Raw genomic sequence first — 113455 nt, 5'->3', positions numbered from 1 at the left:
GCGGCGCCGGCCTTCTACCTGGCGCAACTCGCGCTGGAGTGGGCCCTGCCGGAAGTGGTCGAGTCGGTGACGCTCAGTGACAGCAAACTGATGGTGATGACCCATTTCGGCGAGATCGACGGCCGCATCGTCCCCGCCGCCGAAGCCGGATACCAGATGGGCTTCCCCGTGGATACCCGCCTGCTGTCGTTTTCGATCCCCTTCTTCGCCGCCCTGTTGTTCGCCTCGCGGGTCAGCCAGGCGCTGGAACGCTTCTGCCGCGGGCTGGTGGTATTGTGGTTGTTGATGGCCCTGGGCCTGGTCAGCATCAGCCTGAAAAACCTGATGCTGGGACTGGGAGCCACCCTGTTCGAGGCGAGCGCCGTACCGCTGCCCCCGCCGGCCGCCATCGCCCTTCTTTACCAGCTCAATACCCTGATCGTGCCCACGCTCACCCCGGTGCTACTGTGGCTGTGGCTGGCGCGCGACTCCGCCATGCTGCAGCGTATCTGGGCTCGCTACGGCACGCCCGCCGGCGCCGCCAGCTAGGCCGCGTCGCCCAGGCTCCCCTCGTCCGTCGACCGCCTCGCCAGGGCCGCGGCGAAGTCGGCTTCACACCCCTCCAGCGCCGCCATCAAGGCCCGCTCGACCAACCAGCGCGCCTGGGCGGTAAACGCGTACACCCGGGCGTGGACCGCGGCGTCGCGCCAGTTCCGCGCGGAGCGCCGCGCGCTGAGCGTCTCGAAACTCGCCAGCGACGCCGCCAGCCGCGCCAGGTCGCGCGGGCATTCGCAACCCGGGGCATGACTCAGGCCGCCCGCCGCCGCCAGGGCCTCGGTGCTGAACTCCCTGGGCCGGGCCTGTACCAGCTCCCCCACGTCGGAACAGCCCCGACGCGCGACATTGGCCGCCGCGCAGTGGCCCAGTTCGAAGTTCAGGCGCCCGGGCTCGGGCGGAAATGGCATGGTGCCCAAACCCGCGGCCCGGGCGTGCGCCTCGGCGCGCTCGCCGGCGCTTTCGCACGCGAGGATGGCGCGGCCGGCGCCCAGGGTCGCGCGCAGCGCGAGTGCGTTCTCCACCGCCGCCCCGCAGAGCCGCGGGGCGAACAACACCAGGACATCGCAGCCCTTCAATTGCTCGCATACGCTGCCCGGCACCGCGTCGGCCGGCGCTCGCACCAACAGCGCGTCCACCCCGGCCAAATAGCCCTGGTGCCGGTGCAACCAGTCGCAAAGAGGGATGCCGACGAAGGCGCCGCGAATCTTGGGTTCCGGCGACGCCTCGCCGTTGCGCGCGACCTGCCTTAGCAGGCTGTCCAGGGTCTTGCGCCCGGCGCCGGCGATTTCGCCGATACGCGCGCCCCTGGCCACCAGCGCCGCGACCAGCTGCAGGTGCTCCAGATCGCCCTGGGTGTACTGTCGGCGGCCGCTGGCGGATTTCTGGCTGGCGCCGAGCCCGTAGCGGCGCTCCCACACCCGCAGTGTGTCCGGCTTGAGGCCGGTCAGGCGGGCAACGGTACCAATGGCGTAGAGGGGGCGATGCTCCAATACCGACTCAGTCATGCCTGGCTCCCGGGTTGACGTGTGGTATTGCTACGCCGCCGCCAGCCGCGCGGATGACCGGATTATCATCGCGCTACCGGTAAAAATCCGTCATTGCGCTGCTCCGAAACGCCCCCGTCCGCGTATCACACAATGCGCCCTTGCGCCCGGCAGCCACCGGCGCTAACGTCGAAACACCCACACAGGAATCCAGTACCATGCACCAGCACGCAACCCAGCCGCCGCGCCCGGTGATCGGCATAGGCGCCTGCCTGGCGGGCCAGGAAGTACGCTACAACGCCCAGAGCAAAAGCCCCAACAGCCACGTGCGCGCGCTGACGGAGGCCTTCGATGTCAGGCCCTTCTGCCCGGAAGTGGGCATCGGCATGGGCATCCCCCGCCCCCCCATCCATCTGGTGGGCAGCGACGGCGGCGCGGTGCGGGCGCTGGATGTCGAATCCCACAGCCGGGACTACACCGAACCGCTGGCGAACTACGCCCACACGGTGCTGGCGCGGGCGCCGCGGCTGTGCGGCTATATCCTGGTCAAGGGCAGTCCCAGCTGCGGCTACGACCGGGTAAAACGCTTCGCGGACAACGGCTACAGCGTGGCCTCGGATACCCGGGGCATCTTTGCCTCGGCCCTGGCCGCCGCCGACCCGCTGCTACCGCTGGAAGACGACGGCCGCCTCAACGACCCCGGGCTGCGGGAGAGTTTCGTCTCCCGGGTGTACACCTACCACGACTGGCGCGCGCTGTGCGACGCGGGCCTTGGCGCCCGCGCCCTGGTCGATTTCTACAGCCGCTACAAGTACCTGGTAATGGCCCATCACGTCCCCAGCTACAAAGCCCTGGGGCGAATGCTGGCGGACGCCGGCAAGCGCGATATCGACCTACTGGCGCAAGAGTTTATTCACACCCTGATGGCGGCGCTGACGGAGCGCGCCACACAGCGCTCCCACAGCAATGTGCTGTTCCACCTCTCGGGCTACCTGAAACGGCAACTCAGCAACGACGAGCGCCAGCGCCTCAAGGATCTCATCGACCAGTACCGCGTGGGCGAGCTGCCGCTCATCGTGCCGGTAACGCTGCTCAAGCACCACTTCGCCAACAACCCCAACCCCTACATCGACCAACAGGTTTTCATGGCGCCCTACCCCGACCACCTGCGCCTGCGCAACCACTTGTAGGACCTGAAGGGAACGGGCGCCATGGCGTGACGGCTCCCGGGCACATGATGCCCATGACCTGCGCAACCGCAGCCCGGTTTATGGGCCGGCACCCACTCCATACCAGGCGAGCGTGCGCGCCAGTTTGGCGTCGTTGCCAAGGCGGCGGTGCTTATTGAGCCGTTTCAAGGCAAAGGCCTGGGACCCCTTGATCGGGACAAAGCGGACACGCCACGGCAAGTAGCGGGGCACGACGCGGCAGGGCGTATCCCGCAATAGACTCATGGCTTTCAACCATACGTCGTCCGCCTGCGGACTCAAGGTCGAGAACAGCCTGTCATTGAACGCGTCGGGGTGAAGACTCCCCGGAAAATACATCACCCCACCCACGCCCGTGGGAAAGATATCCAGGGAAGCCTGCGTACTGGGGGTATTCCACTCCCATTGCTTGTACGGGCGCAGTCGGCCGCGTCGCCGCCTGATCCCGTGACCGCGGTGACAGTGAATCGCCTCCGGCTGCCGCCGATAGGCCGCGTACAGCCGGTCCAGCATATCGGCCGGGTATATCATATCGTCGTCGACCGTCACTACCAGGCTGTCCGGCCAGTCCTGCATGGTATAGAAATACTTGGTGAAGGGCCCATAGTCCTTGGCGCAGTAGCGGATGCTCAAGCCCCGTTCCTGTTGCCGCAACAGCAGCGGGTTGGCTTCGGCTTGAGCCCGGTATGACACAGGCACACAGAGCACAACCCGGTCGGCTCTCAGGCGCTGGCGCAACAGTGATTCAACAGCCAGATGGGCCAGTGCCAGACGTTCGCCAAAGGATGTCAGGCTGATGACGATATCATCGGACATCGCATTGCCAACACCCGGCCCGCCGCCGGATTCCGCCATTTCCTCGAATCGCCGGTGTCGGAAATCGTAATAGCGATGAAGGTGGTCCCGGAGACGCCGGTCTATCCGCCGGTGACGCCGACGCGACCCGTAAACAGGAGCTAGGAGCATATACGCACTTTTGCGGTTCCGAACAGACCGCGAAAAGACTAGCGCCGTTAACTTAAGGAAGCCTTACCTGCCGGCCCGCTCCCGCCCCGGCGTCAGTGACTTGGATAGATGGCGTCCAGGGCCTGGTCGAGCTCGGGGTAGCAAAACTCGAAGCCGGCCTCGCGCAGGGCCGACGGCACCACCCGCTGCCCGGACAGCAGCAGCTCCTCGGCCATCTCGCCCAATGCGAGTTTAAGCACCGGGCCCGGCACGGACATCGGCGGCAGGGTGCGAAACCGCCGGCGCATGGCCTCGCAGAATTCGCGGCCGGTGACCGGCACCGGCGCGGTGAGATTGAAGGCGCCGTGGAGACAGGGCTGGTCCAGCAGGAAGAGAATGGCGGCGACCACGTCGTCGCGATGTATCCAGCTGAGCCACTGGTCGCCCCGCCCCATCCAGTTGGCGATACCCAGGCGGAAGGGGCGCGCCATATCCACCAGCGCGCCGCCGCCGGCGTCCAGTACCACCCCCAGGCGCAGGTAGCAGGTACGCACGCCGAGATCCTCCGCCTGTGCCGCCACTTGCTCCCAGCCGCGGCAGAGATCGCTGGCAAAACCCGGCACCGGCGCGGCCTCCTCCGCCAGGAAGTGATCCCCCTGATGCCCGTAGTAACCGACCGCGCTGGCCGAGAGCAAGGTATGCGGTGGCTGTTCACGCTCGCGCATGAAGGCGATCAATGCGCCGGTGGTATCGAGCCGGCTGGACACCAGTTCGCGTTTGTAGCGCCGGCTCCAGCGCGCGCCGGCCATCGATGCCCCGGCGAGGTTGACAACGGCCTCCACCGGCTGCTCGCGCAGCTGGGCCAGGGACTGCACGAAACGCAGCCCGTCGCGGCCGCCCCGTGACTGCCGTGTGAGCACGGTCACCCTGTGCCCGGCATCGCACAGGGCCGGGATGAGGGCAGTGCCAATAAACCCGGTGCCGCCGCTGACCAGAATCTCCATAAGCCACCCCCGGATTCCGCTTCACTGGCACTCTACGCCCCCCTGTTTGCCGGGGCAAATCCACGAGTGCATCCTCTCTCGGCGACCCTGCGTATAATCGCCGCATGCATACCGATGACGCACACAGCGCGCGCCTGCTGGATTTCATCGCGCGATACCCCCGCCTGGTGGTTCTCACCGGCGCCGGTGTCAGCGCCGGCTCCGGGATACCCACCTACCGCGACCGCGAAGGCAACTGGCAACACAGCGCGCCCATTACCCACCAGGCCTTTGTCGGCAGCGACTCCGCGCGGCGCCGCTACTGGACCCGCTCACTGGCCGGCTGGCCGGCGGTGCGCGACGCCCGCCCCAATGGCGCCCACCTCGCGCTGGCGGCAATGGAGCGCGCCGGCGTGGTAGAGCTGGTAATCACCCAGAATGTGGACCGGCTGCACCAGCGCGCCGGCAGCCGCAAGGTTATCGACCTCCACGGCCGCCTGGACCGGGTCCGCTGCCTGGACTGCGAGGGCCTGCAATCCCGCGAGGATATCCAGCGCCACTTCGCCCACGGCGGCGTGCACCCGCAGCCCGCGCCAGCGGCGCCCCGGCCCGACGGGGACGCCGACATCACCGAGCCCGCCGCCGACCTGCAGCCACCGCGCTGCCCGGCCTGCCGCGGGATGGTGATGCCGGACGTGGTGTTCTTCGGCGGCGCGGTACCGCGCGACACCGTGGCGTGCTGCAAGGCGGCCATTGACACCGCCGACGCCCTGTTGGTGGTTGGCAGCTCGCTGCAGGTCTACTCCGGTTTCCGTTTCTGCCGCTACGCACGGGACACCGGCAAACCCCTGGCACTGCTCAATCCCGGCGCCAGCCGGGCCGACCCCATGGCCGCGTTAAAACTGGCGGCGAACTGCGCGCCGGTGTTAGCCGCGGTGGCAAATCACCTTACCACCACGCCGGCGGCGCCCCCGCCCCGCTGAGTCCAAAAAAAGCCCGCGCCATAGGAGGGGGGGCGGCGCGGGCAAGCGGGACGACAGGGAGGTGTCAGTCAACCAGTAGTGTGAGCTGAATCAAGGGGCTACCGGTCACCTCGGCCGACGATGGGTCGCGGGCGATGGCGGTATAGTGATTGCCGGCCTCGAGTGCCAGCGGCGCCCCGGAATCAAAGGCCACCACCGCTTTGTCACCGGCGGCGGTGACCGTTACCCAGTAGTTACCCGGTGCGATTGCGAGTTGATCCGTGGCGTCCGGATAGGCCAGGTTGGCGATGGCCGGTTCGGCGTCGGCGATCACGCCGTCGGCGGTCAGGTACACATCGACGGGAATTTCCGCGGCCACCAGGTAGGACCCGTGCACCACGCGAACGGTGGCCTCGGTGGCGACACTGCGCCGCTCGTCCCCGGTCAACACCGCCTCGATGGTGTCCTCGGCAAAGGACCCCACCGCGAGTACGGTGTAGCTCCGCGGCGCTTCCAGTTCGAGGTCGGCATCAATGGGCGCAATACTGTTGTCCGCGTCGGCGGCAACCACCACGTTATAGGTGCCACTGGGCGCCTGGATGTCGTCGTAGGCGCTGGCCGCGGGAAACGGCACCGCGTCCAGGGCCACGGCACCGTCGACCAACACGTCCACCGCCGGGGTATCGGCGGAGTTGTGTACCACCCGCACTGCCGAGACGCTGTTTACATCGACCACCTCACTGGCCTCCGCGGCCCCCACGGCCAACAGGCTGGCGGGGCTGGCGCCGGTCTTGAAGGTGTTGTCGACGGCCACCGCCAACAGCTCGGTGCCGGCGGGAAAGGACAGCGCCCCGCTGTCGAACACCACATCCGTGGATCCGGCCGGGGCGATGCGGACCTGGTACTGGGTGTCTGGCTCCAGGGCGACGGGCCCGGCGGCGTCGCCGAAGGCCAGGTTAATGGGTGACGCGCCTGCCAGCGCCTCGCCCGGCGCGGTGACAAAGACATCGACCGTGCCCACGCCCGCGGCGGCGTGCAGCACCGACACCTGCACATCGCCAACGTCCCCGATAGCCACCGGGTCCAGCACCCTGGCCTTGATATTGACCTCGCCCGCCGCGTCGAACAGGCGGTCGTAGGCAACCACGTCGGTGCGCTGTCCCTCCTCCAGCGTCAGCGCAACGGGGCCGATCACCGACACCTCCGAACCGTCCGGCAACAGGCCCCGAACCTCGACCTCGTAAGTACCCGGATCAAATTCGATCAAGCCCGAGGTGGCTTTGAAGGGCACGTTCTCCAGGGCGCGCTCACCGTCCACGTAGACGTTGACGTCGGGCGCGTCGGGGGAGGCGTGGGTCACACGCAGCTCGGCGGAGCGCACCTCCGGTACCGGCGGCATGGGATCGGGCATGTCCTGGGAATCGTTGTCGGAACCGTCGCTACAGGCCGCCACCAGCGGCAGCAGCAGCGCGAATGAAAAATATTTGATCAACTGCATGACAAGCTTCTCCGTTGAGCCTTGGGTACAATTTTCTACGCGCCGCGGAAACGGCGCGGATTTACGACCAGTCCCGGGCAAGCACCGAATGGCTGGACAATACCTGGACACTTTGTCCGTCGGACACTGATCCAGCGGATACGGCAACTACGTAAGCAAGGCATGAGTTCACCGATCATATTCTGGTTCCGACAGGACCTGCGGCTGAGAGATCACCCCGGCCTGAGCGCGGCGGCCGCTACCGGTCGCCCGCTGCTACCGGTCTACATTCTCGACGAGGACACACCCGGCCACTGGCGCCCCGGCGGCGCCAGCCGCTGGTGGCTGCACTACAGCCTGGAGGCCCTGGATACCGCGCTTCGACAGTGCGGCGCCAGGTTGCTGCTGCGCCGGGGTCCCGCCCTGGAGGTGTTGCGCGAGCTCTGCGCCGAGAGCGGCGCCGAAGCGCTCTACTGCACCCGGCAATACGAACCCTGGGCCGCGCAGCTGGAGCGGGCGCTGTACGATGACCTCGGGGCGCGCGGTGTGGAGGTCAAACGCTTTCCCGGCAACCTGTTGTTCGAGCCGGGCAGTGTGCTCAACCAGTCCGGCGAACCCTTCAAGGTGTTCACCCCCTTCTGGCGTCATTGCCTGCGACAGCCCGAGCCGCCCCTGCCGCGCCCCGCCCCGGAGGCGCTGGCGGGCCACAGGCACTCGCTCGCCACGGAGAAACTGGGCGACTGGCGCCTGGTTCCCCACAAGCCCGACTGGGCCAGTAACTGGCACCAGCACTGGCGGCCGGGCCCCGAGGGCGCCGGCGACCGTTTGCAGGCCTTCCTCGCCAACGGAGTGAGCGACTACGACACCGGTCGCAACCACCCGGCGCGGGAGTGCACCAGCCGCCTGTCGCCCCACCTGCACTACGGCGAGATATCCCCGCGCATGGTCTGGCACGCGGCGCAGCGCGCCGGCAGGGAACACCCGGCGCTGGCCGACGAGGTGGCGAAGTTCCTCAGCGAGTTGGGCTGGCGCGAATTCGCCCACCACCTGCTCCACTTCTTCCCCAACCTGCCCGAGAGCCCTTTCAAGGCCCAGTTCGACGCCTTTCCCTGGCGCTGGGATGAGGGGGCACTACACGCCTGGCAGCGCGGACGCACCGGCTACCCGGTGGTGGACGCGGGGATGCGCGAGCTTTGGCAAACCGGCTACATGCACAACCGCGTGCGCATGGTCACCGCCTCCTTTCTCACCAAGCACCTGCTGCTGCACTGGCGACACGGCGAGGATTGGTTCTGGGACACCCTGGTGGACGCCGACCTGGCCAATAACGCCTCGGGCTGGCAGTGGGTAGCCGGCAGCGGCGCCGACGCGGCGCCCTACTTCCGCATTTTCAACCCGGTAACCCAGGGCGAAAAATTCGACGCCGGCGGAGACTACGTGCGGCGCTGGGTCCCCGAACTGGCCGCCCTGCCCGACAAATACCTGCACCAGCCCTTCGCGGCGCCGGCCCCGGTGCTGGCCGGGGCCGGCGTGGTACTGGGCGAGACCTATCCCCAGCCCATCGTCGACCACCGGGAGGCGCGCCAGGCCGCCCTGGCGGCCTACGAGGTCGCCCGCAACTAGCCGGTGGTAAAAACGGCGTTTTCGGTTGATACTGGGGAGTACCGCGAAAGCATCGCACCCCTACCTGAAAGGACACAGGAGCCAACCATGCGTAAATCCCTAGCAAGCCTCACCGCCACCATCGCGCTTGCCGGTATCCACCACTCCGCCAGTTATGCCGACATCGCCGAGGTGGAAACCGAGGACGGCGAGGTAATAACCTTCGAGTACGAGGGCGACCTGTTGCGCATCAATCCCACCGGCAACGAGCAGGGCTACATGCTGATGCGCGACGGCAAAATGTACGTGGTGACCCAGAACGATGGCCAGCCGATGGTGCTGGACATGAGTTCGGCCTTCAAAATGTTCGGCGCCATGGCCGGGAGCACTGCTCCCAGCACGGTGGAAAGCCAGGTATTGTCACTGCAAGCCACCGGCAAGAGCGAAACCCTCGGCGGTATCCAGGGCGAGGTCTATGCGCTGCGCTACATCGACCACAACGGCAAGGAGCAGAGCGCCGACATGGTGCTGTCCAAGGACCCGCTGGCGCGCGGGTTCCGCGACGCGATCCAGAGCATGGCCGTCAACATGGCGAAGTCGCTGGACAAAGACTCATTCAAGGACGAACTGGAAGCCGGTGAACAAATGCAGGCCAAACTGCAGGACCTGAACATGGGCGTGCTGCGCTACGGCAGCGACATGCGGATTCGCTCGATAGAGGACACCAACGTGGCCGCCGAGCGCTTTGCCCTGCCGGCCGAGCCCACCGACCTCGGCTCCATGCTCAGCGAGGCCTTTGGCGGCGGACAGGGCGGCGAAAGCGGCGACGACAACAGCACCGGCGGCATCCTGGGCAGCATCTTCGGTGGCGGCCAGAACCAGGATCAAGGGCAGGACCAGGGCGACGACGGTGAACAGGGGCAGAAATCCGCCGCCGAGGCCGTGGGCGAGGCCTTCGGCAAGCTGTTCGGTAACTGAGCCCGCACCCCCCGTGTGACATTGCGCCCCGGCGTTTGCGCCGGGGCAGCCCCTCCCCACCCCCTCACGCATGAGTTCAACGACAGGCTTTGAGCTGGCGTGTATTTGCATCGCCCGGCCGCTCAAGAACCCGGGGCGATTCACAGTTTTGCAAAAAAAGGGGAATCAGATCGCCCCTCGGCGCGTCTGAGAGCGCGTTTTCTACCTTATAATCACCCCAAAACAAAACAAAAATTTACCGGGACTCTTTTGTCAATACCCTTTCGCACCAGCTTGTTGTGCCTGCTACTGCTTGCCGGCTTTGTCGGCGGGTGCGCCAAAAGCGGCCCGCAATCTCCGCTTGCCAGTCGCGGCGAGCTCGACTTGCGCCACTGGAAACTGACCGAGACAACGCCCGTACCACTGGCCGGCGAATGGGAGTTCTACTGGCAACAGCTGCTCGAACCCGGGCAATTCCAGGATCCATCCGGCGATCGGCTCTACCGGGCGGTGCCCGAGTACTGGACACGATACGAGCCCGCCTACCCGGACCGGGGCTTCGCCACCTACCGCCTAAAAATCCATATGCCAGCGCAAAGTGGCTCGCTGGGCTTGCTAATTCCCCCGCAGGGAACGCAGTATCGCCTGTGGTTGAACGGGCGCGTCTTGAGTGAAAACGGCCAGGTGGGACGCAACCCGGACCAAACCGTGCCCGCCAGAGCGGAAACGCTTGAATTCTTTGAGGCCGACGGCGGAACTCTGGAACTGGTAATTCAAATCTCGAATTTCCACCACCGCAAGGCGGGATTCCGCAACGCCATCACCCTGGGTCCGGCCAGTACCATGGTGTCGCGGCAGCAGGTCAATTCACTATTCGATGCCGTGCTCGGCGGCATGGGTATCATTATCGGCATCTACCACCTGCTGCTGTTCGCCTATCGCCCCGCCGAAGCCTCCAACTTTTTTTTCGGCCTGCTGAGCCTTTTCGTGGCCGCACGCCTGTGGTTCACCAACCACGGAATCTTGACCTGGCTCCTGCCCGGTTTGTCCTGGGAATGGGCCCTGAGGGCCGAGTATCTCACCTTCTATTTCTCGTTAGTGCTCTATGCCACTTTCATGCGCTCACTGTACCCCCGCGAGTACCCGCGCTGGTTTATGCAATTGATGTGGAGCGCGGCCACCGTGTTTAGCGTGGTAACACTGTGTACCGACACGTACTTCGCCAGCTTGCTGATTCCACCCTACCAGGTGCTCTACCTGTTCTATTTGGGCGCGCTGGCGGTCATGCTGTGCAAGGTGGTACTGCGGCGGCGGGATTACTGGTTTTATGTCGCCACCGCGTCGGTGATCGTGGCCACCGGCAATGTCGTGGAAATCCTCTATCAGCGAGGTTTGTTGTCGGCGGGCGACGCCTCCGCGCCCGCCTTCGTCGGCTTCCTTCTGGTGCAGGCGGCGATGCTCTCGGCGCGTTTTTCCCGTTCGTTCGGGCAGGTCGAGCAACTGTCCCGAACGCTGGAACAACGCAATGCCCGCCTGCAGGAAAGCGAGCTTAAGTACCGCACTATTTTTGAAGACTCGCAGGATGTGATTTTCCTGGTCGGCGCCAAGGGCCAGCTGGACGCGGTCAATCCCGCCGTTCAATCATTGCTGGGTTATTCGCCACAACAACTCATGCTTCCGACAGCGCACGGCGAGCTAGCGAGAGGGCTGCAACGCTTTGTCGAACTCATTCGCTCACAACAAGAGATTCAGGGCTTTACCACGAGCCTGAAACACCGGGATGGCCATCTGGTACCGGTGATGATCTACGCCGATGTGCGCCGGGACGAGTACGGCGATTTCAGTGGTTACCAGGGCTACATTCGCAATATCACCGACAAGTTGCAGGCCGAGCGGCAGCGGTTGCGCGCGGACCAACTCGAACAGGCGGCCGCGCTCGACCCGCTGACCCGCGTCTACAACCGGGGCTATTTCCAGTCGGCGGCGCAGCGCGAGATCGGTCGCGTCAAGCGCTCCGGTGAACCACTGGCACTGGTATTGCTGGACATCGACCACTTCAAATCCGTCAACGACAATCACGGCCACCTGGCGGGCGACGAAGTGTTGGTGGAAATTGGCGCGTTGCTCGAGAACCAGACGCGGGAATCGGACGTGGTCGCGCGCTACGGCGGCGAGGAATTTGTGCTGCTGCTGACCAATACCAGCGTTGAGCAGGCCATCACCCGATCAGAGGAACTGCGGCAACTGGTGGCGGACAGGACGTTCCGCGCGGATTTCGAAACCGACATCCGCATCACCATCAGCCTGGGCGTCGCCGGCTGGCGAAACGGCGAAAGCCTGGCGCAGACACTGGAGCGGGCGGACAGCGCCCTGTATGAATCCAAGCACGGGGGGAGGAATCAGGTGAGTTTGGCGGCTTGAGTGATTGGGCTGGGTATTCAAAGAATTGGAGGCTCGGGTCGGAATCGAACATCCACCAACTGAATCGGGTAATCAGTTGCTGGCAGTCCATCCACGTACAGATCCATTAGTTAAAGCCAGGAAGCGCTTCTGAATAGATTTCAATTCCCCACGCACTCCATCAAATTTCTCCGACATCTTGTACTTCGCTAAAAACTTAAGGTTACTGGCTAGCCTGCCAAAGGAAATACAAATCACTTTCTCGAGCGACAAGGGGCTTCTTCAACGTTCTATTAAAATCCATAGCCGCGCCAACTAACGCAGATGCACCTCCCAGAGCGGCGATTATTTCACCGATATTGTGCGGTAGAACCCCCGAGTAAAGACCGACGGCAACTGTTCCGGAGCCGAAGATGACCTTCTCCTTCAATGCATCCCGGGTCTTATACTTCCAATCTGCTATGCGCTTGTTTATCTGATTGATCTCAGGTAAAACCTGGTCTCTGAAAGCTTCAGAAATCTCTGCTACTTCCCAATTCCTTGAGTCATTGAGCATTGAATACAGGCTGCTTCTGTAAACAGAAAATGCTTCATTTTCTCGCTCACGTAGGCGAAGAAGATAATCCAAGTCTTTTGAAAAAACTGAGGGAATCGCATGATGAAAGGCAGTGTTAAATGCCTGTGAATTTGCTGTCTTTGCAGATGCATTCATTTTAGACGCAATTTGCATCTGCATCGGATTATCGCAAAGGTATGATGTTTTAAAAAATGTAGAATGCCACTCTTGGCGACCTAGATCTTCGAGAATCGGAGAGATAATAAATGACAACAATCCCTCTGAAACCACCTCTCTCTTAGAAAATTCGTAAGGTAATTTCTTATTTAATAAATTCTCAAGAAACTCTGGCAGCATTCCCTTGAGGTGGAAGTAGACGCTTCCGTGATCAACTACATCGGTAGGGCCCATTACGTGCAAGTACGGACCAGCTCCTTCGCCCACATCGAAATAGACCCTGCATCGCTCCAGATAGAAATCCTCCAACAACTTAAAGAGCAGCTCTTGTTTCCTATCAATTTCATCAAGCAAAGGCTGGGCTAGTGTTTGACTATGGTGCTCGCAAAGCCGCACTTCGTTCTGAGCATATCTAATTATTCCCTTCTCAAACAACGGCCGGAGGAACTGATATTTTAAGATGCCGGTCAGTATCTCGCCTCGCGCATAATCCCCTATCTTGGAGGCTCCGGCTAAATAGACTTCCTCAAAAGGGTTCTGAATGTAGACTTCATCCGCATAAAGTACAGCAAACGACAAAAGACCTTCGAGTTTCGTGATCCTGCAGTCAGGATAACTGCATGGGTGTGGTCCACCGCTTAGCGATGAATTCGCTACAAATGAGAAATTTCTATTTGCACCAACTGAAGGGACAAAGTGATATCTAGCAATAAGTGCCATTGTTTGAGCGAACTCATAAAGTTCTTCCGCCGAACGCTCTGAAACAGCCTGTACAACGTCTCCGTCGCAAAACAATGAGATGGCAAGATCACATTCCTCAATAAACTCGTTGTAGTCCGTCACAAAAGAGGCGCTCCTGGATGGGATCACGGCACCTTTTACTTTATCCGATCAGCGAACAAAAATTACAGAAAAACGAGGGCTTTCAGGCCCCTATATCACGGATTTGCAGCGGAGTGTTCCCGCTTTGTTCCCGTCATGTTCCCGAAACAATGAGCTGAAATCTAACTATTTGATTTTAAAAGGAAAAATGGAGGCTCGGGTCGGAATCGAACCGGCGTACACGGAGTTGCAGTCCGCTGCATAACCACTCTGCCACCGAGCCTTTGGGGGGTTGGAACCGCTGTTGCCTGGTTCCGGTTCAAGCACACTGATTGTGCTTGAGGATACTGACTTTGAAATTGGAGCGGGAAACCGGGTTCGAACCGGCGACCTCAACCTTGGCAAGGTTGCGCTCTACCAACTGAGCTATTCCCGCCTCACATATGAGGGTGCCCATTGTATGAATTCTTGCGCGGCAGTCAAGAACTATGTCAGAAATTTTGTTTAACTGGCTGATATCTATACAGAATATCTGCCCCCTTCACTCCCCCCGCAGGACCTCGGCGGCGGCGCGCAGGTAGATAATCATCGACCACAGGGTCAGCACCGCCGCGGCGTAGAGCATGAGGTAGGACAGGGCCAGCAGCCAGCTCTCGTCGGTGGCGGGGTCGATGGCCAGCAGGCCGATGATGGCGAGCATCTGGAAGGCGGTCTTGACCTTGCCCACGTAGGACACCGCCACCGAGGTGCGCTTGCCCAGCTCCGCCATCCACTCCCGCAGGGCGGAGACCACAATTTCCCGGCCGATGATCACGCAGGCCGCCAGGGTGAACAGGATGGTGTCGTGGCGCTCCACCAGCAATACCAGGGCCACCGCCACCATGAGCTTGTCCGCCACCGGGTCGAGGAAGGCCCCGAACTTGGTCATCTGGCCCAGGCGGCGGGCCAGGTAGCCGTCGAACCAGTCGGTTACCGCGGCCACCGCGAATATGACGGCGGCCACCAGCAGGTGGTGCTCGAAGGGCAGGTAGAAGACCGCGACCAGTACCGGGATCAGCAGGATGCGCATGATGGTCAGCGCGTTGGGGATATTGATTTGCAAGTGGTGGCTCCTGGTCCTAATCCCCGCCGGCGTGCAGGTGATCGTAGATGTGTTGTGCCAGGGTCACGCTGATCCCGGCGATTTTTTTCAGTTCGTCGACACTGGCGTTCTTCACGCCCTGGGCGCTGCCGAAGTGCCGCAGCAACTCCCGCCGCCGCTTGGCCCCCACCCCGGGGATACCCTCCAGCAGTGACTGTCGCCGCGCCTTGTCCCGCCGCGCGCGGTGGCCGGTGATGGCGAAACGGTGCGCTTCGTCACGAATATACTGTATCAGGTGCAGGGCGGCACTATCGCCCGGCAATTGCTGTTCGCGGCCGCTGCTGCCCATTACCAGGGTTTCGAAGCCCGCCTTGCGGGTGACCCCCTTGGCCACGCCCACCACGGTGATGCCGTCCAGCTCCAGGGCCTCGAGCACCCCGGTGGCCTGGGCCACCTGGCCCTTGCCGCCGTCGATAAACAGGATGTCGGGCATCGCGCCCTCGCCGCTCTTGAGCCGCTTGTAGCGCCGTTCCAGGGCCTGCTGCATGGCACCGTAGTCGTCGCCAGCGGCGACGCCCTCGATATTGAATTTACGGTAGTCGGACTTGCGCGGGCCACTCTGGTCGAACACCACGCAGGAGGCGACCGTGGCCTCCCCCGAACTGTGGCTGATGTCGAAGCACTCCATGCGCTCCGGTGTCTGCGCCAGGCCCAGTATATCCTGTAGCGCCTGGGCCCGCTCCAGCGTGGTCTGCCGCCCCGCCACGTGCGCGGCGAGGTTGGTCTCGGCGGTCTGGCGCGCCAGCTGCAGCCAGCGGGCGCGGGTGTCGCGCACCCGGTGGCGAATGCGCACCTTGCGGCCCGCCTCCACGGAAAAGGCCTCCGCCAGGGTGTCCACATCCTCCGGCGGCGTATTGACAATAATGTCGGCGGGTATCGGCTGGCTGCCGTTCAGGTAGTACTGGGGCAGGAAAGCCGCCAGCACCTCGCCCTCGCTCTCCTCCAGCTTGAGGGGCGGGTAGTAGGTCTTGCTGCCCAGCACCCGGGCGCTGCGTACGAACAGCACCTGCACACAGGCGCGGCCGCGGTCCACCGCGGCGGCGACAATATCGAGGTCGCCGCTGCTGCCCTCAATGCCCTGGGTGGCCTGCACGTGCTGCAGCTGGCTGAGCTGGTCGCGCAGCACCGCGGCCTTTTCGTACTCCAGTTCCAGGGCGGCCTGCTCCATATCGTCCGCCAGCCGCACCATCAGTTCCTGTGACTTGCCCTTCAGGAACAATCGCGTGTTCTCCACCTGCTGCGCGTACTCGGCCTCGCTCACCACCTCCACGCAGGGACCGGTGCAGCGGTCGATCTGGTATTGCAGGCAGGGGCGCGAGCGATTGCGGAAATAGCTGTCCTCGCACTGACGCACCTTGAACACCTTCTGCAGAAAGTGCAGCGATTCGCGCACCGCGGCGGCGCTGGGATAGGGGCCGAAATACTGCCCCTTCTTGCGCTTGGGACCGCGGTGCAGGGCCAGGCGCGGGTATTTATCCTCGCTGGATAAATAGATGTAGGGATAGGATTTATCGTCCCGCAGCAGGATATTGTAGGGCGGCCGGTGCGACTTGATCAGGTTGTGTTCCAGTAGTAACGCATCCACCTCGGTGGATGTGACGGTTACCTGGATATTGGCGATGCGGCTCACCAGGGCCATGGTCTTCTCGCTCAGGCCGCTGGCGCGAAAATAGCTGCCCACGCGGTTGCGCAGGTTCTTGGCCTTGCCCACGTACAGCAGCCCGCCCTCGGCGTCGTACATCTGGTAGATGCCCGGCCGTGTGGTGAGCCGCTTGAGAAAGGATTGGTGGTCGAACTCGGTCATCGATCGCCGCCGTAGATCCTCGGCTCGATCTCCAGGTCGACACCAAAGCGCTCCGCCACCGACTCGCGGATGGCTTCGGCCAGCGCCAGTAACACGGCGCCATCGTTGCCGCCATAGTTCACCAGCACCAGGGCGTGCCCCGGGTGGACCCCGACGCCGTGCTCCCGGTGCCCCTTCCAGCCGCAGCGCTCGATCAGCCAGGCGGCCGCCAGCTTGCAGCTATCGCCAGCGGCCGGAAACACCGGCAGTTCGGGATGGTCGGCCCGCAGCGCTTCGGCGTGCGCCCGCGAAACCACCGGGTTCTTGAAAAAGCTGCCCGCGTTGGGCTCCCGCGCCGGGTCCGGCAGGCGCGCGCTGCGAATTGCCACCACCGCCTCAAACACCTCCACCGGTGTCGGCGTGCCGATGCCCTGCTGTTCCAGGTATTGACCCAGGGCGGGATACCGCAGCTGCGGATCCGGCGACAGCGGCAGCGCCAGCTCCACCGCGTGAATGGCCACCTTGTCGCGCAGGCGGTGCTTGAACACGCTGTCGCGGTAGCCCAGTTGGCACTGCGCGGCGTCGAGCACCATCGGGGCGCCCGACTCCAGGTCCACCGCGTGAACACGCCGCAGAAAACGGGACAGCTCCACGCCATAGGCGCCGATATTCTGGATTGGCGCCGCGCCCACGGTACCCGGGATCAGTGCCAGGTTTTCCAGCCCGTAGTAGCCCTGCTCCAGGGTCCAGGCCACCAGCTGGTGCCAGTTCTCGCCGGCGCCGATGCGCAGCTCCGCGCAACCCTCGCGCTTGCGCAGCAGCTTGCGGCCGCGGATGTCCACCTGTAACAGGGCCGCGTCCACATCGCCGGCGAACACGATATTGCTGCCCTCCCCCAGCGGCAGCAGCGGCATGCCGCTGTCCTGGGACCACAGTACCGCGCGCAACAGGTCCTCGGTCCGGGTGGCCGAAATAAAGGCCGCCGCCCGGGCGCGCAGCGCCAGGGTACTGCGCTGATCGAGGGCGTAGTCAGCGTGAACCTGCACGCAGGATCTCCTCCAGCAGGCCGTCGCTGGCGGCCTCGATCAGGTCGAGCACGCGGGCGAAGCCGTCGTCCTCGCCGTAGTAGGGGTCGGGTACTTCGCGCACCTCCGCCCCCGGGGCGAAGTCGAGGAACAACCCCAGATGGCCGGCGAAATCCACCGGGCGCATCGCCTGTAAGTCCCGCAGGTTGCTGTTGTCCATGGCCAGGATGTAATCGAAGCGGCCGAAATCCGCCGCGGCAACCTGCCGCGCGCGCAGGTGCTCCAGGTCGTAGCCGCGGCGCGCGGCCTCGGCCCGGGCGCGGCGGTCCGGCGGGTGGCCGATGTGCCAGTCGCCGGTGCCGCAGGAATCCACCGCGATCCGCGACTGCAGGCCGCGCCCCGCCACCCGGGCCTCGAACACGCCGTGGGCGGTGGGCGAGCGGCAGATATTGCCCAGGCAGACAAACAGGACCTGTGTGGGCGCCGCGCTCATGATTCACCTCCGGCAAAGCGCGCCCGCAAGCGCTCCAGGTCGGCGGGTGTATCCACACCGCCGGGGACCGCATCGCAGGCCGGGCTCACGTGGATATGCACGCCGTGGTACATGGCCCGCAGCTGTTCCAGTTGCTCCAGGGTCTCCAGCGGCGCCGGCTCCCAGGTGATGTACTGGTGCAAAAAGCGGGTGCGGTAGGCATAGATGCCAATGTGGCGGAACCAGTGCCCGCCCGCGGGCATCTGCCGCGGCGCGCTGGCGAACTGGTCCCGGGGCCAGGGAATCGGCGCCCGGCTGAAGTACAGGGCCCTGCCCTGCCCGTCCGCCACCACCTTGACCGCGTTGGGATCGCGCAGGGTCTCCACATCATCGATGGGTTCGCACAGCGTGGCGATATCCGCGCCCGGATTGGCCGCGAGGTTCGCCGCCACCTGGTCGATCACCGCGGGGGGGATCAAGGGCTCGTCACCCTGCACGTTGACCACGATGTGCCCGTCGTCGAAACCCAGGTCCGCCGCCACCTGCTGCAGGCGGTCGGTGCCCGTGGGGTGGGTGTTGGCGGTCATGCAGGCCTCGGCGCCGAAGTCCCGGGCCGCCGACAGGATGCGCTCGTCGTCGGTGGCAATCACCACCCGCGACGCGCCGCTGGCGCTGGCTTGCCGCCACACCCGCTGCACCATCGGCAGGCCGCCGATATCCGCCAGGGCCTTGCCGGGCAGGCGGGTGGAAGCGTAGCGGGCTGGAATGATGACGGTGAATGACATGCGCTGATGTACTCTCTATTGATCGGGGTGTTGATCGAACTATCGAACTGTTGCCTGGGCCAGCAGCCGTGAGCGTCAGGACGCCCTGGCGGTCAAGGCCAGCACCGCGTCGACCAGGGGCGCGGGCAGCCGCGCGTCGATGCACAGGTACCAGTAGCGGCCCGCGTCCTCCGGCGCCAGCAGGCCCGCGCATTTTACCGCGTCCTTCTCGGTCATGATAACCGGCGTGTTCTCCCCGGCCAGGTCGGCGAGGCTAAAGTGGTGATGATCGGGAAATACGGTTTCGCTCACCTCGAAGCCGGCCGCGCGCAGGCTGGCGAAAAACTGCGCCGGCTGGCCGATGCCGGCGATGGCCCGGACCCGCGGGGACAGGGCCCCGGGGCTGAAGTCCCGCCGCTCGCCGCTCGCCACGTCCACCAGCGCCGTCGGCAGGTAGCGCACGCCGTCGCGCGCGCCGTCGCCGCCGCGCAGCAGCACCCAGTCCACGTTGGCCAGGCGGCCCGCCGGCTCGCGCAGGGGGCCGGCGGGCAGGCACCAACCGTTGCCCGTGCGGCGCTGTGCGTCGAGCACGGCGATCTCGAAGTCGCGCCGCAAACGGTAGTGTTGCAGGCCGTCGTCGCTGATGATCAGGTCCACGTCATAGTCCGCTTCCAGGCGAGCCGCCGCCCTGCCCCGGTCCGGGTCGACCACGCAGGGGGCGCCGGTGCGCCGGGCGATCAGCAGCGGTTCATCACCCACCTGGGCGGCATCGCTGGCGGCGGTGACCGCCAGCGGATAGGCGCCGCCGCTGCCGCCGTAGCCGCGGCTGACCACCCCGGGGCGGTGCCCCGCCGCCCGCAGGGCTTCCACCAGGGCAATGACGATGGGCGTCTTGCCGGTGCCGCCGACGGTGATATTGCCCACCACCACCACCGGCACCCCGGCGCGGTGGGACGGCAGCCATCCGCGGATATAGAGCCCGCGGCGCAGCGCGGACACCGCGCGAAACAGGATTTCCAGCGGGCGCAACAGCCACAGCCAGGGCGCGCCCGCGTACCAGGCCCGCTCGATTCGGGTGGCGCCGGCCATCAGTCGTTGAAGTGCTGGTGATAGAGCTGGGAATACAGCCCGCCCTGGGCCAACAGCTCGGCGTGGCTGCCCTGGGCGACGATGCGGCCGGCGTCCATCACCACGATGCAATCGGCGCGCTCCACCGTCGACAGGCGGTGGGCGATGACGATGGTGGTGCGGTCCGCCATGATGCGCTCGAGGGCGCGCTGGATGCGGTGCTCGGATTCGTTGTCCAGGGCCGAGGTGGCCTCGTCCAGGATCAGCACCGGCGCGTCCTTGAGAATCGCCCGGGCGATGGCAATGCGCTGGCGTTGGCCACCACTGAGGCCGCCGCCATCGTCGCCGAGTACGGTATCGAAGCCCTGTGGCAACTGCTCGATAAAGTCCAGGGCGAAGGCGGACTCGGCCGCCGCCCGCACCGCCTCGTCGGTGGCGTTGGCCAGGCTGCCGTAGGCGATGTTGTTGCGCACGGTGTCGTGGAACAGGGTGACGTTCTGGGACACCATGGCCAGCTGCGCGCGCAGGTTGTCCAGCTGGTAATCGGCGATCGGCACGCCGTCCAGGGTAACCTCGCCCTGCTCGATGTCGTAAAAGCGCGCCAGCAGCTGCACCAGGGTGCTCTTGCCGCTGCCGGAGCGGCCCACCAGCGCCACGGTCTGGCCGGCGGGCACTTGCAGGTCGATATCGCGCAGTACTGGCGACTCGCCGCCGGGGTACTGGAAGGTGAGCTGGCGGATGGCGAGGTCGCCGCGCACCCGTTGCGCGGTGTGCGTGCCGCTGTCGCGCTCCTTGTCGGTGTCGATCTGGGCGAAGATATCCTCCGCCGCCGCCAGCCCGCGCTGCACCGTGGCCTGGATGCCGCTCAACTGGCGGATCGGCTTGCCCAGCATGCCGGCGGCAGTGAGGAAGGCCACCAGGTCGGCGCTGGTGAAGTCGGCGATCATCACCGGGTCGAGGGCGATCCACACCAGTACCGCCAGCGCCATCGCCAGCAGGGTCTGGATCACCGGCGTGGACAGGGCGTCGGCGAAGGCCAGCTTCAGGCTCTGCTCGCGATTGTAGTTGCTGGCCTGCTGGAAGCGCCCCGACTGCTGCTCCTGGCCGCCGAACAGGCGAATCTCCTTGTAGCCGCCGACGCTCTCGTTACTGACCTGGGTGACTTCCCCCATCGAGTTCTGGATGCGCCTGCTGTAGCGGCGGAAGTGCTTGCCCACCACCGACACCACCAGCGCGATCACCGGCGCCACCACGAAAAACACCAGGGTCAGGCGCCAGTTCATGTAGAGCATGTAGCCGATCAGCACCAGGACGGTCAGGCCCTCGCCGATGATGACTTTGAGCGCCTTGGTCGCCGCGCCGGACACCTGTTCCACATTGAAGGTGATCTTGGAAATCAGCGCGCCCTGGCTGTGGCGGTCGTGGAAACTGCAGGGCGCGGCCATGATGCCGTCAAACAGTTCGCAGCGCAGCTTGTGGATCAGGTTGCGCGCCACCGTGGTCATGAAATAGGTGCCGGCGAAATAACCGGTGGCGCGGCCGCAGGCCAACACTACCGCCGCCACCGGCACCGCGATGCGGGCGAATTCCATCTGGGTGGTGGTGGTCTCGTCCCAGAACCGGTAGGCGATGCCGGCGACGATACCGCCCTCGGCGCCGCGGCTGTCGCCGAGTGAATCCAGCAAAAAGCGCATCATGTCGGCCAGCAGGGCATTGCCGGCGGAGTACAGCACGAAGCCCAGTACACTGAGCGCGAACAGGCGCCAGTAGGGCAGCGCGTAGGCCACCAGGCGGCGATACAGCTGCCAGTCGCTCATGCGCCCCTGGCGCGGTACGTAAGACGCGGGTTTAGCCATTGCTGCGGGCGCCGTCCTGTGGCTGTCGCGTGGTGATGCTCAAATGCACAAAGCCCATCTGCCCGGCGGCGTCCATGGCCCGCACCACCGACTGGTGGCTCGCCTGGGCGTCGGCGGTGATCACCATGGGCAGGGTCGTATCGCCGGCGGAAATTTTGTAAATCGCGGCCTGCAGGGTGCGCAGGCGCGCATCGACCAGTTTCTGGCCGTTCACCCGGTAGTGGCCCGCCTCGTCGATCATGATTTCCACCTGGCGCTCGGGCGCCTCGCCGGGTTCACCGCTGGCCTCGGGCAGGTCGATGCTGAGCTGGGTCTCGCGGGTGAAGGTGGTGGACACCATGAAAAAGATCAACAGCAGGAAGACCACGTCGATCAGGGGGGTCAGGTTGACCCCGACCTCCTCGCGGCGCTGGCGGCGGAACTTCACCGGCGGCCCGCCGGCTGCTCTTCACTGTGCAGGGCATCGACCAGTTTGATGGTCTCCTGCTCCAACTCAACCACGATGCCGTCGATACGGCCGCTAAGGTAGCGGTGCATGACCAGGGCGGGAATCGCCACCGCGAGACCGGCGGCGGTGGTAATCAGGGCCTCGGAGATACCGCCCGCGAGGGCGCTGGCGTTGCCGGTACCCTGGGCCATGATCTCGGCGAAGACCTTGATCATGCCCACCACCGTGCCCAGCAGGCCCAGCAGGGGCGCCACCGCGGCGATGGTGCCGAGGGTGTTCAGGTAGCGCTCCAGCTCGTGGATCACATGGCTCGCCGCCTCCTGGATACTCTCCTTCATCACGTCCCGGCCGTGGGAGGCGTTGCTCAAGCCCGCCGCCAGGATACGCCCCAGGGGGGAGGACTGGCGCAGGGACTTGATGCGCGGGGCGTCGAGTTCCCCGGCCTTGATCTGTTTCCACACCGTGGCCAGCAGGTGCGGCGGCGCGATTTTTTTCGGGTTCAGTGTGTACAGCCGTTCAATACTGATCGCCACCGCCACGATAGAGCAAAGCAGGATCAGCACCATCAGCCAACCCCCTGCCGTCACCAGTTCGAGCACGCCCGGATCCTGTTACAACGAAAGTTGGCGCCATTATACGCACACCCCCTCGCACTGAGAAAGCGGCGCCCCCAGGCGGACCGAACAACGCGGCCTACAGCCAATAGCGCCGTTTCAGCTGGCGGTGCGCGATCACCTGGAGCTCGCCATCGGCGTGAAAAACCAGTTCCAGCGCACCCTGGCTCGCGGTGGACCAGGCCCGCGCCCCCGCCGCCTCCAGGCGCGCCACCACCGCCGGGTGGGGATGGCCAAAACGGTTGGCGTAGCCGTGGCTGTAGACCACCTCGGCGGGATTTACCGCCTTGAGCCAGGCGTGCGACGACGAGCTGCCGCTGCCGTGGTGCGCGGCCAGCAACCAGTCACTGGCGAGATCGCCGCGCCAATAGCGCACCAGCGCCCGCTCGCGATCGTCATCGATGTCCCCCGGCAAGAGCAGGCGCCGCCCGCCCACGCTCACCTGCAATACGCAGGAGCCGTTGTTGCGCGACAGCCGCTCCGCCGGGGCCGGCGCCAGCACCCGCAGGTGTACGTCGCCGCGCGGCCAGCGCCAGTGGTGCCCGGCGCGGCAGGGCTCGGCGACGGCGATGTCCCGTGCAACGGCCTGGTCACCGGCCGCGGCGACACGCACCCCGGCCCCGACCAGTAGCCGCGCCACCGGCAGCGCGCCCAGGATATCCGCCAGCCCCGCGCTGTGATCGCTGTCGCCGTGACTGACCACCAGGGTATCCAGGCGCGCGATACCCCGTTGCCGCAACAGCGGCAGGATCACGCTGCGGGCGATGGTGCTGCCCCCGGCCACGCCACCGCCGGTATCGTAGAGCAGCGCGCGGCGGCGGTCGTAGAGCAGCACCGCGGTGCCCTGCCCCACATCGAATACCAAGGCGTGTATCGCCTCCGGGGCCGCCGTGCGCGGCGTCGCGGGGGGCAGCAACAGGGGCAGCAGCAATGCCGGCAGCAGCGCGCGCACCCGCCAGTCCAGGGGCGCCACCAGCAGCGCCACCGCGCACAGCGCCAGCCCGGTTTCCAGCGGCCCGGGGGCGAGGCCGCGAAACAGCCACCCGGGATGATCCGCCGCCAGCGCCCGCCCCAGCGGCAGCAGCAGCTCCAGCGGTTGCGCGGCCCAGGTCCACAGCGTGTCCGCCACGGGCCAGCCGGGCAATGCACAGAGCGCTCCCAGCAGCGCCAGCGGCACCACGAACAGACCCAGCAGCGGTACCAGCAGGGCATTGGCCGGCGCCGATACCTGGCTGAAACCGCCGAACCACCAGCCGCACAGGGGCAGCATGGCCACCGACATGAACAAGTGGGTACCCAGCCGCTGGCGCCAGCGTGCGGCCGCCCCCGCCCACATGGCCAGCCACAACAGGCAGGCCACGGCGCCAAAGGACAGCCAGAAGCCGCTGCCCAGCCCCGCCAGGGGATTGCACGCGAGCAGCACCGCGGCGGCCAGCAGCAGGTTGTGCCAGGAACCCGCCCGGCGCCAGCAGCTGCTGGCCAGCACCACACAGGCCAACATCGCCAGGGCGCGCACCGTGGCCAGGCTGAAACCGGCCAGTGCGGTGTACACCGCGGCCAGCAGCAGCGCCGCCAGGCCGGGCAGGTGACGCGCATCCGCCGCCGACCCCGCCAACGCAAGCGCCATTGCCAGCGCCCTGCCCAGGCCGTAGCCCAGCGCCGCCACCAGGCCGATATGCAGGCCGGAAATCACCAGCAGGTGGTTGAGGCCGTAGAGCTGGAACAGGCGCCACAGCGCGGTATCGAGACCACTGCGGTCGGCGACCGTGACCGCCCCCAGCACCGCGCGGGCGTCGGCGGACAGCGGCAAGGCCGCGATACGCTGGCTGATTTGCGCGCGCAGGCGATCGGGCAGCGAGCCCGGGCCGGCACCGGGCGCCAGGCGCAGCGCGCCCTGGGCACGCGCGCTGCCGGTGGCGTCGATGCCGGTCTGGGCGAACCAGGCCTGCATGTTGAAGGAGCCCGGATTGACCAGCCCCCAGGGCCGGCGCAGGCGCGCCTCGAAGACCCAGTGCTCGCCGGGGGCCACGCTCAGCGCGCCGTAGTACGACAGCAGCGCGCGGCGCGGCCCGCCGCAGTGCGCCGGGCTGATGGCCGCCACCGTGAATTCGAAACGCTGCTGGCGGGTATCCTCGCCGATGTGGGTCACCCGCGGCAGCGAGGCCACCTCCCCCTCCACCGTCAACAGCTCACGCGCACAGTCCCGGGGCAGGCGCCGGTCGTTCAGTGCCGCGCCGTGGGCGATACCCAGAGCCATGCCCAGCAACAGGCCCGCGGCCATGCGCGCCGGCGCGCGCGGTGCCAGCAACAGCAGGGCCCCCGCCACCGCAATGGCAAACACCGCGAGAGCGCCGGGCAGCCACGGCAGGCAGGCCGCCAGCAGCAGGCCCGCGACCGCGCCGGCGATCGCGGCGCTCATCGGTGGGCAAGCCGTGGCAATGTGGGCATAATAACGGGCCGCTGGCAGCTGGCTGGGGTCGCGTGAGTGCTCCCCCAGTCGACCACAGCCGCCGGCGGGATGACATATCCAATCAGACCAGCCGCAATGCCCAAGCATACCCTCAAGCAACTGGTACCCTCCCCCGCGCGCGTGCGGGAGATCAAGGCATTGGGGATTCTCGGCGAGTGGATCTACCAGACCAATCTCTGGCACATCAACCGCTACTCGGCGTCGATGGCGTTTTTTATCGGCCTGTTCGTGGCCTTTATCCCGCTGCCGGGGCAGATGATCATCGCCGCTCTACTGGCCATCCTGGTGCGCTGCAACCTGCCCCTGGCGGTGGGCCTGATCTGGATCACCAACCCGCTGACCATGCCGGCGGTCTACTACCTGGCCTACCGCGTGGGGGCCCTGCTGATCGATGTGCCGGTGCAGTTCGTGCGCTTCCAGTTGAGCTGGGAGTGGGTGGGCAGCAGCCTGGGCGCGATCTGGGAGCCCTTCCTGCTGGGCTGCCTGGTCTGCGGCCTGTTCTTTGGGTCGCTGGGTTACTTCGTGATCAGCATGCTGTGGCGCTGGCGCGTGGCCAGCCACTGGAAGCAGCGCAAGCTCAGGCGACAGGCCCGGGCCGCGGCGGCAGGGGCCGCCGAGGTCAGCTCGCCTCCTGGTGAAGGATAAGCGCCGGCGCCAGTTTCGCGGCCCGCAGCGCGGGATAGATCGCCGCCAGTACGCACATGGCGAAGGCCACCCCACCCACCAGCAACACATCCCCCGGCAACACGTCCACCGGCAGGAAGGACACCGGGTAGACATCGGTACTGAGAAAGCGGTAATCGAGCAGGCTCTCCAGGCCGGCCACCAGCTCCGGCACCGCCAGGCTCAACAGCACCCCGCACAGGCAACCCAGGGCCACGCCCACCAGGCCGATCAGGGCGCCCTGCAGCACGAATACCCAGGCGATATTACCCGCCGACGCGCCCAGTGTGCGCAGAATGGCGATATCGCCCTGTTTGTCGAACACCACCAGCACCAGGGACGACACCACGTTGAAGGCGGCGACGGCGATAATGGAGAACAGCAGGATGGAAACCAGATCCCGCGACAGCTGGATCGCGGCGTACAGGTTGCCGTGGGACTGCATCCAGTTGCGGCTGTAATAGCCCGGCGGCAGGTTTTGCACCAGCTCCCACCCCACCCGGGCCACGTCGAAAATATCGCGGATGCCTACCTGCAGCCCGCTGACACCGCCATCCAGGCCCGCCAGCTCGGCCGCGCGCGCCAGATGCAGTACCGCGGTGGACTGGTCCAGCTCGGTGCCGGTCTCCAGCACCGCGCTCAACACCACGCTTTCAAAGCGCGCGGCGCTGGCCGCGCCGCCGCCGTCCAGGCTGGGCACGATCAGGGTGAGCCGGTCGCCCACCGTCGCGCCCAGGCGCTCGGCCACGCCGGCGCCCAGCACCAGGCCGTCCGCCTGATCGCGAAAGCGCGCCAGCGCCGCCGGGGACAGGGCCGACAGCAGGCCCTCCCGCGCCGCCGCCGGACTCGCATCCAGGCCCAGGCCGCGGGTCGTCTCGATATCGCCGCCGCGCAGGAAAAGTGCGTCAAACGCCACGAAGGGTCGCACCGAACGCACGTCGGGGTGCTCGGCCATCCGTTCGGCCTGTGACCGCCAATCCGGCACGCCGTCGTAACCTTGCACGCTGATATGGGGCACCAGGGACAGGATGCGCTCGCGCATTTCCTTGTCGAAGCCGTTCATCACCGACAACACGGTGATCAACAGGGTGATGGCCAGGATCAGACCGAGGGTCGACAGCGAGGACAGGAACGTCGACAGATGCCCCTTGCCGAAGGCGAAGGTGTAGCGCAGCGCGATGCGCAGGATTTCGTAGGCGCTCACCCGGGCATCCCCCGGTGGCGCCGGGCGGGCGTTGCGATGCGCCAAACCACGGGAATCCTCACCGGGGCATTTCCCGCAACTGGCCCTCGTGCAATTCGAGGGTGCGGTGCATGCGCGCGGCGATATCCGGGTCGTGGGTCACCACCACGAAGGCCGCGCTTTCGCGACCCAGCTCGTCGATCAGGGACAGCAACTGCTCCGCCGATTTCGGGTCCAGGTTGCCGGTGGGCTCGTCCATCAGCACACAATCGGGGGCGGTTACCAGGGCCCTGGCAATCGCCACCCGCTGGCGTTCGCCCCCGGAAAGCTGGCCGGGACGGTGGCTCAGGCGGTGCCCCATGCCCACGCGCTCCAGCATGGCCTCGGCCCGGCGCCAGGCCTCGCCGCGGGCGACACCGGCGATCAGCAGCGGCATGGCCACGTTCTCCCGCGCGTCGAACTCCGGCAGCAGGTGGTGAAACTGGTAGACAAAACCCAGGCGTTCGTTGCGCAGGCGGCAGCGCTCGCGCTCGCCCAGCTCCGCCAGGTCGCGCCCTGCCATCAGCACGCGGCCGGTGCTGGGGTCGTCGAGCCCGCCCAGCAGGTTGAGCAGGGTCGACTTGCCCGAGCCCGAGGCGCCCACGATGGCCACCTGCTCACCGGGCATCAGCCTGAACGCCACCCGATCCAGCACCTGCACCGTGCGGTCGCCGTCGACATAGGCGCGGGAGAGATCCTCGCACACCAGCACCGCGTCACTCATAGCGCAGCACCTCCGCCGGGGCGATCCGCGCCGCGCGCCAGGCCGGGTACAACGTGGCCACCAGGCTGAGCAATAGCGAGGCCAGCACCACCGCCAGCACATCGCCCCACTGCAGGGAGGACGGCAGCTCGCTGATGAAGTACACGCTGGGGTCGAACAGTTTCACCCCGAGCAGGCCCTCGAAAAACGCGGTGACCGGGGCGATGTAGGTCGCCAGCAATACCCCCAATACCGCGCCGGCGCCGATACCCGCGCCGGCCAGTCCCAGGCCGTGGGCGACAAACACCGCCATCACGCCCCTGGCGCTGGCGCCCATGGTGCGCAGCACGGCGATATCCCGGCGTTTCTCCGCCACCGACATCACCAGGGTGGACACGATATTGAAGGCCGCCACCGCGACCACACTGAGCAGCAACAGGCTGACCATGATTTTCTCCATTTTGACCGCGCGGAACAGCGAGCCCTGGGTCTGGCTCCAGTCGCGTACCGCCAGGTCCGGCGGCAGGGCCGTCGCCAGCGCGGCGAGGGTGTCGGGCGCCGTGTAAAGGTCGGCGGTCTTGACCTGCAGGCCGCCGACCCGACCGGGTTCGGCGAACAGTTTCTGGCCGGTGTCCAGCGACACATAGGCCTGGTAGGTATCGGGTTGGGCGCCGACTTCAAACAGGCCCACCACGCGCAGGCGCTTGCTGCGCGGGAAAACCCCCAGCGGCGTGACCGTGAGTCGCGGCACGGTCACTTCCACCCGGTCCCCCGGCGCCACGCCCAGGGCCCGGGCCAGGGTGGCGCCGAGAATCACCGTGAAAGGCTCCGCCTCCAGCGCCGCCAGGGCGGCCGGGTGAGTGGCGGCGGGCATGCGTGAGACCGAGGCCTCGCGGCCGGTGTCGATAGCGGTGAGCACGCCGCCGCGCATCAGGTGACGGCCGCCGAAGATCACCTTGTCGGTAATGTAGGGCGCCACCGCCTCGACCCCGGGCTGCCCCGCCACCCGCGCGGCCAGCGCGGGCCAGTCGGCGATGCCGTCGGCGGATTCGATATAACCGTGGGGGACCAGCGACAGAATGCGGTGGCGCAGCTCGCCGGCAAAGCCGTTCATCACCGACAGCACGGTCACCAGGCTGGCCACGCCCAGCACCATGCCGAGCATGGACACCATGGCGATGAGGCTGGTGAAGCGGTTGCGTTTGCGGCTGAAGCTGTAGCGCAGACCGATAAACAGAGCGTAGTGGTCGAGTATCCCGTTAGCTGGCCGCAAAATCCCTGCGTTCCCGAATGGTGGAGGTTATTTTTTATCGGCGGCGTAGAACAGCTCGCGCTTGCCGGCGACAGCCTGCTCGTTCCCGTCGCGGGTCTCCTCGTCGCAGCGCTTGGGGTCGCCGCCACAGATTTCGCAGGACTGGTCGATACCCAGGGCGCCGATGCCGCCGCAGGAACCCTTGATGGGCTCGCGGCCGGCGATCACACCCACCGCCATGGCGGCGATAACCATCGCAAATACCAGTGCACTGATCAGGAAAATGGCCATGCTTACCTCTCGGGGGCACCCTGCCCCTGTGTCGTGGCGCCGTCCGGCCCTTCCAGATAGGGGGCGAAGCTCGCGCTGTGGCTGGCGACAAAGTCATCCCCCTGCCGCCGGATAAAATATACCGCCAACGCCTGGGCGTTGGCCACTCTCATGGCGTCCTCGGCGCCCAGCACCTCCAGCGCCGTGGCCCAGGCGTCCGCGACCATCGCGGTGTCCGCCACCACGGTCACCGACACCAGGTCGTGGGCCACCGGGTAACCGCTGCGCGGGTCGATGCTGTGGGAGTAGCGCCGTCCGTCCATCTCGAAGAAATTGCGGTAGTCGCCGGAAGTGGCCACCGCCGCGTCCCCTGGCCGCAGCGCCACCGCCGGCGCCCGCGCGCCGGCGGTGGGTTGCTCGACGGCGATACGCCAGGCATCGCCCCGTGGGCTGCTGCCGGACAAACGCATCTCGCCCCCCACTTCGACCAGGAAATCCGCGATTTGTTGCCCGAGCAGGTAGCGCGCCAGCTCATCCACCGCATAGCCCTTGGCGATGGAGGAAAAATCCACGCTGACCGCGCGCGTCTTGCGCACCCGCGAGGCCGCGCGGTCAATTTCCAGGTAGCGCTGGCCGACTTGCGGCCGCAGGGCCGCGATCGCCGCCGCGTCCGGCACGCCGCCGGCGCCCGCCCCCGGGCCGAAGCCCCAGAGGTCGACCAGCGGCGCCACGGTCACGTCGTAGGCGCCCTCGCTGCGCGCCCCGATATCCAGCGCGGCGCCCAGCACCGTCAGGAAAGCCTCGCTGACGGTGAACCACTCCCCCACCGGCGCACCGTTGAAGCGGGTGATTTCCGAGTCATCGCGGTAGGTGGACATGCTGGCGTTAACACCGTCCAGCCGCGCCTGCAGCGCCTCCCGGACCGACTCCGCGGGGGGCGCGCCGCCCGCCGGCGAGTAGGTCACGCTCCAGGTGGTGCCCATGGTGCGGCCGTCGAGCCGCACCGCCTCGCCAGCGCCGGACCCGCAACCCGCCAGGACCAGCGCGAGCGCCAGCCCGACACAAAAAAGCCACCCCGGAGAGTGGCTTTTTCGCCTGGCCATCAGGTGATCAGCCGCCGAAGTCATCGAGCATGATGTTTTCGGGTTCCACGCCCAGCTCGGTGAGCATCTGGATCACCGCCGCGTTCATCATCGGCGGCCCGCACATGTAGAACTCGCAGTCCTCGGGGGCCGGGTGATCCTTGAGGTATTCCTCATAGAGCACGTTGTGGATAAAGCCGGTGTAGCCTTCCCAGTTGTCCTCGGGCTGCGGGTCCGACAGGGCCACGTGCCAGTTGAAGTTGTCGTTCTCGGCGGCCAGCTGGTCGTACTCGTCCTGGTAGAACATCTCGCGCAGCGAGCGGGCGCCGTACCAGAAGGAGATCTTGCGCTTGCTGCCCAGGCGCTTGAGCTGGTCGAAAATGTGCGAGCGCATGGGCGCCATGCCCGCGCCACCGCCGATGAACACCATCTCGGCGTCGGTGTCCTTGGCGAAGAACTCGCCGAAGGGGCCGTACACGGTGACCTTGTCGCCCGGCTTGAGGTTGAACACCCAGGACGACATCTGGCCGCAGGGGATACCCTCGCTGCCGGGGGGCGGAGTGGCGATACGGATGTTGAACTTCACCACGCCCTTCTCTTCCGGGTAGTTGGCCATCGAGTAGGCGCGAATCACCGGCTCCTTGACCTCGGACTGCAGCTTGAAGAAGCCAAAGCGCTCCCAGTCGCCGCGGTACTCCTCGTCGATGTCGAAGTCGGCGTACTTGACCAGGTGCGGGGGGCACTCCAGCTGCACGTAACCACCGGCGCGGAAATCCACGTTCTCGCCTTCCGGCAGGCGCAGGGTGAGCTCCTTGATGAAGGTGGCCACGTTGGGGTTGGACTCCACCGTGCACTCCCACTGCTTGACGCCGAACACTTCCTCCGGCACCTGGATCTTCATGTCCTGCTTGACCGCGGTCTGGCAGGACAGGCGCCAGCCCTCGTTGGCCTCGCGACGGGTGAAGTGGCCTTCCTCGGTGGGCAGCATGGCGCCGCCGCCGTCGTTGACGATGCACTTGCACTGGGCGCAGGTGCCGCCGCCACCACAGGCGGAGGGCAGGAACAGGCCGGTCTCGGAGAGCGTCTGCAGCAGCTTGCCGCCCGCCGGCACGGTGATGGTTTTCTCGCCGTTGATCTCGATGCTGACGTCACCGCTGCTGACCAGCCGCGAGCGGGCGAACAGAATGACGAACACCAGCGCCAGCACGATCGCGGTGAACATGCCGACGCCCAACAAAATAGTCATATCCATAATTAACTCTTACCCCGCTTAGATGTCGATACCGCCGAAGGACATAAAGCCCAGGGACATCAGGCCAACGGTGATGAAGGTGATACCCAGGCCCTGCAGGCCCGCGGGCACGTCGGAGTACTTCATCTTCTCGCGGATGCCCGCCAGCGCCACAATGGCCAGCGCCCAACCGACACCGGCGCCGGCGCCAAAGAACACGCTCTCGCCGAAGGTGTAGTCGCGCTCCACCATGAACAGCGAGGCGCCGAGGATGGCGCAGTTCACGGTGATCAGCGGCAGGAACACGCCGAGGGCGTTGTACAGGGCCGGCACGAACTTATCCAGGAACATCTCCATGATCTGCACGATGGCGGCGATCACGCCGATGTAGGACAGCAGGCCCAGGAAGCTCAGGTCCACGTCGGGCATGCCCGCCCAGGCCAGGGCGCCGTCGGCCAGCAGGTAGTTGTAGATCAGGTTGTTCACCGGCACGGTGATGGTCAGTACCACGATCACCGCGATGCCCAGACCCAGGGCCGCCTGTACCTTCTTGGAAATCGCCAGGAAGGTACACATGCCGAGGAAGAAGGCCAGCGCCATGTTCTCGATGAACACGGCACGGATAAACAGGCTCAGATAGTGTTCCATTTACGCAGCCTCCTCGACTGTGGTGTGCTTGGCCATCTTGAAGTCGGGCTCTTCCACCTGGCTCTTGTCCCAGCTGCGCAGGGCCCAGATGAACAGGCCGATCAGGAAGAAGGCGCTGGGCGCCAGCAGCATCAGGCCGTTGGGGTTGTACCAGCCACCCTCGGTGACCACGGGCAGGATCTGCATGCCGAACAGCTTGCCGGCGCCAAACAGCTCGCGGAAGAACGCCACCACCAGCAGCACCACGCTGTAGCCCAGGCCGTTGCCGATACCGTCGACGAAGCTGGGCAGCGGCGGATTCTTCATGGCGAAGGCCTCGGCGCGGCCCATCACGATGCAGTTGGTGATGATCAGCCCGACGAACACGGACAGCTGCTTGCTGATCTCGAAGGCGTAGGCCTTGAGCACCTGGTCCACCACGATCACCAGCGAGGCGATAATGATCATCTGCACGATGATGCGGATGCTGCCGGGAATCTGCTTGCGGATCAGCGAGATAAACAGGTTGGAGAACGCGGTTACGCTGGTCAGGGCGATACACATCACCACGGTCACCGACATGGAGGTGGTGACCGCCAGCGCGGAACAGATCCCCAGGATCTGCAGCGCGATCGGGTTATTGCGCAGAATCGGCTGAACGAGAGTTTCTTTCATCTCGGACATCTCAGGCCTCCCCGGCTTTCAGGTTTTCGATAAACGGCTGGTAGCCCTGCTCGCCGAGCCAGAACTGCACCAGGTTGGACACCCCGTTGGAGGTCAGGGTGGCGCCGGACAGGCCGTCGACCTGCCACTGGGCGCTGGAGCTCGACGGATCGACCGTGCCCTTGATCAGCTGCAGTTCGACCTCGCCGTCGCGGTACACTTTCTTGCCGGGCCACTTGGCTTTCCAGCTGGGGTTGTCCACCTCGCCGCCGAGCCCGGGGGTTTCGCCGTGCTCGGCGAAGCCCAGGCCGACCACGGTATTGAGGTCGGACTCCAGGGCCATGAAGCCGTAGAGCGTGGACCACAGCCCGTAGCCGTGCACCGGCAGGATGATCTTGTCCAGTTCACCGGCGCTGTCATTCACCAGGTAGACCTCGGCCAGGTCGACGCGGCGCTTGATCTTGGCAATGTCCTCGTCCTGGCTCAGGGTCTTCGACCGGGACGGGTCCTTGGAGGCCTTGCGCTGGTCGTAGGAAGCCGGGTCCACGGCGTCGCTGAACTTGCCGGTACGCAGGTCGACGATACGGGTTTCAACCTGCTTGAACTGCTCCTCGATGGACGCGCCCTCCTCCAGCATGCCGGCGGCGGCGAGAATGTTGCGCTTGCGATCGAGGGTCTTGTTGGCCTCCTGGGTGGGCTTGAGCACCACCGCGGCGGTGGACACCACCACCGAGCACACGATGCACAGGGAGAACGCAACGATCAGTGTTTTCTTGATGCCATCGTTACTGGACACGGGCGAGCCTCCGTTTGATATTGGCCTGGACCGCGAAGTGGTCCATCAGCGGAGCGAAAATATTGCCAAACAGGATGGCGAGCATGATGCCTTCCGGGAAGGCCGGGTTCATCACCCGGATCAACACCGCCATCACGCCAATCAGGATGCCGTAGGCCCACTTGCCGGCGTTGGTCATCGCCGCGGACACCGGATCGGTGGCCATGAACATCATGCCGAAGGCGAAGCCGCCGGTGACCAGGTGCCAGTACCAGGGCATGGCGAAGGCCGGGTTGGAGTCGGAGCCCACCATATTGAACAGCGTGGACAGGGCCACCATGCCCAGGAACACGCCGCCGACGATGCGCCAGGAGGCAATGCGCATGAGCAGCAACGCCGCGCCGCCGATCAGGATGGCCACGGTCGAGGTCTCGCCGATGGAACCCGGAATGGCACCCAGGAAGGCGTCCATCCAGTCCCACTGCGCTTTCAGCTCCGTCATGCCCTGCGAGGCCACCACCGACAGCGGGGTGGCGCCGGTGTAGCCGTCCACGGCGGTCCACACGGCGTCGCCGGACATGGAGGCCGGGTAGGCGAAGTACAGGAAGGCGCGGCCGGTCAGGGCCGGGTTGAGGAAGTTCTTGCCGGTGCCGCCAAACACTTCCTTGCCGATCACCACGCCGAAGCTGATGCCCAGGGCCGCCTGCCACAGGGGCAGGTCCGGGGGACAGGTCAGCGCGAACAGGATGGAGGTGACGAAGAAGCCCTCGTTGATCTCGTGGCCGCGCTTCATCGCGAACAGGATTTCCCAGAAGGCGCCGACGGCGAAGGCCACAAAATAGATGGGCACGAAGTACAGGGCGCCGAACCAGAAGCAGTGCCAGATATTGCCGGCGTCGTAACCGCCCAGGGACTGGATCAGCGCACCGCGCCAGCCGCCGACGTCGCCGCCGGTGACGGCGAGGATCTCGTTGGCCTGGAAACCCAGGTTGTACATGCCGTAGAACATGGCCGGGAAGGCACAGAGCCACACGGTGATCATGATGCGCTTGAGGTCGACACCGTCGCGCACATGGGCGCTGCTCTTGGTGACCGAACCCGGCGAGTAGAGAAAGGTATCCACCGCCTCGTAGAGGGCGTACCACTTCTGGTAGCGACCATCTTCCTGGAAGTGGTGCTCCATATTGTCAAGGATCTTGCGCAGTCCCACGTCTTAACCCTCCTTCTCGATGCGCGTCAGGTTGTCCCGCAGGATGGGACCGTACTCGTACTTGCCGGGGCAGACATAGGTACACAGGGCGAGGTCGTCCTCGTCGAGGTCCAGGCAGCCCAGGGCCTGGGCGGTCTCGGTGTCGCCGACGATCAGCGCGCGCAGCAGTTGCGTGGGCAGTACGTCCAGCGGCACCACGGTCTCGTAGCTACCCACCGGCACCATGGCGCGCTCGCTGCCGTTGGTGTTGGTGGTCATGGCCAGGGGCTTGCTGCCGAACAGGCTGCTCAGGTAAATCCCCAGGTTGGAGTGGCGGCTGGCGCCGGGGGACAGATAGCGCATGAACTCGCGCTGGCGGCCCTCGAGCAGTACCGACACCTGGTCGTGGTAGCGGCCGAGATAGGCAGTCGGCGCGTGGGTATTGCGCCCGCCCAATACCGAGCCGGACACGATGCGGTTCTCACCCTCTTTCAGCTGACCGGCGCACAGCGCCTGCAGGTCGGCGCCGAGACGGGTGCGCAGCAGCCGCGGCCGCTCCACCTGGGGACCGCCCAGGGCCACCACGCGGTCGGTGTAGAGCTTGCCGTCGAGGACCGTGCGGCCGATGGCGATCACGTCCTGATAGCCGATGGTCCACACCGGCTTGTCGACCGTGGCGCCACCGCGCAGGAAGTGAATGTGGGTACCGGCCAGGCCGGCGGGATGGGGGCCGGAAAACTCGGCCACCTCGATATTGGCGGCACTGCCGGCGGGCATGTCGGCGTTGGGGGCCTTGCACAGGTGCAACTTGCCGCCGGTCAGCCTGGCCAGCAGGTCCAGGCCCAGGCCAAAGGCCTCGGTCTGCTCGGCGATCACCACGGCGGGGTCCGCCGCCAGGGGATGGGTATCGATGGCGGTGACGAAGATCGCGGCGGCCTCGCTGTCGGTGGCGGGCACGCGACTGAAGGGCCGGGTGCGCAGTGCGGTCCACAGACCGGTCCGCACCAGCAATTCACGCACCGCGCCGGCGTCGAGCTGCCGCGCGCTGTTCGCGTCCAGGGCATCGAGGCCCTCGTATTGCTCATCGCCCGCCAGCTCGATCACCACCGACTGCAACACGCGGCGCGCGCCGCGGTTGATCGCGGCGACGGTGCCGCCGGCGGGGGCGGTGTAGCGCACGCCCGGCGTTTTCTTGTCGGTAAACAGCAACTGGCCGGCCTTGACGGTATCGCCGACCGCCACCTCCATGGTGGGTTTCATGCCGACGTAGTCGAAGCCGACCAGCGCGACGGCGCGGGCGGCGGGGGCATCTTCTATGGTTTGCTGGGGCGCGCCCTGAATGGGAATATCAAGGCCCCGCTTGATCTTGATCATACGATCTGCCTGCAGATTGAGAACAAAAGTGTAGCGACTGGAGACACGATGTGCGTTCCCGCCGGCATCCCGGGAGGAAAACACGCCCCGGCTAACGATTTTTGCCCGAAAAATGAGCGATTTTCGTTACCCGAATCCGAGCCGCGCGCATTATAGCGGAATGCCCCCCCAAAAGGCCAATGGATTGGGGGAGCAGTCAGTTGATTTTGAACAGGTTTTTCGCGAGACGGATCTCAGCCCTCTCGCGGAAACACGCGGTAGTGGATACCGGCCATCTGCTCGAGGATGCGATACACCTGGCAGCTGTAGCCGAACTCGTTGTCGTACCACAGGTAAACCACCGCCTGGGTGCCATTGACGATGGTGGCCTGGGCGTCGTAGATACAGGCGTGACGCGAACCGACGAAATCGGAGGACACCACTTCCGGCGAGTTGGAGTAGTCGATCTGCTTGCGCAGGGGCGAGTGCAGCGCGATATCGCGCATGAACTCGTTGAGGCCGTCCTTGTCGGTGGCCCGGCCCAGGGTCAGGTTGAGAATGGCCATCGACACGTTGGGCGTGGGCACGCGAATGGCGTTGCCGGTGAGCTTGCCCTGCAGCTGGGGCAGTACCTTGCCCACCGCCTTGGCGGCGCCGGTCTCGGTGAGCACCATGTTCAGCGGCGCGCTGCGGCCGCGGCGCTCGGCCTTGTGGTAGTTGTCGATCAGGTTCTGGTCGTTGGTGTAGGCGTGCACGGTCTCGACGTGGCCGGTGACGATACCGAACTCGTCATCGATGGCCTTGAGCGGCGGCACGATGGCATTGGTAGTGCAGGAGGCCGCGGAGATGATGGTGTCCGAGTCCTCGATAATGTCGTTGTTGATGCCGGCGACCACGTTCTTCATGTCGCCCTTGCCGGGCGCGGTGAGAATGACCTTGCTGACACCGGGGCACTTCAGGTGCTGGGACAGGCCCTCGCTGTCGCGCCACACGCCGGTGTTGTCGACCACGATGGCGTTCTTGATGCCGTACTGGGTGTAGTCGATGCTGTCCGGGGAGTCGGCGTAGATAACCTTCACTTCATTGCCGTTGGCAACGAAGGACTGGCGCTCCTCGTCCACCCGGATGGTGCCCTCGAAGGCCCCGTGCACGGAATCGCGACGCAGCAGGCTGGCGCGCTTGACCAGGTCGTCGGGGGCCTTGCCCTTGCGCACCACCACGGCCTTCAGGCGCATGCTGTCGCCGCCGTCGGTCTTGTCGATCAGGATGCGCGCCATCAGGCGGCCGATGCGGCCAAAGCCGTACAGTACGACGTCGCGGGGCTCTTCCACCGGCTTCTCGGTGGCGCCGATCAGCTCGGCCATCTGCTCGCGCACGAACTCCTGCACGCTTTTGCCGGCGCCGTGACCGCGCTCGTAGTAGTCCACCGCCAGGCGACCGATGTCGATGTGGGCGGGACCCAGATCGAGCTTGGACAGCTCCTCGAGGATGGGGAAGGTTTCGAATTCGGAGAGCTCATTCTCCTCCACCTGGCGCACGTAGCGGTGGATTTTCATGATCTCCAGCACCGAGCGGTTGACCAGCGACTTGCCGTAGATATAGCACTTGACGTTGTGCTCGCGGGACAGCTTGCCGACGATGGGGATACTGCCCTCGGCCAGGGCCTCGCGCTGCTTCCAGTCCTTGAAGTAATCGGCGGGACGCTCTCTCTTTCGTTCGTTCACTGCGGGCTACCTTTTTGTGCTGGGATCGGGGGTTTTACGGGGCGCGTATTATCTTCTTCTACCCCCGCCTTCGCAAGGCGTGGCGGGCATTTTCACATCCCCGGCGGCCGCGGTGCTGGAGACACCGCCGTCGAGCGCCTACAATAGGCGCCCTTCCCGCCCCTCCGGAAAAAGCACGCGTAGTTACTATGTTCAAAGCGCTCATCGCCGATACCCCCTGGCCCGCCAAGGCCGGCAGCCGCACCGCCCTCGGCCCCCTGTCGGGGGCCGCACAGGCCCTTTGCATCGCCGAGCTGGCCAGCCCCGACCGCCTGCTGCTGGTGGTCACCGCCGACACCAGCGCCGCCCTGGCACTGGAGCGCGAACTGCCCTTCTTCCTGCCGCCGGGCGTCGAGCTGCTGGCCTTTCCGGACTGGGAGACCCTGCCCTACGACAATTTCTCGCCCCACCAGGACATCATCTCGGAGCGCCTCGACACCCTTTACCGGCTGCCGTCGATGGCCGCCGGGGTGCTGGTGGTGCCGATGCCGACCCTCATGCACCGGCTGGCGCCCACCGAGTACATCGCCGGCAGCAGCCTGGTGCTGGAGCCGGGCCAGATCGTCGATATCGACGGCTTTCGCCGCAATCTGGAGCGCAACGGCTACCGCAACGTGGAAACGGTGTTCGAGCACGGCGAATTCGCCCTGCGCGGCGCGCTGCTGGATATCTTCCCCATGGGCTCCGACGCGCCCTACCGCATCGACCTGCTGGACGACGAGGTGGACACCCTGCGCACCTTCGACCCGGAGACCCAGCGCACCGTCGAGCGCGTGGCGGCGATCAACCTGCTGCCGGCGCGGGAGTATCCGCTGAACGCCCAGGCGATCGAGCGCTTCCAGATGCATTGGTACGAGGCCTTCGACGTCGACCACGACGCCTGCCCGACCTTCAACGAAGTGAGTGCCGGACGCTCGCCGGGAGGCTGCGAATACTACCTGCCGCTGTTCTTCGAGCACTGCGCCACCCTGCTGGACTACCTGCCCGACAACACCCCGATCATTGCCCTGGGCGACCACCACGGCGCCGCCCAGCGCTTCTGGGAAGAGGCCCGGGAGCGCTTCGAGGAGTACGGCATCGATCCCCGCCGGCCGCTGCTGCCCCCGGAGCGCTGCTTCACCCCGGTGGAGGAGCTCTACCAACGCTTCAAGGAGCACCCGGTGCTGGAGCTGCGCCACAACCCCGACGCCCCGGTGCACGTGGCCAGCCCCAGCCTGCCGCCCCCGGCCCTGGGCGGCGGCGAGGACCGCGAGGCGCCGATGGCGCGCCTGGCCCGCTTCGTCGCCGGGCACGGCGGGCCGGTACTGCTGTGCGCCGAGTCCGCGGGGCGCCGGGAGATGCTGCTGGACAGCCTCAAGCAGCACGACCTGGCGCCGGACAGCGTCGCCGGCTGGGACGCCTTCCTGCAATCCGGGCTCGACTTCGCCATCACCACCGCCCCCCTGGACCGGGGCATGTACTTCGGCCCCGGCCAGCCCACCCTGGTGTGCGAGGCACAGCTGTTCGGCAACCGGGTGGCCCAGCGCCGGCGCCGCCGCAAGGCCGAGGACAGCGCCGCCACCAATGTATTCCGCGACATCAACGAACTGCGCGAGGGTGTGCCGGTGGTGCACCTGGAGCACGGAGTGGGTCGCTACACGGGCCTGCAGACCCTGGAAGTGGACGGCCAGGCCAACGAATTTTTGACCCTGGACTACGCCCAGGGCTCGCGGCTCTACGTGCCGGTGTCCTCGCTGCACCTGATCAGCCGCTACGCCGGCGCCGACCCCGACCTGGCGCCGCTGCACAAGCTGGGTTCCGACCAGTGGGACAAGGCCCGGCGCAAGGCCAGCGAGCGCGCCTCCGACGTCGCCGCCCAGCTGCTGGAGGTCTACGCCCGGCGCGAGGCCCGGGCCGGCCACGCCTTCGATATTCCCCGGGCCGACTACGAGCAGTTCGCCGCCAGCTTCCCCTTCGAGGAGACCGCCGACCAGGCCGCGGCCATCGACGCGGTGCTGGCGGACATGGCCAGCGGCCAGGTCATGGACCGGCTGGTCTGTGGTGACGTGGGCTTCGGCAAGACCGAGGTGGCGATGCGCGCCGCCTTCGTCGCCGCCAGCAACCGCAAGCAGGTGGCGGTGCTGGTGCCCACCACCCTGCTCGCGCAGCAGCACTTCAGCTCCTTCTCCGACCGCTTCGCCGACTGGCCCTTCAACGTCGAGGTGGTGTCGCGCTTCAAATCCGGCAAGGACCTGGCGGCGGTGAGCAAGCGGGTGGCCGAGGGCGAGATCGACATCCTGGTGGGCACCCACAAGCTGCTGCAGACCGACTTCGGCTTCAAGGACCTGGGGCTGCTGATTATCGACGAGGAGCACCGCTTCGGGGTCAAGCAGAAGGAGGCGATCAAGGCGCTGCGCGCCGAGGTGGATATCCTCACCCTCACCGCCACCCCGATCCCCCGCACCCTGAACATGGCCCTGGGCGGGCTGCGGGACCTGTCCATCATCGCCACGCCGCCGGCCCGGCGGCTGTCGATCAAGACCTTCGTGCGCGAGCACAACATCGCCCTGATCAAGGAGGCGGTGCTGCGCGAGACCCTGCGCGGCGGCCAGGTGTACTACCTGCACAACGAGGTAAAAACCATCGAGCAGACCGCGCGCAAACTGCGCGAGCTGCTGCCGGAGCTCTCGGTCGCGGTGGCCCACGGACAGATGCGCGAGCACCAGCTGGAGCAGGTGATGTCGGCCTTCTACCACCAGCAGCACCACATTCTGCTGTGCACCACGATTGTGGAAACCGGCATCGACATCCCCAACGCCAACACCATCATCATCGAGCGCGCCGACCGCTTCGGCCTGGCCCAGCTGCACCAGTTGCGCGGCCGCGTCGGGCGCTCCCACCACCAGGCCTACGCCTACCTGCTGGCCCCGCCCCGCTCCGCCATCACTCCCGACGCTGAGAAGCGCCTGGAGGCGATCGAGGCCGCCGGCGACCTGGGCGCCGGCTACCTGCTGGCCACCCACGACCTGGAGATCCGCGGCGCCGGCGAACTGCTGGGCGACGAGCAGAGCGGGCAGATCCACAGCGTCGGCTTCAGCCTCTATATGCAGATGCTGGAGCAGGCGGTGGCGGCCCTGCGCCGGGGCGAGATTCCCAACGTGGACGCGCCCCTGGACGCCGGCACCGAGGTCAACCTGCACACCGCGGCGCTGATCCCCGAGGACTACCTGCCGGACATCAACACCCGCCTGGTGCTGTACAAGCGCATCGCCGCCGCCACCAGCGAGGAGGCGCTGCGGGAGATCCAGGTGGAGATGATCGACCGCTTCGGCCTGCTGCCGCCGCAAGTGGACAACCTGGTCCAGGTGTCGCGCCTGCGCATCCGCGCCCAGGGCCTGGGCATCCGCGCCATTGAGGTGGGCGCCCAGGGTGGTAATATCGATTTCAACGACAACACCCGGGTCAACCCGCTGTCGCTGGTGAAACTGGTGCAATCCGACCCCAAGGCCTACCAACTGGCCGGGGCCACGCGACTGCGCTTCTACCGCGACATGGAGCAGCCCGCCGACCGCCAGCGCTATGCCGAACAGCTGCTGGATACCTTCGCCGCCGACGCCAGGGAAAACGCCGCCTGATGAAGCCCCTAAATGCAATCGCCGCCCTGACCACCGTCCTCGCGCTGGGCCCCGCCACCGCGACCGCCGATAACTGGTACCGGGTCGAGCTGCTGGTATTCGGTCAGGGCGGTTCCGCGGCGGCGAGCCAGGAGCGCTGGGACCCGGAGCCGACCCTGTCCTACCCGGACCGGCAGCGCTTCCTGGTCTACCCGGAGCGCGTGGCACGGCGCCTGGCGGAACACCCCGGCGCCACCAGCGAGGTGGACGCCCTCGGCCGCCAGGTCATCACCCTGCCCGCCCGGGAATTACCGTCGCCGGACGTATCCACGCCGGGCGACTCCACGCCGGGCGACTCCACGCCGGGCGACTCCACGCCGGACGAATCCACACCGGACGAATTCACTTTCGGGGAGGACATCCCGCGGCGCGGAGAGAGCGCCCGGGAAGCCACCGCCGGGGAACCCCTGGACCCCAACGCCATGGCCGCGATAGAGGAAGCCGCGCCCCCGGCCCTGCCGGAGCCCTTTGTGGCGCGCCCGATCGACGAACTGCAATATCGCGGCAAGGCGGCCTACATGGAGCGCCACGGCCCCTACCGCGTGCTGTTTCACCAGAGCTGGGTGCAGCCGGTGGCGAGCGAGTCCCGGGCCCTGCCCATTGTGCTGGACGACTCCGGCGCCAACGGCGCCTGGCCCGAACTCCAGGGCAGCGTGAAACTGTACGCCGCGCGCTACCTGCATATCGAGACCGACCTGTGGCTCAACACCGACGGCAACTACCTGCCAGACTACTGGCACATGCCCCCGCCGCCCCTGGGGCCGGCGTCGGTGGTGATCGAGGAGCCGCCGCTACCGGAAGGTTTCGCGGCCGTGTCCGGCGATGGTTTCGACACGCCAGTGCCGTTCGCCGACGATGCCGCTGGCGACCCTGAAACCCGCGGTGAAAATACCGAAGACACGCAGGCCGGCCCCGCCTATCCCTACCGCCACGCGGTACGGCTGGCGCAATCCCGCCGCATGCGCAGCGCCGAGGTTCACTACATCGACCATCCCATGCTGGGCGTGGTGGTGAAACTCACGCCGCTGGACGAAGAGGCCCTGCGGGAGCTGGCCGCGGCGGATGCCGAGCGCGCGGAGGCCGAGGCGGAAAGCGCCGACGACGGCGCTCAGGAGTAGCGCCGCAGCACCAGCTCGGTGAGCAGGCCGCGCACCACCGCGGTTTCCCGCCGCAGGATATCGCGCATCATATCGAGCGACAGCGGCACGTCCCCCAGGCCCGCCGCCGGATTGACCACCATGCACAGCGCGGCGTAGGCCAGCCCCAGCTCGCGCGCGAGGGCCGCTTCGGGCATCCCGGTCATGCCCACCAAATCGCAACCATCGGCGGCCATGCGCCGCACTTCCGCCGCGGTTTCCAGGCGCGGCCCCTGGGCCACGCCGTGCACACCGCCGTCGACGAAGTCGATGTCGCGACTGTGGGCGGCCCGCGCCAGCGCCAGGCGCAGGTCGCGGTCGTAGGGCTCGGTGAAATCGATATGCAGCAGGCGGCCGCCGCCGCCATCGTCGAAGGTGTGTTCCCGCCCCCAGGTGTAATCGATCAGCTGGTCGGGAATCACCAGCCGCCCGGGCAGCATGTCGTCGCCGATGCCGCCCACCGCGTTGATACCCACCACCTCGGTCACCCCGAGGGATTGCAGCGCCCACAGGTTGGCGCGGTAATTGACCAGGTGCGGCGGAATGGCGGCGGGACTGCCGTGGCGATGCAGGAAGAACACTTCGGCACTGCCCAGCCGCCCCTCCTGGATGGCCCGCGAGGGCGTGCCAAAGGGCGTGTCCACCGCGTGCTCCCGGTAGACCACCAGGCCGTCGAGCTGCTCGACGCCGGTGCCGCCGATAATGCCCAAGCGGGTCACGGGCGCGCCTCCCCGCCGGCGCCGGCCTCCTCCGGGGCCAACTGTTCCAGGTGCAGGGTGCGGGTGGGAAAGGCCACGTCGGCGCCGTGGGCGTGCACGATGTCCAGCACTTTCAACAGCACGTCCTGCTTGATGCGGTGGTACTCCACCCAGACCGTGGTCTTGGTAAAGGCGTAGATGAAGAAATCCAGCGACGAGGGGCCAAAGCTCACAAAATTGACGATCAGGGTGCGCCCGGTGTCGATTTCCTCGTGGGTCTCCAGCATCCGGCGCACCTCCTCCACCACCGGCGCCATGGCCGCGCTGTCCTGGTAGCGGATGCCGATGGTTTCGTAGATACGGCGGTTCAGCATGCGCGAGGGGTTCTCCACCGCAATCTGGGCGAACACCGCGTTGGGCACGTACAAGGGCCGCTGGTCGAAGGTGCGGATGCGCGTCAGACGCCAGCTGATCTCCTCCACCGTGCCCTCGATTTCGCGGTCGGGGGAACGGATCCAGTCCCCGGGGGCAAAGGGTCGATCGAGGTAAATGCTCATGGCGCCGAAAAAGTTGGCCAGCAGGTCCTTGGCGGCGAAGCCCACCGCGATGCCGCCGATACCGCCGAAGGCCAGCAGGCCGGAAACCGACACCCCGAGACTCTGCAACACCATCAGGCCGGCGATGATCCACAGGGTGATGCGCAACAGCTTGGCGATGGCGTGTACCGTGGCCTTGTCGGTGGAGCCGCGATTGCCGTGGCGCGCGTCCAGCAGCTCCTGCTCGCCCCCGGCGACCAGCCGGTGCAGGAACCAGGCCAGCAGCAGCACCAGGGCGGTGTCGTAGGCCTGGAACAGCGTCTCGCGCCAGCTCTCGCCCAGGGAGTGGACCTTGAGCAGCAGGTAGCCGGCCACCACCCAGATCACCACCCGCAGCGGCGCCTCCAGGGCGCTGACCAGGACATCGTCGAGGCGGTTGCTGCTGTGCCGCGCCACGCGGTGCAGGCGGCGCACGATCACACCCAGCGCCAGGTGTACCGCGAGGCCGGCCACGACAATGGTCGCGCTGCTGACCAGCGGGCCTCCGTCCTGCCACAAACGGGTGATTGCGCCAACGGCTTGATGTAGGACTTCCACGGACTCAGGACTCTCCGGATTGAGAAAAATGGGGGTCTGGATAGACGAATTTTTTATGTACGGAACGGCTCATAGCTCCGAGCAGCTATATAAAAGGCGCGTCGACTTTAAGTCAACTCTGAGAACCCGGCGCAAGCGGCTGATCTTCGGCGACAACTTTTCAAGCGACCTCTATCGCTATTTATTGCGGCGTTTTTAGACCAATTTCCCATAATGGACAGGCCGGGCAAAGATGTTATGTTGGACGCGACACTACTAATAAGCCCGTGAGTGTACTGAAATGAAAATGCTAAGTCCCGAAGTCGGCGGCTGGTACAAGGATCTGGAGACACACGAGTTGTTTGAGGTGGTCGCCTGGGACCCGTCGACGCTGAGCATCGAAGCCCAGTTTCTCGGCGGCGAAGTCACCGAATACGACCTCGACGCCTGGCGCCAGCTGAAACTCAACTACGCCGAGCCGCCGGAGGACTGGCGCAGCCCCTTCGAGCTCGACGACGAAGACGGCGCCGATCCCGACGCCCCCCTCCACCCGGAGGACTGGAACAACCCGCTGAGCATGATCGAGCCCGACACCATGTACGGTGTCGAGGACCTCTGAACGGCGCCCCCCTCCCCCACACCCAACCCGGTCACGCCGCGGCGGCCATCCCCCGCGCCCCGGCGGGCAGCCAACTCCCGCAAGCGTGACCTGGATCACAGTACGCGGCGGCGAATTGCCCGAAAGTACAATGTACCTCCGCGCCGCGCGGGCTTAAAATGCACCTTCCCGGGATCGGAAACCCTTTGACACCCGCACCGTAGCCCGGCAAGCAATAGGAAGGGATTATGGCCAATGCTGCGACTGCCACAGTAGTGGCAAAAGCGGCAAGCGCCTGTGCATGCCTCGCTTTGCTGCTGTTGCTCGGCGCCGGGGTGGCGCAATACGCCCGCGCCCAGGCGGACAGCGCGCTGGTACAGCGGCAGGCCGCGGCGGTGGACCAGGTGGTGGCCGGCATACTCAGCTATGTGCGCTGGCCACAGGAGCCGACGGTGCGCCAGCTGTGCGTGGTGGGACCGACCGAACACGCCGACCGCCTGCTCCAGGCGACTCACCAGACCGACGGCCGGCCGCTCAACGTGCAGCGGCGCGCCATCGGCGACCCGCAGCTATCGCTCAAGTGCAATGCCCTGTACATCGGCATCATCAACCATGAATCCCTCCAGCGGCTGCTCTCGGGCCTGGCCGGACAGCCGGTCCTGACCATCAGCGAGGGCGACCCGGCCTGCAGCGTCGGCAGCGCCTTTTGCCTGCACGTGGGCAAGCCGCGCGTCAGCTTCGAAGTCAACCTGGACGCGGTGGCGCGCAGCGGCGTGCGCGTGCATCCCAGCGTACTCAAACTGGGCAAGCCGAGGCTCGAACCGTGAAGCCCCGTCGCGCCAAGACCTTGCGCCGCGCCAGGGCCGACCGCCGCCACCTGCGCAGCGTCCTGCATCGGGGGCACCTGGGCATGGCCCTGCTCGCCGTCACCACGGCGGGGCTGGCGGTGGCCATCGGCGGGCTACTTACCCTGCGCACCTACGCCGAGAACAACCTCGACCTGATCGCCCGCTCGATGACCTACACGGTGGAGGCCGCCGTGGTGTTCAACGACCCCCAGGCCGCCGACGAAGCGCTGCACCTGATCGCCAATCGCGAGGAAGTGTTGCGGGCCGAGGTGCTGGACCGGCACGACAGAGTCCTGGCGCAGTGGCAACGCCCCAACGAGGGGCCGCTGGCACGCCTTGAAGAGCGCCTGGCGAAGGCCCTGCTGCCGATGCAGACCAGTCAGCCCTTGCTGCACGAGGGCACGCGCATCGGCGAGGTCCGACTCACCGGTAGCGCGGAGCGGCTGGCCGACTTCATCGCCTTCGGCATGGGGGGGATCGCGCTCTGCCTGTTGCTGGCCACCGCCGGTGCCGCCTACCTGTCGCGCCGCCTGGTCGGGCAGATTGCCAGCCCGCTGGTGGAGCTGGCCCGCGTCGCCCACACCGTGCGCCGCGACCGCGACTTCAACCGCCGGGTGAAGCCGGTGGGCATCGTCGAGCTCGACGAACTGGGCCAGGACTTCAACGCCCTGCTGGACGAGCTGGACGCCTGGCAGGCGCACCTGCAACACGAGAACAAGTCCCTGAGCCACAAGGCGAGTCACGACAGCCTGACCGGCCTGCCCAATCGCACCTATTTCGAGAGCCGGCTCAACCGCTCCCTGTGCGACGCCCGGGACAGCGGCGAACCCCTGGTGGTGATGTTTATCGACTGCGATCGCTTCAAGTCGATCAATGACGAGCGCGGCCACGCCGCGGGGGACGCGGTGCTGGTGGAAATCGCCACGCGCCTGCACGCGATCTTGCGCAAGGAAGACCTGGTGGCGCGCCTGGGCGGCGATGAATTCGCGGTGCTGCTCAAGTCAATCGATCGACTCGAACATGCCGAGCGCGTCGCCGACGCCATCCTGGAGAATATGAAAAAACCCATCGAGCTTCCCGACGGCGATACCTTGAACACCACGCTGAGCATCGGCATCGCCCTCTACCCCGACCACGCGGAAACGCCGGAAGCCCTGCTGCACGGCGCGGACCTCGCCATGTACAAGGCCAAGCGCCTGGCCCGGGGCACGCACTTCGTCGCGCCCGCACCACACACCCCCGCGAGAATGTAACCAAAGGAAATCAGACAGTATGTTTTGCATCAAGCCCGGCCAATGGCTCGCCATCGCTTTTACCCTCGCCATCGCCCTTGCCGGCTGCCAGAGCCTGCCGCGCCTGACCGAGGAGCAGGTTGCGGTACTCAAACAGGAAGGCTTCCAACTGACCGACGAGGGCTGGGAGTTTGGCCTATCCAGCAAGGTGCTGTTTGGCAACGACGACGCCACGGTAAACGAGCAAAGTCGCGGTGAGCTACTGCGCCTCGGGCGCACCCTGCGCGGCGTGGGCATCACCCAGTTGCGCCTGGAGGGCCACACCGATTCCTATGGCGAGGATGGCTATAACCAGGCCCTCTCGGAGAGACGCGCCTGGGCCGTGGCCCGGGTGCTGGTGGCGGCCGGCATGCGGGAGGAAGACCTGACCGTGCGCGGCCTGGGCGAGGAAATACCGGTGGCCGACAACAACACCGACGCCGGCCGGCAGGAAAATCGCCGGGTCGCGATCATCGTCCCGGCGCTCTAAGCCCCGGTCAAACCCTCAACAAACCCTCAATCCGCCAGTTCCGGCTGCCGCGCAATGATGGCCTCGCGATAGCCCGGCGGCATGCCGCCGGCCCGCCGGGTTTGCTTGTCCACAAACACCTGGGTGAGGCTGCCGCTGGCCAGGGCCTCGCCGGTGGCCTCGCTGGCGAGGTAAAAGGCCATCTCCGCGCTGGCGTTGCCCAGCCGCGTATAGCCCACGCTCACCCGCACCCGGTCACCGGCCACGCATTCACCGACAAAGTCACAATTGATGTTCACGGTGAAAATAAAACAGGGGGCCTGTTGGGGGTTCATGGCCGACAGGCCCAGCGCCTCCATGTAATGCCCCCCGACCTCGTCGGCGTAGACCATGTAGTTGGCGAAGTAGAGATGGCCCTGGGCGTCGGTGTCGCTGTAGCGCACCGCGACGGTCTCGCTGTAGGCCGTGGGCGCCGCCCGCTCCGCGGCGGCGCCGGACTCTCTAGCCACGGTGGTAGCGCTGCGGCACGAAGGGCATCTTGCACACCCGCATGGGCAGGCGCTTGCCGCGGACCTCGGCGAAAACCTCGGTATCAGGGGCCGCGAACTCCGCGCTGACATAGGCCATGGCGATGGACGCCTCGGCGCTGGGACCAAAAGTGCCCGAGGTCACGCCACCGATGGCGCGGCCCTCGGCGTCGAACAGCTCGGCGCCCTCGCGCACCGGGGCGCGCCCCTGCCCCAGCAGGCCCACGCGCTTGCGGGACACCTGCTTGCTGGCCACTTGCTCGAGCACGATATCGGCCCCGGGGAAGCCGCCGGGGCGCACGCCGTCGGCGCGACGCTCCTTGCTGATCGCCCAGATCAGACTGGCCTCGACCGGGGTCGTGGAGGCGTCCAGGTCGTGACCATAGAGACACAATCCCGCCTCCAGGCGCAGGGAATCACGGGCGCCGAGACCGATGGGCTCCACTTCCTCGCAGGCCAGCAGCTGGCGCGCCAGATCCTCTGCCCGGTCCGCGGGAATCGAAATCTCGAAACCGTCCTCGCCGGTATAGCCAGAGCGGCTGACAAAGCAGTCGGCGCCGTCGATGGTCACGCGACGGGCGTCCATGAACACCATGCCCGCGGTCTCCGGGGCCAGGCGCGCCATCACCTCGCCGGCGGCGGGGCCCTGCAGCGCCACCAGGGCGCGGTCGTCGAGGCGCTCAAGGGCGATCCCCCCGGGCAGGTTCGCCTCCAGGTGGGCGATATCCTGCGCCTTGCAGGCCGCGTTCACCACCAGGTAGAGGCAGTCCCCCTGGTTGGTCACCATCAGGTCGTCGAGGACGCCGCCCTGGTCATTGGTGAACAGCGCGTAGCGCTGCTTGCCCTCGGGCAGGCCGATGATGTCCACCGGCACCAGGGCCTCGAGCGCCGCGGCGGCGTTGTCGCCGCGCAGGATCAACTGGCCCATGTGGGACACATCGAACAGGCCCGCCCTGTCACGGGTGTGCAGGTGCTCCTTCTTGACCCCCGGCGGGAACTGCACGGGCATTTCGTAGCCGGCAAAGGGCACCATCTTGCCACCCAGTTCGAGGTGGAGGTCGTAAAGTGGGGTTTTGTGCAATGCACCGGCCGCTTCTGCCATGCGCTGTCTCCGCTATCGATACACAGTGCGCGCCCTGCATGGCGCGCGGGTTGCAACGGCGGGATCACCGCCGGGAGGATGGCGCGGGTTCAAGGTATCGAACCCCCGCCCTCGAGGGGCAGCACGGTAGCGGACGGGATCGGCGATTGCAACTGCCCCGCGACTTGCGGCCACCACCTCCCTGCCTGGCCTCAAAGGCCCGCTCCGGCAACCTTTACCCGCCCGCCAGGGCTGTATATACTCACAGGCCTGTATAAAAAAACAGGGCGCAACCATGGAGCAACTGACCCGGCGGCAACAACAGGTGCTGGATATCGTCCGCGAACATATCGCGGAGACCGGCTACCCCCCCACCCGGGCCGATATCGCCCGGCAACTGGGTTTCAAGTCCGCCAACGCCGCCGAGGAACACCTCAAGGCCCTCGCCCGCAAGGGCGCCATCGAGATCATCCCGGGCGCCTCCCGCGGCATCCGCCTGCCGGAGCGGCCGGGCCTGCCCATCGTCGGCCGGGTGGCGGCCGGCAGCCCGGTGCTGGCCCAGGAACACATCGAGGACTACTGCGACCTGGCGGGAGAGTTCTTCAAGCCGGCGGCCAATTATTTTCTCACCGTGCACGGCGACAGCATGATTGACGCGGGGATTTACGACGGCGACCTGCTGGCGGTCCACAGCACGCCCGTGGCCAACACCGGGGATATCGTGGTGGCGCGGATCGAGGATGAAGTGACGGTGAAACGCCTGCGCAAGACCAGCAGCAGGCATTTACTGGAGCTGTTGCCCGAAAACCCGGACTACGAACCGATCCGGGTCGACCTGCGCCAACAGGCCTTCGCCATCGAGGGCCTCAGCGTAGGGGTACTGCGCCGCGGGCTCTAGGGCCGCGGCAGTCGGCGGGCGAATCCGCCCCCTGGCCCGCCCGATGCGCTAAGGCCGGGCGGCGGGGCCTGCCCGCTAGTGGAGTACGCGGGGCGCGGCGTCTGGAGCGCCCGGCTCCAGCTCGGCGTCCTCTTCCTCCACCAGGTTGGAGGCGGCCTGGATTCCGGCCTGGATCATGGCCTTGGCCACTTCCAGGCTGTTTTCCGACAGGTACATCCGCGATTCTTCGGAAAAGCGGATGCGCACCAGGGGCTCCGAGTCATCTTCCGCGTGTTGCAGTACGATTTCCCCGTCTCCCAGGTCGACAATTTCCAGCAGGGCTGTAGGCACTAAAAAACCTCGGGTTTGCAGAATTGCGCTTTCATTCTATCAGTGACGCGCGGCTGCATGCTACCCGCCGCGGATGGAGAGGTTGACAGCGACCCGGGGTGAAACCGGGTCAATACTCGTCGAGGGAATCGCCCATGCGCTGGAACAGACTGTCGAGGTCCCGGGCCCAGCCGCGGAACGTATCGGGACCGTCGACCGACGGCGCCGGGCGGGCCAGGTTGCCGGGCTGGCGGGCGCGCGCCGCGCTCCCCTGCCCCGGACGTTGCGGCGCCCAGGCCAGCATCTGCGCCAACCAGCCCTCGCGCTCGAGTCGCTCGAACTCACGGATTTCGCCGGGCACCGCCTTGCCCGCGGGCCGCGGTGGCAGATCCGCCGCCCGCGACGGCGGCTCGAGGGGCAGCGGCTCCGCCCCCGCGACGGCCAGCAGGAACCAGCCGTAGGCCCGCCCCAGGTGGGCGTGGCAGGCCGGGCCGAAGGCTTCCGACAGGGTGGCCGCGGAAACCTGCTGCGCCTCGCACTCACGCCCCCAGGCATCCAGCACCAGCCGCGCCAGGTAGAGGTGGTGATTGGCCAGTCCCCGCGCCGAACTCACGACGACTTGCGCCCCTTCTTCGTCTTCGGCGCGGCTTTCGACGCCGCCTTGCCCTCTTCCACCTGCCACTTGCCGCCGCGGTAGAAGGCCTTCCAACCGGTGGCCTTGCCGGCCTCCTCGGTCATCACGTACTGCTCCTTGGTCTTGCGACTGTAGCGGACCTGGCTGCGATTGCCGTCGGGGTCTGTCGCCGGCGCGCTGAACAGGAAGCTGTACTTGGGATCGATCTCCGACCGGTGCGGCAACAGCTCGTCCACGAAGGGCGCCCGGGTCTCGCGGTTGCGGGGGAACTGGCTGGCCGCCAGGAACAGGCCCGCGGCGCCGTCGCGCAGCACGTAGGTATCCTCCACCTTCTCGCAGGCCAGTTCCGGCATCGGCACCGGGTCCATCTTGGGCGGCGCCGGCTCGCCGCTGCGCAGCAGTTTGCGGGTATTTTTGCAGTCCTCGGCGGTACAGCCGAAGTACTTGCCGAAACGCCCGGTCTTGAGCTGCATCTCGGCGCCGCACTTGTCGCACTCCAGGGTGGGACCGTCGTAGCCCTTGATCTTGAACTTGCCGTGCTCCACCTCGAAGCCGGGGCAGTCGGGGTTGTTGCCGCACACGTGCAGCTTGCGCTGCTCGTCGATCAGGTAGCTGTCCATGGCCGCGTTGCACAGCTTGCAGCGGTGCTTGCTGCGCAGCAGGCGGGATTCGGCCTCGTCGTCGGCATCCTCGCTGATCGCCTCGTCCCCGGGCACCAGGTTGACCGTGTGCTTGCAACGCTCCTTGGGCGGCAGCGCGTAGCCGGAGCAGCCCAGGAACACGCCGGTGCTGGCGGTGCGGATCTGCATCGGCCGCCCGCACTTGGCGCAGGCGATGTCGGTCATGGTGGGCTCGTTGGGCTGCATGCCCGCCTCGGGCTCCTCGGCCTTTTCCAGCAGCTCCCGGAACTCGCCGTAAAAGCGATCCAGCAACTCCCGCCAGTCCATGTCGCCCTGGGCGACCTCGTCCAGGCGCTCCTCCATGGAGGAGGTAAAGCCGTAGTCCAGCAGGTCGGTGAAACTTTTCTGCAGGCGGTCGGTGACGATCTCCCCCATTTTCTCCGCGTAGAAGCGCTTGTTTTCCAGCCGCACGTAGCCGCGGTCCTGGATAGTGGAGATGATCGAGGCGTAGGTGGAGGGACGGCCGATACCGCGCTTTTCCAGTTCCCGCACCAGGCTGGCCTCGCCGAAACGCGGAGTCGGCTTGGTGAAGTGCTGGGCCGGGTCCAGGGCCTTGAGGTCGAGAGTGTCGCCGCGCTTGATGTCCGGCAGCACGCGGTCCTCGCCCTTGCGGCCCGCGCTGGGCTGTACCCGGGTGAAACCGTCGAACACGATGATGCGGCCCTTGGCGTTCAGCTCGTAATCGCCGGCGGCCACGGTCACGGTGCTGGACAGGTATTCGGCGGGGGGCATCTGGCAGGCCACGAACTGGCGCCAGATCAGCTCGTACAGGCGCTCGGCGTCGCGCTCCATGCCCTGCAGGGCGGTCTGCTTGAGGTTGACGTCCGAGGGCCGGATGGCCTCGTGGGCCTCCTGCGCGCCCTCCTTGGAGGAGTAGCGATTGGGCGCGTCCGGCAGGTACTTGGCCGGGAAATTGGCCTCGATGTGGGCGCGACAGGCGGACACCGCCTCGTCGGAGAGGTTGGTGGAGTCGGTACGCATGTAGGTGATGTAGCCCGCCTCGTAGAGGCGCTGGGCCAACATCATGGTCTTCTTGACGCTGAAGCCCAGCCGGGTGCTGGCCGCCTGCTGCAGGGTCGAGGTGATGTAGGGCGCCGGCGGCTTGGAGCGGGTCGGCTTGTCCTCCCGCTGGCTGACCGCGTAGGGCAGCTGTTCCAGTTCGGCGGTGGCGTGCCGGGTGCTTTGTTCGTTGTTGGGGCGGAAGTTCTCGCCGCGGTGCTTGCGCACCTGGAAGCGCACGTCCTCCCCCGCCCCGGTGGCCAGGTCGGCGTGCACCTCCCAGTACTCCTCGGGAACGAAGGCGCGGATTTCCCGCTCGCGCTCGACGATCAGGCGCACCGCGACCGACTGCACCCGCCCCGCGGACAGGCCCCGGGCCACCTTGGCCCACAGCAGCGGCGACACCATATAGCCCACCACGCGGTCCAGGAAGCGGCGCGCCTGCTGGGCATTCACGCGGTTGTAATCGAGGTGCGCGGGCTCCTCGAAGGCCTCGGCGATGGCCTTCTTGGTGATTTCGTTGAACACCACCCGCTGGTAGCGGTCGTCGTCGCCGCCAATGGCCTCGCGCAGGTGCCAGGCGATGGCTTCCCCCTCGCGGTCGAGGTCGGTGGCGAGGTAGATGGCGTCGGATTTCTCCGCCAGCTTTTTCAGCTCGGCGACCACCTTCTCCTTGCCGGGCAGCACCTGGTACTCGGCCTTCCAGCCGTGCTCCGGGTCAATGCCCATGCGCCGGATCAGCTGCTCCCGGGCCTTCTGCTTCTTGTAGGCCGCCTTCTCCTCGGGGTTCATCTTGCGCGTCCTGGCCGCCTGGGCCGCGCGCTCCTTCGGGTCCGCCTTGCCGCCGCTACCGGCGGTGGGCAGGTCGCGGATATGGCCGACGCTGGACTTCACGATGAAGTCCGGCCCGAGGTATTTGTTGATAGTCTTGGCCTTGGCCGGCGACTCCACGATGACTAGTGATTTACCCATAAGCTCCTGTCGCAACCCGATAAGCCGGGCCGCCCGTGCGGTCCCTGACGGAAAAGGGGCCATATATAAGTGCCAGAACCCTCCGGGTCAAGGGGAAACCCTGGCATCGTTACTGCCACAAGCCCGATCAGGATTGTAGCAGTTGCGCCCAATCGGCCAGCGCGCGCTGGATTTGCTCCACGCTGCCCTCGTCTCCGGACTCCTGCCAATAGACCCCGCAGGAAGCCTCGTCAACGCCCGCGGCCAGTATCCCCGGCGGCAGGTGTTGCAGCGCGGCCGGCGCCGGAGCGCGCTCCCCCAGGGCCCGCCACTCGCCGTCCTGCCACAGCCACGCGCCCCGGCGGCGGGTCTTGCCCCGGGAGGGCCTGAGGCGCAGGCCGTAGTAAATCGTGCCCGAGCGCGGCACCCGCTGTGTCGCCCCGGTATTGCCCGGCAACTGGCGAAACTCCACGAACAAACCGCGCACCGCCGCCGCCTCGCGCATCCGCGCCTGGCGGCGCTGCTGCTTGCTGGGCACAAAGTGCGTCAGGGGCGCCAGGGCCAGGGCGACAACAAAGGCGATGATGATATAGGTCAAGGGTCGGGGCTCCGGGCGGTTAACTGGAGCGCATTGTATGTTATATATAGCCCGAAGGTTTCAACTCTCAACCGGAAGATGGAGTGTTCCATGAGTGCATACAGCAAAGTCCTCGTCGCGGTGGACCTCAGCGACGATTCCGCCCAGGTGGCCCAGCGGGCCCACGCTGTCGCGGGAGCCAACGGCGCCGAGCTGCATTTGATTCACGTGATCGAACCCCTGAGTTTCGCCTACGGCGGCGACATTCCCATGGATTTTTCCGGTATCCAGGACGAAATCCACCAGCAGGCAACCCAGCAACTGTCAACCTTTGGCGACGGCCAGGGCATCCCCGCCGAGCGCCGGCACATCGTGCTGGGACGGCCGGAAGTGGAGATCCACAGCAAGGCCGAGGAGATTGGCGCCGACCTGATCGTGGTGGGCAGCCACGGCCGCTACGGCCTGGCGCTGTTGATGGGCTCCACCGCCAACGGCGTCCTGCACGGCGCCACCTGCGACGTGCTCGCGGTGCGCGTCGGCGAGAAGGACAAGGGCTAGCCCGAACGGCACTGACTTAAGTCAAAATCAGGCTGCCCTGTCCTCTGTAGGGTCGAATTTATTCGACCAAAAGAGCTGCCCCAGGCACCAATGGCCGAATACATTCGGCCCTGCAACGGTTTGGTCAGTGCCTCTGGGGTTCGCTTGGCACACCAACGAGGAAAGCCACCAGCGCCTCCGGCTCGAAGGGCCAGTGCAGCTCTTTTTGCCCCCCCGGGGCGCGCAACACCGGTATCAGCAGGCCGTAGCGCTCGAACAGGGCGTCGTCCTCGCTGATATCGCATTTGACGTAGTCGAACGCCAGGCCCGCCCCCTGTAGCGCGCGCAGCATGTCCTCCGCCTGCTCGCACAGGTGACAGGCCGAGGTGCCAAGCAACTCAAACACCGCCCCGCCGCTCATTGCCACCGCTCCTCGCATCCGCTTCCCGGCCGACTGCCACGCCCCATCAGAATCATGTAGAATTCCCGCTCCGCAAACCCAATCATACAAGCCCGGGGGTATTATAAGTGGCGTTATTCTCCCAGCCCACAGCACGCGCGCTCGCCATTCTCGATCTGCTGATGGCCAACCCTCACCAGGCTTTCGGCCTCACCGAAATGACCCGGCGGCTCAACCTGAACAAAGCCACTTGCCACGCCATCCTCACCACCATGGCCAACTACGGCTTCCTGATCCAGCACCCCCGCACCAAGGCCTACCGCCTGGGGCCCTCCATCATCGCCGCGGGCCACGCCGCCTTCGCCCAGTTCCCGGTGCTTGAATACGCCCGGCCCGAGCTGGAGGGCCTGAAAAACGACCTGCAAATGGGCTTCGCGGTCACCGCCCGCTCCAAGCTCCACCAGGTGCTGCTGGCACTGTACGGGCACGCCACCCCGCTGATCGATTCCTTCCAGCTGGGCCTGCGGCTGCCCAACACGGCGCCCATCGCCGCCTGCTTCACCGCGTTCTCCCCGGCCAAGGTGCTGGAAGCCTGGCTGACCCGCGCCCACGAATCCCGGGGCGGCTACAACGAGCGCCTGGACCAGAAGCTGCGCGTGTCGGTGATCGCGATCCGCGCCCGCGGCTACGAGGTCACCCTGAAGACCAAGGCCGAGGAGGAATTGACCGCGGAGCTGTCGCGCATCCACCAGAGCTGGAGCCTCACCGAGCTGGAGGACGCCACCAACAAGTACCAGCGCGAGATCTGCGAGGAGCACTACCACCTCGACCGCATCGACCCCAAGACCCGCTACGACGTCAGCACCATCGCCGTGCCTATTTTCGTCTACCGCGACGTGCCGGTGATGTGCTTCGTGGCCGGTTCCATCGACAAGCCGATCACCGGCGCCCAGATCGAGGACATCGCCGCGCGCATGAAAGAATCCGCCGACCGGGTGACCGCCCTGGCCACCGGCCAGGCCAAAGTCCAGTAAGCGCGGGCCGTGTCGGATTCCCCCGAGTACCGCGAGCGCAAGGCCTTTTTCGACCGGGTACTTACGGTGTACGGACGCAAGCCGGTGCTCGAGGTACTGCAAAACCCGCAACTGCACTGCCACGCCCTGCACCTGGCGCAAAGCAACCGCGAACAGGGCCTCGTCCGCGATATCCGCGCCCTGGCGGAGTCGCGCGACATCCCGGTCAACACCCACAGCCGCGAGGCCCTCGCGCGTATCTCCCGCAACGGGCGCCAGGACCAGGGGGTGGCGGTGGACGTGCTCTGCCCCGCCTTCCGCCAGTTCACGGACGCGCTGCCCGACCTGCCGCCGCGGGCCCGCCTGCTGGCCCTCGACGGCATCACCAACCCGCAAAACCTGGGCATGATCATCCGCTCGGCGGCCGCCGGGGAAATCGACGGCATCCTGTACGCGCGCGGCGGCAATGCCGCGCTCGGCCCGCTGGTGATCAAGGCCAGTGCCGGCACCCTGTACCGGGCGCCGCTGCTGTTGTGCGACAGCCTGCCCGGGGCCCTGCGCCTGTGCCGCGAACGGCAAATGGAGGTGTGCGCGCTGGCGGCCGACGCCACCCAGACCCTGTTCGAATTCAACCCCGATGGCGGCTGTGTGTACGTACTGGGCAACGAGACCGAAGGGGTATCCCCGGGCGCCTTGAAAGAAGCCACCCGCGGCCTCGCCATCCCCATGCGCAACGGCGTCGAATCCTTGAATGTGGCGGTCACCGCCAGCCTGATCGCCTACGCCGGACTGATGCGGCCGACCTAGAAACGCAGGCCCAGATAGAGCTGCGGCCCGTGGTATTCGAAGCCCACGCCGCCGTCCCAGCTGCTCGCCTCGGCGCCCACGTCGAGGTCGAAATAGGTGTACTTGAACCCGGCCCGCAAGGCATCGGTGAGGGCGTACTCCACGTAGGCGTTGCCGGTGAGGATATCCCCCTCCAGATCGCCGCCGCTCAGGTCCAGGTCGAGGCCGAACCAGCCGCCGTCCAGGCCCAGCTCCCAGCGCTGCCACGGACGGTAGCGCAAGCCCGCGCCGAGCACCGGCAGCGGCGCGTCGGTATCCGCGGAGGTGCTGTTGCGCCGGGCGCCCCCCTCGTCCCCGACATCGACCCGCCCGGCGATGCCGAAATCAAGCTCGGTCCAGTGAACGCCCGCGGAGGCTCTCAGCTGTAGGGTCTCGGTGTCGTAGAAGGCGTAGGAATAGGTGATGGGTATGATGGTGACATCCCAGCTGGAAGACGCCCTGACTCCGGCCGGGTAGGTGTCCTCGCCGACACTGATGTCGCGTTGCAGCGCCGCGCTGGCGCTGCGCGAGAAGTCCCAGTACCCGGCAGTGAGCTTGTGCCGGCGGGCAATGCGCCACTCGAAACCCAGCAGATAGGTCTCCTCGTCCTCGTCGAAACCGAGCTGCTCCTCGAGGTCGAATTCCGGATTGCGGACACTCTCGCCATTGACCCGCAGCTCGGTGTTCCAGCTGCTCAGGAAGTAGCCCACCTGGACCGCAAAGCGGTGCTGATCGAAGCCTGCTCGATCGGCGTGGGCCGTGGCGGCGAGCGACAGTATCGCCAGCAGGGAGACGGTGCGCGAACGGGGACGAATCGGCATGGCAAACCCTCGACCAGGGAGACATCCCCTAGTGTAAGCCATTGCCACTACATTGCCACACTGCCGCTACCGCGAATGGTTTGCGCCAAACGGCCAGACTCACTTCACCGCGGTGCCGCGCATGCTGATCACGATCTTGCCCCTGGCGCGGCCCGACTCCGAATAGCGAATGGCATCCGCCACGGCCTCGAGGCTAAATTCGCGGTCGATCACCGGGTTGATGTCCCCTTGCGCCATCAACCCGGCCAGGTAATCCAGGTCCGCGGCGTTCAACCGAGCAAGCAGGGAGGCAAATTCCGTCGACACGAAGGGCGACAGGAGCGGCGCCAGGATCACGTTTTTCAGCGGCGCGAACCAGTTGCCCTTCGGGCCGCCGACCATGACCAGGATGCCGCCGTTCTTCAGTGCCCCGTGGTTGGCCAGCAGGCCGTGGTTGCCCACGTTGTCGATGATCACGTCGTAGCGCTCAGCGCTTTCGGTGTAATCCTCCTGCCGGTAATCGATCATGTGCGCCGCCCCGAGTTCACGCACCATGGCGTGATTGCGCGCGCTGCTGACACCGGTGACCTCCGCCCCCAGGTGCCTGGCGATCTGCACCGCGAACGTGCCGACACCCCCCGAGGCGCCATTGACCAGGACTTTTTGCCCCGCCGTGACCCGCCCCTTGTCGCGCACCGCCTGCAGGGCCGTCACCGCGGCGACCGGCACCGACGCGGCCTCGGCATAGCCGATATTCGGCGGCTTGTGGGCAATCACCTTGTCCTCGGCAATGGTCAGGTAGTCCGCGAACGCACCACCGCGCCCGCCGAATACCGCGTCCCCGGGCTGGAAACGGGTGACGGCACTGCCCACGGCCTCCACCGTGCCGGCAAAATCGACCCCCAGCCGCTCCTGGCTGGGCCGGCCGATACCCGACATCAGGCGCATGACATAGGGGGATCCGAGCATGTAGTGCCAGTCCAGGGGATTGACACCCGCGGCGCGCACTTTAACCAGCACTTCGTTCGCGGCGGGCTCCGGTCGCGGCAGCGACGCCAGTTCCAGCACCTCGGGCGAGCCGTAGCAGCGGTGGACCACCGCGCGCATCGCGTCCGGCCCGCCGGTCCCGGCCGCCAGGGCCGGTGCCGGACAGGCGCGGTTGAAACTCATGGCGTATGCCAGGCCGACCGCCCCCACCGCCAACAGCAGCAGGGTTGCCCCCGCGATCTTGCGTCCCAGTCCCATAGTGTTCGCTCCAGGGTCCTATGTTTGCCCCTTGCGGGGATATCCCAGGCACCAGGATAAACAAATTTCGGCACTGGATGCAGGCTCTTCGTCCCGGGAGGCTTTCACCTCGCCGAATCCGGCCGCCGCGGCCCCTATTTCGACAGGTAGCCCATCCCCTCTTCCAGGCCCTTCAGGGTCAGGGGATACATGTGCCCCTCCAGCAGCTGGTTGGTGATCGCGGTGGACTGGGTGTAGGCCCACTCCTCCTCCGGCACCGGGTTGATCCAGATGACCTTTTCATAGGTCTCCAGCATGCGCCGCATCCACACCTCGCCGGCCTCGTCGTTCCAGTGCTCCACCGAGCCGCCGGGCTGCACAATCTCGTAGGGCGACATGGCGGCGTCACCGACGAAGATCACCTTATAGTCGTGGCTGTACTTGTGCATGATATCGAGCAGTGGGGTGCGCTCGTTGTGGCGGCGGACGTTGTTGCGCCACACGCTCTCGTACAGGAAGTTGTGGAAATAGAAGTACTCCATGTGCTTGAACTCGGTACGCGCGGCTGAAAACAGCTCCTCGCACACCCTGACATGGGGGTCCATGGAGCCGCCCACATCGAAGAACAGCAGCACCTTCACCGCGTTGTGGCGCTCGGGCACCATTTTGATGTCGAGCAGGCCGGCGTTGCGCGCGGTGGAGCGGATGGTGTCGTCGAGGTCCAGTTCGTCGGCGGCCCCGGTGCGGGCGAACTTGCGCAGCCGGCGCATGGCCACCTTGATGTTGCGGGTGCCCAGCTCCACGCTGTCGTCGAGGTTCTTGAAATCGCGCCGGTCCCAGACCTTCACCGCCTTCTTGTTGCCGCCCTTGGGGCCCACGCGAATACCCTCGGGGTGATAGCCCTGCTGGCCGAAGGGCGAGGTGCCGCCGGTGCCGATCCACTTGTTGCCGCCCTCGTGGCGCTCCTTCTGCTCCTCGAGGCGCTTCTTGAACTCCTCGATCAGCTTCTCCAGGCCGCCGAGGGATTCGATCTTGGCCTTCTCCTCCTCCGACAGCTGCTTCATGAACTCATTGCGCAGCCAGTCGTCGGGGATCAGCGCCTCGATGATGTCGTCGAGGGCCTCCAGTTCACGGAAATGGAGCCCGAAAGCCCGGTCGAAGCGGTCGAAATACTTCTCGTCCTTGACCAGGCAGGTGCGGCTGAAGAAATAGAACGCGTCCATGTCGGCGAAGGCCACATGCTCGGTGAGCCCCTCCATCAGGTCCAGCAGCTCCCGGGTGGTCACCGGGACGCCGGCGTCGCGCAGGCCGTGGAAGAAATTAATGAGCATAGCGCCCCCGGCCTAGCGGCTTTCCCGGCGGTGCATAAAGGCCAGCCGCTCCAGCAGGTGCACGTCCTGCTCGTTCTTGAGCAGCGCGCCGTACAGCGGCGGAATGGCCTTGGTGGGGTCGCGCTCCTTGAGCAGTTCGTCGGGAATATCGTCCGCCATCAGCAGCTTCAGCCAGTCGATCAGTTCCGAGGTGGAGGGCTTCTTCTTCAGGCCGGGGATGGCGCGCACGTCGAAGAAGACTTCCAGCGCCTCCTGCACCAGGCTCTGGGCGATACCCGGGTAGTGCACATCAACGATCTCGCGCATGGTGTCGCGATCGGGGAAGTTGATGAAGTGGAAGAAGCAGCGGCGCAGGAAGGCGTCGGGCAGCTCCTTCTCATTGTTGGAGGTAATGATGATGATCGGGCGGTGCTTCGCCTTGATGGTTTCTCCGGTCTCGTAGACGTAGAACTCCATCCGGTCCAGCTCCACCAGCAGGTCGTTGGGGAACTCGATGTCGGCCTTGTCCACCTCGTCGATCAACAGCACCACCTGCTCGTCGGCGGCGAAGGCCTCCCACAGCTTGCCCTTCTTGATATAGTTGGCGATATCGTGGACCTTCTCGTCGCCGAGCTGGGAGTCCCGCAGGCGCGACACCGCGTCGTACTCGTACAGGCCCTGCTGGGCCTTGGTGGTGGACTTGATGTGCCACTGGATCAGGCGCATGCCCAGGCCCTGGGCAACCTCCTCCGCCAGCATGGTCTTGCCGGTGCCCGGCTCGCCCTTGATCAGCAGCGGCCGCTGCAGCGTCACCGCGGCGTTCACCGCCATGCGCAGGTCGTCGGTCGCAACGTAGCGTTCTGTCCCCTCGAATTTCATAGTTGTTCCACTGAGCAGTTAAAAGACAAAGCCCACAAGGGTAGCGAGTGGGCATAGGCGACGCAAGCGCGCTGTTGGCGGCTGCCTAGGAAGCGCCCCGCTGATCCTCGCTGTCGGCGCGCAGCCCGTCGAGTACCGGAACCTCCGCTCCCGGCTGGCTGTCCTGGAAGCGGCGCTTCCACAACTCCAGGCGCCGGCGCCGGCGCCGGCGGGAGATCCACAGGGACACCAGCCCCACCGCGGCAATCGCCCCCAGCACACTGGCGATCGGCACCGCCAGGCTGGTTTCGGGAATGTCGCTGGGGCGGGTGCTGATCGCGCTCTCGGCGGGGCCCGCAATCACTTCCACGTACATCGGCAACTCCCGCTGCAGGGTCTTGCCGTGCACCCGGGCGGTCAACTCGTAGCGCCCGCCGCGGGCGAAGGCCGGCACCGCGACACGGTACTCGCCGCTTTGGGGTATCGGGTAGCGCCCGGAGACGTCGATGGTTTCGGTGGTGCCGTCGGGGCCGGTGATATCGAGGCGGATATCCATCAGCCCGAGAACCTCGGGATCGCGCAGGACATCGCCGCCATCGCGCAGGCGAATACCAACCTCCCCCACCCGGTCGGCGGGCATGCTGTTGGGCAGCGGATCCACTTCCAGTTGCAGGTCGGCGATCACCGTGACCCGCATGCTGGCGTCCGGCGGCGCCGCCAGCTGCCACTGCCCGGGCTCCGGGGAGCTCACCGTGACCAGGGCGAAACGCCCGGTCACGAACCACTCCACGCCCTCGGCGGCCCGCTCCGGGCGATAACGGACCCGGGAGGGGCTGACCAGCCCGACGCTCGTCTCCTCGCCGGCGAAGAAGATCAGCGCGGTGAACTCCTCTACGCTGTCGTCAATGGCGAAACTGCCGCCGGCCAGCGGCACCCGCGCCGTGGGAGCCACCATTTCCAGGGACTGCACGAAAATCCCGGTCAGCTCGCCGGCGGTCTCGGCCTTCTCGGCCAGGCCCGCGGTCTCCTCGGCCAGGGCGCGCAGAAAAGTCCAGTCGGCCTCGTCGGACAGGGCGATGGTGTGCACCGGAATCCCGGTGGCGCCGAGGCTCGGCGCGGCATCCTGGAGCAACTTGCGCGCCGCCGCGGCGTTGGCCATCGGCGAAGCCGACACATCGACCTTGCCGTCGGTGAGCAGCACGATGCTGGTGCGGTAACTGGGGTCCATGCTGCCGCGGTCGTAGGTCGCCGCCGCCAGCGCGGCGGGGATATTGGTGCGCTGGCCGGAGTTGTCGATCTGCGCCACCGCCCGCCGGGCCTCCTCGCGCCAGGCGGCATCGATCACCCGGTGCGGCACCAGTACCTCCACCTCCTCGCCGAAGATCCACACGCCGGCGCGAGCCCCCTCCGGCAGCAGGCGCACGATCAGCTCCAGCGCCGGTCCCCGCAGGTTGTCGGGGTCCGAATCCTTCATGCTGCCGGAGATATCGATCAGCAGGCGCAGGTCGGGCTTCATCATCCGCGTCACCGGATCGGCGAAGCTCGCGGCGGGCGGCAGCACCAGCCACAAGGTCAATAGGGTGCACAGTATCCGGGCCGCGGCGGCCATCGATCCTTTCATCTTGCGTTCTACGTATCAGGACTCTGCCGGAGCACTGGCCGGCGGCGACCCGCGTCGAAGCCGGAGCGCCACGGCAAACAACAGCGCCAGCAGCAGGGCCAGCCCGACGGCGGCCAGCAGGGGCCTGAGGGCGTGTTCGGCCGCCGCCTGGTCGACCGTCAGCCACTGGAAGCCGGCGACGATCACCGCCGGCGCCAGCGTCGAAACACCCGCTTCCGGGTAGGCCGGGGTCAACAGTACCGCAGCGCCCGGCAGCACCAGCAAGCCGATCCACGCCGGGTGCCAACGGCGCCGCAGCCACCAGGCGGTCAGCAACAAGGCCAGCACCGCGGCACCGAGATAGGCCGCCATGGCAATGTGATAGGACTGTTCGCTCAACACAACGTGGTTCTCCTCAATCCTTTGATACGAGCCTACCGCACCCAGGCAATGACATGTTCATCATAGCCCTCGGGGTGCACATATTCATCCGCGATGCTGCGCCCACGGATGGAGATACCGGCGCGGTGGACGCTCTCGGGGTCACCGCTGACCAGCGGGTGCCACGGCGGCAGGGGCAGGCCCCGGGCGCGCAGGCGGTAGGCGCAGGTCGATGGCAACCAGTCGAGGTCGCTGATGTTGTCGGGGGTCAGCGCGACGCAGTCGGGCACCAGTTCCTGGCGGTGGGCGTAGTCCCGGCAGCGACAGCTCTGCGCGTCGAGCAGGCCGCAGTGCACCCGGGTGTAGAAGACCTCGCCGCTGTCGGCGTCCTCGAGCTTGTGCAGGCAGCAGCGGGCGCAGCCGTCGCACAGGGCCTCCCACTGCCGCTGGTCGAGCTGCGCCAGGGGAACGCGGTTCCACCACTCATCCATCGGCCCGGTCCCGGCGCAGGAGCTCCGCTTCCGTGGGCGGCATCTGCAGGTAGAAACCCTGGGCTTCGATTTTTTCCAGCACCTCGGCGGCACTGGCGCGGGCCAGTTTGCGCGCCGGGTCCAGCATCAGGACCATCACCGCCCGCGGCTCGCCGAACTGCTGCAACAGGGCCTCGGGGACGTCCGCCAGCCCCCGCGCCTTGTCCACGTAGAGGTACATCTCCTCGCGCTTCGGGCTTTTGAATACCTGGCACAGGCGCTTCACGCTCCACCCTCCCGCAGCAGCTCCCGCAATGGCTGGATCACCACCTCATCGCGCCAGCCCCGCCAGTGCGGGGGACGCTCGCCATTGCTTTCGCCCCGGGCCTCGCGCACCAGCGCCTCGTAGTCCCGGGACTGCAACAATATCTCGGGCGCCACATTCAGTTCCGCGGCAATGGCGCGGACCCGGCGCTTGAGCTTTTTACCCTGGTCGCGCTGGCGCGCGCTGAGCGGCGGCGGCAGCGGCGCGGGCAGATCGGACTCCGGCACCGCCTTTTGCTGCGACAACACCTCGAGCAGCGCCTCGCCGTAGCGGCGCAGCGCCGCTGGCGGCAACTCCACCTGCGCCCGCAATTGCGCCAGGTCGCCGGGGTTGCCACGGGCGATCTGCAGGCAGGCCTGGTCATCGATGATCCAGCTGCGGGGCTTGTCCTTGTTGCGCGCGGTCTGCTCCCGCCACTGGCACAGGGCCGCCAGCGCCCCCAATTGGTGACGGTCCAGTTTCCACGCGGACTTGATGCGCGGGTAGTAACTCCCGGGGCCACCGGCCTGGGCGTTGACCGCGTCGGCGCCATCGGCCAGCACCCAGTCCAGCTTGCCCTGCGCCCGACTCTCGTCGCGCAGGGCCCGGTACACGTCCAGCAGGTAGACCACGTCCTGCGCCGCGTACTGGCACTGGGCCTCGGTCAGCGGCCGCTGCAGCCAGTCGGAGCGGGTCTCGTCCTTGGGCAGGTCCACATCGCATATGTCGTGCACCAGGGCGCGGTATCCCAGGCCGAAATCCCGCCCGGTCAGCGCCGCCGCCCGCTGGGTGTCGAACAGCGGGCGCGGCAGTTCGCCCAACCAGCGCTGGAACACTTCCAGGTCCTCGCTGGGCGAGTGCAGGACCTTCACCAGGCCGGGCTCGGCCATCAGCGCGCGCAGCGGCGCCAGGTCGGAGATCGCCAGCGGATCCACCAACCAGGCCTTGTCTTCGAAGCACAGCTGCAGCAACGCCACCTTGGGATAGAAGGTGTTGCGGCGCATGAACTCCGTATCCACGGCCACGGCGGACGCCCCCGCGTACTGCGCCAGCACCCGGTGCAGGGTAGCGTCGTCCTCAATCAGTTCCCAATCCATCATTGCTCCACCGCGCGACGTCCACTGAAAGCGTGGGCCAGGGTGGAGCCGTCGACGTACTCCAACTCGCCCCCCAGGGGAACGCCGTGCGCGATGCGCGACACCTTGACGCCCCGGGGCAATAACATATCCGTCAGGTAGTAGGCCGTGGCCTCACCCTCCACCGTGGGATTGGTCGCCAGAATCACCTCGGCGACCCCTTCCTCGACCACCCTTTCCTGAAAGCGGTCGAGGCCGATTTCCGCCGGCCCGATACCGTCGATGGGCGACAGGTGACCCATGAGCACGAAATACAGGCCCCGGTAGCTGCCGCTCTGCTCCACCGCCAAGACATCGGCCGGGGTTTCCACCACGCAAATCACGCTGTGATCCCGCCGCGTGTCGGCGCAGATCTCGCAGATATCCAGCTCGGTGAAATTGCGGCAGCGGCGGCAGTGATCCACCCGTTCCACCGCCTGCTGCAGCGCGTGCGCCAGACTGGAGGCCCCCTCGCGATCGCGCTCCAGCAGGTGCAGGCACATGCGCTGGGCGGACTTGGGGCCGACACCGGGCAGGCAGCGCAGCGCCTCGATCAATTCGGTCAGTGCGGGACTGAATTTCATGCCCTTGCCGACCTAAAAGGGCATCTTGAAACCGCCGGGCAGGTTCAGCCCCGCGGCCAGGCCGGACATGGCCTCCTTGTTGTGCGCCTCGACCTTGCGCACCGCGTCGTTCACCGCCGCGGCCAGCAGGTCCTCCAGCACTTCCTTGTCCTCGGACAGGACACTGTCGTCGATGGTCACGCGCTTGACGTCGTGACGGCCGGTCATCACCACCCTCACCAGGCCGGCGGCGGCCTCGCCAGTGACCTCGGCGCGCGCCATTTCCTCCTGCTTCTGCTGCAGGTCGGCCTGCATTTTCTGGGCCTGTTGCATCAGGTCCGATAGGTTGCCTTTCATGGGTATTCCTCAGGGATCCAGGGGAGCGATCGACGCGCGGTCCAGTTCGCCGTCGAATCGCTCGATCAGTTGTCGCAGCACCGGGTCGCCGTCGATGGCGTCCACCGCCTCCTGCTGCCGCTGTTCCGCCAGCCGCGCGCTGCGCTGGGCCGGGGTCTCCCCCGTCAGCGCGCCGGGCTCAATGGACACTTCCACGGCGGTGTCGAAATAATTTTGCAGCGCCAGGCGCACCTTGTCCGCGTGGCCGGGATTGAACAGCGTGGCGTTGTCGCGATCAAGCACAAATTCCAGGCTCGCGCCTTGGGCGTGGCGCAATTCGCAGTGAGAGGCGATGTTGTACACGATCCCGACCAGGCCGAGCTGCTCCAGCAAGTCCGGCCAGGTGGCCGGCGACAGTGATGACAGCGGCATCGCATCGACAGGAGCGGCCGGCTTCGGTGCGGCCGGCTTCGGTGCGGCTACCGGCTCGGACATCGCGGCCGGCGGCGTCTCCGCGGGGGGCTCCTCGCGCGGCGCGGCCATGACACTGGCCAGATCGATTGGCGGCGCCTTGGGCCGCCGCTCCGCCGCCGCGGCTGAGGTCGCGTTCGCCGTGGCGGCCGCTTCGGGCGCCGTCACCCCGGGAGCAGCCGCTTCGGGAGCGGTTGCTTCCGGGGCGTTCGTTGCGGGCACGGCCTGCGCGGACATAGCCGGCGGTGGCGCCGCGGGCACCGGCGCGGCCGGCGCCGCGGCCTCAGGGGGCTTTTTTACCGCGGCGCCGACCTCCCCCACGGCGGGCGCTGCGGGGCTCGCTTCGGTGGGGGCAGGTGCCTGGGGCGGGGGTTCGCCGGCCGCGGCGCCCGCGTCGAACACCACCGCGGGCCGGAATGCGAGCATCCGCAGCACGGTCATCTCAAAACCGCCGCGCGGGTCCGCCGCCAGGGGAATGTCGCGTTTGCCGTTGATCGCCATCTGGTAGTACAGCTGGGCATCCTCGGCGGTCATCGACGCCGCCAGCTGGCTCACCCGCTCGGCGTCGCCCCAGTTGTTGTCCACCGCGTCGGGCACCGCCTGGGCCACCGCCACGCGGTGCAGCAGCGACACCAGTTCGTCGAGGCTGGACTCGAAGTCGGGAGCGTGCTCGCCCATCTTCGCCACCACCGCCAGCAGCGCCCTGGGGTCGCCGGCGACCACTGCCTCCAGTACCTGGTAGACGAAACTCAAGTCGACGGTGCCGAGCATGCTTCGCACCTCGGTCTCCCTGAGGGCGCCGGAGCCAAAGGCGATGGCCTGGTCGGTGAGGCTGAGGGCGTCGCGCATGCTGCCGGCGGCGGCGCGGCCGAGCAGCCACAGGGCGGGCTCCTCGTGGCTCACCATTTCCTTGTCCAGCACGTGCCTGAGGTGCCCCACCACCTGCTCCGGCGGCATGTTCTTGAGGTTGAACTGCAGGCAGCGCGACAGGATGGTGGCCGGCAGCTTCTGCGGATCGGTGGTGGCCAGCAGGAACTTCACATGGGGCGGCGGCTCCTCCAGGGTCTTCAACAGCGCGTTGAAGCTGTGGCTGGAGAGCATGTGCACCTCGTCGATGAGGTAGACCTTGTAGCGCGACCGGGTGGGGGCGTACTGCACGTTCTCGAGCAGCTCGCGGGTGTCTTCCACCTTGGTCCGCGAGGCCGCGTCGACTTCCAGCAGGTCCACGCTGCGCCCCTCGGCGATCTCGCGACAGGAGCCGCACTGGCCGCAGGGTTCGGAACTCACCCCTTCCTCGCAGTTGAGGCATTTGGCGAGAATGCGCGCGATCGTGGTCTTGCCCACGCCGCGGGTGCCGGTGAACAGGTAGGCGTGGTGCAGCCGGTCGTGGTCCAGCGCGTTGATCAAGGCCTGCAGCACGTGCTCCTGGCCCACCATTTCGCGAAAGCTCTTCGGTCGCCACTTGCGCGCCAGTGCCTGATAGGACATGGAGAGACTGCCTTACTGCAAAATCGCTAGGATACACCAGGGGGCGGGAGCCGGGAAAGAAAGCAAAGGCCGCCGCGCGCGGGCCCGCCAGGCAACCGGGGTCAGGATACCGCCTTCTCCGCCGCGCAGGCCTTGCACAAGCAGTGCAGCTCCAGCTGCGGGCTTTGCAGCACATAGTCGGCTTTCGCCACGTCCTGGCGCAGGCGATTGATCAGCGACTTCTGAATGCCGATCTCCTTGACGCTGCCGCACTGGTCACAGATCAGGAATTGCGGCACTTCGTGGGCGTGGTCGCAACTGATATGGGAACAGGCCACATACTTGTTGGCCAGGTGCAACTTGTGCACCAGGTTCTCGCCCTCGAGAAAAGCCAGGATACGGTAGGCCGACATCACCGGTATCGGCGTATCGAACCGCTCGCGGCAGACATCGACCAGCTCGTAGGCGGACAGGGCCCGGCCCTCCGAGAGCAGGCCCGCCAGCACCTGCCTGCGCTTGGCGGTCAGTTTTACACCGCGCTCCCGGCAGGTCTTTTCGGCGTGCGCCAGGATTGTGTCGATTTTTGCCATCGCAAGGGATCGTCGGTTAAGGAATTGTGGCGGGGATTGTACCTCTCCGCCGCCGCCCACTGAAAGCGACCGCGGGAACCCGCCTCGTCCCGGCAATGGAGAAGGGGAAAATAAAGCGGGCCTGGGAAATGGAGGCGACCCGAACAGCCACACCCCGGCACACGAATCAGTAACTACCGTTGCTCCCTTCCGGGCCTGGCGGGGTTCACTACCTATCGTTGCGAGGGGACCATTCGGGCCGCCATAACAGCTGCAGCCATGTGCAGAGGGCGCGTATTGTGTCGCAAAGGCGGCGGCCCTGCAAGCGCGGATGCTTGACACCAATGTTATACCTTCTAACATACCGCTGGACAGCGCCTGCTTGAGATTTATCATGCCCGACTCCCCCCCGCCGCAACGCCCCGGTGGCCGCCGCTCCACCCTTGCGGGCGTGGCGCTCGCCATCGCGCTCGGCGCGCTCCTGACCGCCGTCCTGCGCTGGCGCGCGGACGCCTCGGCGCCCGTGGCGCGCATCGAGGCCATGCCCGTGGCCACGGTGACCTTTCACGAGCAAAGCGGTTACCAGCAGCAACGCCAGTTCCTCGGCGTGGTCGAGGCCGCCCAGCGCGCCGACCTCGCCTTCGAGTCGACCGGCCAGATCGCGCGGATCGAGGTGCGCGAGGGCAGCCGCGTCGAAGCCGGCGAGGTCCTGGCGCGACTCGACGACCGCCGCCTGCGGGCCCAGCGCGCCGCCGCCGCGGCGGAACAGGAGACACTGCAGGCCGAACTCGAACTGGCGCGCCTCAAAGCCCAGCGGCAGCAAGACCTGCAGGCGAGCGGCGCGGTATCGCGGGAAGCCTATGACGAAACCCGCCTGCGCGCCCAGGCACTCGTCGCCCAGGGCAAGGCGGTGGCCGCGGAACTGCAACGGATCGACATCGAACTGCAAAAATTGCAGTTGCGCGCCCCCTATGGCGGCATCGTCGCCGCCCGCTACCGCGACGCCGGCGCGGTGGCCGGCGCCGGCGAGCCGGTGCTGCGCCTGATCCAGACCGGCGCCCGCGAGGCGCACATCGGCGTGGCGCCGGAGATGGCCGCCGCCCTGCGGGCGCCGCAGCACCACACCCTGCTCTGGCGCGACCGCGAGGTGCCGGCGACCCTGCGGGCGGTGCGGCCCGACGTGGACCCCGCCACGCGTGCCGCGGTGGCGGTATTCGACCTGCCCGAGGACCTCGACGCCCTGGACGGCGAGGCAATTACCCTGCGCCTGCCGCGGGCGATTGCGGAACCCGGTGGCTGGCTGCCGGTATCCGCGCTGCTCGAAGGGCAGCGCGGCGTGTGGAACGCGCTCGCGGTGCGCCAGCGCGACGGCCACAGCGTCACCACGCGCGAGGTGGTGGAAGTCCTGGCCTTGCGCAGCGACCAGGCCTACGTGCGCGGCACCCTGCGCGATGGCCAGGTGGTGGTGGCGGACGGTATTCACCGCATCGCCCCCGGCTCGCCGGTCACCCCCATCGACTGATGGCATAAACAGGCTCCCGCATGCTGGCTCGCATCCTCTACAACAATACCCGCATCGTGGTGCTGGTGGTGATGATCATTATCGCCGTCGGCCTGAGCAGCTTCAGTTCCATCGCGCGCCAGGAAGACCCCACCATCACCAACTTCGTCGCCACCGTGACCACCTTCTTCCCCGGAGCCACGCCGGCGCGGGTGGAGGCCCTGCTCACCCGCCCCCTGGAAGACGAATTGCGCCGCATACCCGAGATCGACGAGATCGACTCCACCTCCAGCGCCGGCGTGTCATTCATCAATATCCAGCTGGAAGAGACCCTGGGCGGCGCCGACATCGAGCGCGCCTGGTCGGAAATCCGCGACGCCCTGGGCGAGGCCGCGGGGAGCTTTCCCGCGGGTGTCGGCCCGCCGATGTTCGACGACGACCGGCTCACCGCCTACACCACCATTCTGGCCCTGAGCGCCGAAGACGCGCACCGGGTTCCGCTGTCCCTGCTGCACCGCATGGCTCTCGACTTTGCCGACGCCGCGCGCAATGTACCGGGCACCGAGCGGGTGGACCTCTACGGCGAGCCCGCCGAGGAAATCCGGGTGGCGGTGGACGAAGCGGCCCTCAACGCGCGGGGCCTGGGCCTGGACCAGGTCGCCGGCGCCCTGCGGCAGGCCGACCCCAAGGTGGCCGCCGGCCGCGCCGCCGGCGCCGGCAGCGACCTGCTGGTGGAAATCGACGGCGAGTTCGACTCCATCGCGCGCATTCGCGATGTGATCGTGGCCGCCAGCCCCGGGGGCGGCGCGGTGCGCATCAGCGATATCGCCCGGGTCTACAAGGCCCGCACCACTCCGCCGCCGGCCATGGCGCTGGTCAACGGCAAGCCCGGACTGCTGGTGGCGGTGGCGATGTCGGAGGGCCTGCAGGTGGATCGTTGGAGCGCCCGCTTTGCCGCGTTCGCCGAACGCTGGCGCGCGCAGGCTCCCGCGGGCATTGTCCTGGAAACCACCTACGACCAGAGCGTCTATACCGAGGCCCGGCTGCGCGGGGTGGCGCAGAACCTGGTGCTGGGCGTGGTGCTGGTGTTGCTGGTGCTGCTGTTCACGCTCGGCTGGCGCGCCGCGGTGGTGGTGGCGCTGGTGCTGCCCCTGTGCGGCCTGATGTCGGTGGCGCTGCTGTACTACTGGGGCGTGGCCATTCACCAGATGTCGGTTACCGGCCTTATCGTGGCCCTGGGGCTACTGGTCGACGGCTCCATTGTCATGACGGACGAGATTCGCAAGCGCCTGCGGGCGGGCGACGCCCCGCTGCCCGCGATAAGCGCCTCGGTGCAGCGGCTGCGGGTCCCGCTGCTGTCGAGCACCGTGACCACCGTGCTCGCCTTTATGCCCATGGTCGTGCTGCCGGGGCCCTCCGGCGACTTCATGGGCAGTATCGCCAAGTCCGTGGTGGTGATGCTGGCCTCGTCGCTGGTGTTGGCGCTGGTGCTGACCCCGGTGCTCGCCGCGCGCCTGTTGCCGGCCGGGCTGGGCGGGCACGGCCACTGGTGGGAACAGGGCCTGCGCAGCGGCGGCGCGGGCCGCGCGCTGGAGCGGAGCCTGGACTGGGCGCTGCGCCATCCGCCGGCCTCCATCGCCCTGGCGCTGGCCCTGCCCCTGTGCGGCTTCCTCGCCTTTCCCACCCTCACCGCGCAGTTCTTTCCCGGCACCGACCGCGACCAGATGTACCTGCAGGTCAAGCTGCCCGACGGCCGCTCCATCTACGACACCGAACGCCTGGTGCAAGACCTGGACGCGAAACTGCGGGCCGAACCCCTGGTGCGGCGCGTGGACTGGACCCTGGGCGAAAGCCCGCCGGCCTTCTACTACAACATGTACCGCACCAAGGAAGGCATCCCCAGTTGGGCGGAAGCCCTGGTGCTGACCCGCGACGAAGACCGCACCGACGACCTGATCCGGCGCCTGCAGCGGGAGGTGGATCGCGAGTTTCCCCAGGCCCGGGTCATCGTGCGCGGCATCGACCAGGGCCCGCCGGTCATGGCGCCGCTGGAAGTCGAGATCTACGGCCCCAACCTGGAGCGCCTTCGCTCCCTGGGCGAACGGTTCCGCCAGCGCCTGGAGCGGGTCCCGGACGTGACCCACACCAACGCCAGCCTGTCGGGGGGCGCGCCCAAGTTGCTGGTGCGGGTGGACGAATCGCGCGCGCGCCTGGCCGGCCTCGGGCTCACCGATGCCGCGCGCACCCTGGACGCCAGCCTGAGCGGCATCGCCGCCGGCGAACTCCTCGAGGATACCCAGCGCCTGCCGGTGCGGGTGCGCCTGCGCGAGGAAGCCGGCTCCGACGCGGGCGACATCACCAGCATTCGCATAGCCAACGGCATGCCCCACGGCGATGGCCAGCTCGCGGGGGTGCCCCTGAGCGCTCTCGGCGATACGGTGCTGACACCTTCCAGCAGTCCGATTTCACGCAAGGACGGCGAGCGCGTGAATATCATCCAGGCCTACCTGACGCGCGGCGTGCTGCCCGAGGAAGCCCTGAAACTGCTGCGCGCCGACCTCGAGGCGAATCCGATCCCCCTGCCCGACGGCTATCACTACAAGTTCGGCGGCGACTCGGACGTGCGCGCCGAGGTCATGGAGCAAATCATGGCGCCGGTGGGCATGATCCTCGCCGCGCTGGTGGCGACCATCGTACTCACCTTCAACTCCTGGCGCCTGTCGCTTGTCGCCCTCCTCGTCTGCCTGTGCTCGCTGGGGCTCAGCCTGCTGTCGCTGGCGCTGTTCCGCTACCCCTTCGGGATCCCCGCGGTGATCGGGGTGATCGGCTCGATCGGCGTGTCGATCAACGCCGCGATCATCATCATGACCGCCCTGCAGGCCGACGCCGGAGCCCTGAAGGGCGGGCTGTTCGCGGTGCGCCAGGTGGTCATGGGCTCCAGCCGTCACATCGTGTCCACCACCGTGACCACCTTTGGCGGCTTCCTGCCGCTGATCCTGGAAGGCAGCCAGTTCTGGCCCCCCTTCGCCATGGCCATCGCCGGCGGTGTCCTGCTGTCCACCATCGTGTCCTTCTTTCTGGTACCGCCAATGTTCGTGCTGGCCAACCGGCTCGGGCGCAAACCGGTGCGGGCCATCTCCCCCACCGCGGCCGCCCGGGGCGCGTGAGTCCATGACGAACCGCGATCGCGATGAAACCCTGCCGGTAATCCACCATGACGCGGACCTGATCGCCGTCAACAAGCCCTCGGGCCTGCTGGTGCACCGCAGCCCCATCGACCGCCGCGAAACCCGTTTCGCCCTGCAAATCGTGCGCAACCAGGCGGGGCGCCGGGTCTATCCGGTACACCGCCTGGACAAACCGACCTCCGGTGTCCTGCTGTTCACCTTCACTCCGGAGCTGGCCGCGGCAGTCGCCGCGCAGTTCCAGCAGCGCGCCGTGGCCAAGCGCTACGTCGCGGTGGTGCGCGGCTACTGCCCCGAGAGCGGCGCCATCGACCACCCGATTCGCGACGACCCGGACCCGCTGGCGGGCCTGGATCGCGGCCCGCCGCGAGAGGCCTTCACCCACTTCCGGCGCCTGGCCACGGTGGACATCCCCCACGCGGTGGACCGCTACCCCACGGCGCGCTATTCACTGGTGGAGCTGCGCCCCGAAACCGGTCGCAAGCACCAGCTGCGCCGCCACATGAAGCATATCGGGCACCCGATTATCGGCGACGCCAAGCACGGCAAGGGCGTGCACAACCGGTTTTTCCGCGAACAGTACGGCGCCGGGCGCCTGCTGCTGGCCTGCACTGAACTGGCGCTGCGCCACCCCGCCACTGGCGCCCCACTGCAACTGCGCGCCACCCTCGACGACGACTTCGCGCGGCTGAGTAGCGCTTTTGGCTGGCGCGACGCCCTGGCGACGGCGATGCCCTGGGCGCTGGCCCTATCGAACCACCGCTGATCGCCCCCCGGGCCCCTCACCTACCCGGCCCTCCACCCGCTCGGCCGTCTCGAAACTACCGCCAGAGCGAGCTACCGGCCCGGCTCAAGCAACTACATGGCCGGCCCACCGGCTGCATTGGCCAGCGCGAGATTAACCTGGGCACAGTGCCTGCGGGGCAAGTCGTCGGCATCGGTGGACCGCGATCCGGGAGGCTGTCGACAAGATCAGGCTCGCCCGAAAGCAGGACTGCGGTTGCATGGAATATGGTTTGGGGTGTTCTGATTAAGGATAGGCCGGGCTGGCGCGCCATGCGGGTAGAGTCCGCAGCCAATCCTTTTTACCGGAGGTGTAAACGATGTCGGTATGATCTGTAAAGGATGTCTCCGGCGGCCGGCGACCCGGTACAGACCAATGTTAAATGGCGGGGGTAGGAGGATTCGAACCCCCGACCCACGGCTTAGAAGGCCGTTGCTCTATCCAACTGAGCTATACCCCCGGGGCGTGCCGCGGGGATTATACAAGCCCTTGAGCATCGATCGGGAAAAATGGGGTGGCCGAGGGGTCTCGAACCCCCCACCTCCGGAGCCACAATCCGGTGCTCTACCTGATGAGCTACGGCCACCATCGCGAAGTGCTGAAACCGGCGTTGTCCAACTCACCTGATTGTGGCGATGAGTTGGTCGGGGTAGAGAGATTCGAACTCCCGACATCCTGCTCCCAAAGCAGGCGCGCTACCAGACTGCGCTATACCCCGAACAGTGCCGGGGACGGTTCGGTTGCCCGGTGGGCCGCCCCTCGATTTCAGGACGCGAATAATACTCACCGGGCTTTCAACCGTCAACGATAATATGGTGATTTTACAACGGTTTTCCGCCCGCCGGCTTTCCCTCGAGCGGGCCTCCGTGGGACAATACGCGGCCTGTCCCCGGGGGGATCCCCCGACTCACCGCAATTCGCGCACCAGCGCGCACGACATAGGTAAAAGGTACTCGCACATGCCCGCACAGGTCCTGGATGGTAAAGCACTGGCCCAACAAACCGAGGCCGCCCTGCTCGAACGCGTGGAGGCGCTGAAGGCGAAATCCGGGGGCAAGACGCCCATTCTCGCCACCATCCTGGTGGGCGACGACCCGGCCTCGGCCACCTACGTGCGCATGAAGGGCAACGCCTGCCGCCGGGTGGGCATGGAATCCCTGGCGGTGGAAATGCCCGCCTCCACCACCACCGAGGAGCTGCTGGCGAAGATCGACCAACTCAACAGCGACCCCGACGTCCACGGCATCCTGCTGCAGCACCCGGTGCCGGCGCAGATCGACGAGCGCGCCTGCTTCGACGCCATCGCCCTGTCCAAGGACGTGGACGGCGTCACCTGCCTGGGCTTCGGCCGCATGGCCATGGGCGAGGCCGCCTACGGCTGCGCCACGCCCCAGGGCATCATGCGCCTGCTGGAAGCCTACGATGTCGAGATCGAGGGCAAGCACGCCGTGGTGGTGGGCCGCAGCCCGATCCTGGGCAAGCCGATGGCGATGATGCTGCTGCAGAAAAACGCCACCGTGACCATCTGTCACTCGCGCACAAAGGATCTGCCCTCGCTGGTGGCGCAGGCGGACATCCTGGTGGGCGCCGTGGGCAAACCGGAGTTCATCAAGGCGGAGTGGGTCAAGGACGGCGCCGTGGTGGTGGACGCCGGTTACCACCCGGGCGGCGTGGGCGATGTCGAGCTGGCGCCGCTGGCCGAGCGCGCCAGCGCCTATACACCGGTGCCCGGCGGCGTGGGACCGATGACCATCAATACGCTGATCATGCAGAGTGTGGAGTCCGGGGAGCGCAGCCTGGGCTAGCGAGCTATCCAGGCGGCCCCGCGAAGACAGCGCAAAAGCGGTCGTCGCGGCGGCCGGCTGGCTGATCTAATATCCGGGGGTGACGATAATCGACACCTCGTACTCCGGCGACAACTCCAGGAACTGCCCCGAACTGCCCAGAGGTTCGCTTTCTCCGGTGGTCATATCGCCCTCCCCCGACCAGACCCGGTACTTGAAGCTGGCGAAAATCGAAAATTCACCAGAGACAGGGTCATAGATGCTGTGCTCATCCGTTGGCGGGCTGTAGCATATCACGCGGCTCTGCAGCCGGGTGACGCCCCCCGAGGGTACATCGCTCCACACCCGCGTCGCCAAATCCTGATGCGCCAGCCTCCCCCCGTTCAAGTCCCGGTCGGTAAGCAGAAAATGAGGCATGGTTATACCACGGAACGTCGTTCCACGAATGAATGTCTGGATACAAGCGGAGTTTTCACGGAGGTAGATCAACTTCTCCTCGCCAACCGGCGAAGCATCGAAGACCGGCTCGATGTTCAGCGACAACATCTGCGGCGCCGACGCCAGCCCGTGCTCATCGATGGCGGTCACCTCCAGGCGTATTTGGCCCCACCGGTCGGCGCCGAGAACCAGATCCAATGCGCCGTCCGCCCGCAGCTGCACGGCGTCGGCGATACTGCCGCCCGCGGGGATGGCAAAATATCCCGAGTCCTCGTTGTACCACGTCGTGGTCGGGATACCCGGCAGATTGCCGTAGCGCTGGTATGAACCGGACACGAAGCGGACCGCGAAGCGCAGCGTTTCGCCGGCATCGGCCTCCCAGGCATTGCCCGGCGAGATGGCCGTGGCCACCCCCGGCACGCTAACCCGGGTATCGGAAAACGCGACGTTGGCGGTATCGGTATCGAGACCGCCGTCCTCCAGCACCGTCACCACCGGCAGCAGGTTGAACGTGGGCGGATCGTTCACCGGCGTCACCTGCAGCCGAAGCGTTCGCTGGCTGCTCGCGCCGTCGCTGTCGGTGGCGACGATGCGCAGCTCGGAGTTGCCGAAGGCATCCGGAGCGGTGGTAAAGGTCAGCTCGCCGTCCGGCGCCAATGCCGGACCCGCGCTGAACAGCGCCGGCTGGTCGCTACTCACCGCCAGGCTGACCGTCTGCGCGGCCTCGTGGACGGGGCCGGGACTGACGCCGCCCACCAGGCCGGGAAAGGACTGCGGGCCGGCGTCCTCGGCGACGCTGATTGCCCCGCTCGCCACGATAAAAATGGGCGGTTCGTTTACATCGACGTCACAGTGTGACACCGCCAAGGCCTCACCGGGCTGCAACCGGGCGCCGTCCGGCAACTCGCCCTCGCGCCGGGCGATGTCGGCGCACTCCAGGTCGTGGCCGGTCACTTCCAGCGGCGTACTGGCGCAGCCGTTGTGCAGGGTGATGCCGTCGGTGTAGGGGTCAAAGTCCAGTTGGCCGGCGCCGCCCAAACAGGCGGCGTTGTCGGGCTCCACCATCAATTGCGTCGACGTCGCCCGTCCCGGCTGCACGACCAGCAGCCCGGCGAACGCCAGCGCGCACAACCCGCACACACTGGCTACGGCATGGCGCTTTGCCGATCGCGCCGCCCGCCCTCCGAACCCGATTAGCATCGCGGACAGCAGCAGGATCGCCACCCAGGGCCAGAGCGGGACGGCCTGCGCCGCGGTACTGGCCGCCTGGAAGTAGACAGTGGCCGCCTGTGCCGGCGCGACCGCCGTGGCGCCAACCGCCAGCCAAAGCGTCGGCTGGCAAAAGCTTAACAGGCATGCTTTTAACGAACTCTTGCGATACATTTGCCACCCCTTGCGCTACCGCTCTCGGGGATGGCACTGCGCCTCCCCGTATTTTGAGCGCAAGTGTATGCAATGCCGCACGGGATACACATCTCCCTGTTCAGGGAGGGACCGCGCGCCCTCCATCCAGTCCCGGCATCGCGGCCCGATGTCAGGGCCTGGCTAGAACACGGGGTTCACCACGATATTGCCTGTATACACCGGCGACAGCTCAAGAAACTGGCCCGACGCACCCAGGGGCTCGCTTTCGCCGGTGTCCGCGTCGCCCTCCCCCGACCAGATCTGGTAGGTGAAGGTCGCGAAGCTCTCGAAAACGCCGTGAGTAAAATCAGGGTCGCTGTACTGATCGATAGCCGGCGTAAAGCCAAACTCACTGGATGCATACAGCCTGTCCAGCTGCACCGCCACCCCGCCCTGTGTCAGCGTCCCCGACTTCCCGGAATCCAGGCTGAAACTGCCAATGATAAAGCGCCGGCCGGGGCTGTCCCAGCGGGTTTACATTTGACGGTATCTTGCGATGCATTTGCCACCCCTTGCGCTACAGCCCCCAGGGATGGTCAAAAGCCTCCCTACATTAAACACGCCCCGGGCAGCTAGAACACCGGCCTGACCACGATGGATACCTCATACTCCGGCGACAGTTCCAGGAACTGCCCGGAAATGCCCAGGGGTTCGCTCTCACCAGTGCCCATATCCCCCTCCCCCGACCAGATCCGGTACTTGAAGGTGGCAAAGGGAAGCAGGATCCCGGTGCCGGGATCGTAACTACTGTAAGCATCCGCGGGTGGGATATAACACAGGCTCGAAGTCTCCACCCTGGCAATCCCGCCCGATGACACATCGGCCGCGCCGGCCATCAGGGTGCCCCCCTGCAAGTCGCGATCACGGATGAGAAAATGAGGGCGGGTGATACTCTGGAATGTATCGCCCGCCAACTCCACCGGGATACAACTTGAGTTTTCATCACCGATCGCGGCGCCATCCGCCCCCGCGGGCGGGGCGTCAAAAACCGGATCGATGCTCAGCTGCAGTACTTGCGGCGCCGAGGCCAACCCTTGCCCGTCAACCGCGGTCACTTGCAGTCGGACCACGCCCCATTTATCGGCACCGAGAACCATATCCAGCGCGCCGTTCGCCCGCACCTTCACGGCATCCGCAATACTGCCGCCGGAGGTAATGGCGAAGAACCACCCGGCCGGCATCGCGGTGGGTGGAACACACGCCAGGTTGCCGTCGCGCTGGTACTCGCCGGACAGGTAGCTGACCTCGAAACGCACGGTGTCACCGGCATTCGCCTCCCAGGCATTGCCCGGTGAGATTGCGCTTGCCACGCCCGGTACGCTGACCCGCGTATCCGAGAATGCAAAGTTGGCCACATCGGTATCCTGCCCGTCGTCTTCGTGCACGGCTAGCGCCGACAACAGGCTGAAAGTGGGCGGGTCATTCACTGGCGCTACCTGCAGCTGAACCGCCTGCCGACGTATGGCGCCGTCACTATCGGTGGCGATTATCTGTAACTCGGCGCTCCCGAAGGCGTCCGGTGCGGTGGTAAAAGTCAACTCGCCGTCCGGCGCCAATGCGGGGCCCGCGCTGAACAGGGCCGGCTGGTCGCTACTCACCGCCAGGCTGACCGTCTGCGCGGCCTCGTGGGCGGGGCCGGGACTGACCCCGCCCACCAGGCCGGGAAAGGACTGCGGGCCGGCGTCCTCGGCGACGCTGATTGCCCCGCTCGCCACGATAAAAATGGGCGGTTCGTTTACATCGACGTCACAGTGTGACACCGCCAAGGCCTCACCGGGCCGCAACCGGGCGCCGTCCGGCAACTCGCCCTCGCGCCGGGCGATCTCGGCGCATTCCAGGTCGTGGCCGGTCACTTCCAGCGGCATGCTGGAGCAGCCGTTGTACAGTGTGAGACCCTCTGCGTAGGGGTCAAAGTCCAGTTGGCCGGCGCCGCCCAAACAGGCGGCGTTGTCAGGCTCCACCATCAATTGCGTCGACGTCGCCCGTCCCGGCTGCACGACCAGCAGCCCGGCGAACGCCAGCGCGCACAACCCGCACACACTGGCTACGGCATGGCGCTTTGCCGATCGCGCCGCCCGCCCCCCGAACCCGATTAGCATCGCGGACAGCAGCAGGATCGCCACCCAGGGCCACAACGGGATAGCCTGCGCTGATGTGCCGACAGCCTGGAAATAGACGGTGGCCGCCTGCGCCGGCGTGACCGCCATGGCCCCGACCGCCAGCCAAAACACTGGCCGGCGCAGGCCCAACGGGTTTACATTTGACGGTATCTTGCGATGCATTAGCCAGCCCTTGCGCTACAGCTCTCAGGAATAGCCCTGCGCCTCCCTGTATTTTGCGCACAAGTGTATGCAATGCCGCCCGCTACACACATCCTCCACGATCAGGGAGGGCCCCGCAATCCCTGACGCCATCACCTTGATCCATGCTGCGCGGAACCCACGGAGCCGCTGCCGGTAAGAGCCCGCGCCGCCCACACCGCACGCCTCGTCGCTGCCGTGGCCACGGACACGGCCTTTGCCTGGACACCGCTATGCTCCGTCGAGCAGGGCCCTCGCCGCGGCCTGCGGCCGACCATGCTTGTCCTCGCCGATGTACAGCGTTTGATGGGGAAAGGGAATTTCGATGTTGCGCTCGTCAAAGGCGTACTTCATACGACGATTAAACTCACGTCCCACAGTCCACTTGTCATGGGGCCGGGTCTTGCTGCGCGCCTTGATAACAACCGCGCTATCGCCAAACCGGTCCACCCCCAACACCTCAAGCGGCTCGAGGATAAGGTGGCTAAACCCCCGATCCTCGCGCAGCGCCCGATCCACCTCCAACAGGCAGTCCACCACCGCGTCGGTATCTTCGCGGTAGGCAATACCCACATTCAACATGTAGTAACTGTAATCCTTGGTCAGGTTATCGACCACGGATATCTCGCTGAACGGCACCGTGTGCACCGTACCGTCCAGGGCGCGCAACTCGATCTTGCGGATAGTCAAGCGCATCACCTCGCCCGTGCGCCCACCCACTGTCACCACGTCGCCTATATGGACCAGGTCCTCGGCAATAATGGTAAACCCGGTCAGGAAGTCCTTGACTAGAGTCTGGGCGCCGAAACCAATGGCAATACCCAGCACACCGGCACCGGCCAGCAGCGGCACAACATTAATGCCCACCTCGGATAGCAGCACCATCCCGGCAAACAGGACCAACACACACATCAGGCCATTTCGCACCAGCGGCAAGAGGGTCTGCATGCGGGCGTTGCCCCCCCTCCCCTTGCGTCCACCGAGATATTCCATGATCGCGTTGCATAGCTCCCAGATTGTTGCAAACAGCAGTAGCACCAGCAAAACCGCGAGCGCCGTTTCAGCGAACTCCACCAACAAATCCGCCGGCAACCACCGTCCCAAGGTATCAAAATAGACCTGCGAGAGCGTGTAAACGAACACCATTGCTGCGAGCGCCAAGCCCGCCCAAACCTGCACCGCAAACAGGCTGGAGAAGCGTCCGGCATCGAGATGATAGCGCGCCCGCGGGCCGGCCAGCTTGCGGTTAAACACCCTGGCTGCCCAGTTGTTCAGTAATACGATCCCACTCACAACAAGCATCGCTGCCGCCACCAGCGCCACCCGGCCCAACGTCGATCGCTGCAACCCAAAGCCCTCAAGCGTACCGATGTAGCGTTCCAGCCAACGCCCGACCTTCTGGTCGAGGTGCAGGGCTTCAGAGAGCACCGCCGGCTCATTGGCATCCAGGCTGTCTTCGGCCAGGCTGAGGGACTGCAGCCGTTCCAGGAATTGTTCGCGTTGCGCCTTGTTGTCCAGCACCCGCACTAAGTCATCTACCTGCTCCCGGGACGGTGCTTGCCTCTCGTTTGCGGAGCCGCTCTCCTGTGCTCCGACCGCCGCGTAAGGAACGGCCAGAAGCAATAGCGCGATGAGCAAGGCGGTCACGGCGGCCAGAGTCGGCCCACCACGATCCTCGACACCTCTTAATCTGGGGGGAACCACGGAAGTTGTCCTCCTGCTTGACTGCGGTGGAGGTATCCTAGGCTCGCCGTTGCATCATTTTCAACGCCAGTTCGCGCAGCACCATGTTTTTGTAGTTTTTACAGGCGCGTCACACACAAATTTACACAACCGGGCCACCAAGACGGGTAAATATTGCCATCGCATCGGGGGGGCGCCTGCCGGTGGAGGCCATCAGTGGCACGGCTTTGCGACGCCTTATCACAGGCAATTTCACTAACTGGCACAGTACATGCTACAGGTTGTGTCGACAGGCGTCGCAGACATCGCGGCGCCACACGGAAAACAGAAAAAGCAAACCAAAGGAGTGTGCTATGCGATGTAAGAAAAAACTTTTACCCCTGACTTGCTCCCTGGTGCTGGCGGGGAGTCTGGCGTCATTGCCAGCGATGGCGGGTGAATCCGGGCAGTCGGCCGCCAATAAAGCTACGGGCGAGGACAGCAACGAGTACCTGGAAGAGGATGTGCGCGAGGCCTGGATGGAAGGCAAGCTCGAAACCGCGTTTCTGCTCAATAGGCACCTAAACAACTTCACTATCGATAGTGAAGTGGATGGCCACACCGTGGTGCTGTCGGGCACCGTATCCTCAGATGTGGATCGCGACCTCGCCGAGCAAATCGCCATGAACGTGGACGGCATCGAAGAAGTGCGCAATAAGCTAGAGGTAAACCGAGACCAAGCCACGGATCAAGACAGTGGCGAGCGGAAATTCGGCACCCTGGTGGAAGACGCCACTCTTACTGCCGAAGTAAAAATGAAACTGCTCGCCAACAGTAATACCGAGGGCCTGGATATCAACGTCGATACCCAGAGAAGCGTGGTTACACTCCACGGCCAGGTGGCCAGCGACGAGAAAAAAGCACTGGCGGGTGAGATCGCGGCCAACGTCTCGGGCGTGGCCGAAGTAGTCAATCGACTTGAGGTTCGCAGCTGAGTGCAGTTGCGAGTAATGACTTAAATAGAGCGCGATACCCGGGCCCACTGGCCCGGCTCCGCGCCAGGGAGGCAATATGTTGCATTGGGCACTGATTTTTCTGATCGTGGCTATCGTAGCCGGTGTATTGGGGCTTACAGGTGTCGCGTCAATCGCGGCGGAAATCGCCTGGGCCCTGTTTATCATCGGTCTGATCCTGGCAGTGGTGTTTTTCATCATGGGCCGACGGCCGCGGTAGGAGCCGCAATCGTCTGGCACGATCATGCATCCCGTGAGTGTCAGTCTCGATCACGCCAGGTTAATGCTCGGCCTTCGCGGCCAGGAACTCGGACTGGTGAGATGGGCAACGCTGGACGCGGCCTCGGGGTCACTGGAAGAACTGCTACTGGAAACCCGTTGGCAGCAGATTGCGATCCCCTGGCGCCGGGTAGAGTTTGACGAGCAACGGGACGTGTTCAGGCTGGTCAGCCAAAAGTCCACACACGCTGAATGACACTACATTGGATCTTTCCGGGTTCCCACCCCCTCCTTTCGGGAACCCGGCTTCTTATCGCCGCTCACCCTCCCTCTGGACCGTCGCGTTCAGCGTATTGATTCAGGCGGTTGTATAGCGTTTTCACGCTAATACCCAGGGCCGCCGCTGTGGCCGTTTTATCACCCCCGTGTTGCTCCAGGGTGGCCAGGATAATCTCCCGCTCGGAATCCGCCAGGCTAGTCCCCACAGGAATCTCCACCACGTCACCATTTGTGCTGAGACCGTTGCCATTAGACAAGCCGTCATCAAAAGCGCTGGCGTCAATAACGGCTTCCGACACGATGTAGGCCCGCTCTACCGCATGCTTGAGCTGGCGCACATTACCGGGCCAGCTGGAGCTGGCTATCAACTCCAGCGCCGCGCTGTCAAAAAAGAGCTCAGTGGCATGATGGGCATTGAGCTCATTGAGAAAAAACTGGGCAAGGCCCTGGATATCCGCCCCGCGGCTGCGCAAGGGCGGCAAGTGGACGGGAAACTGGGCCAGGCGATAGTACAGGTCTTCTCTGAGGCTCCCATCCGCTACCGCTCCCTCCGGTGGGCGATTGGTCGCCGACACAACGCGCACGTCCAGTGCGATTTCACGTTCGGAACCAACCCGGCGTACCTGCCGGGTTTCCAGCACCCGCAACAGCTTGGCCTGCAGGTCCAGATCCATTTCGGTGATTTCATCCAGCAACAGGGTGCCGCCGTGTGCCCGCTCGAAAAACCCCCGATGTTGCTTGTCGGCACCACTGAAACTGCCTTTTTCGTGGCCAAACAGTTCGCTCTCCATAAGATTGGCCGCCACCGCCGCGCAATTGAAGGCGACAAAAGGACCTTGCGAGCGATCCGAGAGGGTATGCACGGTCCGCGCGACCAATTCCTTGCCAGTGCCACTCTCGCCGTGTACCAGCAGACTGGCATCGGTATTGGCCACCTTACGCAGTAAACGATAGAGCTTGCGCATGGGCCGGGAGCTCCCGCGCAGAAAGCCGAACTGGTCGACGACACAGGGAGCGCCTTCGCTCTTGCCCGCGGACTGGTCCGCCTCGCATTCCGAGAGAATATCCCGCAGCATGGCGCCGAGAGATTGCTCGTCAAAGGGCTTACAGAAAAAATAGGACGCCCCACGACGAACGGCCAGATCGGCCCGCTCCGGATCGTCTGTATCACCCATCACGAGCACTTCCGCCGCGGACAGGTGCGGTGACTGCAATAAAGCCAGGCCCTCCTCGCCACCGGGGAGATCGAGGGAGAGCAGCGCGACGTCAAAGGGCTTAGCTTCCAGCAACAACCCCGCATCTGCGAGACTACCCGCCCGGTATACCTCCAGCCCTATTCCACGCGCAAAATTCGCGAGTGCCTGCGCATGCTCACGATCGCCATCGAGAACCAGGCAGTTTATTGTCAACGCCAGCGTGCTCCTGCGTTATTGGGCGCCCAACGTGCGCTCATTCTGGCCCGCCGGGTCCTATCCGGCAAGCTTTACTCAACCGACTCAGGCCCGGCGCCACTTGGTGCCCTCGCGGGAATCCTCCAGCACCACACCCTGCTGCAGCAGTTCCTCGCGGATGGCATCGGCGCGGGCGTAATCCCTGTCGGCCTTGGCCTGCTGGCGGGCGGCAATGGCGTCCTCGATGTCCCCGGGGCTGATATCCCCGTCGCCACCGCCCTGCAACCACGCCTCGGGGTCCTGCTCCAGAATGCCCAGCAGGTTGCCGGCGGCGAGAATGCGCGCCTTCAGCGCGGGCTTGTCGCCGTCCGCGGCCTTGTGCAGCTGCTTGGCCAGGGCGTGTAGTTCGGCGATGGCCACCGGGGTATTGAGATCGTCGTTCAGGGCCTGGTAGAAGGGCTCGTCGGCGAGGGGCACCTCCACGTCCAGGGGGATATCCGCCACCTCGCGCAGGGTGTTGTACAGGCCGGTAAGCGTGGTCTCGGCCTGCTCGAGCAGCTCGGCGGAGAAGTTCAGCGGCGAGCGGTAGTGGGCAGAGAGCAGCGCGAAGCGCAGCACCTCGCCGCGGTATTTTTGCAGCAGGTCGCGCACCGTGCGCACATTGCCCAGTGACTTGGACATCTTCTCGCCATCGATATCCAGGTAGGCGTTGTGCATCCAGTAGCGCACGTAGTCGCCGCCATGGGCACAGCGGCTCTGGGCGATCTCGTTCTCGTGGTGGGGAAAGATCAGGTCGCGGCCACCGCCGTGAATGTCGATGGTGTCCCCCAGGTGTTCGCGGATCATCGCCGAGCACTCCAGGTGCCAGCCCGGACGGCCGCGGCCCCAGGGACTGTCCCAACCCGGGTCCTCGTCCGCCGCCGGCTTCCACAGCACGAAGTCGCCGGGGTGGCGCTTGTAATCCGCCACCTCCACCCGCGCGCCAGCCAGCATGTCTTCCAGGGACCGGCCCGAGAGCTTGCCGTACTCGGGCATCGACTCCACCGCGAACAGCACGTGACCGGCGGACTCGTAGGCGTGACCCTTCTCGATCAGCTTTTCGGTGAGCGCGATCATCGCCGCGATATTGTGGGTGGCGTGGGGCTCCAGGGTCGGCGGCAGCGCGTTCAGCTGCGCCATGTCCTCCCGGTACTTGGCGGTGAACTCCTCGGTCACCGCATCGATGCTGCGATTGCCCTCGCGCGCGGCGGCGATGATTTTGTCGTCCACGTCGGTAATGTTGCGGGCGTAGACGACATTGTCGTAGTGGGTCTGCAGCAGGCGGAACAGGGTGTCGAACACCACCACCGGGCGGGCGTTGCCGATGTGCGCCAGGTTGTAGACCGTGGGGCCGCAGACATACATTTTTACGGTGCCGGGCTCCAGCGGCTCGAAGGCCTGCTTTTTGCCGCCCAGGGTGTTGTACAGGGTGAGCGTCGGGGTAACTGCCATGGTTCTTCCTATCCCTTGTTCCAGGTATCGCGCAGGCCGATGGTCATATTGAACACCGGCGCCGCCTCGCTGTGTTCGCGGCGGTCGGCCACGAAATAGCCCTCCCGCTCGAACTGGAAATTCTGCTCTGGTTTAGCCGCCGCCAGACCGGGCTCGATCCACGCGCCCGCCACGACCTGCAGTGAATCGGGGTTCACCAGGGTCATGAAGTCGTTGTCACCCTTGTCCGGCGACTCGTGGGTAAACAGCCGGTCGTACAGGCGCACCGTGGCCTGGCGGCCGCCCGCGGCGGACACCCACTGGATCACGCCCTTGGGCTTCACCCCGTCCTCCGGGTCATTGCCGAGGGTGCCCGGGATGGTGTGGGCACGCACCTCGACGACATTGCCGTCGGCGTCCTTGACCACTTCGTCCGCCTCGATGACGTAGGCGTTGCGCAGGCGCACCCGCTTGCCCAGCACCAGGCGCTTGAACTTCTTGTTGGCCTCCTCGCGGAAGTCCTCGGCGTCGATGTACAGCTCGCGGCCAAAGGGCAGCGCGCGCTCGCCCAGGTCCTCCCGCGAGGGGTGGGCGGGGGCGGCCAACTGCTCGACCTGGTCCGCGGGGTAGTCGGTCAACACCACCTTCAGCGGCCGCAGCACGCACATGGCGCGGGGGGCGTTCTCGTTGAGGTCATCGCGGATGGCGTGCTCCAGCATGGCCACGTCCACCACGCCGTCGGAGCGGGTGACGCCGATCATCTCGCAAAACTTGCGGATCGCGCGCGGGGTAAAGCCCCGGCGGCGCATCCCGGAAATGGTGGGCATGCGCGGGTCGTCCCAGCCGGCCACCACACCCTCGTCCACCAGCTGCTTCAGCTTGCGTTTGCTGGTCACGGTGTAGTTGAGGTTGAGGCGGCCGAATTCGTACTGCCGCGGCCGGCTGGGCACCGGCAGGTGCTCGATCAGCCAGTCGTAGAGCGGGCGGTGGTCCTCGAACTCCAGGGTGCAGATGGAGTGGGTGATCCCCTCGATCGCGTCTTCCTGGCCGTGGGCAAAGTCGTAGGTGGGGTAGATGCACCACTCACTGCCGGTCTGGTGGTGGGCCACCTTGCGGATGCGGTAGAGGATCGGGTCGCGCAGGTTCATGTTGGGCGAGGCCATGTCGATCCTGGCCCGCAGCACCCGGCTGCCCTCCTCGAACTCGCCGGCTTTCATGCGCGCCAGCAGATCCAGGTTCTCGGCCACATCGCGCTCGCGGTAGGGGCTGTTCTTGCCGGGCTCGGTGAGGGTGCCGCGGTACTCGCGGGCCTGCTCCGCGTTCAAATCGCACACGTAGGCGTCGCCCTGCTCCACCAGGTGCACAGCCCAGTCGTAGAACTGCTGGAAATAATTGGAGGCGTAGCGCACCTCCCCGGCCCACTGGTAACCCAGCCAGCGCACGTCTTCCTCGATGGAGGCCACGTACTCGGGGCTCTCCTTCTCGGGGTTGGTGTCGTCGAAGCGCAGGTTGCACTCGCCGCCGAAGGCCTCCGCCAGGCCGAAGTTCAGGCAGATCGACTTGGCGTGCCCCACGTGCAGGTAGCCGTTGGGCTCCGGCGGGAAGCGGGTAACCACCTGGTTCACGCGGCCGGCGGCCAGATCCTCGGCTACAATGTTGTAGAGGAAGTTGTTGGCGGGTTTGTTGTCCATAAATCCTTCGAGATCGGGGGTGCAAAGGGCGCGTATTATAGCGGCTGAGACAGTCGCTATACAGGGCAAAAGCCGGGCCTTTCCCGCCTCGCACATCCGCGAAAAAGGCCGTATCATTGCGCGCCTTCCATTCGACTCAACGCAGCAGGACTCGCTTCATGGTTATTATCCGCACCACCTTCGGCCCTATCACCGTTGACCTGGATGCCGACAAGGCCCCGAAAACCGTCGCCAACTTCCTGGACTACGCGCGCCAGGGCCACTACGACGGCACCATTTTCCACCGCGTGATCGACAACTTCATGATCCAGGGCGGCGGCTTCGACACCGACATGCAGCAAAAGCCCACCGGCGAGCCGATCGAGAACGAGGCGGACAACGGCCTGAAGAACGACTTCGGCACCATCGCCATGGCCCGCACCATGGACCCCCACTCGGCCACCGCCCAGTTCTTCATCAACGTGAAGGACAATGACTTCCTCAACCACTCCGGCAAGAACATGCAGGGCTGGGGCTACGCGGTGTTCGGCAAGGTCACCGAGGGCGAGGAAGTGCTGAACCGGATTCGCGCCGTGGCCACCACCAGCCAGGGCGGCCACCAGGACGTGCCCGCCGAGCCGGTGATCATCGAGTCCGTCGAAATCGTCGAGGGCTGAGCCGCCTTCCCGTGCCCGGCACCTGGTTTATCTCCGACCTGCACCTGGACCCCGCCCGGCCCGCGGTAACGCGGGCCCTGGCGGCGTTCCTCGATGCCCGGCGCGACGCCGAGGCGCTGTATATCCTGGGGGATTTTTTCGAGGCCTGGGTCGGCGACGACGACGACGCCCCCCTGGCGCGGGAAGTCGCCGACCTGCTGGCGCGCTACAGCGCCGCCGGCCCCGCCCTCTACCTGATGCGCGGCAACCGCGACTTCCTGCTGGGCGAGGACTACTGCGCCCGCGCCGGAGGCACCCTGCTGGCCGACCCCACGGTGATCGACCTCTACGGTCGCCGGGTGCTGTTGATGCACGGCGACAGTCTGTGCACCGCGGATGAAGCCTATCAGCAGTTTCGCCGCACCGCCCGCAGCCCCGAGTGGCAGGCGGATATCCTCGCCCGCCCCCTCGCGGAACGGCGCGCCCTCGCCGCCCAGCTGCGCGGTATGAGCCAGGAGGCCAACAGCAACAAGGCCGAGGACATCATGGACGTCACCCCGGCGGAAGTGGACAGAGTCCTGCGCGAGCACGGCGTGGACTGCCTGATCCACGGCCACACCCACCGCCCGGACCACCATGTCCACGCCGGCGGCGAGCGCTGGGTACTGGGGGACTGGTACGAACACGCCTGGGTAATGAAGGCCGGGCCCGGCCAGCTCGAACTGGTGAAAATCGACTGGTAGTCGCCCGCCCGGCGACGCCCGCGCACGCCGCGAACTTGCGGCCCACCCGGCACGGGTCAATAATCGGCACTATAATCGGCACTATGCCGAAACCCGCCACCACCCTGACCCTCTCGCTGGCCGCCGTGGTCCTGGCTACCGGCATCCGCGCCCAGGAGCTGTCGCCCCGGGCCTACTGGCCGGCACCCAGGGGCACACAGGTGCTTACGGTGGGCGCCATCGTGACCCGCGGCGACACAGTACCCGACCCCTCCCTGCCCATCTCCGGCCTCGACTCCAGCATCGACACCGTGGCCGTGGGCTATTTGCGCACCCTCAACCTGTGGGGGCGCAGCGCCAACATCGTGCTGGAAGCGCCTTTCTCCGATGGCGAGACCGTGGCCGAACACCCCGAAGGGGGCAGCCTCGGGCTCGACTACAGCGGCCTGGGCGATATCTCCGCCACGCTGTCGGTCAACCTGCTGGGCGCCCCCAGCATGAACCGGGAGGAATTTACCGAACTGCGCCGCGCGCCGCGGCCCATCCTCGGCGCCAGCCTGAAGGTGGTGGCGCCCACGGGTGAATACGACAGCGAGCGCCTTATCAATGTGGGCGCCAACCGCTGGGCGGCCAAGGCCGAACTGGGCTATATCCAGGTGCTGTCGCCCAAGTGGCTATTGGAACTGGAAGTCGGCGCCTGGGTGTTCGGGGACAACGATGACTTCCTTGGCCGCACCCGGTCGGCGGACCCGCTATACACCGTCGAGACGCACCTGGTGCGCCGTTTTCGCCCCGGTTTCTGGCTGTCGCTGGACGCCAACTACTACCACGGCGGGCGCGGTTCCCTGGACGGCCGGCGGCTCAATGACCTGCAGCGCGACTCCAAGTTTGGCGCCACGCTGGTCTATCCCGTCGCCGACAAGCAGGCCGTGAAATTGTCCTACGCCAGCGGCTCGGTCAATGACTCGAACGAGGAGTTCGACATCTACACGCTGAGCTATCAGCTGCTGTTTTAACGAGACAAAAAGGCTTTTATATTAAGAACTTAAAGAAACATATTAATGTTTCAAAATAAAAACAAACTCACTGCCAACATCGGCCCTGCGGCGCCTGCCGCGGCTCAGGCCGGCACCCCGCTGTGAAAGCGGAACTCGCTGTCGGGGGATTCAATCAGCTCGCGCTCCACTTCGAGCAGCACCGCCAGCCTCGCCTCCACCTCCGCCGCCGAACCCAGCGCGGCGGCGAGCTTGAGATAATCCTGGAAGTGCCGCGACTCGGACTTCAGCAGCGAGCTGTAGAACTCCGCCAGCTCCGCGTCCAGCACCGGCACCAGGGCGGCGAAGCGCTCGCAGGAGCGGGCCTCGATAATCGCGCCCACCAGCAGGGTATCCACCAGGCGGCCGGGTTCGTTCCGCCGCACCTGCTCGCGCAGGCCGCCGGCGTAGCGCGCCGCCGAGATCTGCGGATAGTCCACGCCCCGCCTGCCCATGATGGCGATCACCTGCTCGAAGTGCCGCAGCTCCTCCCGGGCCAGGCGCGAGAGCTTGTTCAGCAGCGCCGGGTGGTCGGTGTAGCGGTACATCAGGTTCAGCGCCGTGGAGGCCGCCTTCTTCTCGCAGTTCGCGTGATCCACCAGCAACAGCTCGGGGTGCTCCAGGGCCCAGTCGATCCAGGCCCGCGGCGTGGCGCAGGGGAGGAACTCGCGGATCGGCGCCATGTCGACCACCGCGCTCACCGGGTGCCCCCGGCGAACAGGTCCGCGGTCAGCATGTAGCGCTCGTAGTGGGCCTCGGACAGAATGTAAAACTCGCGGTCGACAAGGTCGCGCAACTCGACCAGGGGCATATCGCGGAAGGCGATGTCCACCTCGAAACCGAATTCGGCGCTGTGCTCGATCTGTCCGGCCCCGGCCTTGAGCAGGCTGAACACCCAGCAGTACTCGTCGTGGTGCGGCACATGGCGCACCTGCTGCACCTCCAGCTGCCAGGCCAGCAGGGCCTTGTCGGTCACCCGCAGCTTGTTGCTCACGCACTGGGACAGAAAGCCCGACAGGCGCGCGTCGATGGCCCGCTTCTGCGCCGGAGTGTAGCTGTTCCAGTGAATCACCTCGTGGCTGAAGCGCTTGCAGCCGCGGCACACGGCGTCGCCGATACCGGTGGAGCACACGCCGATACAGGGGGTTTTGATGGTGGGATCGAGCATAGTTGACGCGGGAATACGAGGCCTTGCAATGGCTGCCCAGTCTAAGTTATCAGTACCGTGAATGCACGGTATAAGCACTTGATTAATTTAATTTATTCCTGCCGTGGGCTATAATCCCGCCCCGATTTCACCTCCACCGGACTGCCCCGGGGGTCTGCAACTGCCGCGACCCAGCCACCGGGCGGCCATCTGACCTAAGGAGCTCTACCGTGCTAGAAGCCTATCGCGAACACGTGGCGGAACGCGCCGCCCAGGATATCCCGCCCAAGCCCCTCAACGCCGAGCAGGTGGCCGCGCTGGTGGAACTGCTGAAGAACCCGCCCGCCGGCGAGGAAGCCTTCCTGCTGGAACTGATCACCGACCGCGTGCCCCCCGGCGTGGACGAGGCGGCCTACGTCAAGGCCGGCTTCCTGTCCGCCATCGCCAAGGGCGAGGCCGAGTGCCCGCTGATCGACAAGCCGGCCGCGGTCAAGCTGCTGGGTAACATGCACGGCGGCTACAACATCGCCACCCTGGTGGAACTGCTGGGCGACGACGCCCTGGGCGAACTGGCGGCCACCGAGCTCAAGCACACCCTGCTGATGTTCGAAGCCTTCCACGACGTGGACGAACTGGCCAAGGCCGGCAACACCAACGCCAAGGCGGTGATGCAGTCCTGGGCCGACGGCGAGTGGTTCACCTCCCGCCAGGAAGTCCCGGAGTCCATCAAGGTCGCCGTGTTCAAGGTGACCGGCGAGACCAACACCGACGACCTGTCCCCCGCCCCGGACGCCTGGAGCCGCCCCGACATCCCGCTGCACGCCCGCGCCATGTACAAAATGACCCGCGACGGCCTGGAGCCGCAGGAGCACGGCGTTACCGGCCCCATGCAACAAATTGCAGACATCAAGGACAAGGGCCTGCCGGTAGCTTTCGTCGGCGACGTGGTCGGCACCGGCTCCTCGCGCAAGTCCGCCACCAACTCGGTGCTGTGGTTCTTCGGCGACGACATGCCCGGCACCCCCAACAAGAAAGCCGGCGGCATCTGCATTGGCGGCAAGGTGGCCCCCATCTTCTACAACACCATGGAAGACGCGGGCGCGCTGGTGTTCGAGGCCGACGTGGACAACCTCAACATGGGTGACGTGATCGAGATCCGCCCCTACGACGGCAAGATCCTCAACGAAGCCGGCGACACCGTCAGCGAGTTCGAACTGAAATCCCAGGTGCTGCTGGACGAAGTGCGCGCCGGCGGCCGCATCAACCTGATCATCGGCCGCGGCCTCACCACCCGGGCCCGCGAAGCCCTGGGCCTGGAAGCCTCTGACCTATTCCGCAAGCCCGAACAGCCCGCCGACTCCGACAAGGGCTACACCCTGGCGCAGAAAATGGTTGGCCGCGCCTGCGGTGTGGAGGGCGTGCGCCCCGGCACCTACTGCGAGCCGAAAATGACCACCGTGGGCTCCCAGGACACCACCGGCCCGATGACCCGCGACGAGCTGAAAGACCTGGCCTGCCTCGGCTTCTCCGCCGATCTGACCATGCAGTCCTTCTGCCACACCGCGGCCTACCCCAAGCCGGTGGACATCGACACCCAGCACACCCTGCCCGACTTCATCATGACCCGCGGCGGCGTGAGCCTGCGCCCGGGTGACGGCATCATCCACAGCTGGCTGAACCGCATGCTGCTGCCCGACACCGTGGGCACCGGCGGCGACTCCCACACCCGCTTCCCCATGGGCATCTCCTTCCCCGCGGGCTCCGGCCTGGTGGCCTTCGCCGCCGCCACCGGCGTAATGCCGCTGGACATGCCGGAGTCGGTGCTGGTGCGCTTCAAGGGCGAGATGCAGCCCGGCATCACCCTGCGCGACCTGGTGCACGCCATCCCCTACTACGCCATCCAGGAAGGCCTGCTGACCGTCGAGAAGAAGGGCAAGAAGAACATCTTCTCCGGCCGCGTGCTGGAAATCGAAGGCCTCAAGGGGCTTACCGTTGAGCAAGCGTTTGAATTGTCCGACGCCTCCGCCGAGCGCTCCGCCGCCGGTTGCACCATCAAGCTGGACGAGGACACCATCGCCGAGTACCTGCGCTCCAACATCGTGCTGCTGCGCAGCATGGTCGCCGAGGGCTACGGCGACCCGCGCACCCTGGAGCGCCGCGCCCGGAAGATGGAAGAGTGGCTGGCCAACCCGGAGCTGATGGAAGCCGATGCCGACGCCGAATACGCCGCCGTCATCGAGATCGACCTGGCGGAAGTGAAAGAGCCCATCGTGTGCTGCCCCAACGACCCGGACGACGCCAAGCTGTTGTCCGACGTGGCCGGCGACAAAGTGGACGAGGTGTTTATCGGTTCCTGCATGACCAACATCGGTCACTTCCGCGCCGCGGGCAAGCTGCTGGACCAGCACAAGGGCAGCATCTCCACCCGCATGTGGATCAGCCCGCCCACCCGCATGGACGAGCACCTGCTGATGGAAGAAGGCTACTTCAACATCTTCGGCGCCGCCGGCGCGCGCACCGAAATGCCCGGCTGCTCCCTGTGCATGGGTAACCAGGCCCGCGTGGCGGCCAACAGCACCGTGCTGTCCACCTCCACCCGCAACTTCCCCAACCGCCTGGGCGACGGCGCCAACGTCTACCTGACCAGCGCCGAGCTGGCCAGCGTGGGTGCCATCCTCGGCAAGCTGCCCACCCCGGCGGAGTACATGGAGTACGCGCAGAACCTCGACGCCATGAGCTCCGAGATCTACCGCTACATGAACTTCGACCAGATCGTGGAGTTCCAGAAGAGCGCCGAGGAAGGCAAGCGCATCGCCGCGGTGGAAATTCAGGAGCTGAGCGCCTGAGGCTAGAGCGGCCAACTGAACGATGAAGAAACCCCGCCACGGCGGGGTTTCTTTTTTGCAAACCGATGATGGAATCGAACGATGAGTGAATTACCCCACTGCCCTCAATGCCAGGGCCAGTACACCTACCAGGACCGGGACATGTTCATTTGCCCGGAGTGTGGCCACGAGTGGTCCGGCGAAGCCGACAGCGCGCAGGCCGATGACGGGCTGGTGGTCCACGACGCCAACGGCAATCAGCTGGCCGACGGCGACACGGTGACCGTGATCAAGGACCTGAAGGTCAAGGGCTCCTCCTCGGTGGTCAAAGTGGGCACCAAGGTGAAGAACATCCGCCTGTGCGAGGGCGACCACAACCTCGATTGCAAAATCGACGGCATCGGCGCGATGAAGCTCAAATCAGAGTTCGTCAAAAAGGCCTGATCGCCCGCCGCGAAGGAAGGTAGCCCCGCCCTTCGGGCGGGCGCCGCCCCGAAGACCCGCTTCACCTGCCCGACGGGGCACACGAGGAATCCGAGCACGTGGAATTACTGCTGACCTACCTCCCGGAACTGCTGTCCATCAGTGTCGTCGCCATCCTCATGGCCATCAGCCCGGGCGCCGATTTTGTCATGATTACCCGCAACAGCCTGTTCCACGGGCGGCTGTCCGGCCTGTATTCCGCGCTGGGCATTGGTTTGGCGATCTGGGTGCATGTCGCCTACTCGATTGCCGGGCTGGCCCTGCTGATCGCCCAATCGGTGCTGCTGTTCTCGATCATCAAGTACCTGGGCGCCGCCTACCTGATCTACATCGGCTACCGCACGTTCACCGCCAGGGGCACGCCCGAACTCGACGGCGACAGCCCCGCCGGCGACGCGGAACTCAGCCGGGGCCAGGCATTCCGGCTGGGCTTCGTGACCAATGTGCTCAACCCCAAGACCACGCTGTTCTTCCTCAGCATATTCACCCAGCTGGTCAACCCGGACACGCCGATCTCGATCCAGCTGCTCTACGGCGCGATCATTTCCCTGGCACACCTTTTCTGGTTCAGCGCGCTATCGCTGTTCTTCAGCCACCCCGCGCTGGTCAGGCAATTCAACAGCTACAAACGCGCCATCGAACGGGCGGTGGGCGGCGTGCTGATGGCCTTCGGAATCAAGGTCGCCACAATGAACCAAACCTAGCCTCAAAAGATAAAAGGGGTCGATAAAAGGGGTCAGTACCCTTATTTAGGCTAGCTGATAAAAGGGGTCAGAGACCTTTTTCAGGCTAGCAATCGGATAAGGCGGGTAAAAGGGCTCTGACCCCTTTTTGGGCTAGCGGTCGCGCCAGCGCTGTGCGAAGCGCAGGATGCGCAGGAATTTCGGGCACTCGAAATGACTCGGCGCCCGGCAGGCCGCGGCGTGGCGCAGACCGTCCCGCATCAGCGTCAGCTCCCGGATTTTCCCGTCCAGCTCCTCCGCCTTGGCGGACAGCAGCTCGCGATCGATGTCCGGCCCGTCCGCGGTAAACATCGCCAGCATCTCGTCCAGCGAAAAACCCACGCGGCTGCCCAGCTTAATCAGGGCCAGGCGCTCGAGCACATTGGCGCTGAACTGGCGGCGCAGCCCCACCCGCCCATTGGACTTTATCAGCCCCTTGTCCTCATAGTACCGCAGTGTTGAAGCGGGCAGCCCGGAGGTGTTGACGACTTCGGCAATGTCCATAATAAAAACGATCAACGGTTGACTTGAAGCGCACTTTAACTTGCATCATATCCGGGTGCTTGAGTAACAACAAGCATCTGCGGGCCCGCGGTGGCCCCAGTCTTTATCGACTACAAGGAGCCTCCATGGACACTGAATTTTGGCACCACAAATGGCGCGAGGGAGACATCGCCTTTCACGAAGGCGCGCCCAATACCTTGCTGCAGGCCCACTTCCAGCGCCTGGACATCGCCGGCGGCAGCCGCGTCTTCCTGCCCCTGTGTGGCAAGACCCGGGACATTGCCTGGCTGCTTGAGCACGGCTACCGCGTGGCGGGGGCGGAATTGAGCGAGCTCGCGATTCGCCAGCTTTTCGATGAACTCGGCCTGGAACCACGCATTGACCAAACAGGTAACCTGACACGCTACAGCGCGGACAATATCGACATCTTCGTGGGCGACATCTTCGACCTGCGGCGCGACACCCTGGGCCCGGTACAGGCCGTCTACGACCGCGCGGCCCTGGTGGCCCTGCCGGCGGACATCCGGCGGCGCTACAGCGCGCACCTGGTCGAAATCACCGACGCCGCGCCGCAACTGCTGATCACCTTCGACTACGACCAGTCGCAAATGGATGGCCCGCCCTTCTCGATCGACCGGGCCGAGGTCAGCCGGCACTACGGCGCGGCTTACCGGATGACGGAACTGGCACGGCAGCCCGTACCCGGCGGACTGAAAGGCAAGGCCGCGGCGATGGAATCGGCCTGGTTGCTGCGCGCGTAAGCGTCTCGCGGTCCCATTGGCCTCAGGGCACCGGAGATAGATCCATTTGCCGTGGATGCGCGTAAACTGTCACGGTGCCCGGCGCCAACCGACCCGAACAGCTCAGCGAGGCTCTCCATGAAACAACCGTTTTCCCTTCTGCGCCGCACCGCGGCCGTGCTCGCCGCCGCCGCGCTGTCGGCGCAGGCCATTGCCGATGATGGCGGCATCTCCGAGGAGAGCTTCAGCTGCATCCGCGACATGACCCCGGTAAGGGGCTTTTTCGTGGACAACCTCAAGGGCGATCTTGACGCCACCCTGGCGGTGGCCAATGACCCCGAAGGCAAGCGCTACCCCGCCGGCTCCGTGGTGCAACTGGTTCCCACCGAGGTGATGGTCAAGCGCGAGGCGGGCTTCAGCCCGGTGACCAACGACTGGGAGTTCTTCGAGCTGGACGTCTCCGAAGCCGGCTCGACGATCCGCGCCCACGGCTTTGCCAATGTGGTCAATCGCTTCGGCGGCAATTGCCTGGCCTGCCACGTCAAGGCCGAGCCCCAGTGGGACCTGATCTGCGAGCAGAACCACGGCTGCGACCCCATTCCCCTGACACCCGCAATGCTCAGGGCGATTCAGAAAACCGACCCGCGTTGCGAACCGGTACCCCTGAGCGACGAAGATCAGGCGGCGCTGAAGGCGCTCTCCGCGCTGCGTTAACCCAGGCGTTCACGAAACTGCCAGGCCCCTGGTTTCGGCCGCCATTCAGCGACGCCACTCCGCAACCAACCGCCGCACCAGCTCCGCCGCCGGCAGGTCCCGCGCCAGGGGCGCCCCCTGCCCCGCCCACTGCACGGCAAAATCCTCGCAGCCGGCCGCGGCAGCCGCGGCGCCGAGGGCCTTGCCGGCGTCGTAGGCAATGGGGTAATCCGGCACCGTGGGCGCGCCAGCGTCAAGCTCGGCGTAGAAACGGTTGGGCAGTCCGCGCGCGGGGCGCCCGGAGATATTGCTGGTGATACGGGTGCGGCTGGCCAGCGGACCCTGGAGGTTGCGTCGATAGGCCGCGTTGGCCGCGGATTCAGGGCACAGTATGAAGGCGGTACCCAGCTGGACCGCCGCCGCTCCCAAATCCATGGCGGCGCGCATGCCCGCGCCATCCATGATGCCCCCGGCGGCAATCACCGGCAGTTCGGCGTCCCGGCTCAATTGCCTCACCAGCGCGAAGGTGCCCAGCTGATCGTCTTCCCGCCAGGGGTCGAAGACGCCGCGGTGCCCACCGGCTTCCACGCCCTGGGCGATCACCGCGTCGACGCCGCACGCCCGCGCGAGCGCCAGCTCCCGCACGCTGGTGACGCAGGCCCACACCGCAATACCCGCGCCCCGCAGGGCCTCCACGGTGTCCTTCGGCGGCAGGCCAAAATGGCAACTTAGCACCGCCGGCTTCTCCGCCAACACCACGTCCAACAACTCGGGCGCTTGCGCAAAGCCAGGATAGATCTCGGCCAGCGTCGCCGGTGGCCTGGCGCCAAACTCGGCGAAACGCGGCGCAAGGTGCGCCAGCCAGGCCCGCTCCACCTCCGGGCGGGACACGGCGCCCTGGTGGCAAAACACATTCACGTTGAAGGGGCGGTCGGTCAGCGCCCGCGTGGCGCGAATCATCTCGCGCGCCGCCGCCGGGGCGCTGGCGCCGATACCGATCGAGCCCAGGCCGCCGGCATTGCTGACCGCCGCCGCCAGCGCCGGTGTGGACACGCCGACCATGGGGGCCTGAATGATGGGGTGGGTAATGGCCAGTTGCCGGCAAAAGGTTTCGCAGGTAGTCATAGGCGGGCGGACATGCTATCAATGGGGTTTTACATGGGCCTATTCAACAAGGGTTCGCCGTTGAAATCCAGTACACTGTCGGCCAGGTGCCTGTTGGCAATCGCCACCGCCTGCCTTGCGCAAGCCATCGCGGCGGCGCCCTGTAACGGGACGCCGTGTAACGAGACGCCGTGTAACGAGACAGAACCCGGCTGTGAAGCCACCAGCGCGGCGCGCCAGCGCTTCCAGCGCCCCGCCACCATCCCCCACCCCGCCAACAACCCCTACAGCGAGGCCAGGGCCGAGCTGGGACGACAGCTGTTCTTCGACCCCCGGCTGTCCCGCGACAACGACATCAGCTGCGCAACCTGCCACCAGCCCGCCCTGGGCTGGGAGGACGGGCGCGCCACCGCCCTGGGCACCGATTCGGCGCGGCACAGGCGCCACACACCGACCATCCACAACCTGGCCTGGGCGCCCGCGCTGCTGTGGGACGGGCGCACGCCGACGCTGGAATCGCAGGTGTGGTTCCCCCTCACTGCCCACGACGAGATGGCGCAGGATGTGCGCGCGCTGGCGGAAGAACTGGCCGCGGTACCCGCCTACGCCGAGGCCTTCGCGGCGCTCTTTCCCGGGCGCGGCATCAGCCTGATCACGGTCTCCGCCGCCATCGCCACCTTTGAGCGCACCGTCGTCACCGGCGAAACCGCCTTCGACCGCTGGGTGGCCGGCGACGACAGTGCCCTGGATGACACCGCCAAACGGGGCTTCGCGCTCTTTGTCGGCAAGGCCCGTTGCGACAGCTGTCATTCCGGCTGGAATTTCAGCGACGGGCAGTTTCACGACATCGGCCTGCCGGCGGGCGAGGATGTCGGGCGTTTTATGTTCACCCGGCAGGAAAGCGACCGCTTTGCCTTTAAAACACCGGGGCTGCGCAATATCACGCTGCGCGCACCCTATATGCACGACGGTTCTATCGCCACCCTGCGCCAGGTGCTGGAGCACTACAACCAGGGATTCCAGCAGCGGCCCAGCCTGTCGAGCCACATGCAACCCTTGCACCTGGACACGTCGGAAATCAATGACCTGCTGCACTTCCTGGAAGCGCTCGACAGCGACGACGACATTGTCGTGCCGCAACTGCCCCCACGGGCGCCAGCCCCCTAGCACGCATCGCCCAATCGCCGGATACGCTACACTGCCCGCTTCCACCCCATAGCGGAGCGCACATGAAACGCATCTTCACGCTGGCATTGCAGGGCCTGGCCGCGGTACTGCCCGTCGCCCTGACGATCTACCTGGTCTACTGGCTGTTGCACACCATGGAATCCGTCGCCGGCAAGGTCTTGTTGCTGCTGATACCCGAGGCCTGGTATTTCCAGGGCATGGGCGTGCTGTCGGCGTTCCTGGCGCTGGTCCTGGTCGGCATCCTGGTCAAGGTCTACATCATCCGCCACCTGTTTCGCATGGGCGAGGCCCTGCTCGGCCGCACGCCGCTGATCAAATCGGTGTTTGGCGCCATTAAGGATTTCATGCGCATGTTCGCCCCCGGCGAGCGACAGAATGCCGAGTCGGTGGTACTGGTGGAAATCCAGGACAACACGCACCTGATCGGTTTTATCACCGGACGGCAAACCGCCGCGAACTTGTTCCCGGATTCCAGCGAAGAGATGGTTGCGGTGTATCTCCCCATGAGCTACCAGATCGGCGGGTATACGCTGTATCTGGAATCCCGGCGCCTGAAGCCGCTGGATATCAGTGTTGAAGAGGGTATGCGCATTGCCCTGACCGGTGGCATCCAGGGCGGGAGCGGAACCACGCGGTAGCAGGCTACTCACGGTGTAGCGCCGGTTTGTTCCCAGAGCTGCTCATTGGTATCTCGCGATGGGGATCGGCCAGCCCCTGGGCCGGTGAGGCCACGAGCGGTATTGGAGTACTATGGGCGCGGGAACGCTCTTTCTTTCGAACATGCGCGAGTACGAAACGGTGACAAGCCCCGCGAAAAACGCTGCAACCGAGGCCTTTGCCAGCCTGCGCCACACCCTGGACAGCTACCACCCCCTAAGTGAGGCCACCTGGTCGGCCTTCCGCGAATGCTGCCGCTATCGGGAACTGGCCAGGCACGAAGTGCTCTACCCCCTCGGCGAGGTGCCGACGACCTACGCCTATGTGCACACCGGCGTGCTCCGGGTCTACGTCATCGACGAGAAAGGCACTGAATACAACAAGCATTTTTTCACCGAGGGCCGTTTTCCGGGCTCCATGACCGCCCTGCTGCGCAGGGAACCCTCGCGCTTTTGCATCGACGCACTCGAGGACTCCGCGATAGTCGAGATCGACCACGGGGGCTTTCGGCAACTGCTTGTTGAGCGCGAGGATCTCAAGCTGTTCCATATCCACTATCTGGAACGGCATTGGCTGTTGGACAAGGACGCCAGGGAGGTCTCCCTGGTGCAGGAAGATGCCGGCGCCCGCTACCGGCGCTTTCTCCGGGAGTACCCCGAGCTGGCCACGCGGCTGCCCCAGTACCACATTGCCTCCCACCTGGGGATCACGCCCACCCAGCTCAGCCGCATTCGCAAAAAAATGTGATCCATCAACCTATGTAAATGCCCTCCCCGCCGCCAGCCCCTAGACTGGCTCGCCAGTGAAACCGGTTGGCTACCTACAGGAGAGGAACCATGCAACTACTACCGGCAATGCAATGGCGCTACGCGGTGCGCCAGTTCAACGACGAACGCCTGGCGGAGCAGGACGTATACGACCTGATCGACGCCACCCGGCTGAGCGCCTCGGCCTTCGGCCTGCAACCCTACCGGCTGATCCGCGTGGATTCGCGGCAAACCCGCGAGCGCCTGCTGCCCCATGCCATGGGCCAGGACAAGGTCGTGCACTGCTCGCACCTGCTGGTGCTGGCGGCGGAAACGGCGCCAGGGGCAGCCAGCGTCGAGCGCTATATGCGGCAACTGAAGGCGGTGCGCGCGCTCGCCCCGCAAGCCCGCGCGGGCATGGCGGAACACGTTAACGGCGTGCTCGCGGAAATGAGCCTGGCCCAGCGCCTCGCCTGGGCCAGGGAGCAGGCCTTCATCGCCCTCGGCACCCTGCTGGCCGCCGCGGCGGTCATGGGGATCGACAGCTGCCCCATGACCGGATTTGACAGCGCGGGCTTTGATGCGGTGCTGAAACTGCCGGACCAGGGATTGACCGCCGTGGCCCTGTGCGCGCTGGGACGCCGCCACCCGCGGGACGCAACAGCTGAAATGGGCAAGGTACGCACGAGCTACGCCGACTTCCTGAAGGTGGTGTAGCGTGCTCGGTCTCGGGAGCCTGGCCCTGGCGGCGGGCGCGGCCATCGCCATACAGGCCAGTATGAATGCGCAATTGGGCGTGCAGTTGCGCAACTCACTGCTGGGTACCGCCGTGGCCTTCGCGGTTAGCTGCCTGGTGGCGGTGGCGGCGGTGCTGGCCTCCACCCGGGACTATCCTTCACTGGCGTCCCTGCGAGCCGTGCCCCCCTACCTCTGGTGCGGCGGCCTGCTCAGTACCTTCGGTGTGGGGCTCTTCTATTTCCTGATTCCCCGCATGGGCGTGGGGCCGATGATGTCCTTCGCCCTGACCGGCCAGATCCTGGTGGCCGTCGCCGCCAGCCACTACGGCTGGTTCGACCTGCCGGTCCGGACATTGAATGCCACCCGCGCCGTTGGCGTGGCGAGCCTGGGCCTGGGTATCCTATTGATCAACTGGAAGTGAGCGATGAATTCGAACTGGACAAACGACGGCCCGCAACCGGACCCGACAATGGATGCGTCACTGGACACGGCCAATATCGACAACCTGACCGCGCTGTGGCACGCCATGGGCGCCACGGCCCTCGACGACACCCTGCCCGGCCTGCACGCCTGCACCGGCTGGCCGCACCGCTTCTGGTTCGACTGGCGGCGGCCCCCACAACCGACAGTGCAGCTGCACGATGCCCTCGCGGCGCTGCCCCCGCGGGCGATGGTGCCGGTCTGGCGCGCCGACAAGGCAGGTTCAGCCCTGGAGCAAAGCCTGCGCCAACTGGGCTACACCGTCGCGCTGGAGCAGCGAGCCATGCACCTGCGCCAGTGGCCGGTATTTCCCGCCAGTTCCCTGGCCCTGCGCCCGGCCCTGTCGGATGACGAGTTGAACCGGTGGACGCAGCTGTGCAGCGAGGCCTTCGGCTACCCCATCGACAGCGGGGTCATGGCCCGGCTGGCCCGGGATGATCGCGCCAGCCTGTGGCTGGCCGAAGACAAGGGCGAGGCCGTCGCCACCGCCCTGCTGTTTCGCACCGGCGGGACCGTGGGGATGCACCAGGTCGGGGTTCCCGCGGCGCAGCGCGGCCGGGGAGTCGCCAGGGCGTTGATGCAGGCCCTGATGAATCAATGCCATGCGCGGGACACCGACAGCCTGGTGCTGCAGGCCTCCGCCGCCGGCGAGGGCCTGTACCGGCAACTGGGGTTCCAGCAGCGATTTTTGTTGCGCAGCTACCGGCGCCAATAGCGCCAGCAACCTAGGTGTCGCCGTGACGCTTGATCAGGGCCCGCAGCTGCCGCGCGGAATGCCGGTAGTGCCCCATGGCCCAGTCCGCCGCCGCATCCGCCGACGGCGGATCCGCCAGGTAGCTCTCCAGCTCATCCAGCCACGCCAACTGCGCCTTGCTGTGGTGCACCGCCAGGCGCGTGGCGAGGGAGGCCATGGGGGCGGTGTCCTCGAGCGCGACACCGGTGTTTTCAATACGCTCGATCTGCGCCAGCGCCTCGCGCGCGGTATCCAGCACCTCCCGACGCATGCCGGCAAGCCGCTCACCGACTGCCGTGGTATCGCGACAGTCGGTCAGGTAGAGCTTGAGCAGCGAGAGATACTCCATCTTTTGCGCGCCGCCGGGGCCGGCGAGCCAGGCCTTTAGCGCAGCCCTGCCCTCGGGCGTAATGCTGTACACCGTACGCTTTCTGCCGGCGCCGGCGACCCGGGCATGGGCCAGCCCCAAACGCGCCAGCTTTTTGGGCTCGTTGTACAACTGGCTGCGGGTGCGCGGGAGTATGTAGTTCAGCACGCTGCGCTCCATGAAGGCCACGAGTTCGTAGGTCGACCAGGGGCGCTTGGCCAGCAATCCCAGCAGGCTGTAGGCGGTGATATTGATCGACTCGTTCACGGTGTTGCTCAATCTGCGAAGGGGCGGACTTGATTATACCGTCTAATTTAGACTAACTTAGTCCAAATTAGACCAAACCTCCCCCATGTCATTGATCACTGGCCAAAAACCATGAAAAAACGCTTACTGCTGCCCCTTCTGGCGACCTGCCTGAGCTTCCCCTCGGTTTCCACCATGGCCGCCGAGCCTTCCGCCACGGTGCGCCATCTGGCCGAGGCAATCCGCATTCCCACGGTTAGCCACCAGGACCGCGAAAGTATCGACTACACACAGTTTCAGGACTTTCACCGCTTCCTGCGCGACACCTACCCGCTGGCCCATAGCCGCCTGCAGGTGGATACCATCGCCGGGTACAGCCTGTTATTCACCTGGCCGGGCAGCGATCCGAGCCTGAAGCCGGTGCTGTTCGACGCCCACTACGACGTGGTCCCGGTGGAACCCGGCACCGAGCAGGACTGGACCTACCCGGCCTTCGAGGGCCGCATTGCCGATGGCTACCTGTGGGGGCGCGGCGCACTGGACGACAAGGCCTCGGTGATCGCCACCCTGGAGGCCCTCGAGCAGTTGCTGGCCGGGGGCTACCAGCCGCAACGCACGTTGCTGTTCTCGTTTGGCCACGACGAGGAAATCGGCGGCGACGACGGCGCGCGCAATATCAGCGCGCACCTGAAAGCCAAACACGGCGAACTCGAATACATGGTGGCCGAGGGCGGCCTGGTGCTCATCGACAACCCGATGCTACCGGGCAAATCCATGGCGATGATCAACCTGGCGGAGAAAACCTATGTCACCCTGACCCTGTCGGTCAGCGGCGAGGGCGGGCACTCTTCCATGCCAGTGAAAGACAACGCCATCGTGCGCTTGTCACGGGCCACGGCCAAACTCCACGACAACCCCTTCGAGCCGCGCCTGATCAGCCCGATCAGCGACATGCTGGAAGTTCTCGGCGCGGAAACCGGCGGGTTCAAGGGCTTTGCGATGCGCAACCAGTGGTTGGCCAGCCCCTTGCTGCTGTCCGCCATGTCGGAGGATCGCGCCACCCAGGCAATGGTGCGCTCCACCACCGCGGTGACCATGTTCAACGCGGGCGTCAAAGAGAACGTAATCCCCCAGCGCGCCGAGGCCAAGGTAAACTTTCGCCTGCTGCCGGATACCACCGTGGAAGCCCTGATCACCTCGGTGCGCGAGTTGATCGACGACCCCGCCGTGGATATCGCGGCGGAGGCCTGGAAAACCAGCCCGCCGGTAGCGAGCATGGACACCGAGGCCTACCGCCACCTTCAGACGGCCATTAACAGCGTGTTGCCCGATGCGCTGGTGGTTCCCGGCATGCTCACCGCCACCACCGACACGCCCCACTACCGGGAACTGACGCCCAACATCTACCGCTTCCATCCCTTTACCGTACAGATGGGCGACGCCGGCACCATTCACGGCACCGACGAGCGCATCTCGCTGGACAGCGCCGATACGGCCAAGGACTTGTCGCTGGCGCTGATCCAGGCGGCGGGAACGCCTTAACGGCCCTGGACCCCGTCGCGCAATATCTCCCGCGCGGCATTATGCCCCGGCGCGCCGGTCACCCCGCCGCCGGGGTGGGTGCCGGCGCCGCACATGTAGAGCCCGGCTATGGGCGCGCGGTAGTCGCCGTGCCCCAGCACCGGCCGGGCGCTGAACATCTGGTCCAGGCTCAACTGGCCGTGCATGATATCGCCGCGGGTCAGGCCGAAGGTACGCTCCAGGTCCAGGGGGCTCAACACCTGCCGGCCGAGGATACTGGCGCGAAAGCCCGGCGCGAAACGTTCCACCTGGTCGATAACCGCATCGGCCGCCGCCTCGCGGTGCCGCTCCCAGTCGAGGTCGGGGTCGAACTGCTGGCAGAACAGGCTGGCCACGTGTTTACCCGGCGGCGCCAGGCTGTCGTCCAGGGTGGAGGGAATCAGCATTTCGATCAGCGGTTCCCGCGAGTAGCCCCGCTCGCGGGCGTCGCGGTAACAGCGGTCAAGATAGTCCAGGGTGGGGCCGATGACGATGCCGCCGGTGAGGTGATCGGCGCCGGCGCGCGCCTGCCTTTCCAGGCAGGTAAAACGCGGCAGCGTCTCCAGCGCCACGTTCATGCGCAGGGTGCCGGAGCCATTGCGATAGGACCGCATGCGGCGCGCGAAGTCCTCACTCAGGTGTTGCGGGTCGACCAGCTGGTTGTAGAGCAATGCCGGATTGACGTTGGCGACCACGGCCGCGGCGCGAATTTCCTCGCCGTCCTCCAACACCACGCCACAGGCCCTGCCCCCCTCCACCAATACCCGCGCCACCGGGGCGGCGGTGCGGATGTGCACGCCCCGGGCCCGGGCCGCGGCGGCCATGGCCTGGGTAATGGCGCCCATGCCGCCGACAGCGTGGCCCCACACCCCGGGCTTGCCGTTGACCTCGCCAAAGGCGTGGTGCAGCAGCACATAGGCGGTGCCGGGGGTCCGCGTGTCGGCGTAGTTTCCCACCAGGCCGTCGAAGGCGAATGCCCCCTTCACGTGGTCATTCTCGAAGTACAGCTCGAGAAAATCCGCGACGCTCTTGCTGAACACATCCATCACGATACGCTGGTCTTCCAGGCTCAGCTTGCGCAGGCGGTTGGCGAATCCGGCCATGCGCAGTAGATCGCGCAGGCCGCCGCCGGCATTGGGCGGCGTCTGTAGCAGGAAGTCGCGGATCAACCCGGCCGCCATGCCCACATCGCGCTGGAAACGGGCCAGGGCGCGGGCATCGCGCTCGGAGAAACGCGCGATCTCCGCTCGCAGCGCGTCCTCGCCGCGGGGAAAGCACAGAAAATCACCGTGCTCGTTGGGCCAGACGTTGTTGACCCGGCGCTCGATTATCTCCAGCCCGTGGGTGTGCAGGTCGAGGTCACGGATGATTTTCGGGTTCAGCAAACTGACGGTGTAGGCCGCCACGGAATTGCGAAATCCCGGGTGGAATTCCTCGGTGACCGCGGCGCCGCCAACCACATGGCGGCGCTCCAGTACCCGTACGCGCTTGCCGGCGCCGGCCAGGTAGGCGGCGCAAACCAGTCCGTTGTGGCCGCCGCCGATGACAATGATATCTGTACTCATGTGCCCAGTTTACTGCGCGACGCGGCTGTGCGGCAGGGGTGTGCGCCGCCTGACTCTCTCCAGTTCGCAAACGCTTTCCCGCAGCAACGGCCACGGCGGCTGATTCCGGTGTTCGCCTACACTGCTCGCGCCGCCCATCGTCACACGCGAAAACCCCGGTTGGGACCGGGGCTCAATGTGCGGCCACCACACTACTGGTTCAACGCACTCGTTTTCTTCTGGAATAGGCCAGGCCGAACAGGCTTAGACAAAGCAGTGGCAGTGTCGAGGGCTCGGAAACTGGTATCGGGTCATCCGAGCCCGGGGTGCCGGGCACACCCGCCACATCGAAAATAAAATTATCGAAACCAATACCGCCCGGGTCATTGTTAAAGATTGAAACGCCGGCAACGGACTGCAGGCCGTCATCAGTGACAAAGCCATAGGGCTGGAAAATATCCGAGGAAAGACTGAATATGATCTCGTCCAGCAGCGACCCATCCCGGGCCCAGAATTGCGCTGTCGCTGTACCCCCGTTGCCTCCCACGACGTCAAAACCGAACTCCGATTGGTCAAAATCAAAGAGGATGGCAATCGATCCTTCTCCAACTGCATCTGCATCCGGATAGCCAAGCGGGCCACTGCCTGCAATCGCCGTATTCCCGACATCGCCAGCACCGCCATCAACCGCCGTCACGTTAACGCTAGCACTGCCCGCGACCAGGGTAAGCGGACCAGTCGGCGCCCCGCTCAACACATCAAAATTACCACTTGGGGTAACAGTCTGGCCGGCGAAGGACTCGCCAAAAGACGTATTGCCAGACTCGAAGATATTGTTGAATGTAACCTGCTGGTTGTTGCCCAGGCCCAGGTCTTCGAAGTCCGCTCCGGCCACGCCACTCAAATCGGAGTAATTGACCTGCAGCAACCCGGCATGGGCGTTCTGTATTGCAAACAGACCGCCGACCAGAACACCTGCCAACGCTCTCAAACCGCTATTTACAGAAGTGAACTTTGCATGCTTATACATTGTTACAACTCCTTTTGATTTATAAAAACAGTTCTGAACCACAGGGTGTCTTATGTTGACTACGCATAAACAGCATGTTTTATGCCAAAAACATAAGCTACTGTTTCAGGAGAGGTTTTCAAAAAAGCATAAAAGATGATGGCAGAAGCTGTAAAAAATTCTGACAATCCGAAACGGATTCAAGGGCAACGCAACCGATACAGCCGCGGAATCGCAAACTTGCCCCCGAACCCACCGCGACCTGTGATTCGCGACGCGAGTTTCAGGCCTTAAAGCCCCAATAGCCGGTGCCGCTGTGCCAGTAACTCTTGCGGGGAATGGGCAAGCTCGTAATCCCCCGGATCAATATGAACCCGTTCCGGGCTCGCCCTCGAGTCCCGCATCGGGTGCGCCTCTTCCGGCGGCACCGGCACAGCGCCAGTCGCCCCTCAGCCGCGCTCCGGGGTATCGCCGAACAGCAGGGACCGCGCCGCCTCGGGATAGCGGGTACCCTGCACCTCAAAGTTGGCCAGGGTGGCTTCCAGCCGCTCCAGATCGGAGCCGTCCAGGGCCACCTCGGTGGCCTCGGCATTTTCCCGCAGGCGCCGCAGGCTGCGCGTGCCCGGGATCGGCACCACGTCCTGCCCACGGGCCAGCAACCAGGCCAGCGCCAGCTGGGCACTGCTGCAGCCCTTGTCCGCGGCCAGCGCCTCCACCGCCGTTACCAGCTCCAGATTGAGATGGAAGTTCTCCTCGGCAAAGCGCGGGTTGTGCAGGCGCCAGTCGCTCTCCTCCAGGTCGCCGCGTCGGCGAATGGCGCCGGTCAAGAAGCCCCGCCCCAGCGGGCTGTAGGCCACAAAACCAATGCCCAACTCGCGGCACACCGGCAGGACTTCGTCTTCCACGTCCCGGGACCACAGGGAGTATTCGCTCTGCAGCGCGGTGATGGGGTGCTCGGCATGGGCGCGCCGCAACGTCCGGGCGCTGGCCTCCGACAAGCCGAGGTATTTCACCTTGCCCGCCTTGACCAGCTCGGCCATGGCGCCGACGGTATCCTCGATAGGCACCTCCGGATCCACTCGGTGCTGGTAGTACAGATCGATACAGTCGACGCCGAGCCGCTCGAGGCTGGCGTCGCAGCAGTCCTTTACGTACTCCGGCCTGCCGCACACGCCGAGAAACTCGCCCCTGGCGTTGCGCCGGTTGCCGAACTTGGTGGCCAGCTGCACCTGCTCCCGCGCCCGTGGATGGTCATTGAAGAAGCGTCCGAGCAGTTGTTCGTTGGTCCACGGGCCGTACATGTCGGCGGTGTCCCAAAAGGTCAGGCCCGCGTCCAGCGCCGCGGCCAGTACCTTGAGGTTGCCAGCCTCCTCGCTGGCGCCGTAGAAATCCGACATTCCCATACAGCCCAGGCCGATGGCCGAGACCTCGAGCCCTTGTGTTCCCAGTGTTCTGCGTAGCATCGGGTTACCCTCCCCGGTTGAATCGCGAAAGCCGCCGCCAGCGGCCTGTTGCTTCACAGTATGGCGCTTGCCGCAGTGCAGCGGTATGCGGATACTCCGCGATACCTTGCGATTCCTGCAAAAGTCACAGGGTGCCGCGCCCCGCTCTCACGCACGGTCCCCAATGATGCCTATACTGATGGGCACCACCGTCGACAATATCGCATTGGCGATGGCGCTCAACTGTGGAGCCCCCGGTGTCAACACCACGCCCAAGCCGGGCGCCACCACGCGCTAGGCGCCGCTGGCGCACCGGTTGAATATACGGGAGGTGCACCGTGCCTGAACCCAGTGGGCGCGCGCGGGAAATCTGGGCCTGGGCCTGCTACGACCTCGCCAACTCCGGCTACACCACCGTGGTGTTGACCACCATATACAGCGCCTACTTCGTGGCGGTGGTGGCCGGAGCGCTGCCGGGCGGTGTCGGGACCCTGTTGTGGACCGTGGCGGTGGCCATCGCCAATGGCTGCGTATTGATCAGCGCGCCGGTCGTTGGCGCCGTGGCGGATCATCTGGCCTGCAAAAAGTGCTTCCTGCTGATATCCACCATCGCCTGCGTATTGTCCACCGCGGCCCTGGCGGTGGTCGGTCCGGGCCAGGTCTTGCCCGCGATGTTGCTGGTGACGCTCTCCGCCATCGCCTTTGCCAGCGGCGAAAACCTGATCGCCGCCTTTCTACCTGAAATCGCCACCCGCGACCGAATGGGCCGCGTGTCGGGTTACGGCTGGGGCCTGGGCTACGTCGGCGGCCTGCTCACCCTCGGCGCCTGCCTCGGCTATATCGCCTGGGCCCGCGGCCGGGGGTATGACGCGCCCCACTACGTTCCCGTTACCCTGCTGCTAACGGCCACCGTGTTCGCCCTTGCCGCTGCGCCCACCTTCATCTGGCTGCGCGAGCGGGCCCGTCCCAGGCACTTGCCCGGCCGTGCCGCCTATATACGGATTGGCTTGCAGCGTGTACGGGACACCCTGGCACATGCCGCCCGGTTGCCCGACCTGTTCCGCTTCCTCGGTTGCCTGGTGCTGTTCCAGTCCGGCGTTGCCACCGTGGTGGTCATCGCGGCCATCTACGCGCAGCAAGTGATGGGCTTCGACAGCCAGCAACTGATCGTATTGGTGATGGTGGTCAACCTGACCGCCGCGATCGGCGCCTTCGGCTTCGGCTTTGCCCAGGACCGCTTTGGCTCCGTGCCGAGCCTGGCCGTCGCCTTATTGGTCTGGGTTGCCGCGATCGGCGTGACCTGGTTCGCCCGTACCCCGGCCGAGGTCTGGCTGGCTGGCAACCTCATGGGCCTGGCCATGGGCGCGACCCAGGCCGGCGGGCGCGCACTGATAGGCCGGTTTACCCCCGAGAGCCGCAGCGCCGAATTTTTCGGCCTGTGGGGCCTGGCCAACCGGACCGCGGCCATTATCGGCCCCCTCAGCTACGGCGCTATCAGCGGCCTCAGCGGCGGCAACCACCGGCTCGCCCTGCTCTCCACCCTGTGCTTTTTCGTGGCGGGCCTGATCTTACTGTTCAGCGTAAACGAAGCCCGGGGCGAGGCCGCCGCCGGTGGCCGTTAAAACGCTATTGTGGGCGTTATGCGACGTGGCCCGTCTTTACACACGGTACCCACGGTGCCGCGGAAAGCAAACCGGGCAGACCTGGCAGCCCTTTGCCCGGGGGCTAGCGCGCTTTGCTAGGCGCGCCGCGCGCCCCATTGCTTGCGGCTAATCTTGTACAATACATGCTCACACAATGCGCTGTCCGCCGGTACGGCAGGGTGTGAGAAATTGCGACTGGTATTGTCCATACCCAGACGCCGCATCACCGACTCAGATCGTTTATTCAACGCCGCTGTAAATGCCACAACCTCGTCCAGGCCCAACTGGACAAAGGCATATTCCAATGACCTGCACGCGGCTTCTGTTGCGTAACCCCTCCCCCAGTACTCCCGCCCAAGGCGCCAACCGATCTCGACGCAAGGCGTAAAAGGCAGGGCAATTTTCGGCTGATTCAAACCGACAAAACCCACAAAACGTCCCGAGTCTTTCTCTTCCACCGCCCAAAAGCCCCAGCCATTCTCACTGATTCGCCTCTGGATCTCCCCGGCCAGTTCGTCACTTTCTCCCCGGGACAGAATGCTTGGAAAAAACGCCATGACCTCGGGATCTGAATTAAGCCTGTAGAATGGCACGAAATCCTCCTGCTTCCATTCTCTCAGAATCAATCTAGCGGTATTCAGGTTATTCATGGTCGTTAGCGCACCTGCAAGCCAGTGCATATCGGTAAAAATTCGTTAAACAGGCACATGACGAAGCGGTGCCGAAGCACATCGTTCTAAATGTCACCTGGAAGCTTTGACCCGCGCCCTTGCTACCCCAAAACAGCATACGCGCCGATATGGGCAAGGGCATGGGCGAAGATTGCAGCTTCAAGGTTCGCTTTCCAATATAACACCCCGGCGATAAGTCCGAACAGGCCATTCCAAAGAAGCACGTATGCAACCACCGGCACTGTAAGAACCCCGCCAAACGCGACGATGGCCGGCAGATGCCCGGCAGCAAACGCCAACGCGCTCGCCACAATGGCAATAACAATGGGAGTGTTGCGCCCCTCGAAACCGAAATGGCCCATTGACTTCCAGGCTAACCAGGCCAACAGACTCATCAACCCGAAGCGGATCAAAATCTCCTCGGTGATTCCGCCGTATAGAACCCTGGTGGCGATTGGAATCTCGGGGGCGTGCGCCTGCAACTCGACGAGCTCATGGGGAGAGAAATTTGCGGCCCCGATGAGCACACCGGCTCCCGCGACGCCACCCAAAGTCCCGGCCGCGAATACACTACCCGGGCCGCGCAACAGAGGGAAAGACCGAGCGATAATCGAACCCAGCCCAAGCCTGGGGCCGAGTGTGACACCAGAAAATACAGCCAAAGCCAGTAACGCGCCCGATTGGAGTACCGAGATTGCAATCAACGCTGGAATGGGAAGCGGGAGATCCTGGCCTTCAAGCAGTCCAGGGACAGTGGTAATCGCCAGTGAAAGAACGCCTGTCATGCCCAGCAGCCAGACCAACAACGCGGGCATCAGCTTTGGTTTATCCAAATCCATGGAGTATATCAGCCCCAGTCAAAGCCAAAATACACAGACCGATGATCGACAATGGAAGAAGCCATGTAGCCCGGCCCTGACAATACGCCATCGTCAATCCTGCTCGAGACGTTTTCCCAAACCAACAACATTGTCATTGCGGTAACCCATAGCGGCGTAAAAAGCGATAACGGACTCATTGCCTGCACGAACTTGTAAATTGATTTTAGGACAGCCTTTTTGTTTGAGAAGCCCTTCAACCGCGCGCATCATGCGTTGGCCATATCCCTTGCGCTGCGCTGACGGCTTTACCGCCAAATAGTTGACCCAGCCTCGATGACCTTCATACCCACCCATTACCGTTGCCACAATCGAGCCCTCATCGACGCCGACGAGAAACAGATCGGGGTCAACTTTGAGCTTGCGCTCAATATCCCTTGACGGATCGTTCTGCGGTACGACAAGGCCACACCCAGCCCACAGAGAAATAACTGAATCCTTGTCGCTTACTTCGTATGCCCGAATTTTCATAGGATTGTCAACGGAATTGGCGTGTGATGGTTGATTGCCCCGGCTCTTGCCATGCGTTGCTATTGCCTAGGCCCCCAGGAGGGGTAGGTGCTTAAGTTTATGGTAGGTAAGTGCTAGCTTGATGCAGTGCTTTAGCTCCTTTTTATGAAGCTTGTCGTTGACGCCAAAGACCATGGCCCGATTGCCCTCGAAACGAAATTTGTCTCCGTATAGCTCTTTAAACGTATCCACCAGTTTCGTATTACAATTGAAATAAACGGCATATTGGTCCGGAAACTTTTCTTTCCAGTCACACCTGATAGCGCTTCCCCCCTTGACGAGATAGCTTGGCTCACCCCATTTCAATGCTTCTTCAACCTCACCAAGACCGTTCTTTTTGGCTTCCGCCAATATTATACCTCTGATCGATTCAAGCCTGGCTCTTATAGGCTCGGGGTAGCTGTTAAACTTTTCTTTAACTTCTCGTTTCATCACGCTGAAATCGCCAATGGTTTTGAGTCACTCTTTGGAGTGGTTCAATGGATGTGACCAGCCCAGTTAAGGGACAATACCCTCAACTGGAGACTGTACTACATGAAGTCGAGAAAGAAATATTCGAAGGAATTCAAGCTGGACGCGATCAGCC

Annotated in this window: 108 protein-coding genes, 5 tRNA genes and 1 other RNA gene (1 of these 114 cut by a window edge); 40 read left to right on the top strand and 74 right to left on the bottom strand. The window is 65.6% G+C overall.

From position 1 onward, the window contains the following. On the top strand, positions 1-528 hold the 3' portion of the coding sequence (locus tag JYP50_RS17610; protein WP_206561865.1) for an exosortase H-associated membrane protein. 96 nt of this gene lie to the left of the window's left edge; only the last 528 of its 624 coding nucleotides appear in the window; the start codon falls outside the window, past its left edge; it ends in the stop codon at positions 526-528. Here the strand turns inward: JYP50_RS17610 and JYP50_RS17605 are convergent. Further along, positions 525-1541, bottom strand: a complete 1017-nt coding sequence (locus JYP50_RS17605) for a MerR family transcriptional regulator (protein WP_206561864.1) — start codon at positions 1539-1541, stop codon at positions 525-527. The genes JYP50_RS17610 and JYP50_RS17605 overlap by 4 nt on opposite strands. Before the next feature lie 197 nt (positions 1542-1738). Here JYP50_RS17605 and JYP50_RS17600 point away from each other — a divergent pair, with 197 nt between their 5' ends. Next, positions 1739-2710: a YbgA family protein gene (locus tag JYP50_RS17600; RefSeq protein WP_206561863.1), complete on the top strand. Its 972-nt coding sequence runs from the start codon at positions 1739-1741 to the stop codon at positions 2708-2710. A 78-nt stretch (positions 2711-2788) separates the two neighbouring features. On the opposite strand, the gene JYP50_RS17595 is transcribed toward JYP50_RS17600, so the two are convergent. After that, positions 2789-3583, bottom strand: a complete 795-nt coding sequence (locus tag JYP50_RS17595) for a hypothetical protein (protein ID WP_206561862.1) — start codon at positions 3581-3583, stop codon at positions 2789-2791. A 203-nt stretch (positions 3584-3786) separates the two neighbouring features. Beyond that, positions 3787-4677 carry a TIGR01777 family oxidoreductase gene (locus JYP50_RS17590; RefSeq protein WP_206561861.1) on the bottom strand — a complete coding sequence of 297 codons (891 nt, stop codon included), beginning with the start codon at positions 4675-4677 and terminating at the stop codon, positions 3787-3789. Positions 4678-4781: 104 nt separating this feature from the next. On the opposite strand from JYP50_RS17590, the gene JYP50_RS17585 reads away from it, so the two are divergent. Beyond that, the gene (locus tag JYP50_RS17585; protein WP_206561860.1) at positions 4782-5639 is read left to right on the top strand and encodes an NAD-dependent protein deacetylase; all 858 of its coding nucleotides are present in this window, start codon (positions 4782-4784) and stop codon (positions 5637-5639) included. A gap of 64 nt (positions 5640-5703) precedes the next feature. Here JYP50_RS17585 and JYP50_RS17580 read toward each other — a convergent pair whose 3' ends face one another. Further along, on the bottom strand, positions 5704-7116 hold the full coding sequence (locus JYP50_RS17580; RefSeq protein WP_206561859.1) for a DUF4397 domain-containing protein: 1413 nt from the start codon (positions 7114-7116) through the stop codon (positions 5704-5706). 162 nt (positions 7117-7278) lie between these two features. Here JYP50_RS17580 and JYP50_RS17575 point away from each other — a divergent pair, with 162 nt between their 5' ends. The 3 genes from JYP50_RS17575 (at position 7279) to JYP50_RS17565 (ending at position 12075) form a co-directional block, all read left to right on the top strand. Beyond that, positions 7279-8718: a cryptochrome/photolyase family protein gene (locus JYP50_RS17575; RefSeq protein WP_206561858.1), complete on the top strand. Its 1440-nt coding sequence runs from the start codon at positions 7279-7281 to the stop codon at positions 8716-8718. 87 nt (positions 8719-8805) lie between these two features. Next, on the top strand, positions 8806-9675 hold the full coding sequence (locus JYP50_RS17570; RefSeq protein WP_206561857.1) for a hypothetical protein: 870 nt from the start codon (positions 8806-8808) through the stop codon (positions 9673-9675). A gap of 249 nt (positions 9676-9924) precedes the next feature. Then, positions 9925-12075, top strand: coding sequence for a sensor domain-containing diguanylate cyclase (locus tag JYP50_RS17565; protein ID WP_206561856.1), 2151 nt, complete (start codon positions 9925-9927; stop codon positions 12073-12075). A gap of 202 nt (positions 12076-12277) precedes the next feature. On the opposite strand, the gene JYP50_RS17560 is transcribed toward JYP50_RS17565, so the two are convergent. The 13 genes from JYP50_RS17560 to JYP50_RS17500 all read right to left on the bottom strand — a co-directional run bounded on the left by JYP50_RS17560 (position 12278) and on the right by JYP50_RS17500 (position 25199). Continuing rightward, entirely contained in the window at positions 12278-13630 is a 1353-nt protein-coding gene (locus JYP50_RS17560) for a hypothetical protein (RefSeq protein ID WP_206561855.1), read from the bottom strand. 188 nt (positions 13631-13818) lie between these two features. Continuing rightward, positions 13819-13892, bottom strand: a tRNA-Cys gene (locus JYP50_RS17555). Between the two features lie 77 nt (positions 13893-13969). Then, positions 13970-14045: transfer RNA gene (locus JYP50_RS17550), tRNA-Gly, on the bottom strand. Positions 14046-14150: 105 nt separating this feature from the next. After that, positions 14151-14705 (bottom strand): CDP-diacylglycerol--glycerol-3-phosphate 3-phosphatidyltransferase, encoded by a 555-nt coding sequence (gene pgsA / locus JYP50_RS17545; RefSeq protein ID WP_206561886.1) that lies wholly within the window; start codon positions 14703-14705, stop codon positions 14151-14153. A 22-nt stretch (positions 14706-14727) separates the two neighbouring features. Continuing rightward, on the bottom strand, positions 14728-16554 hold the full coding sequence (gene uvrC / locus JYP50_RS17540) for an excinuclease ABC subunit UvrC (protein ID WP_206561854.1): 1827 nt from the start codon (positions 16552-16554) through the stop codon (positions 14728-14730). Next, complete coding sequence (murB, locus tag JYP50_RS17535) at positions 16551-17579, bottom strand: UDP-N-acetylmuramate dehydrogenase (protein WP_206561853.1); 1029 nt, start codon at positions 17577-17579, stop codon at positions 16551-16553. Before murB ends, uvrC begins: the two co-directional genes overlap by 4 nt. Next, complete coding sequence (locus JYP50_RS17530; RefSeq protein ID WP_206561852.1) at positions 17563-18051, bottom strand: low molecular weight protein-tyrosine-phosphatase; 489 nt, start codon at positions 18049-18051, stop codon at positions 17563-17565. The genes murB and JYP50_RS17530 overlap by 17 nt, the downstream gene beginning before the upstream one ends. Next, positions 18048-18815 carry a 3-deoxy-manno-octulosonate cytidylyltransferase gene (kdsB, locus tag JYP50_RS17525; protein WP_206561851.1) on the bottom strand — a complete coding sequence of 256 codons (768 nt, stop codon included), beginning with the start codon at positions 18813-18815 and terminating at the stop codon, positions 18048-18050. Before kdsB ends, JYP50_RS17530 begins: the two co-directional genes overlap by 4 nt. Before the next feature lie 75 nt (positions 18816-18890). Then, entirely contained in the window at positions 18891-19883 is a 993-nt protein-coding gene (gene lpxK, locus JYP50_RS17520) for a tetraacyldisaccharide 4'-kinase (protein WP_206561850.1), read from the bottom strand. Further along, positions 19883-21718 carry a lipid A export permease/ATP-binding protein MsbA gene (gene msbA, locus JYP50_RS17515; protein ID WP_206561849.1) on the bottom strand — a complete coding sequence of 612 codons (1836 nt, stop codon included), beginning with the start codon at positions 21716-21718 and terminating at the stop codon, positions 19883-19885. Before msbA ends, lpxK begins: the two co-directional genes overlap by 1 nt. Then, entirely contained in the window at positions 21711-22145 is a 435-nt protein-coding gene (locus JYP50_RS17510; protein WP_206561848.1) for a biopolymer transporter ExbD, read from the bottom strand. The genes msbA and JYP50_RS17510 overlap by 8 nt, the downstream gene beginning before the upstream one ends. Beyond that, positions 22142-22765 carry a MotA/TolQ/ExbB proton channel family protein gene (locus tag JYP50_RS17505; protein ID WP_206561847.1) on the bottom strand — a complete coding sequence of 208 codons (624 nt, stop codon included), beginning with the start codon at positions 22763-22765 and terminating at the stop codon, positions 22142-22144. The genes JYP50_RS17510 and JYP50_RS17505 overlap by 4 nt, the downstream gene beginning before the upstream one ends. A 94-nt stretch (positions 22766-22859) precedes the next feature. After that, the gene (locus JYP50_RS17500) at positions 22860-25199 is read right to left on the bottom strand and encodes a DNA internalization-related competence protein ComEC/Rec2 (RefSeq protein ID WP_206561846.1); all 2340 of its coding nucleotides are present in this window, start codon (positions 25197-25199) and stop codon (positions 22860-22862) included. Positions 25200-25325: 126 nt separating this feature from the next. On the opposite strand from JYP50_RS17500, the gene JYP50_RS17495 reads away from it, so the two are divergent. Continuing rightward, complete coding sequence (locus tag JYP50_RS17495; RefSeq protein WP_206561845.1) at positions 25326-25895, top strand: DUF2062 domain-containing protein; 570 nt, start codon at positions 25326-25328, stop codon at positions 25893-25895. Here the strand turns inward: JYP50_RS17495 and JYP50_RS17490 are convergent. The 12 genes from JYP50_RS17490 to JYP50_RS17435 form a co-directional block, all read right to left on the bottom strand. Next, positions 25870-27162: an FtsX-like permease family protein gene (locus JYP50_RS17490; protein WP_241263262.1), complete on the bottom strand. Its 1293-nt coding sequence runs from the start codon at positions 27160-27162 to the stop codon at positions 25870-25872. The genes JYP50_RS17495 and JYP50_RS17490 overlap by 26 nt on opposite strands. Positions 27163-27175: 13 nt before the next feature. Then, positions 27176-27859: an ABC transporter ATP-binding protein gene (locus JYP50_RS17485; protein ID WP_206561844.1), complete on the bottom strand. Its 684-nt coding sequence runs from the start codon at positions 27857-27859 to the stop codon at positions 27176-27178. Next, positions 27852-29111, bottom strand: a complete 1260-nt coding sequence (locus JYP50_RS17480) for a lipoprotein-releasing ABC transporter permease subunit (RefSeq protein WP_241263261.1) — start codon at positions 29109-29111, stop codon at positions 27852-27854. The genes JYP50_RS17485 and JYP50_RS17480 overlap by 8 nt, the downstream gene beginning before the upstream one ends. 27 nt (positions 29112-29138) lie before the next feature. After that, positions 29139-29381, bottom strand: a complete 243-nt coding sequence (nqrM, locus tag JYP50_RS17475; RefSeq protein ID WP_206561843.1) for a (Na+)-NQR maturation NqrM — start codon at positions 29379-29381, stop codon at positions 29139-29141. A 2-nt stretch (positions 29382-29383) separates the two neighbouring features. Continuing rightward, the gene (locus JYP50_RS17470; RefSeq protein WP_206561842.1) at positions 29384-30463 is read right to left on the bottom strand and encodes an FAD:protein FMN transferase; all 1080 of its coding nucleotides are present in this window, start codon (positions 30461-30463) and stop codon (positions 29384-29386) included. 7 nt (positions 30464-30470) lie between these two features. After that, positions 30471-31694, bottom strand: a complete 1224-nt coding sequence (gene nqrF, locus JYP50_RS17465; RefSeq protein WP_206561841.1) for an NADH:ubiquinone reductase (Na(+)-transporting) subunit F — start codon at positions 31692-31694, stop codon at positions 30471-30473. Positions 31695-31712: 18 nt separating this feature from the next. Further along, complete coding sequence (gene nqrE / locus JYP50_RS17460) at positions 31713-32321, bottom strand: NADH:ubiquinone reductase (Na(+)-transporting) subunit E (protein ID WP_206561840.1); 609 nt, start codon at positions 32319-32321, stop codon at positions 31713-31715. Beyond that, a complete protein-coding gene (locus tag JYP50_RS17455) occupies positions 32322-32984 on the bottom strand; it encodes an NADH:ubiquinone reductase (Na(+)-transporting) subunit D (protein ID WP_206561839.1) in 663 nt (220 codons plus the stop codon). A gap of 1 nt (position 32985) precedes the next feature. After that, positions 32986-33759: a Na(+)-translocating NADH-quinone reductase subunit C gene (locus JYP50_RS17450; protein ID WP_206561838.1), complete on the bottom strand. Its 774-nt coding sequence runs from the start codon at positions 33757-33759 to the stop codon at positions 32986-32988. Continuing rightward, on the bottom strand, positions 33749-34948 hold the full coding sequence (locus JYP50_RS17445; protein ID WP_206561837.1) for an NADH:ubiquinone reductase (Na(+)-transporting) subunit B: 1200 nt from the start codon (positions 34946-34948) through the stop codon (positions 33749-33751). Before JYP50_RS17445 ends, JYP50_RS17450 begins: the two co-directional genes overlap by 11 nt. A 3-nt stretch (positions 34949-34951) precedes the next feature. Further along, positions 34952-36301: a Na(+)-translocating NADH-quinone reductase subunit A gene (locus JYP50_RS17440; protein WP_206561836.1), complete on the bottom strand. Its 1350-nt coding sequence runs from the start codon at positions 36299-36301 to the stop codon at positions 34952-34954. 233 nt (positions 36302-36534) lie between these two features. Beyond that, positions 36535-38004 carry a glyceraldehyde-3-phosphate dehydrogenase gene (locus JYP50_RS17435; protein WP_206561835.1) on the bottom strand — a complete coding sequence of 490 codons (1470 nt, stop codon included), beginning with the start codon at positions 38002-38004 and terminating at the stop codon, positions 36535-36537. A 188-nt stretch (positions 38005-38192) separates the two neighbouring features. On the opposite strand from JYP50_RS17435, the gene mfd reads away from it, so the two are divergent. Both mfd and JYP50_RS17425 read left to right on the top strand, forming a co-directional pair. Continuing rightward, positions 38193-41657, top strand: a complete 3465-nt coding sequence (gene mfd / locus JYP50_RS17430; RefSeq protein WP_206561834.1) for a transcription-repair coupling factor — start codon at positions 38193-38195, stop codon at positions 41655-41657. Next, complete coding sequence (locus tag JYP50_RS17425; RefSeq protein ID WP_206561833.1) at positions 41657-42814, top strand: CsiV family protein; 1158 nt, start codon at positions 41657-41659, stop codon at positions 42812-42814. The genes mfd and JYP50_RS17425 overlap by 1 nt, the downstream gene beginning before the upstream one ends. Here JYP50_RS17425 and JYP50_RS17420 read toward each other — a convergent pair. Both JYP50_RS17420 and JYP50_RS17415 read right to left on the bottom strand, forming a co-directional pair. Next, positions 42805-43551, bottom strand: a complete 747-nt coding sequence (locus tag JYP50_RS17420) for an S-methyl-5'-thioinosine phosphorylase (protein ID WP_206561832.1) — start codon at positions 43549-43551, stop codon at positions 42805-42807. The genes JYP50_RS17425 and JYP50_RS17420 overlap by 10 nt on opposite strands. Continuing rightward, on the bottom strand, positions 43548-44663 hold the full coding sequence (locus JYP50_RS17415; protein ID WP_347136844.1) for a mechanosensitive ion channel family protein: 1116 nt from the start codon (positions 44661-44663) through the stop codon (positions 43548-43550). Before JYP50_RS17415 ends, JYP50_RS17420 begins: the two co-directional genes overlap by 4 nt. A gap of 280 nt (positions 44664-44943) precedes the next feature. On the opposite strand from JYP50_RS17415, the gene JYP50_RS17410 reads away from it, so the two are divergent. The 4 genes from JYP50_RS17410 to JYP50_RS17395 all read left to right on the top strand — a co-directional run bounded on the left by JYP50_RS17410 (position 44944) and on the right by JYP50_RS17395 (position 47849). Beyond that, a complete protein-coding gene (locus tag JYP50_RS17410; RefSeq protein WP_206561831.1) occupies positions 44944-45261 on the top strand; it encodes a DUF6763 family protein in 318 nt (105 codons plus the stop codon). A gap of 254 nt (positions 45262-45515) precedes the next feature. Then, positions 45516-46067 carry a YfiR family protein gene (locus tag JYP50_RS17405; RefSeq protein WP_347136843.1) on the top strand — a complete coding sequence of 184 codons (552 nt, stop codon included), beginning with the start codon at positions 45516-45518 and terminating at the stop codon, positions 46065-46067. Beyond that, on the top strand, positions 46064-47341 hold the full coding sequence (locus tag JYP50_RS17400) for a diguanylate cyclase domain-containing protein (protein WP_347136841.1): 1278 nt from the start codon (positions 46064-46066) through the stop codon (positions 47339-47341). The genes JYP50_RS17405 and JYP50_RS17400 overlap by 4 nt, the downstream gene beginning before the upstream one ends. 19 nt (positions 47342-47360) lie before the next feature. Next, positions 47361-47849, top strand: coding sequence for an OmpA family protein (locus tag JYP50_RS17395; protein ID WP_206561829.1), 489 nt, complete (start codon positions 47361-47363; stop codon positions 47847-47849). A 26-nt stretch (positions 47850-47875) separates the two neighbouring features. Here JYP50_RS17395 and JYP50_RS17390 read toward each other — a convergent pair whose 3' ends face one another. Together JYP50_RS17390 and gcvT are read right to left on the bottom strand one after the other, a co-directional pair. Beyond that, on the bottom strand, positions 47876-48337 hold the full coding sequence (locus JYP50_RS17390) for an acyl-CoA thioesterase (protein WP_347136840.1): 462 nt from the start codon (positions 48335-48337) through the stop codon (positions 47876-47878). Continuing rightward, complete coding sequence (gene gcvT / locus JYP50_RS17385) at positions 48330-49457, bottom strand: glycine cleavage system aminomethyltransferase GcvT (protein WP_206561827.1); 1128 nt, start codon at positions 49455-49457, stop codon at positions 48330-48332. The genes JYP50_RS17390 and gcvT overlap by 8 nt, the downstream gene beginning before the upstream one ends. 274 nt (positions 49458-49731) lie before the next feature. Between gcvT and lexA the strand changes: the two genes are divergently transcribed. Then, positions 49732-50334: a transcriptional repressor LexA gene (lexA, locus tag JYP50_RS17380; RefSeq protein ID WP_206561826.1), complete on the top strand. Its 603-nt coding sequence runs from the start codon at positions 49732-49734 to the stop codon at positions 50332-50334. A gap of 75 nt (positions 50335-50409) precedes the next feature. Here lexA and JYP50_RS17375 read toward each other — a convergent pair whose 3' ends face one another. From JYP50_RS17375 to JYP50_RS17360, 4 genes are all read right to left on the bottom strand, one after another. Then, positions 50410-50664, bottom strand: a complete 255-nt coding sequence (locus JYP50_RS17375; protein WP_206561825.1) for a hypothetical protein — start codon at positions 50662-50664, stop codon at positions 50410-50412. 109 nt (positions 50665-50773) lie between these two features. Further along, entirely contained in the window at positions 50774-51256 is a 483-nt protein-coding gene (locus JYP50_RS17370) for a DUF6586 family protein (protein ID WP_206561824.1), read from the bottom strand. Further along, positions 51253-53928: a type I DNA topoisomerase gene (gene topA / locus JYP50_RS17365; protein ID WP_206561823.1), complete on the bottom strand. Its 2676-nt coding sequence runs from the start codon at positions 53926-53928 to the stop codon at positions 51253-51255. Before topA ends, JYP50_RS17370 begins: the two co-directional genes overlap by 4 nt. A 127-nt stretch (positions 53929-54055) precedes the next feature. Beyond that, positions 54056-54505, bottom strand: coding sequence for a hypothetical protein (locus JYP50_RS17360; protein WP_206561822.1), 450 nt, complete (start codon positions 54503-54505; stop codon positions 54056-54058). Between the two features lie 90 nt (positions 54506-54595). On the opposite strand from JYP50_RS17360, the gene JYP50_RS17355 reads away from it, so the two are divergent. Then, positions 54596-55042, top strand: a complete 447-nt coding sequence (locus tag JYP50_RS17355; protein WP_206561821.1) for a universal stress protein — start codon at positions 54596-54598, stop codon at positions 55040-55042. A 124-nt stretch (positions 55043-55166) separates the two neighbouring features. On the opposite strand, the gene JYP50_RS17350 is transcribed toward JYP50_RS17355, so the two are convergent. After that, positions 55167-55442 (bottom strand): glutaredoxin family protein, encoded by a 276-nt coding sequence (locus tag JYP50_RS17350; protein ID WP_206561820.1) that lies wholly within the window; start codon positions 55440-55442, stop codon positions 55167-55169. Positions 55443-55549: 107 nt separating this feature from the next. Here JYP50_RS17350 and JYP50_RS17345 point away from each other — a divergent pair, with 107 nt between their 5' ends. Beyond that, a complete protein-coding gene (locus JYP50_RS17345) occupies positions 55550-56455 on the top strand; it encodes a helix-turn-helix domain-containing protein (RefSeq protein ID WP_206561819.1) in 906 nt (301 codons plus the stop codon). Positions 56456-56464: 9 nt separating this feature from the next. Next, on the top strand, positions 56465-57241 hold the full coding sequence (locus tag JYP50_RS17340; RefSeq protein ID WP_206561818.1) for a TrmH family RNA methyltransferase: 777 nt from the start codon (positions 56465-56467) through the stop codon (positions 57239-57241). Here JYP50_RS17340 and JYP50_RS17335 read toward each other — a convergent pair. The 14 genes from JYP50_RS17335 to ffs all read right to left on the bottom strand — a co-directional run bounded on the left by JYP50_RS17335 (position 57238) and on the right by ffs (position 68983). Further along, positions 57238-58080 (bottom strand): outer membrane beta-barrel protein, encoded by an 843-nt coding sequence (locus tag JYP50_RS17335; RefSeq protein ID WP_206561817.1) that lies wholly within the window; start codon positions 58078-58080, stop codon positions 57238-57240. The two genes, JYP50_RS17340 and JYP50_RS17335, sit on opposite strands and share 4 nt — an antisense overlap. A gap of 99 nt (positions 58081-58179) precedes the next feature. Next, on the bottom strand, positions 58180-59304 hold the full coding sequence (locus JYP50_RS17330; RefSeq protein ID WP_206561816.1) for an NAD(P)-dependent alcohol dehydrogenase: 1125 nt from the start codon (positions 59302-59304) through the stop codon (positions 58180-58182). 134 nt (positions 59305-59438) lie between these two features. After that, complete coding sequence (locus JYP50_RS17325; protein ID WP_206561815.1) at positions 59439-60614, bottom strand: vWA domain-containing protein; 1176 nt, start codon at positions 60612-60614, stop codon at positions 59439-59441. Between the two features lie 12 nt (positions 60615-60626). Further along, positions 60627-61472, bottom strand: coding sequence for an AAA family ATPase (locus tag JYP50_RS17320; RefSeq protein ID WP_206561814.1), 846 nt, complete (start codon positions 61470-61472; stop codon positions 60627-60629). Between the two features lie 85 nt (positions 61473-61557). Next, on the bottom strand, positions 61558-63072 hold the full coding sequence (locus JYP50_RS17315) for a vWA domain-containing protein (RefSeq protein WP_206561813.1): 1515 nt from the start codon (positions 63070-63072) through the stop codon (positions 61558-61560). A gap of 15 nt (positions 63073-63087) precedes the next feature. Then, a complete protein-coding gene (locus JYP50_RS17310) occupies positions 63088-63453 on the bottom strand; it encodes a hypothetical protein (RefSeq protein ID WP_206561812.1) in 366 nt (121 codons plus the stop codon). Between the two features lie 32 nt (positions 63454-63485). After that, positions 63486-63923, bottom strand: coding sequence for a YcgN family cysteine cluster protein (locus tag JYP50_RS17305; protein WP_206561811.1), 438 nt, complete (start codon positions 63921-63923; stop codon positions 63486-63488). Next, positions 63916-64188, bottom strand: coding sequence for a YcgL domain-containing protein (locus JYP50_RS17300; protein WP_206561810.1), 273 nt, complete (start codon positions 64186-64188; stop codon positions 63916-63918). The genes JYP50_RS17305 and JYP50_RS17300 overlap by 8 nt, the downstream gene beginning before the upstream one ends. Next, complete coding sequence (rnd, locus tag JYP50_RS17295) at positions 64185-65303, bottom strand: ribonuclease D (RefSeq protein WP_206561809.1); 1119 nt, start codon at positions 65301-65303, stop codon at positions 64185-64187. Before rnd ends, JYP50_RS17300 begins: the two co-directional genes overlap by 4 nt. Further along, positions 65303-65905, bottom strand: a complete 603-nt coding sequence (gene recR / locus JYP50_RS17290; protein WP_206561808.1) for a recombination mediator RecR — start codon at positions 65903-65905, stop codon at positions 65303-65305. The genes rnd and recR overlap by 1 nt, the downstream gene beginning before the upstream one ends. Before the next feature lie 12 nt (positions 65906-65917). Further along, the gene (locus JYP50_RS17285) at positions 65918-66241 is read right to left on the bottom strand and encodes a YbaB/EbfC family nucleoid-associated protein (RefSeq protein WP_206561807.1); all 324 of its coding nucleotides are present in this window, start codon (positions 66239-66241) and stop codon (positions 65918-65920) included. A gap of 9 nt (positions 66242-66250) precedes the next feature. Next, a complete protein-coding gene (gene dnaX / locus JYP50_RS17280) occupies positions 66251-68179 on the bottom strand; it encodes a DNA polymerase III subunit gamma/tau (RefSeq protein WP_206561806.1) in 1929 nt (642 codons plus the stop codon). Positions 68180-68280: 101 nt separating this feature from the next. Continuing rightward, positions 68281-68748 (bottom strand): Fur family transcriptional regulator, encoded by a 468-nt coding sequence (locus JYP50_RS17275; protein ID WP_206561805.1) that lies wholly within the window; start codon positions 68746-68748, stop codon positions 68281-68283. Between the two features lie 138 nt (positions 68749-68886). Continuing rightward, positions 68887-68983: signal recognition particle sRNA small type (gene ffs / locus JYP50_RS17270), an RNA gene on the bottom strand. Between the two features lie 138 nt (positions 68984-69121). On the opposite strand from ffs, the gene JYP50_RS17265 reads away from it, so the two are divergent. From JYP50_RS17265 to JYP50_RS17255, 3 genes are read left to right on the top strand one after another with little or no spacing between them, the layout of a single operon-like run. Beyond that, on the top strand, positions 69122-70249 hold the full coding sequence (locus tag JYP50_RS17265) for an efflux RND transporter periplasmic adaptor subunit (protein WP_206561804.1): 1128 nt from the start codon (positions 69122-69124) through the stop codon (positions 70247-70249). A 20-nt stretch (positions 70250-70269) separates the two neighbouring features. Further along, complete coding sequence (locus tag JYP50_RS17260; RefSeq protein ID WP_206561803.1) at positions 70270-73395, top strand: efflux RND transporter permease subunit; 3126 nt, start codon at positions 70270-70272, stop codon at positions 73393-73395. A gap of 4 nt (positions 73396-73399) precedes the next feature. Next, the gene (locus JYP50_RS17255; protein ID WP_206561802.1) at positions 73400-74179 is read left to right on the top strand and encodes a pseudouridine synthase; all 780 of its coding nucleotides are present in this window, start codon (positions 73400-73402) and stop codon (positions 74177-74179) included. Positions 74180-74580: 401 nt separating this feature from the next. Here JYP50_RS17255 and JYP50_RS17250 read toward each other — a convergent pair. From JYP50_RS17250 to JYP50_RS17240, 3 genes are all read right to left on the bottom strand, one after another. Further along, positions 74581-74657, bottom strand: a tRNA-Arg gene (locus JYP50_RS17250). A 50-nt stretch (positions 74658-74707) separates the two neighbouring features. Continuing rightward, a tRNA-His gene (locus tag JYP50_RS17245) sits at positions 74708-74783 on the bottom strand. 55 nt (positions 74784-74838) lie between these two features. Beyond that, positions 74839-74915, bottom strand: a tRNA-Pro gene (locus JYP50_RS17240). 241 nt (positions 74916-75156) lie between these two features. Between JYP50_RS17240 and folD the strand changes: the two genes are divergently transcribed. Then, the gene (gene folD / locus JYP50_RS17235) at positions 75157-76002 is read left to right on the top strand and encodes a bifunctional methylenetetrahydrofolate dehydrogenase/methenyltetrahydrofolate cyclohydrolase FolD (RefSeq protein ID WP_206561801.1); all 846 of its coding nucleotides are present in this window, start codon (positions 75157-75159) and stop codon (positions 76000-76002) included. 66 nt (positions 76003-76068) lie between these two features. Here the strand turns inward: folD and JYP50_RS17230 are convergent, their stop codons facing one another. From JYP50_RS17230 to JYP50_RS22180, 4 genes are all read right to left on the bottom strand, one after another. Further along, positions 76069-77802 (bottom strand): hypothetical protein, encoded by a 1734-nt coding sequence (locus JYP50_RS17230; RefSeq protein ID WP_206561800.1) that lies wholly within the window; start codon positions 77800-77802, stop codon positions 76069-76071. Between the two features lie 162 nt (positions 77803-77964). Further along, complete coding sequence (locus tag JYP50_RS17225; protein WP_206561799.1) at positions 77965-78204, bottom strand: hypothetical protein; 240 nt, start codon at positions 78202-78204, stop codon at positions 77965-77967. Between the two features lie 191 nt (positions 78205-78395). Beyond that, on the bottom strand, positions 78396-80030 hold the full coding sequence (locus tag JYP50_RS17220; RefSeq protein ID WP_206561798.1) for a hypothetical protein: 1635 nt from the start codon (positions 80028-80030) through the stop codon (positions 78396-78398). A gap of 324 nt (positions 80031-80354) precedes the next feature. After that, on the bottom strand, positions 80355-81827 hold the full coding sequence (locus JYP50_RS22180) for a mechanosensitive ion channel domain-containing protein (protein ID WP_206561797.1): 1473 nt from the start codon (positions 81825-81827) through the stop codon (positions 80355-80357). A gap of 332 nt (positions 81828-82159) precedes the next feature. Here JYP50_RS22180 and JYP50_RS17210 point away from each other — a divergent pair, with 332 nt between their 5' ends. The 3 genes from JYP50_RS17210 (at position 82160) to JYP50_RS17200 (ending at position 83273) form a co-directional block, all read left to right on the top strand. Further along, complete coding sequence (locus tag JYP50_RS17210) at positions 82160-82780, top strand: BON domain-containing protein (protein WP_206561796.1); 621 nt, start codon at positions 82160-82162, stop codon at positions 82778-82780. Between the two features lie 76 nt (positions 82781-82856). Beyond that, positions 82857-83018, top strand: a complete 162-nt coding sequence (locus JYP50_RS17205; protein ID WP_206561795.1) for a DUF1328 domain-containing protein — start codon at positions 82857-82859, stop codon at positions 83016-83018. A gap of 24 nt (positions 83019-83042) precedes the next feature. Further along, the gene (locus JYP50_RS17200; RefSeq protein ID WP_206561794.1) at positions 83043-83273 is read left to right on the top strand and encodes a hypothetical protein; all 231 of its coding nucleotides are present in this window, start codon (positions 83043-83045) and stop codon (positions 83271-83273) included. Positions 83274-83337: 64 nt separating this feature from the next. Here the strand turns inward: JYP50_RS17200 and JYP50_RS17195 are convergent, their stop codons facing one another. The 3 genes from JYP50_RS17195 to JYP50_RS17185 form a co-directional block, all read right to left on the bottom strand. Continuing rightward, a complete protein-coding gene (locus tag JYP50_RS17195; RefSeq protein WP_206561793.1) occupies positions 83338-84705 on the bottom strand; it encodes a sigma-54-dependent transcriptional regulator in 1368 nt (455 codons plus the stop codon). A gap of 87 nt (positions 84706-84792) precedes the next feature. Next, a complete protein-coding gene (gene cysS, locus JYP50_RS17190; RefSeq protein ID WP_206561792.1) occupies positions 84793-86178 on the bottom strand; it encodes a cysteine--tRNA ligase in 1386 nt (461 codons plus the stop codon). An 8-nt stretch (positions 86179-86186) separates the two neighbouring features. Further along, complete coding sequence (locus JYP50_RS17185; protein WP_206561791.1) at positions 86187-87848, bottom strand: glutamine--tRNA ligase/YqeY domain fusion protein; 1662 nt, start codon at positions 87846-87848, stop codon at positions 86187-86189. 158 nt (positions 87849-88006) lie between these two features. On the opposite strand from JYP50_RS17185, the gene JYP50_RS17180 reads away from it, so the two are divergent. The 3 genes from JYP50_RS17180 to JYP50_RS17170 all read left to right on the top strand — a co-directional run bounded on the left by JYP50_RS17180 (position 88007) and on the right by JYP50_RS17170 (position 90221). After that, positions 88007-88504: a peptidylprolyl isomerase gene (locus JYP50_RS17180; protein ID WP_206561790.1), complete on the top strand. Its 498-nt coding sequence runs from the start codon at positions 88007-88009 to the stop codon at positions 88502-88504. 11 nt (positions 88505-88515) lie between these two features. Next, positions 88516-89226, top strand: coding sequence for a UDP-2,3-diacylglucosamine diphosphatase (locus JYP50_RS17175; protein ID WP_206561789.1), 711 nt, complete (start codon positions 88516-88518; stop codon positions 89224-89226). A gap of 83 nt (positions 89227-89309) precedes the next feature. After that, complete coding sequence (locus tag JYP50_RS17170; RefSeq protein WP_206561788.1) at positions 89310-90221, top strand: transporter; 912 nt, start codon at positions 89310-89312, stop codon at positions 90219-90221. A 104-nt stretch (positions 90222-90325) separates the two neighbouring features. Here JYP50_RS17170 and JYP50_RS17165 read toward each other — a convergent pair whose 3' ends face one another. Further along, on the bottom strand, positions 90326-90922 hold the full coding sequence (locus JYP50_RS17165) for a tRNA-(ms[2]io[6]A)-hydroxylase (protein ID WP_206561881.1): 597 nt from the start codon (positions 90920-90922) through the stop codon (positions 90326-90328). A gap of 14 nt (positions 90923-90936) precedes the next feature. After that, the gene (locus tag JYP50_RS17160; protein ID WP_206561787.1) at positions 90937-91407 is read right to left on the bottom strand and encodes a DUF1289 domain-containing protein; all 471 of its coding nucleotides are present in this window, start codon (positions 91405-91407) and stop codon (positions 90937-90939) included. Positions 91408-91616: 209 nt separating this feature from the next. Here JYP50_RS17160 and acnB point away from each other — a divergent pair, with 209 nt between their 5' ends. The 3 genes from acnB to JYP50_RS17145 all read left to right on the top strand — a co-directional run bounded on the left by acnB (position 91617) and on the right by JYP50_RS17145 (position 95398). Beyond that, positions 91617-94232: a bifunctional aconitate hydratase 2/2-methylisocitrate dehydratase gene (acnB, locus tag JYP50_RS17155; RefSeq protein ID WP_206561786.1), complete on the top strand. Its 2616-nt coding sequence runs from the start codon at positions 91617-91619 to the stop codon at positions 94230-94232. Between the two features lie 81 nt (positions 94233-94313). After that, positions 94314-94655: a zinc ribbon domain-containing protein YjdM gene (locus JYP50_RS17150; RefSeq protein WP_206561785.1), complete on the top strand. Its 342-nt coding sequence runs from the start codon at positions 94314-94316 to the stop codon at positions 94653-94655. Between the two features lie 98 nt (positions 94656-94753). Then, positions 94754-95398: a LysE family transporter gene (locus tag JYP50_RS17145; protein WP_206561784.1), complete on the top strand. Its 645-nt coding sequence runs from the start codon at positions 94754-94756 to the stop codon at positions 95396-95398. A 132-nt stretch (positions 95399-95530) separates the two neighbouring features. Here JYP50_RS17145 and JYP50_RS17140 read toward each other — a convergent pair whose 3' ends face one another. Further along, complete coding sequence (locus tag JYP50_RS17140) at positions 95531-95920, bottom strand: helix-turn-helix domain-containing protein (RefSeq protein ID WP_206561783.1); 390 nt, start codon at positions 95918-95920, stop codon at positions 95531-95533. Between the two features lie 125 nt (positions 95921-96045). Between JYP50_RS17140 and tmpT the strand changes: the two genes are divergently transcribed. Together tmpT and JYP50_RS17130 are read left to right on the top strand one after the other, a co-directional pair. Further along, a complete protein-coding gene (gene tmpT, locus JYP50_RS17135; RefSeq protein WP_206561782.1) occupies positions 96046-96681 on the top strand; it encodes a thiopurine S-methyltransferase in 636 nt (211 codons plus the stop codon). A gap of 117 nt (positions 96682-96798) precedes the next feature. Further along, a complete protein-coding gene (locus JYP50_RS17130) occupies positions 96799-97374 on the top strand; it encodes a hypothetical protein (RefSeq protein WP_206561781.1) in 576 nt (191 codons plus the stop codon). Between the two features lie 45 nt (positions 97375-97419). Here the strand turns inward: JYP50_RS17130 and JYP50_RS17125 are convergent, their stop codons facing one another. Continuing rightward, complete coding sequence (locus JYP50_RS17125; protein ID WP_206561780.1) at positions 97420-98478, bottom strand: NAD(P)H-dependent flavin oxidoreductase; 1059 nt, start codon at positions 98476-98478, stop codon at positions 97420-97422. Between the two features lie 33 nt (positions 98479-98511). On the opposite strand from JYP50_RS17125, the gene JYP50_RS17120 reads away from it, so the two are divergent. From JYP50_RS17120 to JYP50_RS17095, 6 genes are all read left to right on the top strand, one after another. Further along, the gene (locus JYP50_RS17120; protein ID WP_206561779.1) at positions 98512-99624 is read left to right on the top strand and encodes a cytochrome-c peroxidase; all 1113 of its coding nucleotides are present in this window, start codon (positions 98512-98514) and stop codon (positions 99622-99624) included. A gap of 62 nt (positions 99625-99686) precedes the next feature. Next, a complete protein-coding gene (locus JYP50_RS17115; protein ID WP_206561778.1) occupies positions 99687-100283 on the top strand; it encodes a DUF502 domain-containing protein in 597 nt (198 codons plus the stop codon). A gap of 112 nt (positions 100284-100395) precedes the next feature. After that, the gene (locus tag JYP50_RS17110) at positions 100396-101049 is read left to right on the top strand and encodes a Crp/Fnr family transcriptional regulator (RefSeq protein ID WP_241263260.1); all 654 of its coding nucleotides are present in this window, start codon (positions 100396-100398) and stop codon (positions 101047-101049) included. An 89-nt stretch (positions 101050-101138) separates the two neighbouring features. Further along, on the top strand, positions 101139-101765 hold the full coding sequence (locus JYP50_RS17105; protein WP_206561777.1) for a nitroreductase family protein: 627 nt from the start codon (positions 101139-101141) through the stop codon (positions 101763-101765). Position 101766: 1 nt separating this feature from the next. Further along, positions 101767-102207, top strand: coding sequence for a DMT family transporter (locus tag JYP50_RS17100; protein ID WP_347136838.1), 441 nt, complete (start codon positions 101767-101769; stop codon positions 102205-102207). Positions 102208-102255: 48 nt separating this feature from the next. After that, the gene (locus tag JYP50_RS17095) at positions 102256-102981 is read left to right on the top strand and encodes a GNAT family N-acetyltransferase (protein WP_206561776.1); all 726 of its coding nucleotides are present in this window, start codon (positions 102256-102258) and stop codon (positions 102979-102981) included. Positions 102982-102991: 10 nt separating this feature from the next. On the opposite strand, the gene JYP50_RS17090 is transcribed toward JYP50_RS17095, so the two are convergent. After that, complete coding sequence (locus tag JYP50_RS17090; RefSeq protein ID WP_206561775.1) at positions 102992-103633, bottom strand: PadR family transcriptional regulator; 642 nt, start codon at positions 103631-103633, stop codon at positions 102992-102994. Positions 103634-103744: 111 nt separating this feature from the next. Between JYP50_RS17090 and JYP50_RS17085 the strand changes: the two genes are divergently transcribed. Further along, a complete protein-coding gene (locus tag JYP50_RS17085; protein ID WP_206561774.1) occupies positions 103745-105154 on the top strand; it encodes a M20/M25/M40 family metallo-hydrolase in 1410 nt (469 codons plus the stop codon). On the opposite strand, the gene JYP50_RS17080 is transcribed toward JYP50_RS17085, so the two are convergent. The 3 genes from JYP50_RS17080 to JYP50_RS17070 form a co-directional block, all read right to left on the bottom strand. Continuing rightward, the gene (locus tag JYP50_RS17080) at positions 105151-106737 is read right to left on the bottom strand and encodes a phytoene desaturase family protein (protein ID WP_206561773.1); all 1587 of its coding nucleotides are present in this window, start codon (positions 106735-106737) and stop codon (positions 105151-105153) included. The two genes, JYP50_RS17085 and JYP50_RS17080, sit on opposite strands and share 4 nt — an antisense overlap. A gap of 199 nt (positions 106738-106936) precedes the next feature. Further along, positions 106937-107746: a PEP-CTERM sorting domain-containing protein gene (locus JYP50_RS17075; RefSeq protein WP_206561772.1), complete on the bottom strand. Its 810-nt coding sequence runs from the start codon at positions 107744-107746 to the stop codon at positions 106937-106939. 428 nt (positions 107747-108174) lie between these two features. Next, on the bottom strand, positions 108175-109188 hold the full coding sequence (locus JYP50_RS17070) for an aldo/keto reductase (protein ID WP_206561771.1): 1014 nt from the start codon (positions 109186-109188) through the stop codon (positions 108175-108177). A 317-nt stretch (positions 109189-109505) separates the two neighbouring features. On the opposite strand from JYP50_RS17070, the gene JYP50_RS17065 reads away from it, so the two are divergent. Beyond that, positions 109506-110789 (top strand): MFS transporter, encoded by a 1284-nt coding sequence (locus tag JYP50_RS17065; RefSeq protein ID WP_206561770.1) that lies wholly within the window; start codon positions 109506-109508, stop codon positions 110787-110789. A gap of 116 nt (positions 110790-110905) precedes the next feature. On the opposite strand, the gene JYP50_RS17060 is transcribed toward JYP50_RS17065, so the two are convergent. From JYP50_RS17060 to JYP50_RS17045, 4 genes are all read right to left on the bottom strand, one after another. After that, positions 110906-111460, bottom strand: coding sequence for a GNAT family N-acetyltransferase (locus JYP50_RS17060; RefSeq protein WP_206561769.1), 555 nt, complete (start codon positions 111458-111460; stop codon positions 110906-110908). A gap of 122 nt (positions 111461-111582) precedes the next feature. Then, positions 111583-112320 (bottom strand): CPBP family intramembrane glutamic endopeptidase, encoded by a 738-nt coding sequence (locus JYP50_RS17055; RefSeq protein ID WP_206561768.1) that lies wholly within the window; start codon positions 112318-112320, stop codon positions 111583-111585. Between the two features lie 93 nt (positions 112321-112413). Further along, complete coding sequence (locus JYP50_RS17050) at positions 112414-112830, bottom strand: GNAT family acetyltransferase (protein ID WP_206561767.1); 417 nt, start codon at positions 112828-112830, stop codon at positions 112414-112416. Between the two features lie 66 nt (positions 112831-112896). Continuing rightward, the gene (locus tag JYP50_RS17045; RefSeq protein WP_206561766.1) at positions 112897-113301 is read right to left on the bottom strand and encodes a DUF1801 domain-containing protein; all 405 of its coding nucleotides are present in this window, start codon (positions 113299-113301) and stop codon (positions 112897-112899) included. Positions 113302-113455: the final 154 nt, after the last annotated feature.

It is taken from the genome of Parahaliea mediterranea, from assembly GCF_017255185.1.
Taxonomy (GTDB): domain Bacteria; phylum Pseudomonadota; class Gammaproteobacteria; order Pseudomonadales; family Halieaceae; genus JAFKCZ01.
Note: the sequence above shows the minus strand (reverse complement) of the source record. Positions and strands in the feature narration are given on the sequence as shown.

Bases quoted from the DNA above. Each gene is read 5' to 3' on its own strand.
- mfd (WP_206561834.1), top strand. From the start codon at position 38,193: ATGTTCAAAGCGCTCATCGCCGATACCCCCTGGCCCGCCAAGGCCGGC.
- JYP50_RS17315 (WP_206561813.1), bottom strand. From the start codon at position 63,072: ATGAAAGGATCGATGGCCGCCGCGGCCCGGATACTGTGCACCCTATTG.
- JYP50_RS17140 (WP_206561783.1), bottom strand. From the start codon at position 95,920: ATGGACATTGCCGAAGTCGTCAACACCTCCGGGCTGCCCGCTTCAACA.
- uvrC (WP_206561854.1), bottom strand. From the start codon at position 16,554: ATGACCGAGTTCGACCACCAATCCTTTCTCAAGCGGCTCACCACACGG.
- JYP50_RS17590 (WP_206561861.1), bottom strand. From the start codon at position 4,677: ATGGAGATTCTGGTCAGCGGCGGCACCGGGTTTATTGGCACTGCCCTC.
- JYP50_RS17095 (WP_206561776.1), top strand. From the start codon at position 102,256: ATGGATGCGTCACTGGACACGGCCAATATCGACAACCTGACCGCGCTG.
- kdsB (WP_206561851.1), bottom strand. From the start codon at position 18,815: ATGTCATTCACCGTCATCATTCCAGCCCGCTACGCTTCCACCCGCCTG.
- JYP50_RS17220 (WP_206561798.1), bottom strand. From the start codon at position 80,030: ATGGCGGTCACGCCGGCGCAGGCGGCCACCGTCTATTTCCAGGCTGTC.
- lpxK (WP_206561850.1), bottom strand. From the start codon at position 19,883: ATGGCCGGCGCCACCCGAATCGAGCGGGCCTGGTACGCGGGCGCGCCC.
- tmpT (WP_206561782.1), top strand. From the start codon at position 96,046: ATGGACACTGAATTTTGGCACCACAAATGGCGCGAGGGAGACATCGCC.
- JYP50_RS17440 (WP_206561836.1), bottom strand. From the start codon at position 36,301: ATGATCAAGATCAAGCGGGGCCTTGATATTCCCATTCAGGGCGCGCCC.
- JYP50_RS17305 (WP_206561811.1), bottom strand. From the start codon at position 63,923: ATGGATGAGTGGTGGAACCGCGTTCCCCTGGCGCAGCTCGACCAGCGG.
- nqrF (WP_206561841.1), bottom strand. From the start codon at position 31,694: ATGGATATGACTATTTTGTTGGGCGTCGGCATGTTCACCGCGATCGTG.
- JYP50_RS17570 (WP_206561857.1), top strand. From the start codon at position 8,806: ATGCGTAAATCCCTAGCAAGCCTCACCGCCACCATCGCGCTTGCCGGT.
- JYP50_RS17255 (WP_206561802.1), top strand. From the start codon at position 73,400: ATGACGAACCGCGATCGCGATGAAACCCTGCCGGTAATCCACCATGAC.
- JYP50_RS17580 (WP_206561859.1), bottom strand. From the start codon at position 7,116: ATGCAGTTGATCAAATATTTTTCATTCGCGCTGCTGCTGCCGCTGGTG.
- JYP50_RS17395 (WP_206561829.1), top strand. From the start codon at position 47,361: ATGTTTTGCATCAAGCCCGGCCAATGGCTCGCCATCGCTTTTACCCTC.
- JYP50_RS17205 (WP_206561795.1), top strand. From the start codon at position 82,857: ATGTTGCATTGGGCACTGATTTTTCTGATCGTGGCTATCGTAGCCGGT.
- topA (WP_206561823.1), bottom strand. From the start codon at position 53,928: ATGGGTAAATCACTAGTCATCGTGGAGTCGCCGGCCAAGGCCAAGACT.
- cysS (WP_206561792.1), bottom strand. From the start codon at position 86,178: ATGGCAGTTACCCCGACGCTCACCCTGTACAACACCCTGGGCGGCAAA.
- JYP50_RS17070 (WP_206561771.1), bottom strand. From the start codon at position 109,188: ATGCTACGCAGAACACTGGGAACACAAGGGCTCGAGGTCTCGGCCATC.
- JYP50_RS17185 (WP_206561791.1), bottom strand. From the start codon at position 87,848: ATGGACAACAAACCCGCCAACAACTTCCTCTACAACATTGTAGCCGAG.
- JYP50_RS17575 (WP_206561858.1), top strand. From the start codon at position 7,279: ATGAGTTCACCGATCATATTCTGGTTCCGACAGGACCTGCGGCTGAGA.
- JYP50_RS17275 (WP_206561805.1), bottom strand. From the start codon at position 68,748: ATGGCAAAAATCGACACAATCCTGGCGCACGCCGAAAAGACCTGCCGG.
- JYP50_RS17080 (WP_206561773.1), bottom strand. From the start codon at position 106,737: ATGAGTACAGATATCATTGTCATCGGCGGCGGCCACAACGGACTGGTT.
- JYP50_RS17160 (WP_206561787.1), bottom strand. From the start codon at position 91,407: ATGCTCGATCCCACCATCAAAACCCCCTGTATCGGCGTGTGCTCCACC.
- JYP50_RS17410 (WP_206561831.1), top strand. From the start codon at position 44,944: ATGAAAATGCTAAGTCCCGAAGTCGGCGGCTGGTACAAGGATCTGGAG.
- JYP50_RS17230 (WP_206561800.1), bottom strand. From the start codon at position 77,802: ATGTATCGCAAGAGTTCGTTAAAAGCATGCCTGTTAAGCTTTTGCCAG.
- JYP50_RS17045 (WP_206561766.1), bottom strand. From the start codon at position 113,301: ATGAAACGAGAAGTTAAAGAAAAGTTTAACAGCTACCCCGAGCCTATA.
- JYP50_RS17210 (WP_206561796.1), top strand. From the start codon at position 82,160: ATGCGATGTAAGAAAAAACTTTTACCCCTGACTTGCTCCCTGGTGCTG.
- JYP50_RS17165 (WP_206561881.1), bottom strand. From the start codon at position 90,922: ATGGCGCCGATCCGCGAGTTCCTCCCCTGCGCCACGCCGCGGGCCTGG.
- JYP50_RS17330 (WP_206561816.1), bottom strand. From the start codon at position 59,304: ATGGGACTGGGACGCAAGATCGCGGGGGCAACCCTGCTGCTGTTGGCG.
- nqrM (WP_206561843.1), bottom strand. From the start codon at position 29,381: ATGGCCATTTTCCTGATCAGTGCACTGGTATTTGCGATGGTTATCGCC.
- JYP50_RS17470 (WP_206561842.1), bottom strand. From the start codon at position 30,463: ATGGCCAGGCGAAAAAGCCACTCTCCGGGGTGGCTTTTTTGTGTCGGG.
- JYP50_RS17495 (WP_206561845.1), top strand. From the start codon at position 25,326: ATGCCCAAGCATACCCTCAAGCAACTGGTACCCTCCCCCGCGCGCGTG.
- JYP50_RS17455 (WP_206561839.1), bottom strand. From the start codon at position 32,984: ATGTCCGAGATGAAAGAAACTCTCGTTCAGCCGATTCTGCGCAATAAC.
- msbA (WP_206561849.1), bottom strand. From the start codon at position 21,718: ATGGCTAAACCCGCGTCTTACGTACCGCGCCAGGGGCGCATGAGCGAC.
- JYP50_RS17200 (WP_206561794.1), top strand. From the start codon at position 83,043: ATGCATCCCGTGAGTGTCAGTCTCGATCACGCCAGGTTAATGCTCGGC.
- JYP50_RS17425 (WP_206561833.1), top strand. From the start codon at position 41,657: ATGAAGCCCCTAAATGCAATCGCCGCCCTGACCACCGTCCTCGCGCTG.
- JYP50_RS17125 (WP_206561780.1), bottom strand. From the start codon at position 98,478: ATGACTACCTGCGAAACCTTTTGCCGGCAACTGGCCATTACCCACCCC.
- JYP50_RS17075 (WP_206561772.1), bottom strand. From the start codon at position 107,746: ATGTATAAGCATGCAAAGTTCACTTCTGTAAATAGCGGTTTGAGAGCG.
- JYP50_RS17605 (WP_206561864.1), bottom strand. From the start codon at position 1,541: ATGACTGAGTCGGTATTGGAGCATCGCCCCCTCTACGCCATTGGTACC.
- JYP50_RS17110 (WP_241263260.1), top strand. From the start codon at position 100,396: ATGGGCGCGGGAACGCTCTTTCTTTCGAACATGCGCGAGTACGAAACG.
- dnaX (WP_206561806.1), bottom strand. From the start codon at position 68,179: ATGTCCTATCAGGCACTGGCGCGCAAGTGGCGACCGAAGAGCTTTCGC.
- JYP50_RS17060 (WP_206561769.1), bottom strand. From the start codon at position 111,460: ATGAATAACCTGAATACCGCTAGATTGATTCTGAGAGAATGGAAGCAG.
- JYP50_RS17130 (WP_206561781.1), top strand. From the start codon at position 96,799: ATGAAACAACCGTTTTCCCTTCTGCGCCGCACCGCGGCCGTGCTCGCC.
- JYP50_RS17150 (WP_206561785.1), top strand. From the start codon at position 94,314: ATGAGTGAATTACCCCACTGCCCTCAATGCCAGGGCCAGTACACCTAC.
- JYP50_RS17320 (WP_206561814.1), bottom strand. From the start codon at position 61,472: ATGAAATTCGAGGGGACAGAACGCTACGTTGCGACCGACGACCTGCGC.
- JYP50_RS17260 (WP_206561803.1), top strand. From the start codon at position 70,270: ATGCTGGCTCGCATCCTCTACAACAATACCCGCATCGTGGTGCTGGTG.
- JYP50_RS17335 (WP_206561817.1), bottom strand. From the start codon at position 58,080: ATGCCGATTCGTCCCCGTTCGCGCACCGTCTCCCTGCTGGCGATACTG.
- recR (WP_206561808.1), bottom strand. From the start codon at position 65,905: ATGAAATTCAGTCCCGCACTGACCGAATTGATCGAGGCGCTGCGCTGC.
- JYP50_RS17485 (WP_206561844.1), bottom strand. From the start codon at position 27,859: ATGAGTGACGCGGTGCTGGTGTGCGAGGATCTCTCCCGCGCCTATGTC.
- JYP50_RS17120 (WP_206561779.1), top strand. From the start codon at position 98,512: ATGGGCCTATTCAACAAGGGTTCGCCGTTGAAATCCAGTACACTGTCG.
- nqrE (WP_206561840.1), bottom strand. From the start codon at position 32,321: ATGGAACACTATCTGAGCCTGTTTATCCGTGCCGTGTTCATCGAGAAC.
- JYP50_RS17285 (WP_206561807.1), bottom strand. From the start codon at position 66,241: ATGAAAGGCAACCTATCGGACCTGATGCAACAGGCCCAGAAAATGCAG.
- JYP50_RS17055 (WP_206561768.1), bottom strand. From the start codon at position 112,320: ATGGATTTGGATAAACCAAAGCTGATGCCCGCGTTGTTGGTCTGGCTG.
- JYP50_RS17600 (WP_206561863.1), top strand. From the start codon at position 1,739: ATGCACCAGCACGCAACCCAGCCGCCGCGCCCGGTGATCGGCATAGGC.
- JYP50_RS17585 (WP_206561860.1), top strand. From the start codon at position 4,782: ATGCATACCGATGACGCACACAGCGCGCGCCTGCTGGATTTCATCGCG.
- JYP50_RS17350 (WP_206561820.1), bottom strand. From the start codon at position 55,442: ATGAGCGGCGGGGCGGTGTTTGAGTTGCTTGGCACCTCGGCCTGTCAC.
- JYP50_RS17595 (WP_206561862.1), bottom strand. From the start codon at position 3,583: ATGGCGGAATCCGGCGGCGGGCCGGGTGTTGGCAATGCGATGTCCGAT.
- rnd (WP_206561809.1), bottom strand. From the start codon at position 65,303: ATGGATTGGGAACTGATTGAGGACGACGCTACCCTGCACCGGGTGCTG.
- lexA (WP_206561826.1), top strand. From the start codon at position 49,732: ATGGAGCAACTGACCCGGCGGCAACAACAGGTGCTGGATATCGTCCGC.
- JYP50_RS17530 (WP_206561852.1), bottom strand. From the start codon at position 18,051: ATGAGCGCGGCGCCCACACAGGTCCTGTTTGTCTGCCTGGGCAATATC.
- JYP50_RS17355 (WP_206561821.1), top strand. From the start codon at position 54,596: ATGAGTGCATACAGCAAAGTCCTCGTCGCGGTGGACCTCAGCGACGAT.
- JYP50_RS17180 (WP_206561790.1), top strand. From the start codon at position 88,007: ATGGTTATTATCCGCACCACCTTCGGCCCTATCACCGTTGACCTGGAT.
- JYP50_RS17500 (WP_206561846.1), bottom strand. From the start codon at position 25,199: ATGAGCGCCGCGATCGCCGGCGCGGTCGCGGGCCTGCTGCTGGCGGCC.
- JYP50_RS17105 (WP_206561777.1), top strand. From the start codon at position 101,139: ATGCAACTACTACCGGCAATGCAATGGCGCTACGCGGTGCGCCAGTTC.
- JYP50_RS17115 (WP_206561778.1), top strand. From the start codon at position 99,687: ATGAAACGCATCTTCACGCTGGCATTGCAGGGCCTGGCCGCGGTACTG.
- folD (WP_206561801.1), top strand. From the start codon at position 75,157: ATGCCCGCACAGGTCCTGGATGGTAAAGCACTGGCCCAACAAACCGAG.
- JYP50_RS17170 (WP_206561788.1), top strand. From the start codon at position 89,310: ATGCCGAAACCCGCCACCACCCTGACCCTCTCGCTGGCCGCCGTGGTC.
- JYP50_RS17325 (WP_206561815.1), bottom strand. From the start codon at position 60,614: ATGCTCATTAATTTCTTCCACGGCCTGCGCGACGCCGGCGTCCCGGTG.
- JYP50_RS17050 (WP_206561767.1), bottom strand. From the start codon at position 112,830: ATGAAAATTCGGGCATACGAAGTAAGCGACAAGGATTCAGTTATTTCT.
- JYP50_RS17085 (WP_206561774.1), top strand. From the start codon at position 103,745: ATGAAAAAACGCTTACTGCTGCCCCTTCTGGCGACCTGCCTGAGCTTC.
- JYP50_RS17265 (WP_206561804.1), top strand. From the start codon at position 69,122: ATGCCCGACTCCCCCCCGCCGCAACGCCCCGGTGGCCGCCGCTCCACC.
- gcvT (WP_206561827.1), bottom strand. From the start codon at position 49,457: ATGGCAGAAGCGGCCGGTGCATTGCACAAAACCCCACTTTACGACCTC.